The sequence below is a fragment of the Agromyces cavernae genome, from assembly GCF_021044935.1.
GTDB classification, from domain to species: domain Bacteria; phylum Actinomycetota; class Actinomycetes; order Actinomycetales; family Microbacteriaceae; genus Agromyces; species Agromyces cavernae.
On record NZ_JAJNMP010000002.1, the window covers coordinates 1 to 114,740 of the forward strand.

The 114,740-nt window shown below is 68.7% G+C and carries 109 protein-coding genes, 1 tRNA gene and 1 rRNA gene (1 of these 111 running past the window's edge); 85 read left to right on the plus strand and 26 right to left on the minus strand.

The features are described 5' to 3' along the window. Window positions 1–97 (plus strand): 5S ribosomal RNA (gene rrf / locus LQ757_RS06040); the annotation flags it as partial. A 335-nt stretch (window positions 98–432) separates the two neighbouring features. Here rrf and LQ757_RS06045 read toward each other — a convergent pair. Further along, window positions 433–966: a hypothetical protein gene (locus LQ757_RS06045; protein WP_231046335.1), complete on the minus strand. Its 534-nt coding sequence runs from the start codon at window positions 964–966 to the stop codon at window positions 433–435. Here LQ757_RS06045 and LQ757_RS06050 point away from each other — a divergent pair. The 15 genes from LQ757_RS06050 (at window position 952) to cmk (ending at window position 15,111) form a co-directional block, all read left to right on the plus strand. Continuing rightward, complete coding sequence (locus LQ757_RS06050; RefSeq protein WP_231046336.1) at window positions 952–1,860, plus strand: tetratricopeptide repeat protein; 909 nt, start codon at window positions 952–954, stop codon at window positions 1,858–1,860. The two genes, LQ757_RS06045 and LQ757_RS06050, sit on opposite strands and share 15 nt — an antisense overlap. After that, window positions 1,835–2,869 (plus strand): HAD-IIA family hydrolase, encoded by a 1,035-nt coding sequence (locus LQ757_RS06055; RefSeq protein WP_231046337.1) that lies wholly within the window; start codon window positions 1,835–1,837, stop codon window positions 2,867–2,869. Before LQ757_RS06050 ends, LQ757_RS06055 begins: the two co-directional genes overlap by 26 nt. A gap of 89 nt (window positions 2,870–2,958) precedes the next feature. Next, window positions 2,959–3,186, plus strand: coding sequence for a hypothetical protein (locus LQ757_RS06060; RefSeq protein ID WP_231046338.1), 228 nt, complete (start codon window positions 2,959–2,961; stop codon window positions 3,184–3,186). A 3-nt stretch (window positions 3,187–3,189) separates the two neighbouring features. Then, complete coding sequence (locus LQ757_RS06065; RefSeq protein ID WP_231046339.1) at window positions 3,190–3,999, plus strand: TlyA family RNA methyltransferase; 810 nt, start codon at window positions 3,190–3,192, stop codon at window positions 3,997–3,999. Continuing rightward, window positions 3,954–4,910: an NAD kinase gene (locus tag LQ757_RS06070; protein WP_231046340.1), complete on the plus strand. Its 957-nt coding sequence runs from the start codon at window positions 3,954–3,956 to the stop codon at window positions 4,908–4,910. The genes LQ757_RS06065 and LQ757_RS06070 overlap by 46 nt, the downstream gene beginning before the upstream one ends. Window positions 4,911–4,918: 8 nt before the next feature. Continuing rightward, window positions 4,919–6,619 carry a DNA repair protein RecN gene (gene recN, locus LQ757_RS06075; protein ID WP_231046341.1) on the plus strand — a complete coding sequence of 567 codons (1,701 nt, stop codon included), beginning with the start codon at window positions 4,919–4,921 and terminating at the stop codon, window positions 6,617–6,619. A gap of 114 nt (window positions 6,620–6,733) precedes the next feature. Continuing rightward, complete coding sequence (gene pyrG, locus LQ757_RS06080) at window positions 6,734–8,440, plus strand: CTP synthase (RefSeq protein ID WP_308195576.1); 1,707 nt, start codon at window positions 6,734–6,736, stop codon at window positions 8,438–8,440. Window positions 8,441–8,444: 4 nt separating this feature from the next. Continuing rightward, window positions 8,445–9,083: an NUDIX domain-containing protein gene (locus tag LQ757_RS06085; RefSeq protein WP_231046342.1), complete on the plus strand. Its 639-nt coding sequence runs from the start codon at window positions 8,445–8,447 to the stop codon at window positions 9,081–9,083. Then, complete coding sequence (gene xerD, locus LQ757_RS06090; protein WP_231047305.1) at window positions 9,080–9,985, plus strand: site-specific tyrosine recombinase XerD; 906 nt, start codon at window positions 9,080–9,082, stop codon at window positions 9,983–9,985. Before LQ757_RS06085 ends, xerD begins: the two co-directional genes overlap by 4 nt. A 42-nt stretch (window positions 9,986–10,027) precedes the next feature. After that, window positions 10,028–10,915 carry a ParA family protein gene (locus LQ757_RS06095; RefSeq protein WP_231046343.1) on the plus strand — a complete coding sequence of 296 codons (888 nt, stop codon included), beginning with the start codon at window positions 10,028–10,030 and terminating at the stop codon, window positions 10,913–10,915. After that, window positions 10,899–11,783, plus strand: coding sequence for a segregation and condensation protein A (locus tag LQ757_RS06100; RefSeq protein ID WP_372459634.1), 885 nt, complete (start codon window positions 10,899–10,901; stop codon window positions 11,781–11,783). Before LQ757_RS06095 ends, LQ757_RS06100 begins: the two co-directional genes overlap by 17 nt. Next, complete coding sequence (scpB, locus tag LQ757_RS06105; protein WP_231046344.1) at window positions 11,773–12,546, plus strand: SMC-Scp complex subunit ScpB; 774 nt, start codon at window positions 11,773–11,775, stop codon at window positions 12,544–12,546. Before LQ757_RS06100 ends, scpB begins: the two co-directional genes overlap by 11 nt. Then, complete coding sequence (locus LQ757_RS06110; RefSeq protein ID WP_231046345.1) at window positions 12,533–13,327, plus strand: pseudouridine synthase; 795 nt, start codon at window positions 12,533–12,535, stop codon at window positions 13,325–13,327. The genes scpB and LQ757_RS06110 overlap by 14 nt, the downstream gene beginning before the upstream one ends. A 1-nt stretch (window position 13,328) precedes the next feature. Beyond that, window positions 13,329–14,411, plus strand: coding sequence for a prephenate dehydrogenase (locus LQ757_RS06115; protein ID WP_231046346.1), 1,083 nt, complete (start codon window positions 13,329–13,331; stop codon window positions 14,409–14,411). 16 nt (window positions 14,412–14,427) lie between these two features. Beyond that, window positions 14,428–15,111: a (d)CMP kinase gene (gene cmk / locus LQ757_RS06120; RefSeq protein WP_372459635.1), complete on the plus strand. Its 684-nt coding sequence runs from the start codon at window positions 14,428–14,430 to the stop codon at window positions 15,109–15,111. Window positions 15,112–15,155: 44 nt separating this feature from the next. On the opposite strand, the gene LQ757_RS06125 is transcribed toward cmk, so the two are convergent. Beyond that, window positions 15,156–15,986, minus strand: a complete 831-nt coding sequence (locus LQ757_RS06125) for a GAP family protein (RefSeq protein WP_231046348.1) — start codon at window positions 15,984–15,986, stop codon at window positions 15,156–15,158. A gap of 118 nt (window positions 15,987–16,104) precedes the next feature. On the opposite strand from LQ757_RS06125, the gene LQ757_RS06130 reads away from it, so the two are divergent. From LQ757_RS06130 to LQ757_RS06145, 4 genes are all read left to right on the plus strand, one after another. Next, window positions 16,105–17,313, plus strand: a complete 1,209-nt coding sequence (locus LQ757_RS06130; RefSeq protein WP_231046349.1) for a sensor histidine kinase — start codon at window positions 16,105–16,107, stop codon at window positions 17,311–17,313. Next, window positions 17,310–17,999 (plus strand): response regulator transcription factor, encoded by a 690-nt coding sequence (locus tag LQ757_RS06135; RefSeq protein ID WP_231046350.1) that lies wholly within the window; start codon window positions 17,310–17,312, stop codon window positions 17,997–17,999. Before LQ757_RS06130 ends, LQ757_RS06135 begins: the two co-directional genes overlap by 4 nt. 130 nt (window positions 18,000–18,129) lie before the next feature. Then, entirely contained in the window at window positions 18,130–19,647 is a 1,518-nt protein-coding gene (gene der / locus LQ757_RS06140; RefSeq protein WP_231046351.1) for a ribosome biogenesis GTPase Der, read from the plus strand. 37 nt (window positions 19,648–19,684) lie between these two features. Beyond that, a complete protein-coding gene (locus LQ757_RS06145; protein ID WP_231046352.1) occupies window positions 19,685–20,581 on the plus strand; it encodes a CHAD domain-containing protein in 897 nt (298 codons plus the stop codon). A 5-nt stretch (window positions 20,582–20,586) separates the two neighbouring features. On the opposite strand, the gene LQ757_RS06150 is transcribed toward LQ757_RS06145, so the two are convergent. Next, window positions 20,587–21,210 (minus strand): GNAT family N-acetyltransferase, encoded by a 624-nt coding sequence (locus tag LQ757_RS06150; RefSeq protein ID WP_231046353.1) that lies wholly within the window; start codon window positions 21,208–21,210, stop codon window positions 20,587–20,589. Window positions 21,211–21,302: 92 nt separating this feature from the next. Between LQ757_RS06150 and LQ757_RS06155 the strand changes: the two genes are divergently transcribed. From LQ757_RS06155 to LQ757_RS06165, 3 genes are all read left to right on the plus strand, one after another. Next, the gene (locus LQ757_RS06155; protein ID WP_231046354.1) at window positions 21,303–21,755 is read left to right on the plus strand and encodes a MarR family winged helix-turn-helix transcriptional regulator; all 453 of its coding nucleotides are present in this window, start codon (window positions 21,303–21,305) and stop codon (window positions 21,753–21,755) included. Beyond that, window positions 21,752–22,408, plus strand: a complete 657-nt coding sequence (locus LQ757_RS06160) for a hypothetical protein (RefSeq protein ID WP_231046355.1) — start codon at window positions 21,752–21,754, stop codon at window positions 22,406–22,408. Before LQ757_RS06155 ends, LQ757_RS06160 begins: the two co-directional genes overlap by 4 nt. Window positions 22,409–22,498: 90 nt before the next feature. After that, window positions 22,499–22,575: transfer RNA gene (locus tag LQ757_RS06165), tRNA-Pro, on the plus strand. Window positions 22,576–22,880: 305 nt separating this feature from the next. Here LQ757_RS06165 and LQ757_RS06170 read toward each other — a convergent pair. Further along, window positions 22,881–23,168 (minus strand): hypothetical protein, encoded by a 288-nt coding sequence (locus LQ757_RS06170; protein ID WP_231046356.1) that lies wholly within the window; start codon window positions 23,166–23,168, stop codon window positions 22,881–22,883. 301 nt (window positions 23,169–23,469) lie between these two features. Next, window positions 23,470–25,464, minus strand: coding sequence for a hypothetical protein (locus tag LQ757_RS06175; RefSeq protein ID WP_231046357.1), 1,995 nt, complete (start codon window positions 25,462–25,464; stop codon window positions 23,470–23,472). A gap of 588 nt (window positions 25,465–26,052) precedes the next feature. On the opposite strand from LQ757_RS06175, the gene LQ757_RS06180 reads away from it, so the two are divergent. The 6 genes from LQ757_RS06180 to LQ757_RS06205 all read left to right on the plus strand — a co-directional run bounded on the left by LQ757_RS06180 (window position 26,053) and on the right by LQ757_RS06205 (window position 38,234). After that, complete coding sequence (locus LQ757_RS06180) at window positions 26,053–26,352, plus strand: hypothetical protein (protein ID WP_231046358.1); 300 nt, start codon at window positions 26,053–26,055, stop codon at window positions 26,350–26,352. Between the two features lie 251 nt (window positions 26,353–26,603). Further along, complete coding sequence (locus LQ757_RS06185; RefSeq protein ID WP_231046359.1) at window positions 26,604–27,800, plus strand: alpha/beta fold hydrolase; 1,197 nt, start codon at window positions 26,604–26,606, stop codon at window positions 27,798–27,800. Then, a complete protein-coding gene (locus tag LQ757_RS06190; protein ID WP_231046360.1) occupies window positions 27,787–29,967 on the plus strand; it encodes a VMAP-C domain-containing protein in 2,181 nt (726 codons plus the stop codon). The genes LQ757_RS06185 and LQ757_RS06190 overlap by 14 nt, the downstream gene beginning before the upstream one ends. Window positions 29,968–29,978: 11 nt before the next feature. Then, window positions 29,979–30,944: an AAA family ATPase gene (locus tag LQ757_RS06195; RefSeq protein WP_231046361.1), complete on the plus strand. Its 966-nt coding sequence runs from the start codon at window positions 29,979–29,981 to the stop codon at window positions 30,942–30,944. Next, window positions 30,944–36,727: an SAV_2336 N-terminal domain-related protein gene (locus LQ757_RS19305; protein ID WP_304504430.1), complete on the plus strand. Its 5,784-nt coding sequence runs from the start codon at window positions 30,944–30,946 to the stop codon at window positions 36,725–36,727. Before LQ757_RS06195 ends, LQ757_RS19305 begins: the two co-directional genes overlap by 1 nt. 1,117 nt (window positions 36,728–37,844) lie before the next feature. Beyond that, complete coding sequence (locus LQ757_RS06205; protein ID WP_231046363.1) at window positions 37,845–38,234, plus strand: hypothetical protein; 390 nt, start codon at window positions 37,845–37,847, stop codon at window positions 38,232–38,234. 664 nt (window positions 38,235–38,898) lie between these two features. Here LQ757_RS06205 and LQ757_RS06210 read toward each other — a convergent pair. After that, on the minus strand, window positions 38,899–39,819 hold the full coding sequence (locus LQ757_RS06210; RefSeq protein ID WP_231046364.1) for a CPBP family intramembrane glutamic endopeptidase: 921 nt from the start codon (window positions 39,817–39,819) through the stop codon (window positions 38,899–38,901). Between the two features lie 244 nt (window positions 39,820–40,063). Between LQ757_RS06210 and LQ757_RS06215 the strand changes: the two genes are divergently transcribed. Beyond that, complete coding sequence (locus LQ757_RS06215) at window positions 40,064–40,963, plus strand: AraC family transcriptional regulator (RefSeq protein ID WP_231046365.1); 900 nt, start codon at window positions 40,064–40,066, stop codon at window positions 40,961–40,963. 5 nt (window positions 40,964–40,968) lie between these two features. After that, window positions 40,969–41,406 carry an SRPBCC family protein gene (locus LQ757_RS06220; RefSeq protein ID WP_231046366.1) on the plus strand — a complete coding sequence of 146 codons (438 nt, stop codon included), beginning with the start codon at window positions 40,969–40,971 and terminating at the stop codon, window positions 41,404–41,406. A 22-nt stretch (window positions 41,407–41,428) separates the two neighbouring features. On the opposite strand, the gene LQ757_RS06225 is transcribed toward LQ757_RS06220, so the two are convergent. Together LQ757_RS06225 and LQ757_RS06230 are read right to left on the minus strand one after the other, a co-directional pair. Further along, a complete protein-coding gene (locus tag LQ757_RS06225) occupies window positions 41,429–41,926 on the minus strand; it encodes a GNAT family N-acetyltransferase (RefSeq protein ID WP_231046367.1) in 498 nt (165 codons plus the stop codon). Next, window positions 41,923–42,345 (minus strand): DUF1801 domain-containing protein, encoded by a 423-nt coding sequence (locus tag LQ757_RS06230; RefSeq protein ID WP_231046368.1) that lies wholly within the window; start codon window positions 42,343–42,345, stop codon window positions 41,923–41,925. Before LQ757_RS06230 ends, LQ757_RS06225 begins: the two co-directional genes overlap by 4 nt. A 70-nt stretch (window positions 42,346–42,415) precedes the next feature. Between LQ757_RS06230 and LQ757_RS06235 the strand changes: the two genes are divergently transcribed. The 4 genes from LQ757_RS06235 (at window position 42,416) to LQ757_RS06250 (ending at window position 45,999) form a co-directional block, all read left to right on the plus strand. Continuing rightward, a complete protein-coding gene (locus tag LQ757_RS06235; protein WP_231046369.1) occupies window positions 42,416–43,087 on the plus strand; it encodes an NUDIX hydrolase in 672 nt (223 codons plus the stop codon). A gap of 174 nt (window positions 43,088–43,261) precedes the next feature. Then, window positions 43,262–43,864: a hypothetical protein gene (locus LQ757_RS06240; protein WP_231046370.1), complete on the plus strand. Its 603-nt coding sequence runs from the start codon at window positions 43,262–43,264 to the stop codon at window positions 43,862–43,864. Window positions 43,865–43,932: 68 nt separating this feature from the next. Then, window positions 43,933–45,126, plus strand: coding sequence for a Fic family protein (locus tag LQ757_RS06245; RefSeq protein ID WP_231046371.1), 1,194 nt, complete (start codon window positions 43,933–43,935; stop codon window positions 45,124–45,126). Between the two features lie 42 nt (window positions 45,127–45,168). After that, window positions 45,169–45,999, plus strand: a complete 831-nt coding sequence (locus LQ757_RS06250) for an NUDIX domain-containing protein (RefSeq protein WP_231046372.1) — start codon at window positions 45,169–45,171, stop codon at window positions 45,997–45,999. A gap of 117 nt (window positions 46,000–46,116) precedes the next feature. Here LQ757_RS06250 and LQ757_RS06255 read toward each other — a convergent pair whose 3' ends face one another. Continuing rightward, window positions 46,117–46,512: an SHOCT domain-containing protein gene (locus LQ757_RS06255; protein ID WP_231046373.1), complete on the minus strand. Its 396-nt coding sequence runs from the start codon at window positions 46,510–46,512 to the stop codon at window positions 46,117–46,119. Between the two features lie 189 nt (window positions 46,513–46,701). Here LQ757_RS06255 and LQ757_RS06260 point away from each other — a divergent pair, with 189 nt between their 5' ends. Continuing rightward, window positions 46,702–47,052: a carboxymuconolactone decarboxylase family protein gene (locus LQ757_RS06260; protein WP_231046374.1), complete on the plus strand. Its 351-nt coding sequence runs from the start codon at window positions 46,702–46,704 to the stop codon at window positions 47,050–47,052. Window positions 47,053–47,067: 15 nt separating this feature from the next. On the opposite strand, the gene LQ757_RS06265 is transcribed toward LQ757_RS06260, so the two are convergent. Next, the gene (locus tag LQ757_RS06265; RefSeq protein WP_231046375.1) at window positions 47,068–49,320 is read right to left on the minus strand and encodes a LuxR family transcriptional regulator; all 2,253 of its coding nucleotides are present in this window, start codon (window positions 49,318–49,320) and stop codon (window positions 47,068–47,070) included. Window positions 49,321–49,694: 374 nt separating this feature from the next. Between LQ757_RS06265 and LQ757_RS06270 the strand changes: the two genes are divergently transcribed. Further along, window positions 49,695–50,537: an aggregation-promoting factor C-terminal-like domain-containing protein gene (locus LQ757_RS06270; RefSeq protein ID WP_231046376.1), complete on the plus strand. Its 843-nt coding sequence runs from the start codon at window positions 49,695–49,697 to the stop codon at window positions 50,535–50,537. Between the two features lie 173 nt (window positions 50,538–50,710). Then, the gene (locus LQ757_RS06275) at window positions 50,711–51,655 is read left to right on the plus strand and encodes an aggregation-promoting factor C-terminal-like domain-containing protein (protein WP_231046377.1); all 945 of its coding nucleotides are present in this window, start codon (window positions 50,711–50,713) and stop codon (window positions 51,653–51,655) included. Between the two features lie 76 nt (window positions 51,656–51,731). Here the strand turns inward: LQ757_RS06275 and msrA are convergent, their stop codons facing one another. Both msrA and msrB read right to left on the minus strand, forming a co-directional pair. Next, the gene (gene msrA / locus LQ757_RS06280; RefSeq protein ID WP_231046378.1) at window positions 51,732–52,253 is read right to left on the minus strand and encodes a peptide-methionine (S)-S-oxide reductase MsrA; all 522 of its coding nucleotides are present in this window, start codon (window positions 52,251–52,253) and stop codon (window positions 51,732–51,734) included. Next, on the minus strand, window positions 52,250–52,738 hold the full coding sequence (gene msrB, locus LQ757_RS06285; RefSeq protein WP_231046379.1) for a peptide-methionine (R)-S-oxide reductase MsrB: 489 nt from the start codon (window positions 52,736–52,738) through the stop codon (window positions 52,250–52,252). Before msrB ends, msrA begins: the two co-directional genes overlap by 4 nt. Before the next feature lie 203 nt (window positions 52,739–52,941). On the opposite strand from msrB, the gene LQ757_RS06290 reads away from it, so the two are divergent. Both LQ757_RS06290 and LQ757_RS06295 read left to right on the plus strand, forming a co-directional pair. Beyond that, window positions 52,942–54,009: a YihY/virulence factor BrkB family protein gene (locus tag LQ757_RS06290; RefSeq protein WP_231046380.1), complete on the plus strand. Its 1,068-nt coding sequence runs from the start codon at window positions 52,942–52,944 to the stop codon at window positions 54,007–54,009. A 50-nt stretch (window positions 54,010–54,059) separates the two neighbouring features. Continuing rightward, window positions 54,060–54,566, plus strand: a complete 507-nt coding sequence (locus LQ757_RS06295; RefSeq protein ID WP_231046381.1) for a nitroreductase family deazaflavin-dependent oxidoreductase — start codon at window positions 54,060–54,062, stop codon at window positions 54,564–54,566. Between the two features lie 4 nt (window positions 54,567–54,570). Here LQ757_RS06295 and LQ757_RS06300 read toward each other — a convergent pair whose 3' ends face one another. Further along, window positions 54,571–55,485 (minus strand): LysR family transcriptional regulator, encoded by a 915-nt coding sequence (locus tag LQ757_RS06300; protein WP_231046382.1) that lies wholly within the window; start codon window positions 55,483–55,485, stop codon window positions 54,571–54,573. Window positions 55,486–55,557: 72 nt separating this feature from the next. Between LQ757_RS06300 and LQ757_RS06305 the strand changes: the two genes are divergently transcribed. The 3 genes from LQ757_RS06305 to ligD all read left to right on the plus strand — a co-directional run bounded on the left by LQ757_RS06305 (window position 55,558) and on the right by ligD (window position 57,876). Continuing rightward, window positions 55,558–56,481 (plus strand): EamA family transporter, encoded by a 924-nt coding sequence (locus LQ757_RS06305; RefSeq protein WP_231046383.1) that lies wholly within the window; start codon window positions 55,558–55,560, stop codon window positions 56,479–56,481. A 9-nt stretch (window positions 56,482–56,490) separates the two neighbouring features. Further along, window positions 56,491–56,775 (plus strand): DUF2277 domain-containing protein, encoded by a 285-nt coding sequence (locus LQ757_RS06310; RefSeq protein WP_231046384.1) that lies wholly within the window; start codon window positions 56,491–56,493, stop codon window positions 56,773–56,775. A gap of 78 nt (window positions 56,776–56,853) precedes the next feature. Beyond that, a complete protein-coding gene (gene ligD / locus LQ757_RS06315) occupies window positions 56,854–57,876 on the plus strand; it encodes a non-homologous end-joining DNA ligase (RefSeq protein WP_231046385.1) in 1,023 nt (340 codons plus the stop codon). A 29-nt stretch (window positions 57,877–57,905) separates the two neighbouring features. Here ligD and LQ757_RS06320 read toward each other — a convergent pair whose 3' ends face one another. After that, window positions 57,906–58,694 (minus strand): isocitrate lyase/PEP mutase family protein, encoded by a 789-nt coding sequence (locus tag LQ757_RS06320; RefSeq protein WP_231046386.1) that lies wholly within the window; start codon window positions 58,692–58,694, stop codon window positions 57,906–57,908. Then, a complete protein-coding gene (locus tag LQ757_RS06325; protein ID WP_231046387.1) occupies window positions 58,688–59,347 on the minus strand; it encodes a cytochrome P450 in 660 nt (219 codons plus the stop codon). The genes LQ757_RS06320 and LQ757_RS06325 overlap by 7 nt, the downstream gene beginning before the upstream one ends. Before the next feature lie 64 nt (window positions 59,348–59,411). Between LQ757_RS06325 and LQ757_RS06330 the strand changes: the two genes are divergently transcribed. Continuing rightward, window positions 59,412–60,095, plus strand: a complete 684-nt coding sequence (locus tag LQ757_RS06330) for an ArsR/SmtB family transcription factor (protein WP_231046388.1) — start codon at window positions 59,412–59,414, stop codon at window positions 60,093–60,095. A 77-nt stretch (window positions 60,096–60,172) separates the two neighbouring features. On the opposite strand, the gene LQ757_RS06335 is transcribed toward LQ757_RS06330, so the two are convergent. Next, entirely contained in the window at window positions 60,173–60,817 is a 645-nt protein-coding gene (locus LQ757_RS06335) for a GTP pyrophosphokinase (protein ID WP_372459650.1), read from the minus strand. Window positions 60,818–61,032: 215 nt separating this feature from the next. Between LQ757_RS06335 and LQ757_RS06340 the strand changes: the two genes are divergently transcribed. Further along, window positions 61,033–61,881 carry an MBL fold metallo-hydrolase gene (locus tag LQ757_RS06340; RefSeq protein ID WP_231046389.1) on the plus strand — a complete coding sequence of 283 codons (849 nt, stop codon included), beginning with the start codon at window positions 61,033–61,035 and terminating at the stop codon, window positions 61,879–61,881. On the opposite strand, the gene LQ757_RS06345 is transcribed toward LQ757_RS06340, so the two are convergent. Beyond that, window positions 61,860–62,270 (minus strand): YchJ family protein, encoded by a 411-nt coding sequence (locus tag LQ757_RS06345; protein ID WP_231046390.1) that lies wholly within the window; start codon window positions 62,268–62,270, stop codon window positions 61,860–61,862. The genes LQ757_RS06340 and LQ757_RS06345 overlap by 22 nt on opposite strands. 144 nt (window positions 62,271–62,414) lie before the next feature. On the opposite strand from LQ757_RS06345, the gene LQ757_RS06350 reads away from it, so the two are divergent. Then, window positions 62,415–63,245, plus strand: coding sequence for an aggregation-promoting factor C-terminal-like domain-containing protein (locus LQ757_RS06350; RefSeq protein ID WP_231046391.1), 831 nt, complete (start codon window positions 62,415–62,417; stop codon window positions 63,243–63,245). 21 nt (window positions 63,246–63,266) lie between these two features. Here LQ757_RS06350 and LQ757_RS06355 read toward each other — a convergent pair whose 3' ends face one another. From LQ757_RS06355 to LQ757_RS06365, 3 genes are read right to left on the minus strand one after another with little or no spacing between them, the layout of a single operon-like run. Next, window positions 63,267–63,953 carry an NAD(P)H-hydrate epimerase gene (locus LQ757_RS06355; RefSeq protein WP_231046392.1) on the minus strand — a complete coding sequence of 229 codons (687 nt, stop codon included), beginning with the start codon at window positions 63,951–63,953 and terminating at the stop codon, window positions 63,267–63,269. Then, window positions 63,953–64,246 carry a GNAT family N-acetyltransferase gene (locus tag LQ757_RS06360; protein ID WP_231046393.1) on the minus strand — a complete coding sequence of 98 codons (294 nt, stop codon included), beginning with the start codon at window positions 64,244–64,246 and terminating at the stop codon, window positions 63,953–63,955. The genes LQ757_RS06355 and LQ757_RS06360 overlap by 1 nt, the downstream gene beginning before the upstream one ends. Before the next feature lie 24 nt (window positions 64,247–64,270). Beyond that, window positions 64,271–64,642: an RNA-binding S4 domain-containing protein gene (locus tag LQ757_RS06365; protein ID WP_231046394.1), complete on the minus strand. Its 372-nt coding sequence runs from the start codon at window positions 64,640–64,642 to the stop codon at window positions 64,271–64,273. A gap of 55 nt (window positions 64,643–64,697) precedes the next feature. Here LQ757_RS06365 and LQ757_RS06370 point away from each other — a divergent pair, with 55 nt between their 5' ends. The 5 genes from LQ757_RS06370 (at window position 64,698) to LQ757_RS06390 (ending at window position 67,761) form a co-directional block, all read left to right on the plus strand. Then, window positions 64,698–65,147, plus strand: coding sequence for an NUDIX hydrolase (locus LQ757_RS06370; protein ID WP_231046395.1), 450 nt, complete (start codon window positions 64,698–64,700; stop codon window positions 65,145–65,147). 117 nt (window positions 65,148–65,264) lie between these two features. Next, window positions 65,265–65,888: a CDP-alcohol phosphatidyltransferase family protein gene (locus LQ757_RS06375; protein ID WP_231046396.1), complete on the plus strand. Its 624-nt coding sequence runs from the start codon at window positions 65,265–65,267 to the stop codon at window positions 65,886–65,888. A gap of 17 nt (window positions 65,889–65,905) precedes the next feature. Next, entirely contained in the window at window positions 65,906–66,412 is a 507-nt protein-coding gene (locus LQ757_RS06380; protein WP_231046397.1) for an FHA domain-containing protein, read from the plus strand. Then, window positions 66,412–67,104, plus strand: a complete 693-nt coding sequence (gene ftsR / locus LQ757_RS06385; protein WP_231046398.1) for a transcriptional regulator FtsR — start codon at window positions 66,412–66,414, stop codon at window positions 67,102–67,104. Before LQ757_RS06380 ends, ftsR begins: the two co-directional genes overlap by 1 nt. Before the next feature lie 111 nt (window positions 67,105–67,215). Further along, window positions 67,216–67,761, plus strand: coding sequence for a MerR family transcriptional regulator (locus LQ757_RS06390; RefSeq protein WP_231046399.1), 546 nt, complete (start codon window positions 67,216–67,218; stop codon window positions 67,759–67,761). Window positions 67,762–67,869: 108 nt separating this feature from the next. On the opposite strand, the gene LQ757_RS06395 is transcribed toward LQ757_RS06390, so the two are convergent. After that, the gene (locus LQ757_RS06395) at window positions 67,870–68,706 is read right to left on the minus strand and encodes a ParA family protein (RefSeq protein ID WP_231046400.1); all 837 of its coding nucleotides are present in this window, start codon (window positions 68,704–68,706) and stop codon (window positions 67,870–67,872) included. A gap of 75 nt (window positions 68,707–68,781) precedes the next feature. Between LQ757_RS06395 and LQ757_RS06400 the strand changes: the two genes are divergently transcribed. Genes LQ757_RS06400 through def form a run of 3 tightly spaced genes read left to right on the plus strand, consistent with a single transcriptional unit; the run spans window position 68,782 to window position 74,119 of the window. Beyond that, on the plus strand, window positions 68,782–72,186 hold the full coding sequence (locus LQ757_RS06400) for a pyruvate carboxylase (RefSeq protein WP_231046401.1): 3,405 nt from the start codon (window positions 68,782–68,784) through the stop codon (window positions 72,184–72,186). A 38-nt stretch (window positions 72,187–72,224) separates the two neighbouring features. After that, window positions 72,225–73,616 carry a MinD/ParA family ATP-binding protein gene (locus LQ757_RS06405; protein ID WP_231046402.1) on the plus strand — a complete coding sequence of 464 codons (1,392 nt, stop codon included), beginning with the start codon at window positions 72,225–72,227 and terminating at the stop codon, window positions 73,614–73,616. Window positions 73,617–73,627: 11 nt separating this feature from the next. Beyond that, window positions 73,628–74,119 (plus strand): peptide deformylase, encoded by a 492-nt coding sequence (def, locus tag LQ757_RS06410; RefSeq protein WP_231046403.1) that lies wholly within the window; start codon window positions 73,628–73,630, stop codon window positions 74,117–74,119. A 103-nt stretch (window positions 74,120–74,222) separates the two neighbouring features. Here def and LQ757_RS06415 read toward each other — a convergent pair whose 3' ends face one another. Continuing rightward, the gene (locus LQ757_RS06415) at window positions 74,223–76,055 is read right to left on the minus strand and encodes an AMP-dependent synthetase/ligase (protein ID WP_231046404.1); all 1,833 of its coding nucleotides are present in this window, start codon (window positions 76,053–76,055) and stop codon (window positions 74,223–74,225) included. Window positions 76,056–76,205: 150 nt separating this feature from the next. Here LQ757_RS06415 and LQ757_RS06420 point away from each other — a divergent pair, with 150 nt between their 5' ends. From LQ757_RS06420 to LQ757_RS06430, 3 genes are all read left to right on the plus strand, one after another. Continuing rightward, window positions 76,206–77,156, plus strand: a complete 951-nt coding sequence (locus LQ757_RS06420) for an ROK family glucokinase (protein WP_231046405.1) — start codon at window positions 76,206–76,208, stop codon at window positions 77,154–77,156. 48 nt (window positions 77,157–77,204) lie between these two features. Continuing rightward, window positions 77,205–77,894, plus strand: coding sequence for a lysophospholipid acyltransferase family protein (locus LQ757_RS06425; RefSeq protein WP_231046406.1), 690 nt, complete (start codon window positions 77,205–77,207; stop codon window positions 77,892–77,894). A gap of 77 nt (window positions 77,895–77,971) precedes the next feature. Next, window positions 77,972–79,342 carry a class II 3-deoxy-7-phosphoheptulonate synthase gene (locus tag LQ757_RS06430; protein WP_372459636.1) on the plus strand — a complete coding sequence of 457 codons (1,371 nt, stop codon included), beginning with the start codon at window positions 77,972–77,974 and terminating at the stop codon, window positions 79,340–79,342. A gap of 96 nt (window positions 79,343–79,438) precedes the next feature. Here the strand turns inward: LQ757_RS06430 and pknB are convergent, their stop codons facing one another. Then, entirely contained in the window at window positions 79,439–81,328 is a 1,890-nt protein-coding gene (gene pknB / locus LQ757_RS06435) for a Stk1 family PASTA domain-containing Ser/Thr kinase (protein WP_255681190.1), read from the minus strand. Between the two features lie 104 nt (window positions 81,329–81,432). After that, the gene (locus LQ757_RS06440; RefSeq protein ID WP_231046408.1) at window positions 81,433–82,650 is read right to left on the minus strand and encodes a LysM peptidoglycan-binding domain-containing protein; all 1,218 of its coding nucleotides are present in this window, start codon (window positions 82,648–82,650) and stop codon (window positions 81,433–81,435) included. Between the two features lie 144 nt (window positions 82,651–82,794). Between LQ757_RS06440 and LQ757_RS06445 the strand changes: the two genes are divergently transcribed. Beyond that, complete coding sequence (locus LQ757_RS06445) at window positions 82,795–83,133, plus strand: Rv2175c family DNA-binding protein (RefSeq protein WP_231046409.1); 339 nt, start codon at window positions 82,795–82,797, stop codon at window positions 83,131–83,133. 57 nt (window positions 83,134–83,190) lie between these two features. On the opposite strand, the gene LQ757_RS06450 is transcribed toward LQ757_RS06445, so the two are convergent. Beyond that, entirely contained in the window at window positions 83,191–84,303 is a 1,113-nt protein-coding gene (locus tag LQ757_RS06450; protein ID WP_231046410.1) for a polyprenyl synthetase family protein, read from the minus strand. A gap of 74 nt (window positions 84,304–84,377) precedes the next feature. On the opposite strand from LQ757_RS06450, the gene LQ757_RS06455 reads away from it, so the two are divergent. From LQ757_RS06455 to LQ757_RS06570, 24 genes are all read left to right on the plus strand, one after another. Further along, the gene (locus tag LQ757_RS06455; protein WP_231046411.1) at window positions 84,378–84,758 is read left to right on the plus strand and encodes an SCO2097 family morphological protein; all 381 of its coding nucleotides are present in this window, start codon (window positions 84,378–84,380) and stop codon (window positions 84,756–84,758) included. Window positions 84,759–85,147: 389 nt separating this feature from the next. Then, a complete protein-coding gene (gene mraZ, locus LQ757_RS06460; protein ID WP_231046412.1) occupies window positions 85,148–85,579 on the plus strand; it encodes a division/cell wall cluster transcriptional repressor MraZ in 432 nt (143 codons plus the stop codon). Between the two features lie 104 nt (window positions 85,580–85,683). Then, window positions 85,684–86,637 carry a 16S rRNA (cytosine(1402)-N(4))-methyltransferase RsmH gene (rsmH, locus tag LQ757_RS06465; protein WP_231046413.1) on the plus strand — a complete coding sequence of 318 codons (954 nt, stop codon included), beginning with the start codon at window positions 85,684–85,686 and terminating at the stop codon, window positions 86,635–86,637. Next, window positions 86,634–87,242, plus strand: coding sequence for a cell division protein FtsL (gene ftsL, locus LQ757_RS06470; RefSeq protein ID WP_231046414.1), 609 nt, complete (start codon window positions 86,634–86,636; stop codon window positions 87,240–87,242). The genes rsmH and ftsL overlap by 4 nt, the downstream gene beginning before the upstream one ends. Before the next feature lie 46 nt (window positions 87,243–87,288). Next, complete coding sequence (locus LQ757_RS06475; RefSeq protein ID WP_231046415.1) at window positions 87,289–89,094, plus strand: peptidoglycan D,D-transpeptidase FtsI family protein; 1,806 nt, start codon at window positions 87,289–87,291, stop codon at window positions 89,092–89,094. A gap of 13 nt (window positions 89,095–89,107) precedes the next feature. Next, the gene (locus LQ757_RS06480) at window positions 89,108–90,655 is read left to right on the plus strand and encodes a Mur ligase family protein (protein WP_231046416.1); all 1,548 of its coding nucleotides are present in this window, start codon (window positions 89,108–89,110) and stop codon (window positions 90,653–90,655) included. Further along, a complete protein-coding gene (locus tag LQ757_RS06485) occupies window positions 90,652–92,064 on the plus strand; it encodes a UDP-N-acetylmuramoyl-tripeptide--D-alanyl-D-alanine ligase (RefSeq protein WP_231047309.1) in 1,413 nt (470 codons plus the stop codon). Before LQ757_RS06480 ends, LQ757_RS06485 begins: the two co-directional genes overlap by 4 nt. Then, on the plus strand, window positions 92,061–93,158 hold the full coding sequence (gene mraY, locus LQ757_RS06490) for a phospho-N-acetylmuramoyl-pentapeptide-transferase (RefSeq protein ID WP_231046417.1): 1,098 nt from the start codon (window positions 92,061–92,063) through the stop codon (window positions 93,156–93,158). Before LQ757_RS06485 ends, mraY begins: the two co-directional genes overlap by 4 nt. Further along, window positions 93,158–94,699 (plus strand): UDP-N-acetylmuramoyl-L-alanine--D-glutamate ligase, encoded by a 1,542-nt coding sequence (gene murD, locus LQ757_RS06495; RefSeq protein WP_231046418.1) that lies wholly within the window; start codon window positions 93,158–93,160, stop codon window positions 94,697–94,699. The genes mraY and murD overlap by 1 nt, the downstream gene beginning before the upstream one ends. Next, a complete protein-coding gene (gene ftsW, locus LQ757_RS06500) occupies window positions 94,659–95,924 on the plus strand; it encodes a putative lipid II flippase FtsW (protein WP_231046419.1) in 1,266 nt (421 codons plus the stop codon). The genes murD and ftsW overlap by 41 nt, the downstream gene beginning before the upstream one ends. After that, on the plus strand, window positions 95,921–97,021 hold the full coding sequence (murG, locus tag LQ757_RS06505; RefSeq protein WP_231046420.1) for an undecaprenyldiphospho-muramoylpentapeptide beta-N-acetylglucosaminyltransferase: 1,101 nt from the start codon (window positions 95,921–95,923) through the stop codon (window positions 97,019–97,021). The genes ftsW and murG overlap by 4 nt, the downstream gene beginning before the upstream one ends. 99 nt (window positions 97,022–97,120) lie before the next feature. Beyond that, the gene (gene murC / locus LQ757_RS06510; protein ID WP_231046421.1) at window positions 97,121–98,521 is read left to right on the plus strand and encodes a UDP-N-acetylmuramate--L-alanine ligase; all 1,401 of its coding nucleotides are present in this window, start codon (window positions 97,121–97,123) and stop codon (window positions 98,519–98,521) included. A 196-nt stretch (window positions 98,522–98,717) separates the two neighbouring features. After that, on the plus strand, window positions 98,718–99,599 hold the full coding sequence (locus tag LQ757_RS06515) for a cell division protein FtsQ/DivIB (RefSeq protein ID WP_231046422.1): 882 nt from the start codon (window positions 98,718–98,720) through the stop codon (window positions 99,597–99,599). A gap of 187 nt (window positions 99,600–99,786) precedes the next feature. Then, complete coding sequence (ftsZ, locus tag LQ757_RS06520) at window positions 99,787–101,001, plus strand: cell division protein FtsZ (RefSeq protein WP_231046423.1); 1,215 nt, start codon at window positions 99,787–99,789, stop codon at window positions 100,999–101,001. Between the two features lie 31 nt (window positions 101,002–101,032). After that, window positions 101,033–101,704 (plus strand): YggS family pyridoxal phosphate-dependent enzyme, encoded by a 672-nt coding sequence (locus LQ757_RS06525; RefSeq protein ID WP_231046424.1) that lies wholly within the window; start codon window positions 101,033–101,035, stop codon window positions 101,702–101,704. A 33-nt stretch (window positions 101,705–101,737) separates the two neighbouring features. Further along, window positions 101,738–102,223 carry a cell division protein SepF gene (locus LQ757_RS06530; protein ID WP_231046425.1) on the plus strand — a complete coding sequence of 162 codons (486 nt, stop codon included), beginning with the start codon at window positions 101,738–101,740 and terminating at the stop codon, window positions 102,221–102,223. 5 nt (window positions 102,224–102,228) lie between these two features. Continuing rightward, entirely contained in the window at window positions 102,229–102,543 is a 315-nt protein-coding gene (locus LQ757_RS06535; RefSeq protein WP_231046426.1) for a YggT family protein, read from the plus strand. 116 nt (window positions 102,544–102,659) lie between these two features. Continuing rightward, window positions 102,660–103,334 (plus strand): DivIVA domain-containing protein, encoded by a 675-nt coding sequence (locus tag LQ757_RS06540; protein WP_231046427.1) that lies wholly within the window; start codon window positions 102,660–102,662, stop codon window positions 103,332–103,334. After that, window positions 103,324–103,953 (plus strand): signal peptidase II, encoded by a 630-nt coding sequence (gene lspA / locus LQ757_RS06545; protein ID WP_231046428.1) that lies wholly within the window; start codon window positions 103,324–103,326, stop codon window positions 103,951–103,953. The genes LQ757_RS06540 and lspA overlap by 11 nt, the downstream gene beginning before the upstream one ends. After that, entirely contained in the window at window positions 103,953–104,873 is a 921-nt protein-coding gene (locus tag LQ757_RS06550; RefSeq protein WP_231046429.1) for an RluA family pseudouridine synthase, read from the plus strand. The genes lspA and LQ757_RS06550 overlap by 1 nt, the downstream gene beginning before the upstream one ends. A 103-nt stretch (window positions 104,874–104,976) precedes the next feature. Further along, entirely contained in the window at window positions 104,977–108,444 is a 3,468-nt protein-coding gene (dnaE, locus tag LQ757_RS06555; RefSeq protein ID WP_231047310.1) for a DNA polymerase III subunit alpha, read from the plus strand. A 47-nt stretch (window positions 108,445–108,491) separates the two neighbouring features. Continuing rightward, window positions 108,492–109,802, plus strand: a complete 1,311-nt coding sequence (gene hisD, locus LQ757_RS06560) for a histidinol dehydrogenase (protein WP_231046430.1) — start codon at window positions 108,492–108,494, stop codon at window positions 109,800–109,802. Window positions 109,803–109,829: 27 nt separating this feature from the next. Next, a complete protein-coding gene (gene nrdR, locus LQ757_RS06565) occupies window positions 109,830–110,303 on the plus strand; it encodes a transcriptional regulator NrdR (RefSeq protein ID WP_231046431.1) in 474 nt (157 codons plus the stop codon). A gap of 42 nt (window positions 110,304–110,345) precedes the next feature. After that, window positions 110,346–111,398 carry a quinone-dependent dihydroorotate dehydrogenase gene (locus LQ757_RS06570; protein WP_231046432.1) on the plus strand — a complete coding sequence of 351 codons (1,053 nt, stop codon included), beginning with the start codon at window positions 110,346–110,348 and terminating at the stop codon, window positions 111,396–111,398. Here the strand turns inward: LQ757_RS06570 and LQ757_RS06575 are convergent. Next, a complete protein-coding gene (locus LQ757_RS06575) occupies window positions 111,371–112,429 on the minus strand; it encodes an App1 family protein phosphatidate phosphatase (protein WP_231046433.1) in 1,059 nt (352 codons plus the stop codon). The two genes, LQ757_RS06570 and LQ757_RS06575, sit on opposite strands and share 28 nt — an antisense overlap. A 112-nt stretch (window positions 112,430–112,541) precedes the next feature. Here LQ757_RS06575 and LQ757_RS06580 point away from each other — a divergent pair, with 112 nt between their 5' ends. From LQ757_RS06580 to LQ757_RS06590, 3 genes are all read left to right on the plus strand, one after another. Continuing rightward, a complete protein-coding gene (locus tag LQ757_RS06580) occupies window positions 112,542–113,204 on the plus strand; it encodes a TetR/AcrR family transcriptional regulator (RefSeq protein WP_231046434.1) in 663 nt (220 codons plus the stop codon). 96 nt (window positions 113,205–113,300) lie between these two features. After that, window positions 113,301–114,113: an ABC transporter ATP-binding protein gene (locus tag LQ757_RS06585; RefSeq protein ID WP_231046435.1), complete on the plus strand. Its 813-nt coding sequence runs from the start codon at window positions 113,301–113,303 to the stop codon at window positions 114,111–114,113. Then, window positions 114,110–114,740, plus strand: the 5' portion of a protein-coding gene (locus LQ757_RS06590; protein ID WP_231046436.1) for an ABC transporter permease. It continues 59 nt past the right edge of the window; only the first 631 of its 690 coding nucleotides appear in the window; the start codon lies at window positions 114,110–114,112; its stop codon lies off the right edge, out of view. Before LQ757_RS06585 ends, LQ757_RS06590 begins: the two co-directional genes overlap by 4 nt.

Here is a 114,740-nt window from a genome sequence, read left to right on the forward strand (position 1 = left end):
GGAAACGCCCGGACACATTCCGAACCCGGAAGCTAAGACTCGCAGCGCCGATGGTACTGCAGGGGGGACCCTGTGGGAGAGTAGGACACCGCCGGACATTCATTGAGGAATGGCCACCCACAGTGCTCGATCGCGAGCGCTGGCGGGTGGCCATTTTCTCGTTAACAGGCCATTCTTCGGCCTCGGCAGTACGGTTGAGTCCATCGAGACTCCACACACGACAGGAACAGCGTGAGCGATTCGAGGCACGACTCGGCAGACCAGGAGCGGCCCAAGCGGGGCGCCCGAGATGCCGAGCGATCGCAGGGAACGGGCCGATCGGCCGGCCGCAACGATCGCCAGACGACGAAGTCATCGGGCGGCTACGGTGCGAAGCGTCACTCCTCGAGCAGCGATCGCAAGCCCTATGGCGACCGGGACCACCGCTCGCAGTCAGCCGATCGGGACGCGAAGCGTCCGTACGGCGATCGAGATGACAAGCCGCGCGCTGATCGCGAGCGGAAGCCCTATGGGGATCGTGATGCGAAGCGTCCGTACGGTGACCGTGACCGCAAGCCCTATGGGGATCGTGATGCGAAGCGCCCCTACGGTGACCGTGACCGCAAGCCCTATGGGGATCGTGATGCGAAGCGCCCCAATGGTGACCGTGACCGCAAGCCGCATGGTGACCGTGACCGCAAGCCCTATGGGGATCGTGATGCGAAGCGCCCCTACGGTGACCGCGATGCGAAGCGCCCCTACGGTGACCGTGACCGCAAGCCCTACGGTGACCGTGATGCGAAGCGCCCGTATGGCGATCGCGACCGCAAGCCGCACGGTGACCGCGACCGCAAGCCGTACAGCGACCGGAGCGATCGCAGGCCCTCCGCGGCGGGCCGTCGAGCCGACGACCACACCGGGGCGCGCCGCGACGACGTGTCGCGCGAACGTTACGGTGCATCCGACCTCGCCGTGCGCGCGCGCCACGATGACCCCGAGATTCCCGAGCGTCTCCAACCGCGCGACCTCGACAAGGGCGCGCGTGCAGAACTGAAGACGCTCAGCAAGGAGAACGCCGACTGGGTTGCTCGGCACTTGGCCGCGGCATCCGAGTTCTTGGATGACGACCCGGCACTGGCGCACCAGCACGCGGTGTCGGCGGCACGCCGCGCCGGGCGTATCGCCGTCGTACGAGAGACGCTCGCCATCACCGCCTACGCGACCGGCGACTTCGCGCTGGCGCTGCGGGAGTTGCGCACGTATCGGCGGATCTCGGGCAGCAACGACCAGCTTCCGCTCATGGTCGACAGTGAACGCGGGGTCGGTCGCCCCGACCGCGCGCTCGAGGTCGGTCGCGCCGTGGATCGCGCCGAACTGCCCGTCGCCGTCCAGGTGAGCCTCGCCATCGCGATGTCCGGCGCACGCCTCGACCTGGGTCAGCCTGAGCTCGCACTTGCCGAACTCGAGATCCCGCAGCTCGATCCCGACCGCGCGTTCTCGTACAGCCCCGCCCTGTTCTCGGCCTACGCCGAGGTGCTCGAGGAGCTCGGACGTACGGCCGAGGCTGCCGACTGGCGCGCCCGCACGGCCCGCGCCGAAGCCGCGCTCGGGGGCCCGGCCGAAGACGAGATCGTCGAGATCTTCGAGATCGAAGAGGAGGCTGAAGGGCAGCCCGAGGCAGACGACGCCGACGTCGAGCGCGAAGACGACCCGGGTGCGGTGCTCGAAGACGATGTCGCCGCGGTCATCGCCGAAGGCGAGGCGCTCGATGCGGAGTCGAACGAGGCCGAGGCGCTCGGGGCGGAGTCGAACGAGGCCGAGGCGCTCGGGGCGGAGTCGAACGAGGACGGGCGCGATGGGCCAGTTCCGAGCGCGCACTGAACCGTCGACGCCCCTCGAGGGTGTCGATGCCGTGTTCGCCGATCTCGACGGAGTGGTGTACGCCGGACCCCACGCGATCCCGCACGCGGTCGAGAGCCTCAACCGGGTGAAGGCCGACCGCTCGGTCGGGTACATCACGAACAACGCCTCGCGGAGCGATGCATCCGTCGCCCGCCATCTCGCCGACCTCGGACTCGAGGTCACGCCGCACGACGTGGTCACCTCGCCGCAAGCGGCGATGCAGCTGCTCGACGAGCAGGTCGCTCCGGGCTCGCTCGTGCTCGTCGTCGGCGGCGAGGGCATCGTCATCGAGCTCGAGAAGCGCGGGTACCGCGTCACGCGGTCCGCCGACGATGCTCCCGACGCCGTCGTGCAGGGGTTCGCACCCGATGTCGCCTGGACCCACCTCGCCGAAGCCGCGTTCGCGCTGAATGCGAACGGCGGTCCGGATGCCGCGACGCCGGGGATCCCGTGGATCGCGACCAACATGGACTGGACGATTCCGGTCGCCCGCGGCATCGCTCCCGGCAACGGCACGCTCGTGTCGGCGGTGCACACCGCCGTCGGGCGATTCCCGCTCGTCGCGGGCAAGCCCGAGACCCCGATCTTCGAGGAGGCCCGGCGTCGGTTCGAGGTCGCCTCGCCGCTCGTCGTGGGTGACCGTCTCGACACCGACATCCTCGGTGCGAACCGTGCGGGCATGGCCAGCGCGGTCGTGCTGACGGGCATCGACCGCGCCAAGCAGTTGCTGGCCGCCGATGCGGCGAGCCGGCCCGACTTCATCCTCGGCGACCTGCGCGACCTGCACGCGCCGTACCCCGTCGCCGAGCGGGTGCGTGGCGGGACGGTGCGCGTCGGCTCCGCGCGCGTACAGCTCGAGGGCAACCGCGTGCGCATCGTCGACGAGGGAGCCGGCGGGCTCGACCTGCTGCGCGCGGCGTGCACCGCGATCTGGGAGTCGGGTGTGGCGATCCACGTGCTCGACGTGCCCGAGCGCCTGTACGCGTGAGCGGGAACCGCGCCGGTAGAGCCCGGGTGCATGCGCGGATCGCCGGATGCCCGCGGTGACGCATCGCAGGCACGGGGTAGCGTGGTCGGGTGAGCAATGACGAGGAGACCGACTCCGCAGCCGAGCGCACGCGGCCGTCGGTCGAGCAGGACGACCGCCGGGTCCGCGATCGCGAGGGAGCGGCATCCGATTCCGCAGCCGAGGCGATTCGCGATCTCGAGCAACAGCCGCTCGGTGAGCGAGCACCCGGCTACCAAGCCCTCGCCGACCGCCTTCGCGTCGAACTCGAGCAGTCCGACCCGCACGGTGCCCGCTGAACGATGGCAGAACAGCGACTCGATGCGGCACTCGCCGCTCGCGGGCTTGCGCGCTCGCGCACCCACGCGGCCACACTCATCGCCGCCGGTGAGGTCACGGTCGACGGTCGCCCGGTCGTCAAGCCGTCGCACAAGGTCGGCGACGATGCCGAACTCGCGGTCGCGGCATCCGATCACTACGTGAGCCGCGCCGCGCACAAGCTCATCGCCGCCCTCGACGCCTTCGGCGTAAACCCTGCAGGGCGCGTCGCCCTCGACGCGGGCGCCTCGACCGGGGGCTTCAGCCAAGTGCTGCTCGAGCGCGGGGCGCGCATCGTGCTCGCCGTCGACGTCGGGCACGGGCAACTCGCACCGCGGCTCGTGGACGCGCCCGGGCTCGTGCTCGTCGAGGGGTGCAACGTGCGCAACCTCGATCCGGCGTCGCTCGCGAAGCTCACCGGCGTCGACGAGCGACCCTCGCTCGTCACCGCCGATCTCTCGTTCATCTCGCTCACGACGGTGCTTCCGGCGCTGCGGGCGACCGCCGTCGACGATGCCGACTTCGTGGTGCTCGTGAAGCCGCAGTTCGAGGTCGGACGCGGGGGAGTACGCGAAGGGGTCGTGCGTGACGCCGCGCTGCGCTCCGAGGCCGTCATGAACGTGCTGTGGGCGGCGTTCGACCTCGACCTCGGCACGGCCGGCGTCTTGTCCTCCCCAATCACCGGCGCGCACGGAAACCTCGAGTACCTCGTGCATCTCAGCGCGACCGTGGGGTCGAATCCGACAGAATGGTCAGGTCGGGTCGACGAACTGGCAGGAGGAGCGCACGCGTGAATGGCTCACGGCACTTCCTGGTCGTCTCGCACACCGGCCGGCAGTCTGCGCTCGAAGCGACGGGTGAGGTGTGCACCCAGCTCATCGCCGCCGGTGCGGTGCCCGTGATCGCCTCCGAGCAGTGGGACGAGGTGCACGAGCACGTACCCGAGCTCGACGGCGGCGTCGCCCGCTTCGAAGACGTCGATCCCGCCCGCATCGAACTGGTCATCGTGCTCGGCGGCGACGGAACGATCCTGCGCGCCGCCGAGATCGTGCGCGGCGTGCCGGTGCCGCTCCTCGGTGTGAACCTCGGGCATGTCGGCTTCCTCGCCGAGAGCGAGCGTGACGATCTCGGATACACGATCGCGCGGGCGCTCGCGCGCGACTACGTCGTCGAGGAGCGCATGACGATCTCGGTCCGAGCCAAGGTCGGCGCCGAGGTCGTCTACGAGAGCTGGGCGCTCAACGAGGCCACGGTCGAGAAGGCCGAGCGCGAGCGAATGCTCGAGGTCGTCATCGAGGTCGACCGTCGACCGCTGTCTTCGTTCGGTTGCGACGGCGTCGTGATGTCCACGCCCACAGGGTCGACGGCGTATTCCTTCTCCGGCGGCGGCCCCGTCGTGTGGCCGAGCCTCGAGGCGCTGCTGCTCGTGCCGCTCAGCGCGCACGCACTCTTCGCCCGGCCGCTCGTCGTCGGACCTGAATCTTCGCTCGCGGTCGAAGTGCTCGAACGCACCGAGACGTCGGCGGTCATCTGGTGCGACGGTCGGCGCACGTTCGACCTGCCGCCCGGGGCCAGGGTGATCGTGCGCAAGTCCGACGTGCCCGTTCGCCTGGCCAGGCTCCACGAGGCGCCGTTCACCGACCGGCTAGTGAACAAGTTCCAGCTGCCGGTCACCGGCTGGAGGGGACCGGTGGGTCGTGATTGAAGGCCGCAATGATTGAAGAACTCGGCATCCGCGACCTCGGCGTCATCGCCGAGGCGACGCTTCCGCTCGGGGCAGGCTTCACCGCCGTGACCGGCGAGACCGGCGCGGGCAAGACGATGGTGGTCACCGCGCTCGGGCTGTTGCTCGGTGCCCGTTCCGACGCGGGTGCGGTGCGGTCCGGCGCCAAGCAGGCCTGGGTCGAGGGGCGCTGGCTCGTGCCCGATGACGGCGCGATCGCCGAGCGTGTTGCCGAGACCGGCGGAGAGGTCGAGGCAGGCGAGCTGCTGCTCGGGCGATCGGTGTCGTCCGAGGGCCGCAGCCGAGCCGTCGTCGGCGGGCGTAGCGCGCCGGTCGGAGTGCTCGGCGAACTCGGCGATGAGCTCGTCGTCGTGCACGGCCAGGCCGATCAGCAGCGTCTGCGGTCGGCGGTGGCGCAGCGCGAGGCGCTCGACCGGTTCGCCGGACCGGCGCTGCACGACGCGCTCGAGGCCTATCGCACCGCCTTCTCCGCGTGGCGAGCCGACGCCGCAGAACTCGCGCGCCTGCGCGAGGCGCACGACGCGCGGGCACGCGAGGCCGAGGCATTGCGCGCCGACCTCGACGAGGTCGAGGCGGCCGATCCCCAGCCCGGCGAAGACACCGAGCTGGCCGAGCGGGCCGATCGGCTCTCGAACCTCGAAGAGCTTCGCGTCGCGGCGGCGCAGGCGCGTGCACTCGTGTCGGCCGACGACGTCGTCGACGATGCTCCCGACAGCGTCACGCTCGTCGAGGCGGCGCGCAGGCACCTCGACAGGGTGGTCGACCATGATCCCGCACTCGCGCCGATCGCCGAGGCCCTCACGAACGCCGGCTTCCTGCTCGCCGATGCGGCGGCAGAGCTCGCCGGGTACCTCGCCGGGCTCGACGCCGACGGGGCACGCGAGCTCGAGATCGTGCAGGAGCGGCGGGCAGCGCTCGCCGCCCTCGTCCGTCGTCACGGCGTCTCGCTCGATGATGTGCTCGATTTCCGCCGCGACGGCGGGCTCCGGCTCGTCGAGCTCGACGGCGACGACGAGCGCATCACCGAGCTCGACTCCTCGGTCATCGCACTCGAGTCCGAGGTCGACCGACTCGCCACCCGAATCACCGAGCTTCGCACCGAGGCGGCCGATCGACTCGCCGACGCGGTGACGCGCGAGCTCGCAGCGCTGGCGATGCCCGATGCGGCCCTGAGCGTGAGCATCGAGCCCACGGCCGAGCCGACGGCGCACGGGCGCGATCAGGTCGCGATCCTGCTGCGCCCGCACCCCGGCACCGAGCCGCGTCCGGTGGCGCGCGGCGCGTCCGGCGGCGAACTCTCACGCGTGATGCTCGCGATCGAGGTCGTGATCGCCGGTACCGATCCGGTTCCCACCTTCGTGTTCGACGAGGTCGACGCGGGCGTCGGCGGCGCGGCGGCGATCGAGATCGGTCGCCGCCTCGCGCGCCTCGCCGAACGCTCGCAGGTGATCGTCGTGACGCACCTCGCGCAGGTCGCGGCATTCGCGACGAATCACCTCAGCGTGGTCAAGGGCACCGACGGCGCGGTCACGGCGTCGAGCGTGCGGCAGCTCTCGGGAGTCGAGCGCGAGGCTGAGATGGCTCGGCTGCTGTCGGGGCTCTCCGACTCCGAGAGCGGGCTCGCGCACGCTCGTGAACTGCTCGAGATCGCCGCGGACCGCGCCGCGTGAACGCGGGGTGCCGGTCGCATCAGCTCGGATCCGCTCGGCTCCGAATCGACGAAGGGGGAACGTGTGGGGCATGTCGCGACGAACGACGGCGAACGTCGGTTAGACTATAAGCCCGTGGTGGATGAACGCGGCAAGGCGCAGAGCGCAGATATTTCGAACGACACGACCAAGCACATCTTTGTGACCGGTGGTGTCGTTTCTTCGTTGGGCAAGGGGCTCACGGCCGCCAGCCTCGGCAACCTCCTGACGGCCAGAGGCCTCAGGGTGGTCATGCAGAAGCTCGACCCGTACCTGAACGTCGACCCGGGAACGATGAACCCGTTCCAGCACGGCGAGGTCTTCGTCACCGACGACGGGGCCGAGACCGACCTCGACATCGGGCACTACGAGCGGTTCCTCGACATCAACCTGAGCCAGGCGGCGAACGTCACCACCGGCCAGATCTACTCGACGGTCATCGCGAAGGAACGACGCGGCGAGTACCTCGGCGACACCGTGCAGGTCATTCCGCACATCACCGACGAGATCAAGCGTCGCATGCGCCTGCAGGCGAGCGAGACGCCCAAGCCCGATGTCATCATCACCGAGATCGGCGGCACCGTCGGCGACATCGAGTCGCAGCCGTTCATCGAGTCGGCGCGGCAGGTGCGCCATGAACTCGGTCGCAAGAACGTGTTCTTCGTGCATGTCTCGCTCGTGCCCTACATGGGTGCATCGGGCGAGCAGAAGACCAAGCCCACCCAGCACTCCGTGGCCGCGCTGCGCTCGATCGGCATCCAGCCCGACGCGCTGGTGCTGCGAAGCGACCGACCCGTCACCGAGGCGAACAAGCGCAAGATCGCCCTCATGTGCGACGTCGACGAGGGCGCCGTGGTGAACGCCGTCGACGTGCCGTCGATCTACGACATCCCCACGATGCTGCACGAGCAGGGGCTCGACGCCTACCTCATCGACGCGCTCGGCCTCGATGGCAGGGCGAACGACGTCGACTGGTCGGGCTGGAGCGACCTGCTGCGTGTCGTGCACGAGCCCAAGCACGAGGTCACCATCGGTCTCGTCGGCAAGTACATCGACCTGCCCGACGCGTACCTCTCGGTGACCGAGGCGCTGCGGGCCGGCGGGTTCGCCAATGACGCCAAGGTCAGGATCGAGTGGATCCCGTCCGACGAGTGCCAGACCCCCGAGGGCGCTCAGAAGCACCTCGCCCACCTCGACGGCATCTGCGTGCCCGGCGGGTTCGGCGTGCGCGGCATCGAGGGCAAGCTGGGGGCGCTGCACTTCGCACGCGAGAACGGCATTCCGGTGCTCGGTCTCTGCCTGGGCCTGCAGTGCATGGTCATCGAGTACTCCCGGAACGTCGTGGGCCTCGACGGCGCCTCGTCGAGCGAGTTCGATCCCGACACGCAGTTCCCCGTCATCGCGACCATGGAGGAGCAGGTCGAGATCATCGCCGGCGGCGACCTCGGCGGCACGATGCGCCTCGGCCTCTACCCGGCGAAGCTCGCCGACGGGTCGATCGCGGCCGAGCTCTACGGCTCGACCGAGGTGTCCGAGCGCCACCGTCACCGCTACGAGGTCAACAACTCCTTCCGCGACCGCATCGCCGAGGCAGGCCTGTCGTTCTCGGGCATGTCGCCCGATCGGCACCTGGTCGAGTTCGTCGAGCTGCCGCGCGACGTGCACCCGTTCTACGTGGGCACCCAGGCCCACCCTGAACTGCGCAGCCGCCCGAACGACGCGCACCCGCTGTTCCGCGGCCTCGTCGGCGCGGCGCTCGACCGTCACCTCGCCAGCCAGCTCTTCGACGACGACAACGACTGACGCGATGGAAGACATCGTGGACGAACCCGTCGAATACCCGCTCATCGAGAGCGAGCGGGTGTACGAGGGCCGGGTGTGGGACATCCGTCGCGACACCTTCGAACTCGGCGGCCAGCAGATCGCGCGCGAGTACATGGCGCACACCGGTGCGGTCGGCGTGTTGGCGCTCGACGCCGACGATCGCGCGCTGCTCATCAAGCAGTACCGGCATCCGGTGCGCACGCGCGACTGGGAGATCCCGGCCGGACTGCTCGACGTCGAGGGCGAGGATCCGCTCGCGACGGCGCAGCGCGAACTCGCCGAAGAGGCCGACCTCGAGGCATCCGAATGGGCGGTGCTCGCCGACTTCGCGACGTCGCCCGGCGGCAGCGACGAGGTGATCCGCGTGTACCTGGCGCGCGATCTGCGCGCCACCGACGAGCCGTTCCCGCGTGAGGCCGAGGAAGCCGACATGGAGACCAGGTGGGTGCCGCTCGACGAGTGCGTCGATGCGGTGCTCGGCCGGCGCGTCCGCAACGCGCCGCTGTCGATCGCGGTGCTCGCTGCGCAGGCGGCGCGCGCACGCGGGTGGCAGACGCTGGGCGCGGCGGATGCGCCGTGGCCGGGCCGGTCGCCCGCAGGGGAGCCGTCGGCAACGCGATGACCTCGAGTGCGCCGGTCGACGAGTACCTTCGGCATCTCGCCGTCGAACGCGGACTCGCGCGGAACACGATCACCTCGTACCGCCGCGACCTCACGATCTACGGCGAATGGCTCGCACGTCGCTGCATCGTGGGGCCGGCTTCGGCCACCGAGCGCGACCTCGCCGACTTCGTGCGGTTCCTCGGAGCGGAACGCGAGCCGACGCTCTCGACCGCGTCGATCGCGAGGGTGCTGTCTGCGGTGCGCGGGCTGCACCGATTCCTCGCCGAGGAGGGAGCCGTCGAGTCCGACGTCGCCCGTGAGCTCCGCCCGCCGAAGGCGCCGATCCGGCTGCCGAAGGCGATCCCGGTCGAAGACGTCGTGGCGCTCATCGCGGCGGCCGGCGGCGACGAGGTCAGCGAGCTTCGCGACGTCGCCCTGCTCGAACTGCTCTATGCGACCGGAGCGCGCGTGTCGGAGGCGGTGTCCCTGAACGTCGACGACCTGGTCGACGACGAGGTCGTGCGGCTCTTCGGCAAGGGGGGCAAGCAGCGCATCGTGCCGCTCGGCAGCTACGCTCGCCGCGCCGTCGACGCCTACGTCGTGCGTGCCCGGCCGCTGCTGTCGGCTCGGGGGAGCGCCACGCCGGCGCTGTTCCTCGGCGTACGGGGCCGGCGCATGTCGCGCCAGGCGGTGTGGGACGTGATCAGGACTGCGGCCGATCGGGCCGGCATCGACGCGTCGGTTTCACCGCACACGTTGCGGCACTCGTTCGCCACCCACTTGCTCGAGGGCGGGGCCGATGTGCGCGTCGTCCAGGAGCTGCTCGGGCACTCCTCGGTGGCGACGACGCAGATCTACACCCTGGTCACAGCCGACACACTCCGGGAGATGTACACGGCAGCCCACCCCCGTGCTCGCTAGAATCGACCAAGCACCACGCCCAGCATGGAGAGAAGACGACACGTGACGCAGCACCAGCACGACCCGGCGGACGGAATCGCTTCGCTCGAGCCGGAGCTGGGCCCGACCGGTCGACCGTTCCGTGAATTCCCCGATCCCGCGCCACTGAAGTCGCACGGGCCGGCCCGCATCATCGCCCTGTGCAACCAGAAGGGCGGCGTTGGCAAGACCACGACGACGATCAACCTCGGTGCGACCCTCGCCGAGTACGGCCGCCGCGTGCTCGCCGTCGACTTCGACCCCCAGGGCGCGCTCTCCGCGGGACTCGGGGTGAAGACACACGACGTGCCGACCATCTACGACCTGCTGCTTTCGCGCAACCTCGATCCGAAGGACGTCATCCAGTCGACGCCGGTCGCAGGCCTCGACGTGATCCCGGCGAACATCGACCTCTCGGCTGCCGAGGTGCACCTGGTCACCGAGGTCGCTCGCGAGCAGATCCTCGCGAGCGTGCTGCGACGGGTCGCCCCCGACTACGACGTCATCCTCATCGATTGCCAGCCGTCGCTCGGCCTGCTCACCGTGAACGCGTTGACCGCGAGCCACGGGGTCGTGATCCCGCTCGAGTGCGAGTTCTTCGCGCTGCGCGGCGTGGCGCTGCTCATCGAGACCATCGACAAGGTGCGCGATCGGCTCAACCCGGCGATCGAACTCGACGGCATCCTCGCGACCATGTACGACGCGCGCACCCTCCACTCGCGCGAGGTGCTCGAGAGAGTCGTCGACGCCTTCGATGGCAAGGTGCTCGAGACGGTCATCACGCGCACCGTGAAGTTCCCCGACGCCACGGTCGCCGCGACGCCGATCACCGAGTTCGCTCCCGAACACCAGGCGTCGAAGGCCTACCGGCAGTTGGCCAGGGAGCTGGTCTTCCGTGGCGCGGTCGCCTGAGGCCGCGTCGGCTTCGGAACAGCCCACGCCGGGTGCGGCGACGGATACGACTGAGCCGAGCGACGATCGTGCTGCCGACGCCCCCGACGCCGGATTCCGCGTCGCCCTGACCAACTTCGAGGGCCCTTTCGACCTGCTGCTCTCGCTCATCGCCAAGCATGAGCTCGACATCACCGAGGTGTCGCTGTCGAAGGTGACCGACGAGTTCATCTCGTACCTGAAGGGCCTCGATTCCGAGGAAGAGCTCGACCGCGCGTCGGAGTTCCTCGTGGTGGCGGCGACGTTGCTCGACCTGAAGGTCGCGGGGCTGCTGCCGCAGGGCGAACTCGTCGACGCCGAAGACGTGGCACTGCTCGAGGCTCGTGACCTGCTGTTCGCGCGGCTGCTGCAGTACCGGGCGTTCAAGGAGGCGGCACGGTGGTTCGGCGGCCACCTCGAGGCCGAGGGTGCCCGGCATGCGCGCGCCGTGCGCCTCGAGGAGCGGTTCCGGCAACAGCCGCCCGAGCTCAAGTGGACCCTCTCGGCCGCCGACTTCGCGGCGATCGCCACACTGGCACTGACACCGCGCGAGATCCCCGTCGTCGGACTCGACCACCTGCACGCGCCGCTCGTGTCGATCCGCGAGCAGGCCGCGCATGTCGTCGCGGTGCTGCGGCGCGGCGACGCGGTCACGTTCCGCCAGCTCATCGCGGGCGTCGGTCAGCCGGGGGTCGTGGTCGCCAGGTTCCTGGCCGTGCTCGAGCTCTACCGGCACGCAGCGATCGGGTTCGAGCAACTCGAACCGCTCGGCGAGCTGACCCTGCGCTGGGCCGCCGAGACCTGGTCCGATGACAACCTCGAGAGCCTGGGGGCCGACTATGACGAATGAGACGCCACAGCGGGTCGAGGTGGGAGCGGAGCGACCGTCTCGAAACCTCGACGCCGCGGACGAGGGGTTCGAGACGCCTCCTTCGTCGGCTCCTCAACCCACGGATCACGCAGGTCCGGAGCTGTCGGTGGCGACCCCGCTCGACGTGCCGGGCCAACCTCGGCTCGACCTCGACCGTGCGCTCGAGGCGATCCTGTTCATCGCCGACGAGCCGCAGAGCGTCGTGCACCTCGCCGCGGCCGTCGCCCGCCCGGTGGCCGAAGTGCGGGCGTCGATCGCACGACTGAAGGCCGACTACGACGGCGACGGCCCCTCGGGTGAACCACGCACCGACACCGCCGGCGACGGGAGCGAGGCGCGGGGCATCCGTCGTGGTTTCGAACTGCGCGAGGTCGGCGGCGGCTGGCGTTTCTACGTGCGCGCCGAGTACGACGCGCTCGTGGCCGACTTCGTGATCACCCAGTCGTCGACGAAGCTGTCGCAGGCGGCGCTCGAGACCCTCTCGGTCATCGCCTACAAGCAGCCGATCTCGCGGTCGCAGGTCGCGTCGATCCGGGCGGTCAACGTCGACTCGGTCGTGCGCACGTTGCTCGGCCGCGGACTCGTCACCGAGGTGTCGACCGACCCCGAGACCGGGGCGATCCTCTACGGCACCACCGACCTGCTGCTCACGAACCTCGGCATCAACTCGCTCGATGAGCTGCCGCACATCTCGCCGTTGCTGGACGACGGCCAGGAGGGATTCGACCTTGACCACCGATGAGCCGAACGCGGATTCGCCCGAGGGGGTTCGCCTGCAGAAGGTGCTCGCCGCGGCAGGCGTCGCCAGCCGCCGCGTCGTCGAGAACTACATCGTCGAGGGCCGCATCGAGGTGAACGGCCGCGTCGTCACCGAGCTCGGCACCCGCATCGACCCCGCGACCGACCACGTCTCGGTCGACGGCGTCGCCGTGCAGCTCGACACCGCCAAGCGCTACTACATGCTGAACAAGCCGCGTGGGGTGGTGTCGTCGATGCGCGATGAGCAGGGCCGGCCCGACCTGCGCCGGTTCACCGACGAGCTCGACGAGCGCGTCTACAACGTCGGCCGACTCGACGCCGAGACGAGCGGGCTGCTCGTGCTCACGAACGACGGCGAACTCGCCCACGTGCTCGCACACCCGTCGTTCGGCGTCGAGAAGACCTACATCGCCAAGGTGAAGGGCAGGGTGACCCCGCAGGTCATCCAGCGACTGAAGAACGGCATCGATCTCGACGACGGGCCGATCGCGGCAGACAAGGCGCGCATCCTGCAGCAGCAGGCCGGCGAGCGGCACACGATGGTGGAGCTCACGCTGCACTCGGGCCGCAACCGCATCGTGCGGCGCATGTTGGATGCGGTGGGACATCCGGTCGTCGAGCTCGTGCGCCGCAGCTTCGGCCCGCTGCACCTCGGTACACTGAGGTCTGGTCAGCTGCGTGAGCTGACGAAGACCGAGCGTGGCCAGTTGCTCACCATCGCCCGGGCCGCACGCGGCGGTTCCGGTGCGAACGAGGGGAGCTGAGGTGGTCGAGTCGCGGCTCACGGGTCCGGTTCGGGTCGTCGGTACGGGCCTGCTCGGCACGAGCGTCGCACTCGGGCTGCGGGCCCGCGGCATCGACGTGATCCTCGCCGACGCTTCGCCGACACACGTCGCGATCGCCGTCGACCTCGGCGCAGGACGTGCCGCCCAGCCCGGTGACGCGCCGCAGCTCGTCGTCGTGGCGGTGCCGCCCGACGTGACCGCCCGCGTCGTCGCCGAGGAGCTCGGAGCGTTCCCCGAGGCGATCGTCACCGACGTCGCGAGCGTCAAGGGCGGCATCCTCGCCGAACTCGAAGACGTCGGCGCCGACGTCTCCCGCTACATCGGTTCGCACCCGCTCGCGGGCCGCGAACGCGGCGGGCCGCTCGCCGCCCGCGCCGACCTCTTCGCGGGACGACCCTGGGTGGTCGCCGCGCACGACGCGATCAGCTACCAACGTGCGGGCGCGATCGACGACCTCATCCTCGACCTCGGCGCCACGCTCGTCGAGATGACCCCCGACGAGCACGACCGCGGCGTCGCCCTCATCTCGCACGTGCCGCAGGTGGTGTCGAGCATCATGGCGCGCCGCTTCATCGATGCCCCGAACGCCGCGCTCGGCCTCGCCGGCCAGGGCGTACGCGACGTCACTCGCGTCGCGGCGAGCGACCCCGACCTGTGGGTGCAGATCCTCGGGGCGAATTCGGCTCCCGTCCGCGACATCCTGCTCGCGTTCCGCGAGGATCTCGATCGCTTCATCGACGCGCTCGGCGATCCGGCCGCACCCGGCGCTCGCCGCCGCGTCGCCGAAGAGCTCACGGGCGGCAACACCGGCGTCGCGCGGCTGCCCGGCAAGCACGGCACCGACAAGCGGTTCACGACCGTCATCGTCATGGTCGACGACAAACCGGGTCAGCTCGCCCGCCTGCTCGCCGAGATCGGCGAGATCGGCGTGAACCTCGAGGACCTCAGGCTCGAGCATTCGCCGGGCCGCCAGGTCGGCCTCGCCGAGGTGCAGGTCGTGCCCGAGGCCGCCGACCGACTGACCAACGAGCTGGCCGAACGCGGCTGGCGCATCGCCGGCTGAGCCGGCCCAGCACCACATGGAGGCAGCAGTGCAGTTCCCCGTCGTCGTGGCCGTCGATGGTCCCGCTGGCAGCGGCAAGTCGAGCGTCTCGAAGGCGGTGGCACAGCGGCTCGGCTACGGCTTCCTCGACACGGGAGCCGCATACCGCGCTCTCGCCTGGCACGCCGAGGCCAGCGGGGTCGAGACCGACGACGACGCCTCGGTCGTCGCGTGCCTCGCGAGCTTCGGCTATCGCATCGGCACCGACCCGGGCGGATACCGCGTGCACGTCGGCGAGACCGACGTCACCGACGCCATCCGAGACCCGCAGATCTCGTCGATCGTGAGCCGCGTCGCGCGCGTGCCCGAGGTGCGCACGCACCTCATCGAGCTGTTCCGCGCGATCATCGCAGCCGAGGTGCGGCCGGGAATCGTCGTCGAGGGCCGCGACATCACGACGGTCGTCGCACCCGACGCGCCGGTGCGCATCCTGCTCACCGCCTCGGAGGAGGTACGGATGTCCCGGCGTGCCGCCGAACTCGTCGGGCACGACGCGGGCACGACGGGCGAGCAGCTCCGTGCGCGCGACCGCGCCGACTCGAAGGTCGTCGACTTCATGAACGCGGCCGACGGCGTCACCGTGGTCGACTCGACCGAGCTCGACTTCGAGCAGACGGTCGATGCGATGATCGCGGTCGTCGCGGACTCGATTGTCGGGTAGCGACGGGTTCTCGGCGCCTCGAGCGGAGAGTCGCGGCCTCACCGCTACGTGAGTGCGTCGATCGCGTCGAAGATGCCGAGTTCGCTCGCGGCGCTGACCGCGACGAGGAATCCGAGGATCCCGAGGATCCAGGCGGTGTTCTCTGCGGCAGTGCGTTCGAGCCATTCCGCGAGCCGCTCGAGCGGGCGCTTCACGAGCGGTGCCGCGATGAGGCGCAGCGCGAGCAGGACGAGCGCGGGCGCGATCATCACCGCGCAGTAGGCGGCCAGCGCGGCGATGCGCACCGGCATGGCGAGCTCGGCCTCGGCGATCATGCCCATCGCGACGAGGTAGGGCAGCATCGTCGCCACCTCGATGAGACCTGCGGCGACCGCCACGGCCATGACGTTGGCGGGCGAGGCGGCGTCGGAGAGCAGGCGGTCTCGCCATCGTGAGATGCGACCGCCGGGCGCCGGCACCGGCGCCTCGGCGGCTCTGCCAACCGCTTCGCCATGGTCGTTCGCCTCGCCGGCGGGATTCGCGCCGTGGTCGCCCGCCGTGGCGGCGACCGGTGTCCGCTGCTTCTCGCTCGTCGGCATCGCGATGGCGACGAGCAGCAGGGCCACACCGATGACGAGCCGCACGACGAGCCCCGCGGGGGAGTTCAGGAGGTCCTGCCCGACCTCGACGAGGTTCACCATGCCGAGCGTGAACAGCACGCCGACGACGAGATAGAAGCCCGCGATCGTGACGAGGTAGAGCAGCACCCGACCGCCCCGCAGGCGGGGAGCGAGCAGCAGGAACACCGGGATGAGGAGGGTGCCGATGCTGAGGCCGTCGAGGAGGGCGAGTGCTGCGAGCGAGAGCTCGAGCTGGGCGTCGGTGAGGAAATCCATTCCGCAAGCCTCTCGCCGCACTCGCACGAAGGGATCGGGCGGATGACTGAGGCGAGCGAGGGGCGTCTCGTCCTTTCGGCGTAGGCCCGCACGACCGGCGCATGGTTCGATGGAGGGCATGGCGACGAGGAGCGAGGCGGGCGACGTGCACGAGCTCAGTGCCCCGCGCGGCTGGGTGCAGCGGCACCGCCCGCTGCTCGACGCCGCGGGCATCGCCGCGGTGAGCGTGGTCGCGGCGGCCGCGGGCCTCGGCGAGATCTGGGACGTGCTCTCGATGCTCCCCGAACCCGTCTCGCCATGGTGGGGCGTCGTGATCGCCGTACCCGGCATCGTCTGCGTCGCGCTGAAGCGGCGATACCCGCGCACGGGACTCGCGATCGTCACCGTGCTCAGCGTGATCGCGCTCTTCACCGTCGGCGGGCTCGGTACCCTCGTCGCGTTCCTCGATCTGCTCTGGACGGTCACGTTCCGTGCCACGCCGGCGGGGCGTCGCCGCATCCTCGCTGCGTGCATCGCGGGGACCGCGGCGATCACGTCCCTCTCGCTCGTGCTGACCGGCGATGTGCGCATCGCAGTGCTCATCGGCCTCCAGCTCGGCGCACTGCTCGGCACCGACTACTGGTGGGCGACGGCCGTCGCCCAGGCGAACGAACTCGCCGAGCTGCATCGCCGCGAGGCGCGCGAAGTGGTGCGCCTGGCCGAGCGCGACCGCGATGCAGCGCTGCAACGAGAACGCGATGGGATGGCCCGTGAGCTGCACGATCTCGTCGCGGGCCACGTGTCGGCGATGGCGATCAGGGCCGAGGCCGCCCTGTCGAGCGGACGCGATGCCGCCGCAGACGGCGCCGCGCTCCGAGCCGTGCGCGACTCGAGTCTCGAGGCGCATCACGCACTGCGTTCGATGATCACGGTGCTGCGCGCCGGCGGTGGCGAGCTCGTTGTGCCGCCGCGACTCGATCGCGTGCCCGGTTACGTCGACGAGGCACGGCGAGCGGGTCTGGCGGTGCGCTTCGACGGCCCACCGCAGGCCGCGGTGCCCGCCGCGGTCGAGCAGCTCGCGGCGCGAGTGGTGCAGGAGTCCCTGGCGAACTGCGTGCGACATGCGGCCGGCGGCCAGGTCGCGATCGAGATCGAGGTCGACGCTCGCGCACTCGTCGTTCGTGTGGATTCACGCGACGGCCGGCCGCTCGACCGCCCCAGCCTGCCCGGAAACGGCAGCGGGCTCGCCATGCTCGGCGAACGTGTGCGCGCACTCGGCGGACGCTTCGACGCGGGCCCGGCCGGCACCGGTTGGTCCGTGCAGGCATCCCTCCCGGTGGGCGCATGAGTGCGCCGCGAGTGCTGCTCGTCGACGATCACGGCGCCATCCGCGAGGCACTGCGCATCATGCTCGAGACGCACGGGCTCCAGGTCGTGGGCGAGGCTGCCGACGGTGCCGCGGCCGTGCGCAACGCCGCCGCCCTGCGACCCGACGTCGTGCTCATGGACCTCCGCATGCCCGGCATGGACGGGGTCGCGGCGACCCGCACGATCCTCGAGCGCGGCCTCGGCGACGTTCTCGTGCTCACGAGTTTCGACGAGGACGAGCTCGTGTTCGGGGCGATCCGCGCGGGCGCTGCCGGGTTCCTGCTCAAGACGGCGGATGCTGCGACACTCGTCGATGCCGTGCATCGCGTTGCGGCGGGCGAGGGAGTGCTCGACCCGCGGGTCACGCGGCGAGCGTTCGCGGCGCTCGCCGGTGGCGGGTCGGCGGTCGTCGAGCACGACTTCTCCGGCGGCGCGGTGGACGATGCGGGGGAGCGTGACGAAAAGCCCCTGTCGCGCCTGACCGGGCGCGAGCGAGATGTGCTCGCCGGGATGGCTCGGGGCTGGTCGAACGCCGAGCTCGCCGAGCGCCTCGGCATCGCGGTGCCCACCGCGAAGACACACGTCTCGAACGTGCTCGCGAAGCTCGGGGCGCGCAGCCGCACGCACGCGGTGGCGATCGCGCGGAGGAACGACCTGGGCGAGTGAGTCGCGGGACTCGTGGCCGTTCGACCCCCGTGCGGCGGTCTGCGAGAGCCGCGGCATCCGATGTTCCCAGCCTGGATACGGCAGACTGGTAGCCGCGCGCAGTCGCGCCGACGACGTTCCAGGAGACAGCATGACCGACCAGCGCGACGAGTACGACGACGAGGGGATCGTCGACGACGATCTCGCCGAACGCCTCGCCGACGTCGACGACGACCTCGCCGACCAGCGAGCCGCCGCCCTGCGCTCGGGGCTCTCCGACTATGAGCTCGATGAAGACGACCTCGAGGTGCTCGAGATCTCGGAAGAGGGCGAGGAGGGCATCCGCTACCTGCCGGCGCTGCCGGTCATCGCGATCGTCGGCCGACCGAACGTCGGCAAGTCGGCGCTCGTGAACCGCATCCTCGGCCGCCGCGAGGCCGTCGTCGAAGACACGCCGGGTGTCACCCGCGACCGGGTGTCGTACAAGGGCGAGTTCCTCGACCGTCGATTCACGCTCGTCGACACCGGCGGGTGGGAACCTGACGCAAGGGGCATCGACGCGTCGGTGGCCGCGCAGGCCGAGGTCGCGATCGACCTCTGCGACGTCGTGATGTTCGTGGTCGACGCGATCGTCGGGGCGACGGCGACCGACGAGCACGTCGTGCGACTGCTGCGCAAGACCAAGAAGCCCGTGTTCCTCGTGGCCAACAAAGTCGACGACGCCCGTCAGGAACCCGAGGCAGCCGCGCTCTGGAACCTGGGGCTCGGCGAGCCCTACCCCGTCTCGGCGCTGCACGGCCGCGGGGTCGCCGACCTGCTCGAAGAGGTGTTCAAGGTACTGCCGCAGGTTTCGGCCGTGGCGAAAGAGGAATTCGGCGGGCCGCGCCGCGTCGCGATCCTCGGCCGCCCGAACGTGGGCAAGAGCTCGCTGCTGAACAAGGCGGCCGGCGAGGAGCGCGTCGTCGTGAACGAGCTCGCGGGCACCACGCGCGACCCGGTCGACGAGCAGATCGAGCTGGGCGGCAAGATCTGGCGCTTCGTCGACACCGCCGGCATTCGCCGTCGCGTGCACCTGCAGCAGGGCGCAGACTTCTACGCGTCACTGCGCACCCAGGCCGCGCTCGAGAAGGCCGAGGTCGCGGTCGTGCTGCTCGACGTGTCGCAGCCGATTTCAGAGCAGGACGTGCGCATCATCGACCTCGTGCTCGAATCGGGCCGTGCGCTCGTGCTCGCGTACAACAAGTGGGACCTGCTCGACGACGACCGCCGCCGTTACCTCGAGCGCGAGATCGAGCAGGACCTGCACCATGTCGCGTGGGCGCCTCGCGTGAACATCTCGGCGCGCACGGGCCGGCACCTCGAGAAGCTCGTGCCCGCCCTCGAGACGGCGCTCGAGTCGTGGGACACGCGCATCGCGACGGGCAAGTTCAACGCGTTCCTCACTGAACTCACCCAGGAGCACCCCCACCCCGTGCGCGGCGGCAAGCAGCCCCGCATCCTGTTCGGAACGCAGGCCGTGAGCCGTCCGCCGACATTCGTGCTGTTCACGACCGGGTTCCTCGACCCGGGCTACCGCCGGTTCATTCAGCGGCGCCTGCGCGAGATCTACGGGTTCGAGGGCTCGCCGATCGTGGTGAACATGCGCGTGCGCGAGCGCCGGCAGCGGTAGCGTCGGGCGCGCCGGCGAGACGTATCGAGGAGGGGCCGTGAGCGGGTCGGATGTCGCGTTCGACAGCGCGGCCTCGGCGGTGGTCGCCGCACTGACCGCGCTCATCGCGCGACTCGACGAGGCCGAGCGTGCCGCAATCGTCGACGAACCCGACGCGGTGCATCAGGCCCGCATCCTCGTGCGCCGGCTGCGCAGCGTGCTCAGGACGTTCCGGCCGCTCTTCGACCGGGCGAGCGTGGATGACCTGCGGGCGTCGCTCGACGAACTCGGCGATGAGCTGGGCGACGTGCGCGACATCGAGGTGCGGGTCGAGCACGCCGAGCGCCACCTCGCCGACTCGGTGCCGGCCGAAGCGGTGCCGCCCGGGATGTACGAGCGACTCGTCCACGCCGAACGCGAACGATATCGCATCGCGCATGCCGAACTCGTCGGGTTCCTGGGGGGCGGCGGGCATGGTCCGCGGTTGCTGGAGTTCGTCACCGAGCCCCCGTTCTCGGCACGCGCGACCCGCCGTGCGCCCAAGGAGCTTGCGCGGCTGCTTCGCCGCGAGTACCGGCGTGTGCGCAAGGCGGCCCGTGAGGGGACTGATGAGCTCGAGTCGCTGCACCGGCTGCGGCGTCTGGCTCGACGCTTGCGCTACGCCTGCGAGGCGGTGACCGAGGTGCCCGCCGCGGTGTTCGGAGACGACGTCGCCGGAATCGCGTCAGCGGCGCAGTCGGTGCAGGACGTGTTGGGCGATCACCGCGACGAGGTCCTGTTCGCGCTGCAGGTGCAGCAGGCTGCCGAGGCGGCGAAGGACGACGGCGAACCGATCGATGCATACACAACGGTGGCGGATGCGGCATTCGCGGACGCCGCGCGGCGGCTCGAGGACTTGCCCGACGCGTCGAGCGCGCTGCGCAGGCGGGCGAAGGTTCTGAAGCCTCTGTCGTGATGTAGCTACTCGCGAAGCCGCAGCTGCATGATCGCGCGGTCGGCGTTCGGTCGCGCGACCTCGGTGAATCCCGCGTCGACGAACATCGACACCGTGCCGTGGAAGAGATCGGCGGCAGGGATCTTGTCGTGCTTGGTCGGGTCGACGGCGTAGCCCTCGACGAGGCGACCGCCGTTCGCGCGCGCGAATGCGACCGCGGCCTCAGCCAGGGCACGGCCGACTCCGCGCCTGCGGTAGGCGCGGGGCACGACGAAGCATGAGATCGCCCAGACGTCGGGCTCGTCGAGGTCGGGATTGGGCGTGCTGCCGGCGATGAGTCGGCTCTTCTTCAGCCGCGTGAGGTTGGCCCGGGGCTCGACGGCGCACCAGCCCACCGGAATGTCGTCGTCGTATGCGAGCAGGCCGGGGCCGGCGCCGGGGGACTTCAGCTGCGCCTCGAGCCGATCGCGCAGACCCTCGTCGCCGATGCTGCGCCAGTCGCTGCCGGGAATCTTGTACCACTGGCACCAGCAGTGCGCGGGGTCGCCCTTGGTGCCGAACACGGCCTCGACATCGGCGAACGGTGCGGTGTCGGCAGGCACGACGCGCAGCGGCGCGGGCTCGAGATCGTGGGTCACCTCGGTCATCATGCGGCAACGCTATCGGGGACCGCCGACACTGAGACGAGCAGCCGCTCGCGGGAGATCGTGAAGATAGGTAACAATGTAGTACCATCACTATCATGACTGCTGGCATCACCGTGCTCGATCGGCTGCTCGAGGTGAGCGAGCTCTTCCAGAGCGACATGGCCCGCGCGTTCGACGGCACGTCGCTCACGACGGCCCGCGTGCGGGTGCTGTGGGACCTCGTGGCGGCCGGCCCATCGACGCAGCACGCGCTCGCCGAGCGGCTCGAGGTGAGTCCCCGCAACATCACGGGGCTCGTCGATGCGCTCGAGTCGGGTGGGTACGTCACCCGCACCCCGCATCCGACCGATCGGCGTTCGATCATCGTCTCGCTCGAGGCATCCGCTGAACAGATGATGCGGCAGATGCAGGCCGACCACGCCGCGCTCTCGGCCGACCTGCTGGGTGCCGTCGACCCCGCCGACCGCGAGGCACTCGTGCGCGGCGTCGATGCGATCGCCGGGCGTCTGCGCGAACTCGTCGCCGCGCATCGTGAGGCGAGCGCATGAGCATGACGAGCACGACCCGCACCGAGGCATCCGTCTGGCGACGCATCGGCAGCTTCGCGAAGCGTGCGCTGATGCTCGAACTGCGCATCTACGCGAGCATCGCCCGTTTCGTCGCGCGCCGCCCGGCGGTCGCGCGCGGCGCGGCGGGCTTCGGCTTCCACAAGCCGGTGCTCACCGTGCTCATCGTCTTCATCGTGCTCTCGGCGGTCGAGATTCCCATCGTCGACCTGATCGTGCACCCGTGGCCGGTCGTGCGCATCACGCTGCTCGTCATCGGCATCTGGGGCGTCACCTGGATGATCGGGCTGCTCTGCGCGTACCTCATGCGGCCGCACACCGTAGGGCCCGATGGGATTCGCGTGCGCGGCGGGCTCGACACCGACATCGCGCTCAGCTGGGACGACATCGCGTCGGTCGCGCGCAACCTGCGCGTCGACCAGCCCAAGGCGCCGAAGGTCGTCGAGGCCGAGGGCTCGCGCACGCTGATCCTGCGCATCAACTACGAGACCAACATCGAGATCGAGCTCGAGCGCCCGACGGTCGTGCGGCTGCCCGGTCACGGGGCAAGTGGCGGCGCGCAGACTGTGACGGCCGTGCGTATCTGGGTCGATGATCCGGCGGCGTTCATGGATGCGGTGCGCGCCTACCTCTGAGCGGATGTCCCGTGGTCACGCGGTGTGCACGAGCACCCCTGCGGATGCCGCTATGATGGTCAAGTTGTCTTCTGCGGAAGCGGACGGCATCGGGCTGTGGCGCAGCTTGGTAGCGCACTTGACTGGGGGTCAAGGGGTCGCAGGTTCAAATCCTGTCAGCCCGACCAAAAAGTCCCGGAAACTCAAGGGTTTCCGGGACTTTTGAGGTTAAGAGATTTGATCCTCCCATCGAAAACCCATCACTTTCATCCCTTCAGGACACCTGATCCGGACTTGCCGTCCGAGACGGCCGTGTCGTCACCGGTCGGTTCCGACTTCTCAGGAGCGCAATGCGCACCTGGGGGGTATGAACACGCACGAGGATCTGCCGATCAGTTCCACGACGGTACCCGCCGACGCATTCGGGCTCGAGCCGCTCTTGGACGTCACGGAGCTGGCTGCCTATCTAGGTGTGCCCGTCGCGCACGCCGACTTACTGGCCATCACCGCCAAGCAGCAGGCCGAGACGGCGGTCGCTGACGAGACGGACGCGCTCCTCGCCCAGATCGGCAAACTCCAGAACCGCATCGGCGTGCTGGAGAAGGAGAATGCCCAATTGGTAGAGCAAGCCGCCCTCGACTACGAGGACGGCACTTCCGAGAAGCTGAAGAAGCACGTGGAAACGACCGCCCTCGCGCATGCCAAGGACGAGAAGGATCGCGCCTACAGCCGCGAGAACGAGGTGCACGCGATCCTGCTGCTCGACATCGAGCCGCAGCATCGCGGCGGCGCGGGCCGCTCTCTACATGTAGCTGCGGGAAACTCACCGCCGAATGCCCGGAGTGGCAGGCGATCGAACCGATCCGCGCTCAGTTGCCCGTGTGGGAGAAGCAGCAGCTCAAGCGGATGTCCGAGGAGCGGCCGTTCGGGCTACCTCGGCGACACCCCGCCGCGAGAAGTGTCCACGGCAGCACGCCACGCTGGGCGTTCAATGGAATGCCGGAGGACATCGCCCGGCTCGACAAGGACGTCCCTAACCGCGAGCGGCGGGCAGGCTGATCTAGTGCTCCGTCCGACCAGGATTAGCTATCTCGCAGGTCAGCCGCGGATGACCTCAGGTCGCTTAGGACGTTCTCGTGCACACCGCGCTCGGCGAGGTCATCGACCAAGGTCTCCGCTTCATTCGCCGCAGCATCCGTGTTGCCAATTTCGGAAAGGAGCGATGCTCGCATCGCGACAAGGCCGCCGTACGACAGATTCTCTGCCCGACCGCCGGATTCGTGATAGGCGCGCATGGCCGGCTCGGTGAGCTCGAGCGCGTTCTCCGGCTCCGCACTGTGGAATTTCACGAGCGTGCTCTCATCCTGCCGGTAGAAGTCCGGCGCAATGCTCTGTGCAACGGCGATGGACGCCTTTGCGCCGAGTGCGTCGTCAGCGAAGCGCTCGCTGGCTTCCTGCAGGGTGTCGAATCCGGCTGCGAGGTATGGAGACTTCGAGCCTCCAAGAGCCAGCGTCAGTCCCACCTCTCGAGTGAGGAAGTTGTCAGCGAATCGGTCCTTCGACGTGTCGGTGGGGTAGCCGACGGTGAGGTTCAGGGTGTTCGAGGTCTCAAGCAACCCAGCACCGTGATAGACCGCTCGGATCATGTAACGGCCGGGGATAGCGAAGGTGAACCCGCGGGCGCCGTATGTCAGCGGTACAAGTACGCTGAGTCGGTCAGTTCCGACGGTGCCGCCGTCGTCGGCGGACGGACCGAGGTCGACTACTTCGGGGATGCCGCTGAGGCAGAAGACCGAATCGAAAGTGAGACGACTTCCGTCGGGCCGTTGCACGAACACCGTCGTATTGCCGTACTTCGGGTCCAGCCGTTGATCGACCGTCAGAGGTGCATCCGTTCGGTTGCGCAGTCGGAACTCAATATCCACGGGCTCGAGGAACTCGAAGAAGCTCTTTGAGCGCAGCAGGAGCTCGACTGGGCCGCCGGGTTCACTCTGGATCGTTGAATCCGCGGGACTTTCGAGGTGACCGCCGGACGCCCATGGGTCTGCCCCCATGATGACGCCCGCGCGGTCGCCGTGCCGCATATGGATCAGCTCTTCGTCGTCGAAGCGGAAGTAGAACCGACTCCAGAAGGTGTCTGCGCCGTTGATCGCGTCGTACCTGTAGTCGTAGTTCATCCACGATAGGGATGACGGCCGTGACTTGTTCCAGGAGTGCAACAGATTGAATGCGTGGCCTGCCTCATGCACCCAGGTATAGAGGAAGTGGCGCATCGCCCAGGCCTCATCCTGGGTCGTGGGCGTTTCCGTGACGAGGTTGTCGAACCATTCGTGATTGCGGAACACGGCAAAGCCCTGCCGGTCTGGTGCTTCGCCTGCGCCGCCAAACCCGGCGGCGGCGTCGAACATGATGCCTCCGGTGAGTGGGTCATCGAAGCTTCCAGCTTGCAGTCCCCACATCTTCCAGGCTGGCCAGGTGCCGGCGAACTGGCTGAATGCGGTTTCCATGGCATCATGCAGTTCTCCAGGAGACCAGCTAACGAAGCCGGCCGCCGAATCATCGATGACTGTATGGACAGGGTCGATGGTCACGCCGATGCCCGCTTCGCGGTACGCCCGCTCGATCGTGATCACGCGGTCTGAGGTGTCCGCTGGCCGGTTGTTGTGCCAACGGCTTCCATACACCGGCACCTTCGGCTCAACGTCGACGGACGAGCAGTAGTCGAGCTCGAGTCGGATGTCGCGGAAAGTATCCGATTCGTATGTGATCGTGTACGACGTCTCGTCCAGTCCAACTCTGAACACCGCCGTACCTGGTTGAATCCCCGTGTAGTTCCATGGAATGCGGATTACTGCCGTCGTGACCGGGTGGATCCCCTGCCAGAACCGTAGTTGTCCTGAAATGGCGACGGCGCATCCAGCCCACTGGACCGTTGGCCTGTCGATAATCCACGAGCCGACGTAGGTGCGGACCGTGCGCCAGTAGAACCCGTCCTTCACGGCCCGCGTGGAATAGAAGTCGCCGCTCACCCTGTTCATGACTGGCGAATCCTTGCTAAAGCGCGGGTCGATGTCCACACGGAGATCCACCGTCCTGCCAAACAATGCGACGATCGCCTGCCGACCGGAGTACCTGCCGCTTATCCGACGACGAGGCCAGCATCGCCACCAATCGTTCGGGAGCGGTGAAGGAAAGCCATCGGGCGGAACAGGATGCGGGAACGGCTCCGGCGGGTATGGCGGCGGGTATGGCGGCGGGGGGAACGGAGGCGGAACAGGCGGCGGACCCGGGATCGGACCACCCAAATCCGGAGTCTCGCCCGAGTTGAAGTCGTCGGAAATGAAGTTCACCGGATCATCGCACATTTCTCCAGCCCCCCAGCTGCTTGAAGAACACGAATGAACGCTTGCGTGTAGTCGAGTATTCCTCGGTTACGTCTTAACGTCTGTCCTCAGTTCGGAGGACTTTTGCTCGCAAAGCAGTCGTTCTGTGCGATTGCCTCCGACATGTCCCAAGGCGGATCTCCATACCTCCGCAGCTCACCGATTGGGGCGGATATGAGAACCTGACGAGGTTTCGCGGCGGCGTCGGCTCGTTGTGCAGGTTCCGACGAGGTGGGACCATGGCAGGGCCGCGCCATGAGAGTGCGGAACCATGGAGGATGCATGCCTCGACTAACGCTGCTGCTCGTCGACGGGTTCGTCGAGGACGAGGTCGTTGTCACGATCGATGGCCGTGAGGTCGCACGACGGAAACCGGTTACGACGATGCTTCTCACCGGGTCCGCGGGCAGTATTCGCGTCGATGCTCCATCGGGAAAGTTCACGGTGGGCGTATCAGTGCCCTCGCGGCTGCCCCTACCTGAGGCAGCCCTGGAGACGAGGGCTGATGCAACGCTGCTGGCGGATCTCAGTGAAGGTGGAATACGACTGATCGAGGGTACTGGCCGGGAAGGCGTGCTCTAGCCTTGCCTTCTTGAATGGCAGGCGCAGGTGAACTCGGTGACAACACTGACGCGGGAATGGTGGCCGCGTCCTATGATCCGACCAACTGCACCGGTGTGAACTGCGGTCATCCGTAACGGCGGATGGCGGAAGCTGGCCTTCAGGTCCTATGCTGCGCGATAGGGGCGCCGGTGCAATCGGGGAACTGAAAGCAGGGTTTCCGAGTAACCGCGGCACGTAGCTTCGGTACTTTCCCCGGGGGGAGGGGTGAGATGGGCACCAACCGTTCCACGCTGTTGTTCGTCCACGGGACCGGTGTTCGCGGCAAGGCTTACGCAGCGACACTAGAAGCCATCACGAAGTCTGTGGACGATCGCGGGTTGGATGTCGAGGTCAAAGGCTGCTTCTGGGGTGAATCGGAAGGCGCCAAGCTTCAGCTAAATGGCCTTTCAATACCGGAATATCTCGACGCTGGCGGAGGCCAACAACCATCAGCTGCCGATGAGCAACTTGCATTGTGGTCGGTCCTCTACACCGATCCGCTGTATGAGATGCGTTTGCTCAGGAACTACTCCAGCTCGACACAGGTGCCGCTCGGCCAGGAGCCGCCAGCGGCGATACTCCGTCGAGACGTCGAAGGCTTCACCGCAAGCGACGAGCTGACAGCGTTGCTCACAGCCAACCACCTCACGGACTGGTTTCCAGCTGCACTCCAGACGGTTGCATCCTCGCAAGAGTTCGCGCAGGCCTTGGATACCGCCCCGCCTGAACCGCTCATGCATCGCCAAGCGATCGCCCGAGCGATCGTCGCACAAACACTTGTCGATTCAATGGAGGCGGGCATCGACCCGCTGAGCGGGAAGGTACGCGACGACATCGTCGAGGCTGTTACCACCCAACTCCACGGATACGGCATGGGTATCTCGGACTTCCTGCTGCGGCCGTTCAAGGGTCTAGCGCTGCGCTATGCAACGTATCGACTCACTCGCGACCGTGGCGAACTGACAGATAAGCTAACCGATCCCGGCGGCGATATCATGCGTTTCCTCGCTCGAGGCGATGACGCGCGCCGATTCCTGGAGCAATCGATTCAAGATTGTGGTGACGGTCCTGTCATCCTGCTCGCCCACTCGCTCGGCGGCATCATGTGCGCCGACCTTCTCGTCCGGAAGCAGCTTGCGAACGTTGACCTCCTCATAACAGTGGGTTCACAGGCGCCGTTTCTCTACGAGATCGGGGCGTTGCCAAGCCTCGAGCCGCCAGACCCGCTCCCGGACCACTTTCCACGATGGTTGAACATCTACGACCGTCGCGACCTTCTGTCGTATTTGGGCGCGGATGTCTTCCCCAAGCGCGTGTCAGATCTCAAGGTCGACAACGGCCAGCCGTTCCCCTACTCGCACAGCGCGTACTGGTCCAACCCAGAAGTTTGGTCGGGCGTCGAAGGAGCGCTCAATGGCCACCATTAGTACCGACAAGGTCCTTGTGCTCGCCATAGGACTTGAGGACTACGCCTACGGAGAGACCTTCTCGCTTCCGGGGGTCGCTTCGGACGCGGTGCGCTTTGCGCAGTGGGCCGTCAACTGTTCGGTGCCGCCGAAGCAGGTCTGGCTGGCCCGCTCATGGTCTGGCGCCGAGACCCCGGCACCGGATGGAGTCCTCACGTTCGCCGGCACTCAGCATGATCTTGAGGATCTGTTCATCAAGGCATCGAGGGAACGAGGCGACCTACTGGTGGTCTATTGGAGTGGGCACGGAGTGCTCAACCGAGATGGACAACGAGTGCTCTATGCGGCAGATGCGTACGCCGACGCTCCGCGAGTGTTCGTTGTTGATCAGGTCCTTCGCTACTTGACCTCCGATGCGTTCCCCGGTTTCGACAACCAAGTCGTGTTCATTGATGCGTGCGCCAATTTCGCGGCCGAAATGAAGATACCCGACGACCTCGCGTCGGGCCCGTTGAATCCGAACGGCAGGACCTTTCGTGGGCTCTCGCAATCAACATTGTTTGCCGCTTCACAGGGGGAGTATGCAACACACGATCGCCTGAAGCGGGAGGCTGCGTTCTCCGATAGCCTCTTTCGTTGGCTTGAGCAGAACGTTTCCCTCCCGATCGATTTCCCGAAAGTCGTGCAGCACATTGACGACAGCTTCGAGGAGTTGAACGCAAAGGGCGTCACTCGGCAGCATCCTGTGACCCGCATATTTGAGACTGGCGGGGGAGGCCGGAACGTCCATGAGTTCGGTGGTGGGATTCCTGTGTCTGGGCGGACCCAGGAAGTCTTGTCATCTACGGGTATGTCGCCGAGGCAGTTGAACCGTGTTGAGCGCGAACTGAGGAGCGGTGCCGCGCTAACTGAGGCAGAGCTGCGACAGGAGCTGCTTACTGCCCTGGATGGCCAGGTCGACGGAAGCGGTCAAGAGACGGTTGATCTCGTTGCATTGGTCGTGACCAATTTCGACAACCGTCGTCGCCTCATTGAGGCCCTGCAGGCTCGAGCGGCGACTCCCGCGGAGCGGTCTTTCGATCTCGAGACCTTCCTCGATCGTCAGCGCGCCGTGTCAAGCTTTGTCGAGGCGTTTGGCACCATCAATCGGCAGCAAATGAACGAGGCGTTTCGAATCGTGGTGCCGGAGCGAACCGGTTCGATGCCCGCCGACCTCGAGCAGGCGCTGGAGTTTGCTGCTGCATACTCGGGGCCACCTGCCTATGAATCACTTACCAAGTTCGCCGTCTCGCTCGAGTGCCTCACGGGCAATCAGCTTCCCGACGAACTTTTCGATCCTTACATCAGTCGCCCCAACTTGAACTTGCTTCGGGCTGGTGCTGCCGCACCGGCCGAGGGCATCGCCAGACTCGTTATCGAGATCCCGTGTGTAGAGGGGCCAGAGGCTCGATTCTCTTGGCCGGCTGAGGTCGTCGCCCATGTGAAGGACCCGCGCAATGGTTGGCAGCCCAAGTCGGTTGTATCGTGTCAACGCACACCTGACGGATTCCGGGAGGCCGCGATTCCGCTCATCATCCAGATGGCCAGCGACTACCCTTCTTTCTCAGTTGGGTTCTTGCTGCCTCGAGCGGCGTTTGTTGCGCTCCCTGAGAGGTGGCCATTTGCAGCGAGCCCATTGGAGGCCTCCCGGCCTCTTGGGCAAGCATGGCCGACGGCGCTTCACGTCGCGGAGCGTCGTGCCTACGAGCCCGTGTTCAGGCAGTGGAAGAATGCCGTCGAACGAATTGCCGAAAGTCTGCAATTCAACTCACCGACCCTTGAATGGATCTCCGGAACATCAAGCGTCACTGCCATTCAGGACTCGGTTGCCGGTAGCAAAGCGCATCTCCAGGGATTCGATTTTGCCATCGGAACTGTCCCGGACGATCTACGCCGTGATCCTCTCATCGCAAGCATTGTCGGCGGAGCACCCTATGTCTTCTGGGCGACCGATCCACCATCGGATTGGATCAAGGCCAAACAGATGCTTGAACAGTTCGTGTCGGACGGCGATTTCACAACGATTCCCGAACGCCTGCTGGCGCTTCGGAGAGGCGATTCCGAGGGGCTTGCAAGCACTTTGCGGTTGGTGTGGGACGATCCCGATTCGCTGCCGCCCCGCCGCTCAGAGTTGCCGGCCATGGCATAAGGGGCGAAGAAATGAACGACTGGCGAATCTATCGCGGCGACCGCAAGGTTCGAGAGATTGAGCTTCCTGAGCCGCCACCTTGGCGAGTGTTCTCGGATGATGGTTCGTCCAACAGCTCGTCGAACCATGCTGGGGCAACGTTTCAGGCGTCGCGTGAGGTGGTCGATGCGGTCAACGCGGCCCTCATGTTACGGAGACCGCTCCTCGTCACCGGGATTCCCGGATCTGGGAAGTCGTCCCTTATCGACGCCGTCGCGCTTGAGCTAAGCCTCGGGCCCGTGCTGAGATGGCACGTCACGTCGCGGAGCACCTTGAACGAAGCCCTTTACCGCTACGACGCAATCGGTCGACTGCAGGCAGAGAGAATCGCTCACGATGAGGGCGCCACAAAGACCACCACGTCGATTAGCGACTATCTCACGTTGGGTCCTCTGGGTACCGCTCTCATTCCACGAAGCAAGCCTCGTGCCCTGCTCGTGGATGAGATCGACAAGAGCGACATCGATCTGCCGAACGACCTCCTCAACGTGTTCGAGCGTGGAGAGTTCGAGATCCCCGAACTGACCCGTCACAAAGAGGACGCCGTTGACGTGAGGGAGTTCGAAAGCCAGAAGTGGGTGCGCATACACAAAGGCAAAGTTCAATGCGCCGAGTTTCCTTTCGTTGTACTCACGAGCAATGGTGAACGTGACTTCCCGACCGCCTTCCTGCGGCGGTGCATCAGGTTGCGGATGCCTGACACAACAAAAGAATTGCTCGAGGACATTGTGTCGGCCCACCTTCGTCTGCCAAACACTCCAGCAGTGTCGCGGCTCATCGACGATTTTCTTGCTCGGACGGACGGGGGCAAGCCCCAAGCAACGGACCAACTCCTCAACGCCGTGTACCTCGTCACTCAGAACGTGTTGCCTGAGGACAGTACGGAGCGCCAGGCAATCCTTGAGCTTCTCTTCAGGGAGTTGACCTCGGAGTTCTGATGCTTGATCGACTAATTCGAGCACTCCAAGTTTCCGGAATCGAACCAGAATGGCGAGATCTCGCTGACATTCTCTGGCTCGCCAGGTTGGTTCGTTCCGACTCTGACGGGGAACCGACCGAGCAGCTAGGAGAAGAAGCCGCAGAGCCGGAAGCGGTCGAGGCGCCACCGGTCCCAGCGTCATCCAAGGTGGCATCCGACGATGATGTCGTCGATGTTCCGCAACCGTCACATCCCATAACTGAGCGACTGCCGCGGACACTGGGCCGGACGGCGTCCGCGGGGGCCGCCGCAACGACGGGGTTCGAACTTCGCGATCCGGCTCATAACACGCTGCCAGGTGAACGCGAAATCAACCGAGCCATTCGACCTCTGAAGGTACGGCGCGCGTCCCACCGGCTTCACACCCTTGACGTCGAACGCACCGTCGACTTCTACTGCGCGACGGGCCTTCTCATCCCGGTTGAGGGTCCGGCTAAGGTTCGTTGGTTCGAGGAGCTTTCCATCGTTCTCGATGCGGGACCAACGATGTTGCCGTGGGGATCGACCGTGAGTGCGCTGACGCGACTCTTCGAACGGTACGGCGCTTTCGACCGCGTCGTGCAGTGGAAGCTCGTTGAGGGGACCGCTGGTGTTGAACTCGTTTCGGCGGCTGACCGGAGACACGGCATCAGAGAGTTGATTGACTACAACGGCCGCCGTCTCACCCTGGTCGTGTCCGATTGCGTCGGAGCGATGTGGACTCGTCCGGATATTTGGGCAGCCATTGACCTGTGGGGCCGCAGTGGGCCGGTCGCATTGGTGCAGGTGCTGCCCGAGCGGCTTTGGGCCGCCACGGCACTCGGCAATGTGGACGCAGGTGTCTCGGCGGACCGTCGAGGTGAGCCGAACAGAAATCTGAACGTCAAGTTGCCATGGTGGTGGCTGTCACCGACCCGAGCGAACGTGCTGCCCGTCATTAGCCTCGATACTGATCGCCTCACGTCCTGGGCGCGCATGCTGATGGGATCTGGGGCGTCTGTCGCCGGCGTAACCCTGCCTCCCACACCCCTGGGAGATGATCGAACGGATGTGAGTCAGCGGTCGCCCGACGAGCGCCTTGACATTTTCCGCTCCACGGTGTCAATGGAAGCCTCCCAACTTGCCACGATGCTGTCGGCCGTCGAGGTGACATTCCCGATCGCTCGACTGCTCCTCGATCGGTTGGTTCCCGGTGCAACACAAGTGCAACTCGCCGAGGTGCTCGCGGGTGGATTGCTGTTCGAACTAGAACCAGGCACCGGCAATTTCGAGTTCCACCCGGGAGTTCGCGAGCTCCTACAGCGGTATCTCACCGTGACAACGACGCTCGATGTGTGGCGAGTCGTGAGTCCATATCTGGAAGCATCGAATCCATCTTCGGCGCCGTTCTCCATCATGGAGGGCTCGGTGGCTGCGCCGACGGCGGGGATGAGTGCAGTAATCCAGTCTCTCGGCGAGCGGTTTGGATTCCAAACACCGGACTCGATCGCTCGCGCGGCCGGGCCCTCGTCGCGGGACGACACGGCCGCTCCTCCTGGGAGTGCGAGTGAAGAGACCCCACCTGGTCAATTCGTCGACCTCAAACCAAACGTTGTCATCCTCGAGGGTGGAAAACTCGCCGCGCCCGCGTCCTCCGAACCGGTCGACGAGTTTCATACGACGAGGGCTGATATCGACGCCATTTTCGAGACGCATCTGCCCGCGTTCATCGCAGCGCATGAGCCCGGTCCGGTGCCAGTCATGCTCTACGCGCAGGGCGGACTCACGGACAAGGAGACGAGTCTTGGCGTCGCCGAGCAGCAGGTGGCCTGGTGGAAGGACAACGGCGTCTATCCGATCCATTTCGTGTGGGAGACCGGCCTCGGCGCGGAGCTCTGGGACGCGATGCGGGAGTGGGCGTCGGGCGGTCGTCGCGGCTGGGTGGAGGATGCGAAGGACTCGTTCGTAGAGGTCGCCACTCGGCTGCTCGGCGGCGGCCGGATCTGGAACGACATGAAGATCGACGCGGCCGCGGCAGCCGCGAAAGGCGGCGGCGGGCACTATTTCGTGCGCGCCCTCGCGAAGTTCATGGCGGCGCACCCGAATGCCATCGAGGTGCACGCGGTCGGCCACAGCGCGGGCTCGATCTTCCACTCGCACCTGCTCGACGCGGCATTCGAGGCGGATGTCCCCGAGATCGCGTCGCTCAACCTGCTCGCGCCAGCCGTGCGCGTCGACACCTTCGCCAAGCTCGTTATGCCGCACGCGCGCAGCGGCAGGATTGGACGCGTCGCGATCTTCGCGATGGACGACGAGGCGGAGCGTGCTGATACCTGCCTGCGCATCTACAACAAGTCGCTGCTCTACCTCGTGTCGGCGTCGCTGGAGCCGCAGACGTCGACCCCGATCCTTGGCATGGCGAAGTTCCTCACGCGAGATGCCGAGCTCACCGATTTCTTCACGGGCGTATCGCCAAGGGGCGCCTTGGTGCTTGCCCCGTATGCGGTGGGAGTACGCACGGCCAGCGCGGCGACATCGCACGACAACTTCGATAATGACGCGTCGACCATGGAGAGTGTCGCGCGTCGGGTAGCGGGCGTCGCCAGCGTCACTCCATTCCTGAATGGTCGTGGACGACCCCGAGCGCCCTGGCCGACATATGAGAACCTGCCTGCGGCTCGCACAGGATCCGCATCAGGTGGCCGAGGCGCCCGCCGCGCGCTCTGCATCGGTGTCGACGCCTACCCCGACGAGGGGGACCGCCTGCGGGGCTGCGTTGCCGACGCGCAGGCCTGGGAAGAGGCATTTCGCACAACCGGTTTCGACGTGACCAGGCTGACGGATGCAGCGGCCACCCGCGACGCAATCCTCCGCGCCATCCTCGAGCTCGTGAGTCAGGCCACCCCCGGCGACGTGCTCGCGTTGCATTTTTCGGGACAGGGCACGTTCGTGCCCGACCTCGACGCCGACGAGGAGGATGGCGACATCGCGACGGACGAGGCGCTGTGCCCCGTGGACTTCCGCAAGCAGGGGCGGCTCATCATCGACGATGACCTTGCGCACATTTGGGACGTGATCCCTGAGGGCGTAGCGCTCACCGTGTTCTTCGATACCTGCCACTCGGGATCAGCGAACCGTGCGCCGCGCGTTGACCTCACCCCCGTCGGCAACTCATTGCCGCGGGCCGTCGTTCTAACTAGGGCTGACTTTGACGCGTATCGCGTCAACCGCGGTGCGGAAGTGGATAGAAGGACGGCCGACTCTCTGCGGATCGAAGCGCTCGCTGCGGTTCGCGCATCTGAGTCCCACTTGCCGAAGCCACCTCGCGTCAGCGGGGTGCGTCGGAACGAAGTACTGTTCAGCGCCTGTCGGGCCACCGAGATCGCTTGGGAGTCGGGTGGTCAAGGCGACTTCACCCGCGTGGCCATACCGCTGCTTACGGCCAGCGTGGGAAGAATCTCGAACCGCGAATTCGTGCGGCAGCTGGTCGAGGAGTTTGGCCCGAACCGCCGGCAGACACCCGAGTTCCACGGCGAAGAGGTGCTCGGTGGTCGCCTCCTCCTCGCCCCCACAAATGCGTTTCCGCCGACCGCGGCCCCGTCCCCGACCGAGACACCCACAACTGAACCTCCCCCCGACGGCATCACAACGGATCGTGACGGTAGCGACGAAGCGCCAGTGCCCCCGGACCAAGAACAGGTAATACGAAAGCTCGCCGAGAGGTATGACGCAATACGTCAAGCGATGACCTCTGGCCCAGAGCGAACAGGCGAAATGACTCGAATCTTCAACTCAATGGTCTCGTTGGCGCCCGTCGTGCGCCCACTACTTGGAGATCTAGAGCGAAGTTCGTCCGCTGGCGAACGACTTGCGGCAATCGCCATCCTGAGCGCATATCCACGTGCCGATCGACTTGAGTGGCTTGCCGAACGCTTGGACAATCCCGAGGTTGAGGCGCCCTTCGTCGGGTATCAAGCCGCCCGGGCATTCACGCAAGCCGTTCGTAGTCTCCCTCTCGATGCCATGACATCAGTTGAAAAGGCCTTGTCGCATGCGCTACAACTCGCACGCAAGCTGCCTGGCGACCCTGACCGCATCACGACCTTGGAGTACGCGCGTCAGGAGGTGGCGTTGCGCAGGGGAGACAGCGGTCTCGATCTAGAGAACGATACGCCATCGTCGGAACTTCCGGACACGGCGCCCGCGCCTCCGGATGCACCCGAAGCCGTTCCAATCGTGTCTGATGCATCCGGTCTCCCGGGCGTGTACGTCTTTGCAGAACTCGCGCAGCCTCTCGGTGCGCGTACGAGCTTCGACCTGCGTGTCCGGCTGGCCTATCGCGCAAGTGAGCCGAAGAGCGGGATTACAGCTTCTCAGTCCATCACTACGGACCCGCGTCAACCTATAACTGTCACGATCGTTCCCCGAAGGTTCCGCCTCGCTGAAGACGAGCCGAGAAGTTTCGAGCTCGTCATTCCGGATAAGAACCAAGACGCCTATGAGCACGTGTCTACGCTGTTAGCACCTGAATCCGGACCAGCGGAGGTATCGCTGCTGTTCAGGCAGAAATCTGACCTGCCCCTCGCGACGTTGCGACTGACGGCCCGGATCACGGAGTCAGGTTCGGGGGCGAAGCCGAGTAAGGTCACGGCGAAGATTGTCGAGCCAGCCCCCGAATTGATCGCTTTGCCGAGCCTTAGAGTCGACGAGGAGTTCGTTGAAGGTGAAACCCGCCTATCGGTCCGCGCGAGTGTCGGCGGCGAAACGGCCGAAGGTCTCCTTCGGCTACCTAGCAAGCGCCGTTTCGTAGGGGCGTTGTACAACCGGATTGCCGGCGTTCGGGCGGAGCTCGCCGAGCTTAACGACTCCAACAGTCGGGTGCGCACCGCGCTGCGTCGGATGACACAAATCGGAAGCTCGCTGGCCAGGTCAGTCCTGCCGCCCGAGGTTCTTGGCCTTCTCTGGCAACACCGCGACGAACTTGACGGTCTCATTGTGCAGTCCACCGGCGAGTTCGACATACCGTGGGAACTTCTGCACCTCGTCGCGTCCCCCGGCGAGCCCGACAACGGAGAAGTTCGATTTCTCGGCAATACCGGCCTGATTCGCTGGGTGTACGACAACCGTCATCCGACGGAGATCCCGGTCGCTCGTGGTCGGGCGAAAGTGGTCTGCCCTACCTACGTCGACCCTCTCCTTCGACTGGTCAACACGGCCGAGGAGCGGCGTCTGCTGGAGCAGGTGATCCAAGCCACCTCAATCCAGCCAGAAGATGCCTCGGGCATTCACACGATGATGAGGGATGGCTTCGACCTCTTTCACTTTGCAGGACATTGTCGATGGTCTGAGGTCGAACCGTCGCAGCAGGAGCTCCTGCTTGCTGAATTCAGCCCCGCCGCAGGAGAGGACCCGGCTTGGCGCTATACCGTCGATGACCTGCGAGCTGACTTCGGCGTAAGCGACGGAATCGACATTGCCGCAGCACCGTTTGTGTTTCTCAACGCCTTTGACATTGGTCGTACGATCTCGGGTGAGCGTTCCATCGGCGGATTCGCAGAGGCCTTTCTTCGTGGTGGCGCCGGCGGCCTCGTCACTTGCTCATGGTCACTCAGTGATGATCCATCTTCCACCTTCGTACACGCGTTCTATCGGGCGCTCCTCGACGGTCAAACGCTTGGCGAAGCGACGAAGTCCGCACGAGCCGCCGCCCGCGAAGCTGGAGACCTATCTGAACTCGCATACGCCGTTTATGGACATCCCAGGGCGCGGCTGACACTCACCTAGAATGCACCGGTGGCCGCATGACGCTTATGCGTACTTGGCTCTCGTGGGCTCTCGCGCAGCGTGACCCCAGCCTTGATGATCGCCACGCGCATGGTCACTTGATTCACATCCATCCGCTTCGCAGCCGGCGACAACGACAGCCCCGACTCATACAGTCGCGCCGATTCACTCACCTGTTCTGGCGTCAACGACTGCCGACGCACGACCACATTGCTAGGACGCAGGGTGCCGAGGATCGTGGACTTAGCGACGCCGTACTCAGCAGCCAGGACAGTCGAGGTCTCACCCGCTTCGTAGCGGGCAGCGACACTGGCGCGATCCGTGTCGCTCAGGCGGTTCCATGATCGCTGGACAGGAGGGAGGAGTTCTCGCGGAGAATCCCCATAGCTCCCGAAATCTCGCGGATCTGGGAGGCCGTAACAGAGGGTCGTTGATCTATTGGAACAGAGGTAGATAATCCCGACCGGAATGTCCCGGAAACTCAAGGGTTTCCGGGACATTTGAGGTTAAGAGACTTGGTCCTTCCATCGAAAACCCATCACTTTTACCCCTTGGACGACCCTGACGCGGACTCGCCCTGCGACTTCACCGCGTTGTCACCCCGTCAGAGTCACACGTTTCGCCGATCAGTAATCGCGCTTCGGAGGCCACTTCGGTGGTGGTTGATGACCCGCAGGATGACGGACATGGTGCCACACCTAGGCGTCGGGTGATTCAGCATCCGACTAAGCAGGGATCATCGCCGCCGCCTCGCGGCCACGCGCGACGTCGTGGTCTACAAATTGCACAAAGTCACAATCGCGGTCGGCGATCACGAAATCCTCGATCGCCACGGAGGGTGGCTCACTTGGGCCAGGCAGTCTGATGCGTCGGGCAATCATGCCATTCGAAGCACGTCATGCGCCGATAAGCAATCGAATTAACCGACGCATCGTCGAGGAGCTGACCATCGGGGGCCAACTCCAGACCGCTTGGCGTTTAGGGACGCCGCGCTGGGATGCCCGATCAATCCCGTTCGCTCTTAGGGTTGCTTCTCGGGGTCACGCCAAGCCGCGCGCGGCCATCGGTGCAGATCACATCGTCGTGCCTGCTAAAGCCGAATGCCAGACTTGTGCTCATGACAGAGTGCATTCACGGACTTGAGGAAACCCAGTGCGGTGTCTGCGGAACCAGGGCACCCGGCGCGGGCGGCCTCGAGGGGACTATGGCGGGGAAATCGTTCGCTCTGGTCTACGCGCCAAGTCTTCGCGGAGACACGTTTCTTCACCTCAATCGCGAGGGCGACCACTGGAAGTTTCGCTGGTACTCGTCCCCAAACCGCCCCGCAACCGAGCTGGCGCAATCCGGGAGAGCGTCGACGCGACTCGTGTTGGACCTTCGCGGCGTCGACTTCGTACATGAAATCGCCTACCCGTACTCGACATGCCCCGGAGGGGTTTCTGTCACCGACTTCCGGTTCTGGTTTGACGAGATTGCGAGGATTAACGCCGCGTACGGCATCGGCTGACTCCCTCCCTCTGTGGGCGAGGACTCGACGCCTATCCAGTGACTGACACGCCCGCCCTGGCGACACCCCGACTGCCAAGCGCAGCCTGGCGCGTTCGAGGTTGTAGGCGAAGAAGCGACGAAGCGCTACGGCTTCGGCGAAGCTCCTCAACGACGAACTGGTCCCGCTCGTTGAGTGTCCGGCGCCGCGCTTCATGAACGCCTGAACAGGACGAGGATCTCGGGTGCCGGGTTCGACTCGAAACCGGTGGTTCCCATCGTTTCCATCGCATTGAACCGTGAACGACCGGAGACGACCGGATAGAATTGGAGACAGCGAACCGCCTGGTTCCCGCTACCACAAGGGAATCCGCGAGTTCCCGAGGCATCCGGAGGCAACCCGAAACGGGCTGAACCCTCCAAGGGGTCGCAGGTTCAAATCCTGACAGCCCGACCATGTGAAGTGTCGAGGCATCCTTTTCGGATGTCTCGGGACATCGTTTGCGAAAGCCTCTCCTTCGGGAGGGGCTTTCGTTGTGTCCGGGGCGGGTAGTGTCGGACTTCGCGCAATTCTGCTCTGGGGTATTCCCGTCAGCGGCTGCTCCCAGTTCCGAGCGCGCGGACGTTCCGATTGCGTCGGGGGTGAGCCGCGCCGGGATGCTCAGACCGCGGTCGCGGCCGCCAACTCAGCGTCGCTGCATGCCTTGAGAACCGGCTTGCTCAACCTGCTCGGGGCGGGACGACTTGTAGCCGAGCCGGCCTCGCGTCGCGATGATCAGCACGATCGCGGTGACCGTGAAGCCGATCAGGACCGGCAGCAGTCCGTACTCGTTCAGAATCGGTGCGGGGAAGAGAGGTGCCTCGACCTTGTTGGCGAAGGTGTTGAACGACGCGTGCGTCAGCATCATGATGAGCAGGCTCCCGTTCACGTGGTTGAAGACCCACGTCATGATGATCGTGAGGGCCGTGATCATGACGACGAACATGACGATGTTCGGAGCCGTGGGCGGCGTCCACACCCCGCTCCAGAACAGGGGGAGGTGCCAGAATGCCCACAGGACGCCCAGGATGAGACTTCCGACCAACGGGCCGTTCCGACCCTGCAGGCGTGGGAGTGCGAAGCCGCGCCAGCCCGGCTCCTCACCCAGCGGGCCGCCGAGGAGGAACGTCGTCGCGAACGCCAGGGGATAGCCGACCAGCAGCGGGACGATGAGCGGCTGGAACGATGCGAGGGCTCCGGGCACCACGATCGCGCCCAGGATCACGATGGCGGGGATGCCCAGAAGTACGAACAGGTACCACCGGAGTCCCGCCCGCCATTGGACGTATCGCCGCAGCAGGCGGCCGATGCCGACCTTCCCTTCGGTCAGGCCGGTCATGATGAGCGCCGAGACCGTCGGGCCGAACGTTGCGGCAACGATGCCGATCGTGATGACGGGTCGAGGGAGCGTGAAGGGCAGGACCCCCGTCGCGGAGAGCACGATCGGCACCTCGATGAGCCAGGAGACGGCGTAGGCGATCACGAAGAACGAGGTCAGCGGATGCTTCGCAAGCACGCCCCGGGAAGCGGGGGATCGCGGCTGGTCGGCGTTGTCGACACTGGTCATGCGAGTGCATTCCTCTCCCGTCGAGGGGCGGGCTCACCGGCGAGACCGATCCTGGGGTCCCAGTGAGCCAAGTGTCCCACGCGCGCTCGATGCTGCGCTGGCCCCTGTCCAGGTCATCCGATGACGGACCCCGGAGGCTCGACCGATTCGCAAGAAAAGTCGAGCAGTCGACCTCACTGATTTGTATCTTGAGAGGGTGTTGAGCCCCGTTCGAGCAGCGACGGCCGGTCGATACGACCGGCGCGTGCTCCCGGTGCTCGTCCATATCGAGGAACATCTCGATGATCCCTTGCCGCTTGCCGACTTGGCGGCTGTCGCCGGCTTCTCGCCGCACCACTTCCATCGCATCTTCCACTACGTGACGGGCGAGGCCCCGAAGGAGTACCTGCGCCGCTTGCGCCTCGAGCGTGCCGTCGCTCGCCTCAAGGTCAGTCCCGACAATGTGCTCGAGATCGCATTGGAAGCGGGATTCAAGACCCATGAGACATTCACCCGCGCATTCACTCGGCAATTCGGCATCAATCCCTCCGAATTCCGCAGTGTGCTTCGCGCATACCGCGCGTCAGTGGCTGACACGATGGAGAGCAGCACCTACGACGGCTTCACCGACGAGACTCCGCTCACCTTGCGGTTCGATATGCGAAGGGAGCCGGTGGCCGTCGAGAAGACACCGCCCCGGCACCTGATCTTCCTCCGCCACAACGGATACGAGAACTTGCTCGCCGGCAAGCGGGCGTTTCTGAGCCTCTGGGATGAACTCCTCGAATACGCCGACGCGCACGGTCTCGAGTACTCGCCCGAGTTCCTCGTCGGTCTCACTCACGATGATCCCTACGTGACCGATGAACCGAAGATCCGATTCGATGCCTGCCTCCCGGTCAGTGTGCCGATGAACGTCAGCCACCCGATCGGATATCGGTACCAGGAGCCCGGCCTGTGCGTCGCTCGTCGTCATTTCGGCGGGATGGAAGAGATCGCCAAGACCTTCGCATACATCGGGGTCGAATGGCTGCCCTCCGATGACTATTGCCTGCGGGCGGCGGCGCCATTCGAGATCTATCACTGCCGGCAGGTCGATGGCAGGCTCGAACGCATTTTCACCGACGCGTACGTTCCGCTCGAACCCCTGAAACGAACACACTGAGGAGAATGATGAAGGGATTCGAGTTCAACGAACACATCGAAAGATCACCTCAGGATGTCTTCGAGGTGCTTTCGAACCCGACCAGAGCAACGGAGTTCCTCGACAACATCACGGCGAGCAGCAAGCTCACCGACGGACCGATCGCGGTCGGCACGAAATTCCGCGAGACCCGTGTCGTGAACGGCAAGGAGGCCAGCGCAGACCTCCTGGTGAGCGCCTACGAACCGAACACGCAGGTGAGCATCAGCACCGAAGCCGAAGGCATCAAGGTGGAGTACCACTACCACCTGTCGCCCGACGGCGGAGGCACGCGGCTCAAGTGGACCTGCGAGCTGGAGGCGAGCGGACTGCGGAGGATGATGCTCCCCATGGTTGCGGGCATCATGAAGAAGGAGGACGGGGATCACCTTCGCAGATTGAAGGCCTATCTCGAGTCAGGATGACCAGAGCGCGTGCAGCCCCGAGTCACAGCTCTCGCATGTAGAAGAGCATGCGATAGTCCCTGCCGGGCTCGATGTTCACGAACCCGTGCCGCTCGTAGAATCTGCGGGTGTCGACGTCGACCTCGTCGACGTTGATATACATCTCGATCGCCCCGCGCTCCATCGAGTCCGCCAGCGCGGCGGTGAGCAGGTCGGTGCCGATGCCCTGGTCGCGCAATTCCGGGCGCACGTAGAGCTCCTCGAGTTGCGCGATCGGGCCGTCGCCGTAGGGTGTCGGACGGAACGTGAGGTACGCGAACGCGACCGCAGGTGCGCCTGCGCCCTCAGCCAGCAGTACGAGCACATCGGGACGATTGAGCAGCGTTTCGAATCGAGAGGCCAGCTGATCTGCGGAGGGTGTCTCGGACTCGAACTCCGTGTTGAAGTCGAACAGCAACCGCCCCACGACCGGCGCATCCGCCGTCGTCGCGCGGCGCACTTCGAACCCCTCAGCTGAATTCACTCCGCCGTCCGCAATCATGGCGTGGGGTCGTCTCCGCGCGACCAGGCGATCGCGATGAGCCGGCGCAGCACGTCGAGGTCGATGTCGTCGAGCTTCTTCACGTAGACACAGCCGGCGCCCTCGGTGTACGTGCCGAGCTGCGGGAGGAGCGCGGCGCCCTCGGGGAGGTCCTTGATCCCGTAGATCGAAAGCTGCGCCTTGCGCGGCGAGAACCCCGCCTTGGGCCAGTCGCCTTCGTTGCGGGGATTCACGGGCGACCGGTAACGGTAGCTCCCGTAGCCGACGATCGACGGACCCCACATGACGGGTTCGACGCCCGTCACCTCGCGGAAGATCCCGTCAAGGGCGTTGCCGTCGTCGCGGCGTCGGGCGGGCGTCGCCGCTTCGAGGAAGTCGGCGACCGAGGCATCCGTCGGCTGTGTCTTGTTCTCGGCCATGCCATTCATTGTCGCGTGTGCGTCCCTGATGCGCGAGCACTCCGCGACCTGCGCACCATAGGCTGACGGCATGCCGACCGCCTCGAGTGACGCACGCGCCGACCTGGTGGCGCTGTGCGAACGCGGCATCGACTGGAGGCTCGGCCCGCAGCCCATGCTGGGAAACGACGCCCCGGTCAGGGACGCCGCCGTGCTCGTACTCTTCGGCGTCCTCGACTCGGTGCCCGCAGGCGCCTCGAACGCGGTCGCCCGCGACCTCGATGTGCTGCTGCAGCGACGGGCGGCGACGCTCTCGAGCCATGCCGGACAGATCGCGTTCCCGGGCGGCAGGCTCGAGCCCACCGATTCGGATGCCGCTGCCGGGGCGTTGCGCGAGGCCGTCGAGGAGACCGGGCTCGACCCGTCGGGTGTCGACGTGCTCGGAGCACTGACGCCGTTCCCGGTGCCCGTCAGCAACCACCTGGTGACGCCGGTTCCTGCGTGGTGGAGTCGTCCGTCGGAGGTCGCCGCCGTCGACCATGCCGAGACGGTCGACACCTTCCGCGTGCCGGTCGCGGACCTCGTCGATCCGGCCAATCGCGCGATGACCGAGCACCGGTTCGCCGGCGAGGTGTACCATTCGCCGGCGTTCGCCGTCGACGGGAGGGTGGTGTGGGGTTTCACGGCGATGGTGCTGTCACGCATGTTCGAAGATCTGGGGTGGGCTGTCGAGTGGGACGACCGCAGGGTCGTCGAACCCTGAACCGGCGACGCGGAAAACGGAGGTGCCCTGATGGAGGAACTGGTTGTCGACGCGCTCGCGGACCTGCGATCGCCTGCCTGACCCCGGGCTGTCCCGTCCGCGGGGGTGAACCCCCGCAGCGCGCGGGGGGCCAGCCCTCTGGCCGCGCCGCGACCCTGCCGCTACGTTGCGGCCATGGAACAGATCTCGCCGACCAGGAGCGCAGTCCTCGTCCTCGCGACCTCGCTTGCGGCGATGGGAGTCGGGCAGCTGCTGTTCTCGTTCGGGCGCGACTTCATCGACGCCCAGCAGCCCATCGACTGGGCGCACTGGCTGATCCTCATCGGTGCTGCGGGCGGTGCGCTCGCCACCTCGGGGTCGGCCGTCGGCCGGCTCGGCCGGGTCGCGCGTGCCCTCGTCATGGTCGGCGCCATCGCCTTCGGCGGCATGGTCGCGATCGACCTCATGCTGTGGACGCTGCCCGCCGACCCGATGCTCGATGACGCCCTCAGCGCCGCACTCGACGCACCGCAGATCGCGGTGCCCTTCCTCTGGGTCGGGCCCTCGTTGTTCTTCATCGGCCTCGCACTCATCGCGCTCGAGTGGGTGGGATCGAATGCCTGGGCGGCCGGGGCTGTCATCGTCGGCACCGTGTTGAACGGCATCGGCCAGGCCACAGGCGTCGACGGCATCGTGCTGGTCAGTTTCGTGATCATGCTGGCGGGTCTGGTCGGCCTGCTCGTGCGTGCCAAGCCCCAGCTGTCTCGTCGAGCAGCGGTTCCCACGGTGAGGGTGTGACACCGGAACGGTTGACCCGCTCGATCCTAACCAAAGATTATGGCTCAGTCTTAGGTTAGAATCGAGCCATGACGCCAGATCTCACCACGTGGCCCGCGGTCGGCAACGAGGCGCGACCGTGGCACCGCGCCGAGCACGAGGTCGCCTCGCGACGGCAGTTGCGCGCCGCGGTCGGCGAGTACCGTGCCTCGCTCGTCCCCCTGATCGCCGATCGCGAGGTACGGCTTCGCCCCGAGACGCTCGCGATCGCCGACGACGCGAGCAAGGAGCTCACTCGGTTCGACGCTGAGGCCGGCTCGTTCGCGGCGCCGTTCGCCGCCATCCTGCTGCGCACCGAGAGCGCCTCGAGCTCAGAGGTCGAGAACCTCACCGCGAGCGCGAAGCAGGTCGCGCTCGCCGAACTCGATCGTTCCGACTCGCAGAACGCCCGGCTCGTCGTGGCGAACGTGCGCGCGATGCGGGCGGCGATCGCGCTCGCCGATCGCCTCGACGAGCAGGCGATCATCGCGATGCACGAGGCCCTGCTCGAGACATCCGCCCCGCATTTCATCGGCGCATGGCGCGATCAGCAGGTGTGGATCGGCGGCGGTTCGTTCTCGCCGCACCACGCGACGTTCGTCCCGCCGCATCACGACCGCGTGCCGGGGCTCATGGCCGACCTCGTGCAGTTCGCCGACCGCACCGACGTGCCGGCGCTCGCGCACGCGGCGATCGCGCACGCCCAATTCGAGACCATCCATCCGTTCCCCGACGGCAACGGGCGCACCGGGCGCGCCCTGCTGCACGGGATGCTCCGCGCCGCCGACGTCACCCGCAACGTGGCGGTGCCGGTCTCGGCGGGCCTGCTCGGCGATCTCGACGCGTACTTCCTCGCGCTCACCAGATACCGGCAGGGGCAGCCCGACGCGATCATCGAGGCTGTCGCGGAGGCCGCGTTCCGCGCCGTGGCGAACGGACGCGCCCTGGTGCGCGAGCTGCAGGAGATCGCCGCGAGCTGGGACGCGCTCGTTCGCGCACGCTCGGATGCCTCGGTCCACCGCGTGAAGGCGCACCTGCTGCAGCACCCGATCGTGACGGCCGCGTCGGTCGCCGAGTCGGTCGGAGTCAGCGAGGTCGCGGCGCAGACCTCGATCGACAAGCTCGCCGCTGCGGGAGTGCTCACTCGGGCCGCGGGCGGTGCGCGCTACCGGGTGTGGCAGGCGACCGAGGTGCTCGCCGCGCTCGACGCGTTCGCCGCCCGCGCCCGCCGCGCCCGATGGTGACGCGTGCCGATCGGGGCCCGTTGCACGTTCTACGGTGATGGCATGGACGTCGTGCTCGCCGCAAGCGCGGTCATCACCGCCTCCGATGGGCGGATACTGCTCGTCAAGCGCGGCCGCGAGCCGCAGCGGGGTCGCTGGTCGGTGCCGGGCGGGCACGTCGAACCGGGTGAGTCGCTCGAGGCGGCCGCCGCGCGGGAGGCGCTCGAGGAGACCGGCCTCCGGGTCGAGGTGGGCCGTGAACTCTGGACGGTGCGAGTGCCGATCGGTGACGGGCGGGAGTACGAGATCCACGACTTCGCGGCGACCGTCGCCGGCGGCGTGCTCGGCCACGGCGACGACGCGGATGACGCGCGGTGGGTCTCGCCCGACGAGCTCCACTCACTGCGGCTGACGTCGCACCTCGTCGACCACCTGCGCCGTGCCGGCATCGTCCCGCCGCTGCCGCACATCGACGAGCACGCGGTCATCGTCACGGCCGATCGGGAGGCGGTATGGTCGGCGCTCGAACGCGTCGTCGAGCACGCCGGCTCGCCGTGGTTCGCGACGCTGCTGAGGTGTGATGATGCCGCGGCATCCGGCCCCCGGCCGCTCGAGGAGTGGTCGAGTGTGCCCGGCTTCCACGTCACGGCCGCCGATCGCCCGTCGCGTCTCGCGCTCGCCGGGCGCCACCGGTTCTCCGACTACGAACTCGTCTTCCGGATCGACGATCTCGGTCCGGGCCGCAGCACGCTCCGTGCCGAGACGCGCGCCGTCTTCCCGGGGCCGGGTGGCGCGGTGTACCGGATGCTGCTGCTGGGCCTGGGCATGCACGTCATCGCCACGCGCCGACTGCTCGCCCGGGTCGCCCGTGTCGCCGCTGCCGAGCCTCGATGAGCGCCGCGCGGCGCAGTGGAGAGGCATCCCATCGACACGGCTGATCGGATGTCGCGACACCTACATGAAGGCCGGTCGCCCGAGGGGCGACCGGCCTTCACCGGAGACGTGCTGCAGCTATGAGGTCTGCAGCGCCTTCGCCTTCAGCGCTTCGAACTCGGCCTGGGTGATGGCGCCGGAATCGAGCAACTGCTTGCTCTTCTCGATCTCGGCCGCTGCCGACGATCCGCCGCCGCCCGCGACGCTGCGAATGTACTCGGCGTTCTCGGCCTGAGCCTGTTGCGCGATCGCCGCACTGCGCTCGCCCATGCTGCGCCCGCGCACGATCAGGTAGATGAACGCCGCCAGGAACGGCAGGAGCACGAGGAAGAGCACCCAGAGCGCCTTCGCCCAGCCGTTGAGGGTGCGATCACGGAAGATATCGATGATCACCGTGATGAAGATCCAGATGCACGCGATGAGGATGTAGAACCAGAACAGCCACACCAGGAAGTCCCAGAAGGTGTTCAGCATGGGAGGCCCCTTTCAGCTCGGCGACGCCGCTCCTCGGCATCTCCCTGCCCGAAAGCTAGTCCCGCGGTAACCGGTGGACATCACGCAGATCAGGTGAAGCTGCGCGATTCACCTGATCTGCATGATGCGTCGGGCGACGAGGTCGCGTGCACTTGGAGATGCTCGATCGACCGGGATTGGAGGCACGACGTGGACTATGCGGATCGGCTCCGACGACTGGCGATCAACGACGAACGACTGGCCGAAGACGACCTCGGCGACGTCGCGGTCATGCCCGACGGCCTCGACGCCAAGACCCTGGCGCTCGCGCGGATCGCCGCCCTCGTCGCCGTCGGCGGCGCGGAGCCCTCATTCGGATCGCAGGCCGACGCCGCCGTGAGCGCGGGCGCGTCGCCGCAGGACATCGTCGACGTGCTCGTGGGCATCATCCCCGTCGTCGGGTTCCCGCTGGTCGTCGCCGCTGCGCCGAAGGTCGCGCTCGCGCTCGGATACGACCTCGACGATGCGATGGATGCCACGGCGGGGCCGCCGGCAGAATAGCCGACGGTGGCGGAGTCAGGCGCCGAGCAGCCCGAGGGCCATCGCCGCCTCGACGGCGTCGCTGCGCGCCGACACTCCGAGCTTGCGATAGATCGAGCCGACCTCCGAACTGACGGTGTTCCGCGAGATGAACAGGCGCTCTCCGATCTCGCGGATCGACAGGTGCGTCTGGAGGTACGGCAGCAGCCGCAGCTCGGCGGGTGTGAGCGGCGGCCCGCCTCCGGGATCCGAGGACTCGGTGGACGAGATCGTCCCGCGGAAGTCGGCGACCTCGTCGACGAGCGTCCCGAGTGCGGGGCGATGCAACCGGATGTCGTCGATCTCACGCAGCAGGTGGCGCGCGGTCGCATGATCGCCCAGTGCCCAGTGCACCTTGGCCAGCTGGAGCCGCAACCGCACGGCGAGGTAGGGGATCGCATAGGTGCAGGTCGGTCGCGTGCGCATGGCCCTCGTCAACTGCCGCTGCACGTCGGCCAGGTCGCCGCGGTGCATCGCGAGGCGAGCCGCGCCGGCGAACGCGAGCACGGCGGTCGCGTAGTCGTGCATTCGATGGCGGTCGATCGCGGCGAGCGCGGCCTGCACGTGCGACGCAGCCTCGTCCCACCTGCCTTGGTCGAGCGCGAGCAGGCCCAACTCGGACTCGCTCACGATGAGCACATCGATGTTGCCGCGCACCGCCGCCGTGGCCGAGCACTCGGCGAACGAGGCCTGCGCCTCCTCCCGTGCACCGGTGAGCAGTTGTGCTTCGCCGAGCAGCACGAGAGCCTGATCGCGCCATTGGCTCCACGTCGGCTCTGAGGCGACGGCGAACGTCGCATCGGCGAGCGATTGCGACGGGCCGTCGGCGCACATGAAGGAGCGCAGCATCGCCCGGGACGACGCGAACGACGACGAGCCGTCGTCGGGAGGCTCATCGAAGGTCGCGGTGCTGAACGCCGCAGCCCAGCGTTCGGCATCGTTCGCCTGGCCGGTGAGGGCCGCGATCCATCCGGCCAGCACGGTGAGCGGCGGGTGCGCCTCGATCGCCCGGTCGCCGAGCGCCGTGAACCACCGCTGCACGGTCGTCAGCTGCCCGGACTGGTAGGTGGCGAGTGCGATCGAGGCCACGAGGTGGGTCGCACGTTCGCGCTCGGCCGAATTGTCGAGCAGGTGCTCGACGGCCATCGCGGGCGAGCCGTTGAGCTCGAACCAGTCCGCTGCCCGCAGGTGCAGTTCGACGATCAGGTCGGGTTCGACCCGGCGAAGCTCGCCGAGCAGGAACTCGCGGTAGAGCGCGTGGTAGCGGTGCCACTCGCGCCGACGGTCGAGCGCGACCAGGAAGGCGTCGGACGCCTCGAGCTCGCGCAGCATCGCCTGTGCGTCGCCGATGCCGAGGACGGCATCGCAGAGCGGCGCCGTGAACCGATCGAGCACGGCCGTGCGGCGCAGGAACCGCTGGTGCTCCTCGGGGAGCCTCGCCATGGCCTCGCGATACAGGTAGTCGGCGACATACCGGTCGTCCCCGGCGACCGCTGACGCATCGCCACCGCCGTCTCTCGCGATCGCCGCTGCGAGGAACAGGCCGACGGGCCACCCTTCGGTGCGTTCGACGACCCCGGCGGCGTCGTCACGGTCGAGCGGCACCTCCGCACCCGCGAAGATCTGCTGCGCACCCGACGCGTCGATGGCGAGATCGCGCGCAGTGATCTCGACCGCGTCACCGGACACGCGAAGGCGTGGCAGGTGCGGTTGCTCGCCACGGCTCGCGGCGACGACCTGGGATCCGCGCGGGATCCCCGCGAGCACGACGCCCAGCACGTCGTGGCATGCGGGCGAACGCAGTTCGTGGAGGTCGTCGAGCATGAGCACGAACGGCGTGGGGGTCGCCCGGAACACCGCCGCGAGCAGGGGGGCGGCGCGGCCGAGCGCCGAGACACCGTGGCCCCGCACATCCTCGGCGAGGTGCTCCATGCCGGGTGCGATGCCGGCGTACGCCTCCGCGAGCAGCGCGAGCAGGGCGGCCGGGTCGTCGTCGAAGCGGTCGAGCGAAACCCAGGCGACGGGCCTGCGCTCGAGCTGCGCCCACTCGGCCATCAACGTCGACTTGCCGTATCCGGCCGGTGCGGTGACGCCGACGACGCGCCGCCCGCCGGCCCGTGCCTCGTCGATGAGCGCGACACGACTCACCGAGCCTCGGGCCGGACGCTCCGGAACGGTGAGCTTCGCGTCGAGCAGCAGTCGGTCGAGTTCGACCTCGGATGTCGACGGTGCCGGGGCTTCCTCGAACACGCTCGAATCCTATGATCGCGCGCGTGCCGCCTCAAGAGCCCCCGTCCGGGGGACGCTCACGGCATTCCCGCCTGAGCGTCGCCCTACCGCGGCTTCCATGCCGCCTGTGAGCACTGGGGACGCTGCCTGAGCGCAGCCTGTGGCCGCGGTTGCGGACCTGAGGAAGGCTCCCTATTCTGTCGCGGAATCAGCAGCTTCCGTGAGCGGAAAGCGCTCGCGGATCGAGAGACCGGAATCGATCGGCACGTTCGTGGCGCGATTCCACGGTGATCCACATGCGAGACGACCCCCTGAACCCGCGAACCCCTGTGTCCGAGTCAACGGCGGGGGCAGCGCCACGACTGCATCGCCGGGTGCGCGGGGATCGACTGCGGATGGCGCTCGCGATCGGCGCGGTCGTGGGGATCGCCGCGACCGCGGGAACCGGGTTGCTCGTTCGAACCGCGGCCGATGAGACCGCCGCGAGCATCGCGGCGACCGAGGAACTGACCGCGAGCGTCGACCGCGCCCCCGATCAGCTCGACTCGCACGGCCTCATGCTCACGGCTCGGGCGACCCGCGACGCCGAGACCGCCCTCGACGGTGCCGCCCAGGTGATCGCCGCGGCACGCGGCAAGTCCGATTCCGCCGAGCTCGAGGCATCCGTCGCCGCCTTGCGCGATTTCGAGCTGCTCGCGCCCGAGCGGATCTTCGAACTCGTCGACCTCGCCGACGCGCAGGCTGCGACGGTGCGTGCCCGGGTCGCCGAGTTCGACCGCATCGCAGCCGAGAAGGCCGCAGCCGAGAAGGCGGCCGCCGAACGTGCGGCCGCCGAACGGGCCGAAGCCGAACGCGCGGCAGCCGAGCAGGCCGAGCAGTCCGCGCCTGACCAGTCGGGTGGCGGATCGGGGTCGCCGCCTGCTCCGCCGGCGAACCCGAGCGAGGCGCAGGCGATCGCACGTGACCTGATGTCGGCCCAGTACGGATGGGGGCCGGCCCAGTTCGGATGCCTCGTGGCGCTCTGGAACTACGAATCGGGATGGAACGTGTACGCGAGCAACCCGAGCGGCGCCTACGGGATTCCGCAGGCGCTCCCCGGCTCCAAGATGGCCTCCGCCGGAGCCGATTGGGCGACGAGTGCGCGCACCCAGATCGTCTGGGGACTCGGCTACATCGCCGGCCGCTACAGCACCCCCTGCGGGGCATGGGCGCACGTCGAAGCCAACGGCTGGTATTAGCCGATCGGGTGCGCTCGCCGCAACCGCCTTCGGATGACATTCACAGAAAGATGTGAGGTTTCGTCCAGAACGTCTCGGCAGACTGGCCACTTCGCCCGGGCGCCCCCGCGTCCGAGGAACGTCGAGATAAGGATCGTGGCGCGCCGAGCATCACGAACCGCCACGTGAAAGTCATGCAGAACCAGCCTTCTTCCCCTGATTCCCCCAACAACCACCACACCCCCGACCCGGTCTCCGAGAGCACCCCGGTGCTCAGCCGCCGGGCACTGCGCAACCGACGCAGCTGGCGCCGCGGACCCGTCATCGCCGCAGGTGCCGTCGTCGCCGTCGGCGCCCTCGTCGGCAGCGGCTTCGCCCTGCAGTCGGCCGTCGCCGCGCAGAACGAGCGCATCGCAGCAACCGCGGCGCTCAGCGCCGCGTCCGACCTGAGCGTCGACCAGCTCGGCTCGCACGCCGGCATCCTCGAGGCGCGCGCCGTCAAGGACGCGCAGGACACCCTGAGCGGTGCCAGGGACACGATCACCAAGGCGAAGGGCAAGGCCGACGCGACCGCGCTCGCGTCGTCGGTCGCGGCGCTCGAAGACTTCCGCCTGCTCGCTCCCGAGCGGGTGTTCGAGCTCGCCGACGCCACCGAGGCGCACGCCGCCACGGTGAAGACCGCCGTCGCCGAGGCCGACCGCATCGCCGCAGAGAAGGCGAAGGCCGCAGCAGCGGCCGCCGCCAAGGCGAAGGCGGCAGCCGAGGCCGCCGCTGCGGCCGAGGCCGAGGCCGAGCAGAGCTCGGGATCCTCGTCCTACCCCTCAGGCCCCGCGAACCCGACCGGTGCGCAGGCGATCGCCCGCGACATGGTCTCGGCCCGCGGCTGGGGCGCCGACCAGTTCGGCTGCCTCGTCGCCCTCTGGGACCGCGAGTCGGGCTGGAACGTCTACGCCCAGAACCCCTCGAGCGGTGCATACGGCATTCCGCAGGCGCTGCCCGGCAGCAAGATGGGCTCGGCCGGCAGCGACTGGCAGACCAACGCCGCCACGCAGATCGCCTGGGGCCTCGGCTACATCGCGGACCGTTACGGCAGCCCCTGCGGCGCGTGGGACCACTCGGAGTCGGTGGGCTGGTACTAGGCCACAGCGCTCACGACAACGCGGAAGGGCCGCGGCGGATCGGATCCGCCGCGGCCCTTCGTGCGTCCACCAGCGGCTACGCGACCGTCTCGGCGTCTCGCTTGGGCAGCTTCCAACCGGGGCGCACGAAATGGCACGTGTACCCGTTGGGGTAGCGCTCCAGGTAGTCCTGGTGCTCGGGCTCGGCCTCCCAGAACGGTCCGGCGGGTTCGATCGTCGTGACGACCGCGGCGGGCCACAGGCCCGACGCGTCGACATCGGCGATGGTGTCGCGTGCGACCGCCTCCTGCTCGGGGCTCTGCGGGAAGATCGCCGAGCGGTAGCTCGTCCCGATGTCGTTGCCCTGGCGGTTGAGGGTCGATGGGTCGTGCACCTGGAAGAAGAACTCCAGCATCTCGCGGTAGCTGGTCTGTTCGGGGTCGAACACGATCTCGATCGCCTCGGCGTGGCCCGGGTGGTTGCGGTAGGTCGCGTTCGCGTTCTGCCCGCCCGTGTAGCCGACGCGGGTCGACACGACACCCGGGCGCTTGCGGATCAGGTCCTGCATGCCCCAGAAACACCCGCCGGCGAGAATGGCGGTCTCAGTGCGGTGGGTCATGGTGTTTCCTCCTTCTCGGATGTCGCGGATGCGACATCCGTCGTCGTGAACAGGTCGCGGTACTGCGCGTACCCCTGCGCCTCGAGCTCGGCGAGCGGCACGAATCGCAGCGCGGCCGAGTTCATGCAATAGCGTAGGCCGCCGGCGTCGGCCGGCCCGTCGTCGAAGACGTGCCCGAGGTGGCTGTCGGCGCCCGCCGAACGCACCTCGACCCGCTTCATGAACAGCGAGCGGTCGACCTTCTCGGTGATCGCGTCGGGGTCGATGGGCCGGGTGAAACTCGGCCAGCCCGATCGGCTGTCGTACTTGTCGGTCGACGCGAACAGGGGCTGCCCCGAGACGACGTCCACGTAGATACCGGGCTCGTGGTGGTTCCAGTACCGGTTGCGGAAGGCGGGCTCGGTGCCGTCCTCCTGCGTCACGCGGTACTGCTCGGGAGTGAGACGGGCGATCGCCTCCGGAGTCCTGCGGTAGTCCTCTGACAAGGTCGTTCCTCCTTCACGGGCGCCGCTGGCTGCGGCGCCTCGACTCGGGCACCCGCCATGACGAGTGCTCGCGCGTCATCAAAGAGAACGGGCGGCGCCGCCCCGCTGTTCCGTATCACACGCCTGCGCGCTGTGACTTCCCTGTGAGCGTCGGGCCGCGTTGCGCTCGCACGGCGCCGTGACGACGTCGGTAGCCTGACGACATGGGTGACCAGCAGCCGACTCGGTCGAAGCAGGGCGGGACTGGGCCGTTCGCCGCAGTCTCGACGTTCGGCCGGCGCGTGATCGCCTGGGCGCTGGTTCGGAAGCCCGTGCGGGCGGTGTTGCTCTACCTCGAGCACCACGGTCCGATGCTCGCCGACAGCGTCACATATCGCGCGCTCTTCTCGGTGTTCGCCGGGGTGTTCCTCGGGTTCGCCATCGCGGGGGTGTGGCTCGCCGGTCGCCCCGATGCGATCGATGCCCTCGTCGACACGCTCGACGCGGTCATTCCGGGACTCGTCGGCGACGACGGGCTCATCGATCCCGACGACCTCGTGCAGCCGCTCACCCTCAGCATCGCCGGCGCGCTCGCGCTCGTCGGCCTCGTCGGTGCGGCGATCGGTGCGATCGGGTCGCTGCGCATCGCATTCCGCAGCCTCGGCGATCTGCCCGACGACCAGACCTTCTTCGTCTGGATCGTCGCACGCGACCTCGTGCTGGCGGTCGGATTCGGAGTGCTGCTCGCCGCGACGGCAGCCGTGACGTTCTTCGGCACGGCGGCAGTCGACACCGTGTTCGGTTGGTTCGGTGTCTCGAATCGCGATCCCGCCTACGACGGGACGGTCCGGGTGCTCTCGATCGTCCTGATCCTCGTGATCGACACGGTGGTGGTCGCGGCGATGTTCCGGATCCTGTCCGGGCTTCGGCCGAGTGCGCGCTCGCTCTGGAGCGGCGCCGTGATCGGCGGCATCGGCCTCACCGGACTGCAGGAACTCTCGAGCCTGTTCGTGCGCGGGGCGACGGCCAATCCGCTGCTGGTGTCGTTCGGCTCGCTCATCGCCCTGCTGCTGTGGTTCAACCTCTCGAGCCAGGTCATCCTGATCGCCGCGGCCTACATCGTCACGGGCATCGACGACGAGCACGATCGGGTGGGGGCGCGGTACGGGGCTCCGACGATCGCGATGCGGCGGATGCAGCGCGCGGAGCGCCGCGCGTCGATCGCGGCCGCCGAGTTGGCCGATGCCCGCGCCGTGGTCGAGCGCGAGCGGGCGGCATCCCGCGGCGGGTGAGCCTGCGGCGGCCCTTCCGGTGCATCGTCGTCGGCCACGAGAATGGGCGGATGCCCACCGTGCAGCAGCTCGTCCGCTCCGTCATCGCTCCGATCACCCGCACCCGGGTGTTCCGGGCCCTCGCGCCGGTCGTGCTGCCGCCGCTCGAATGGGTGGTCGGGCGCGTCTCGGGCGGGCGCGTGCAGTTGAGCGGGCTGCTCGTCCCGTCGCTCGTGCTGCACACGATCGGCGCGAAGTCGGGCGAGCCGCGTGACACCCACCTGATGTACACGGCCGACGGCCGTGGCCGGGCGATCGTCGCCGGCACGACGTTCGCGCAGGAGCGGCATCCGGGGTGGACCTACAACCTGCTCGCGCACCCCGATGCCTCGATCACGGTCCGTGGCCGGCGCATGCCGGTGCGGGCGAGCCTCATCGGCGACGAGGAGCGCGATGAGGCGTGGGCTCGCATCGAGGCGCAGTGGCCCGGCTATCGCGGCTACGAGCGCGACTCTGGGCGCCAGGTGCGGCTGTTCCGCTTGCAGCCGGTCGCCGACCGGCGCGGTCCCGCGATGTGACGCGCTACGGTTCGGTGGGGCCGACGTTCGCGCCTGATTCGGCGAGCAGGCGCACGACGCGACGGATGACGGGACTGCCCGCCATCGAACGGCGGTAGGCGACGCGCACCTCCCGCACCTGACTATGGTCGCGGAGCGGCCGGGCAACGGCGCCGGCGGGAAGCGGAGCGCGCCCGAGTCGCGGGACCAGTGCGATGGCGACGCCATTGCGCGCGAGCTCGACGAGTGACGCGAAGTCGGGGTCTTCGAGGATCACCTTGGGCACGGTGCCGAGGTCGGCGAAGATGCGCATGAGGGCTTCGTGGCAGATCGCCCCGGTGGGCGTCGACGCCCAGAGTTCGTCGACGAGGTCGGCGCGTTCGATGTCGTCGTGGCGTGCGAGCGGATGTGCCGCCGAGAGCACGATGTCGGCCTCGTCGAAGCAGAGGTGCTCGCTCACGACATGGGCGGGCGTGACGAGCGGTACGGAGTTCCAGTTGTGCACGATGGCGAGATCGACGATGCCGTCGGCGACCATGCCCATGGCATCGACCGGGTCGACGCTCGTGACGGTTGCGGCGATCGGCGCGTCGTCGGTGCCGAGGTCGCGCAGCAATGGCCCGACGAGGCCGCGTGTCGCGGTCGAGAACGATGCGATGCGCAGCGGTGCAGATCGTCGCACTTCATTGGCGGCCAGTGCCTCGAGACGCTCGAGGCCCGCGAGCAGTTCGCGGCCCTCGCTCGCGAGCACCCGGCCTCGGTCGGTGAGCAGCACGCCGCGCCCACGCCGCTCGAGCAGCACCGCGTCGAGGTCGCGTTCGAGCTTCTTGACCTGCTGTGAGACGGCGGACGCGGTGTAGCCGAGCCGGTCGGCAGCGGCCACGACCGACCCGTCGCGGTCGACGGCCACGAGCGCCCGGAGGCCCTGAAGATCAATCATGAAGAAATCGTACGCTTTCATGTCAACGATTCGGAACTGGTGGTTCATGGAGTCCGGTGGAATGCTGGACGCGTGACCCCCAGACATCTCGCCCTCGGAGTGCTCGTCGCGACCATATGGGGCGTGAACTTCGTCGCGATCGATCTCGGACTCGGCGACACGCCGCCACTCGTGCTCGTCGCGCTCCGGTTCCTGCTCGTCGCCGTGCCGCTCGTCTTCTTCGTGCCGAAGCCGGATGCGCCGTGGTCGCTCATCGTCGGCATCGGGCTCTTCATGAGCGCCGGGCAGTTCGGGTTGCTGTTCACCGCCATGCACCTCGGCCTGCCGGCCGGACTCGCCGCCGTCGTGCTGCAGTGCCAGATGATCTTCACCCTGATCATCGGGGCGCTCGCGCTGCGTGAGCGACCGACCCGCATGCAACTCCTGGGTGCCGTCGTGGGCGTCATCGGGCTCGGCGTGGTCGCGCTCGGGCGACTGGCCGCCGCGCCCGGGCTCGCGGCGGTCGTGCCGATGCTCGTCTGCGTGGCCGCCGGACTCAGCTGGGCCGTCGGCAACGTGATCTCCCGGCGGGCGTCGGGCGCGAGCGGATTCGGCATCGTCGTCTGGTCGGCGCTCGTCGTTCCGCTGCCGGTGCTCGCCCTGAGCCTCGTGCTCGACGGCCCCGCGGTGGTCGGCGATGCCTTCGCGACGATCGGCTGGCAGACCATCGTGAGCGTCGCCTACACCGCGGTGCTCGCCTCGCTCGTCGGCTACACGATCTGGAACATGCTGCTGGGCCGATACCCGGCCGCGCTCGTCGCACCGTTCGCCCTGCTGGCCCCGCCGGTCGGGCTCGCCGCGGCCGCGCTCGCGCTCGGCGAGGTGCCCAACGCACTCGAACTCGCCGGCAGCGTGCTGCTCGTCGGCGGCGTGGCAGTGGGTCAGCTCCGCCGTCGATCGCATTTGCGCCCGACCGGAACGGCTCGATCCGAGTCGGCTCCGGTGTTGCGGGGTTAGCATCGGGGCATGTGCAGGAACATCCACACCCTCCACAACTTCGAACCGGCCGCGACGGGCGACGAGGTCCACGCGGCGGCGCTGCAGTACGTGCGCAAGGTGAGCGGATCGACGAAACCGTCGAAGGCGAACGCCGAGGCGTTCGAGCGAGCAGTCGCCGAGATCGCGCACATCACGCAGCACCTGCTCGACGATCTCGTCACCACGGCCCCGCCGAAAGACCGCGACGTCGAGGCTGCGAAGGCACGTGCGCGCGCCGCCCGTCGCTACGCCGAACTGCCCGCGAGCGCGTAGGCGCGTACCCCGAGTCGGCGCTTCGGCGCGCGGCGAGGTCCGTGCGCTTCGGGCGTCGAGGGGAGTAGCGTCGCTGGCATGGCCGCCGACGCGATCGAGCTCACTGTCCCAGGTCCGCACGGCGATCGTGCCGTGCGCATCTCGAGTCCGACGCGGGTGATCTGGCCCGAGGCCGGCATCACCAAGCGCGAACTCGCCGAGTACCTCGTCGCGGTCGGCGATGCGTTCGTCGCGGCGAACGGCGATCGACCGATCTCATTGCAACGGTTCCCGGGCGGCGTCGACGGCGAGCAGTTCTTCTCGAAGAACCCGCCGAAGGGCGCGCCCGAATGGGTGCGTTCGGTGCCGGTGACCTACCCGAGCGGTCGCAGCCACCCACAGCTCGTCGTCGACGAGCCGGCCACGGCCGTGTGGGCGGCGCAGATGAACACCATCGTGTTCCACCCGTGGGCGTCGCGCGCCGGCCGCAGCGACAATCCCGACCAGCTGCGCATCGACCTCGACCCGCAACCCGGCACCGGTTTCGCCGAGGCCGTGCCCGTCGCCCTCGCGCTTCGCGAGTTGCTCGCCGAGGTCGACCTCACCGCGTTCGTGAAGACGTCGGGCAGCCGCGGCATCCACGTCTTCGCGCCGATCGAGGCCGAGCACGAGTTCCTCGACGTGCGCCACGCGGTCATCGCGCTCGGACGCGAGCTCGAGCGGCGCATGCCCGATGACGTCACGACCAAGTGGTGGAAGGAGGAGCGCGGCGACCGCATCTTCATCGACTACAACCAGGCCAACCGCGACCGCACGATGGCGGGTGCGTACAGCCCGCGCCCGCTTCCGGCCGCGACCGTGTCGTGCCCGATCGAGTGGGACGAGATCGAGACGACCGACCCGGGCGAGCACACCATCCGTACCGTGCCGGCGCGGCTCGCCGAACGCGGCGACCCGTGGGCGACGATGCACGAGAACCCCGGCCGTATCGACACCCTGCTCGAGTGGTGGCGACGCGATCTCGATGCCGGACTCGGCGAACTGCCGTTCCCGCCCGACTTCCCGAAGATGCCCGGTGAGCCGATGCGGGTGCAGCCGAGCCGCGCGCGCAACCCCGACTGATCGACGGGGCGAGGCTGCCGCCGGCGGCGTCAGTCGAGTGCCGCGGTCTCTGCGTAGCCGGGTGTCCCCGCCGGCACGACGAAGCCCCCGTGCGCGATGGCGTGGGCGGCGTCGGCGATCGCGCCGAGGGCGACGCGGAACAGCAGCGAACCTGTGCTGACCCGTGCAACGCGCAGGCCGGCGAGTTCCGCCACCGTGATCGATGGTTGCGCCAGCACGTTCAGCGGCGCCGGGATGTCGCGCACGAGCGCCGCCACCGTCGACAGCGACAGCGTGCCGGGCACGAACACCCCGGTTGCGCCGGCGGCGAGGTAGCGCCGCCCACGGGCGACGGCGGCGGCGTGACGCGCGGGTTCGTCATCGTCGCCGTCGAGCCAGAACGGGTCGGTCCGCGCGTTGACGTACAGGCCGGGTGCCGAGGCGGCGATCGCCGCGACCTTCGCCGCAGCGTGCTCCACGTCGACGAGGCGGCACGAGGCATCCGAGTCCTCGATGTTCACGCCGACGACGCCGAGGTCGGCGAGGGCTGCCGCGTATCGGCCGACCTCGTCGGGGTCGTCGGAGAATCCCGCCTCGAGGTCGACGGTCACGGCGATGCCCGTGCCGGCGATGCGCCGGGCCAGTTCGAATGTCTCGTCGGCGATGTCGCCGACCCCGTCGCGCTTGCCCGCGGTGACGGCGACCCCGAGGCTCGTCGTGCCGACCACGTCGTGACCTGCGGCGGCCAGCCAGCGCGCGGACGCGAGGTCCCAGGCGTTCGGGAGCACGAGGGGTGCACCGGGCCGGTGCAGGGCACGGAACTCAGCGGGCGTCAGCATGGTCGGCCTCCCGGGGGGTTCGGCTCGGGAGCACGGAGTGCGCGGGTGGCGGTGTGTTCGGCGGTGGTCGACGCAGCTCGTCGATGACGGCCGCGGCGATCGCGAGCGAATGGTGCGAGCGATCGGGGCCGTGCCGCGAACGCCTGCACCAGCAGTTGCACGCGGAGCGCAGCCTCCTGCCCGGTGGCCCCGGAGGCGGTGAGCAGCCGATCGACGGCCGCGTCCTCGGCCGAATCACTGGGCTGTTCCGCTCCATCGACCCGGTCCGGCGCGTGTCCGCTCGCATACCGGTCGGCGATCGACTCGACGAACGGCGGGAGCGCATCCGCATCTCGGAAGCCGAGACTGCGCGCAAGCGCCGTCACCGGCACGTGCCGCGCCACGGCGTCGAGGTCGGGATCGCCTCCGCTCGCCTCCACCCATCGCCGTGTGCGCGCTGCGGCGATCGCGCCGAGTTCCGTGAGGTCAAGGGCCGCGAGCATCGCCGCGAGGCGCTCTCGGCGTGCGTCGTGCACGGGACCGTTCGCGAACCGCGACGCGAGCGCACGGAACCGGTCGAACGGGGTCGTGGCTGAGGCATCCGCCGTGGGCACGGTGAATCGCGGGTCGACGAGCACTCTCGCCACGTCGGCGCGGTCGAGGATCTCGGTCATGCCTCGACGATAGGCCCGCGACACTTCGATGACGGGCGAAGCGTCGTCGACGTATCGTGTCGGTATGCATGGAGACGCCGACCTCGCCGCACCCGCACGGCTCATGGGCGAGCCCGCCCGGGCCGCGATGCTCGTGGCGCTCCTCGACGGCCGCGCCCTGCCGGCGAGCGACCTCGCCGCCATCGCGGGCGTGAAGCCGCCGACCGCGAGCGCTCACCTCGCCCAGCTGGTCGACGGCGGACTCGTCACCGACCGTCGCATCGGCAGGCACCGGTACTTCGCGCTCGCCGGCCCCGAGGTCGCGAGCGCCGTCGAGGCGCTGCAGCGCATCGCACCGAGGCGCGAGGTCGCCTCGTACGCCCAGTCGGCGACCGCAGCGCGGCTCGCCGAGGCGCGTTCATGCTACGACCACCTCGCGGGCAGGATCTCCCTCCAGCTGGCGGACGCGCTCGTCGCCGAGGGCGCGCTCGCGCCCCTCGTCGCCGGCGAGCCGGGCCGCATCCTCGCGGCCGACGGCGCACTCGCTCGCCGGCTCGGTCTCGAGCAGGCGACGACGCCGGTCCCGTCACGGCGTCCGGCCGTGCGCGGATGCCTCGACTGGACCGAGCGACGCCCGCATATCGCCGGCAGGCTCGGCGCCCACCTCCTCGACCGCCTGCTCGCCGAGGGCTGGGTCGCGCGGGTGCCGGGCGACCGCTCGCTCCGCATCAGCGAAGCAGGACGGGCGGCCTTCGCCAGCTTCGCCTGACGAGCGCGGACCTTCGAGCGACCCGGTCTGCGACGCCGACGCCGACGCCGCATCCCTCGCTGCCGACGACGTCGACGTCAGACGGCGATGTCGCGCTTCGCGTGCGGAAGCCGGGGTGCTCCGTGCACCTCTCGGTGCAGTCGCTCCATGCGCGCGTCGAGCTCCGACGCGGTATGCGCGGCATCCGTCAGGCCGTCGAGCAGTTCCTGCGGGATCTGCTTGTCGTACTTGTAGTAGATCTTGTGCTCGAGGCTCGCCCAGAAGTCCATGGCGATCGTTCGGATCTGCACCTCGACGGCCACCGGATGCGCCCCGGTCGACAGGAACACGGGTACCTCGACGATCACGTGCAGGCTCTGGTAGCCGTTCTCCTTCGGCTCCTTGATGTAGTCCTTGACCTTCAGCACGCGGATGTCGCGCTGCGCCGTGAGCAGTTCGAAGATGCGGTAGGCGTCGGAGACGAAGCTGCACGTGATGCGTACGCCTGCGATGTCGGTGATGGTGTCGCGGATCGTGTCGAAGGTCGGTTCGACGCCCTTGCGCCGCATCTTGTCGATGACGCTGTCGAGGCTCTTCAGCCGGCTCGAGATGTGCTCGATCGGGTTGTAGTCGTGCGTCTGGCTGAACTCCTCGCGCAGGATCGAGAGCTTGGTGATCACCTCGTCCATGCCGAACTTGTAGCGCAGCATGAACCGTTCGGTCTCGTCGCGCAGCGCCCGCATCTCGTCGAGTGTCTGCCCGTCGATCGTCTCGAGGGTGCGCTGGGCGCGGTCGGTGAGCATGGGCGGGGTCTTCGGATGTCTCGTGGACTGGATTCCGTCGAGCGGGGTCACGTGCTCCACCGTAGGGTGCGATCCTCTGCGTTGCCTTTGATTCGGCCCCGGAATCCGTGGTTGGGCACCGGAGTTCGCTGCGGGCGGATCGGTACGCTCGAGTCATGGCTGAATGGCACAGGGTGGCGCCGGGCATCCACCAGCGTCGATACGATCCGTTCGACATCTCGATCGTCGTCATCGAGGGCGACGGCGGTGTGCTGCTCGTCGACACCCGGGCCGAGCCCGGCGAGGGCGAGGCGCTGCGCGACGACGTGCGCGCGCGTTTCGACCGACCCGTGCGATGGGTCGTGAACACGCACGCGCACTTCGACCACACGTTCGGGAATCAGGCCTTCGGACCGGGAACGTCGGCGGATGCCTCGATCCACGGTCATGAGAACATCGCGACCCATTTCGCCGAGCATGAGGGACCGCGGCTGGCCGCGTGGCGGGCCGACCCGACGCGGGAGCCCGGGCGGCACTGGCACGACGTGCGGCTGACGGCCCCGACGCATCCGGTCGGCACGCCGACGACGCTCGATCTCGGGGGCCGCATCGTGGAACTCCTCCCGCAGCCGCCGGCGCACACCGACACCGACCTGGTCGTGTTCGCCCCGGCCGAGCGCGTGTGGATCGTCGGCGACCTCGTCGAGGAGTCGGGGCCGCCGATGTACGGCTCGGGGAGCTTTCCGCTGGAGTGGCCGGGCGTCCTCGCCGCCCTCGCCGACGGCATGGCGCCGGGCGATCTCGTCATCCCCGGTCACGGGCGAGTCGTCGATCGCGCGTTCGTCGTACGCCAGGCCCGCGATCTTCAGCTCGTCGCCGATCGGTTCCGTGCCGCGCACGACGACGGCCTCACCGCGGCCGAGGCGCTCGCGCGCCACCACGACTGGCCGATCCCGCTCGACTTCCTCGTCAGCGCGGTCGAGCGCGCGTACACCCAGCTCGATCAGACGTCGCCGTCGACGTAGTACCAGCGGCGCCCCTCGCGGGCGAAGCGGCTCGTCTCGTGCAGCTCGCCGCGGTCGCCTTCGGTGCGATACCGGGCGACGAACTCGACGACGCCCGAGATGTCGAGCGGTCCGCCGCGCTCGGTGCGCACGATGTCGAGGCGGTACCAGTGCAACGACGCATCGGTCTCGAGCGCGGTCGGTCGGGTCGACGGATGCCACGTCGCGAGCAGGTAGCCGGCATCCCCGACGACGAACGCCGAATAGCGCGAACGCATGAGCTGCACCGCGGTCGGAGCATGCACCGACCCGCCGAGGAATGGTCCGCAGCAGGCGCCGAAGACTTCGCCGCTCAGGCAGGGGCAGCGGTCGCCGGGAGCCGGCGCGGGAGGGGTGTCGGCGGTGGGCATGCCTCAAGTATCGAGGGCCGCGCCCATGGTCTGCACAGGTGAAGCTGAGGAACTGTCCAGTTTCACCCGGCAGAGTGTCTGACTTGTGCCCGCGCTCGGGGGCCGTTCCCCAACACATCACAGCCGAGCGACCCACTGGAACTCATGCGCAACGACACCTCAGCCACGCCCGAAACCGAACTCGACTCGCTCCACCCCCGCCGCGGGGCCCGCCGCAGGCGCACGAACCGAAAGCGCCTCGTCATCGCCGGCGCCATCGCCGCGACCGGCCTCATCATCGGAACCGGCTTCACCGTGCAGTCCGCGATCGCAACGCAGGCGGGCATCGACGCGACCACCGCCCTCACGGATTCGACGGGCCTGCAGCAAGATCAGCTCGGTGCGTACGAGACGATCGCCGCCGCGCGCACGCGCGCGAACGCCGAGGACACGATCACCGCAGCGAACGCCACGCTGGCCGCCGTCGACGGGAAAGTGGACTCCTCGAGCCTCGCCTCGTCGGTCGCCTCGCTCGGCGAGTACGAGACCCTCCCGGTCGACGACATCGTCTACCTTGCGGCCCAGACGCGCGCCGAGGCGGAGAAGGCCCGGGTCGCCGCAGCCGAGTACGACCGCGTACAGGCCGAGAAGGCGAAGGCGGCTGCCGAGGCGCTCGCACGCCAGAACACGCCCGATGGCGCGAAGGCGGCCGCACGCGAGCTCGGCGCCTCGAAGTACGGCTGGGGCGAGGGCGAGTTCCAGTGCCTCGTCCAGCTGTGGCAGAAGGAGTCGGGATGGTCGTACACGGCCATGAACGCGTCGAGCGGCGCGACCGGCATTCCGCAGGCGCTCCCCGGCAGCAAGATGGCCTCGGCCGGCGCCGACTGGCAGACGAACGCCGCGACGCAGGTCGCGTGGGGTCTCGGCTACATCGCCGAGCGCTACGGCAACCCCTGCGGGGCGTGGTCGCACTCGCAGGCCGTCAACTGGTACTGATCGGCCGGTGGTCGACCTCGGTCAACCGCGCTCGACGAGCGGGGTGAATCGCTCGAGCTCGTCGCCGAGTCCGAGGTCGATCACGCGCAACTCACCCGCGTAATCGGCGCCGGGCTCGAGCAGCAGCCCGGCCTTCGCCGCGCCGAACGTGACGGTGACGTCTGCGGCGAGCACGGCCGGGTCGGGCACCGAACCATCGTCGGGATGGATCCCACTCGGCAGATCGACGGCGATGACCATCGGACGGTCGGCCGCGGACAGCACGGGAAGCACACCGACGACGAGCTCACGTGCGCGACCGCGCAGTACCGGATCGGCGCTCGTTCCGGTGCCCAGGATTCCGTCGATGATCACGGATGCCCCTGCCGCGAGCCGCGCGATCTGCGCGGGCTCGACCTCGTCGGCGATGCGAACGCCCGACTGCTCGGCCGCCGCGCGTGCCTCGGGGTGCAGGCGCTGTCCGGTCGGGACGACCTCGACCCGCACGCCCTCGCCCGCGAGTTCGGCGGCGGCGAACAGGGCGTCCCCGCCGTTGTCGCCGGTGCCGGCGAACACGAGCACCGATGGCGTCGGGGCCGCCCGCCGAGTGAGCTGCTCGCGCACGACGGCGGCCAGCGCGGCCGCGGCCATGCGCATGAGCGGCTCGCCACGTTCGAGGTGGGGCTTCTCGGCCGCTCGCACCTGCGCGGCGGTGTACCCGGCGACCATCAGCTCAAGCGTTCGTCGAGCATCGACTGCCGATCGGGATGCCGGTCGAACCACTCGCCGACGTACCAGCAGCTCGGAACGATGTGGCGGGTCGACGTCGCCTCGACGTCGTCGACCGCGAACTCGACGAGCTCGCCGGCAAGGCCCGCCCCGCGGTAGGTCGGATTCGTGAACGTACGGGTGAAGGCGACCGCCTCGCCGAGCACTCGGTAGTCGAGCACGCTCGCGATGCCGCCCTCGACCCGCAGCACGTAACGGCGGGCGTCGGGTTCATGACTGAGTTCCTTGCGCACGCCCTCAGGCTACGCCGCCCGCGCTCAGCGCCCGCGCAGGCGGTCGAGGTCGCGCCGCTCGCGCTTCGTCGGGCGCCCCGCGCCGCGGTCGCGCGTACCGACCGCCGCCACCGTCTCCCGCGGAGGGGGCGGGGGAGTGCGGTCGTCGACCGCCTCGGCAGCGAGCGCCGCCGAGACGCGCTTGACGAGAGTGCGCCGCACGACGAGCTGCCGGTCGAACCCCGAGATGCGCACCCGGACCTCGTCGCCCGGCCGCACAGGTTGCGCCGCCTTCGCCCGCTCACCGTTCACCCGAACATGCCCGGCGCGGCATGCAGCCGTCGCCGCCGAGCGGGTCTTGAACTGCCGCACCGCCCACAACCACGCATCGATGCGTACCGGTGAGTCGCCGTTCATGTCACAAGCCTACGGCTCATGCCGAGATCCCAGCCGAGTAGGCCATGCTGGAGGAGTGAGTGCGAAGAGCGGCGACGCCTGGGTCGAAGGCCCGAGCGGCGCGCGCTACTGGGGGCGCTACGGCGCGGCGGGCCTGCTCGCCGTGAGCCCGCAGCGCGAGGTACTGCTGCAGCACCGCGCGCACTGGAGCCACTTCGGCGGCACCTGGGGCATGCCCGGGGGTGCTCGGCACGAGCATGAGAGCGCCATCGACGCGGCGGTGCGCGAAGCCGGCGAAGAGGCGGGCGTACCGCCCGGCCTGATCGTCGTCCGGTTCACCTCCGTGCTCGACCTGGGCTACTGGTCGTACACCACGGTCGTCGCCGACGCGACCGAGCGGTTCGAACCGGTCGTCAGCGACCCCGAGAGCATCGAACTCCGATGGATCGCCGTCGACCGGGTGGCGGAGCTCGACCTGCACCCGAGGTTCGCCGAGTCCTGGCCCGCGCTCGCCGCGCAGGTCTGATCGCCGACGCTCCGGGCGGCGCCAGTGCGGCGAGGCCTCTCGTGGTGTGGCGTGACCGTGAGGCCGACACACGAGCACGCACCCGGGCCGATTCGCACGGCTCGATAGGATCGAGTCGTGGCTGGGGAGCGCTCGGGGGAGATCGGTTCGGAGGTCTGGACGATCCCGAACATCCTGAGCATGCTCCGGCTCGCGCTCGTGCCCGTCTTCCTCGTGTACATCGTGCTCGGCGACTACGTCGTCGCGCTCGTGGTGCTCGTCGTCGCGAGCCTCACCGACCTGCTCGACGGCTACCTCGCGCGGCGGCTCGGCCAGATCACGCGCCTCGGCCAGCTGCTCGACCCCGCGGCCGACCGCCTGTACATCTTCGCCGCCCTCGTCGGCCTCGCCGCGCAGCAGCTGGTCCCGTGGTGGATCGTCGTCGTCATCGTCGCTCGTGACGTGTTCCTCCTGATGCTGGGCGTCGTCCTCGCCAACCACGGGTTCGGTCCGCTACCGGTGCACCAGCTCGGCAAGGTCGCGACGTTCGCCCTCTTCTTCGGGCTGCCGGTGATCATGCTCGGGCTCGCGTTCCCCGCGATCGCTCCCGTGAGCGAACCGATCGGCTGGGCCATCACGCTCTGGGGTGCGTTCCTCTACTGGTGGGCGGGCATCATCTACGCGATCGAGACCTCACGGGCCATCCGTATTCCCCGGGTGGCAGACGACTCTCGATCCGATACGCTGGGAGAAGGAGGTTAGCCGTGGCGGATTCCGACATGACACAGCCCGACGGTGCGAACGAGACGGGAGACGGGTTGTCAACGCCTACCTCAGAGCACGTCGTCGCCGATGCCGACGGCGACACCACGATCGGGTTCAGCCGTGACGCTGCGGCGCAGCTCAGCGCGCTCGATGCCGACACGACGGCCGAAGAGCAGGAGGCGATCGCGGCGCTGCCGTCGGGCTCGGCACTGCTCATCGTGCGTCGTGGCCCCAACAGCGGTGCGCGGTTCCTGCTCGACACCGATGTGACGGTGGTCGGCCGGCACCCCGATGCCGACATCTTCCTCGACGACGTCACCGTCTCGCGCAAGCACGCAGAGTTCGTGCGTCACCGCACGGCGTTCGAGGTCAAAGACCTCAGCTCGCTGAACGGCACCTACTTCGACGGGGTGCGCATCGAGACCGCTCTGCTGAGCGACGGCGCGGAAGTGCAGATCGGCAAGTACCGACTCACGTTCTACGCATCGCGGCGCGACCTGGCCCCGGTAGCGAGCGAGTAGTGGCGAGCACCGCTGCGTCGTCGCGCGCGAGCGGCCCAGAACCACTTCTCGGCATCGGCCAGGTGCTCGCGGCACTTCAGCCCGAGTTCCCCGAGCTGACGCCCTCGAAGCTGAGGTTCCTCGAAGAGCAGCGGCTGGTCTCGCCCGCGCGGACGGCCGCCGGATACCGCAAGTTCTCGCCCGCAGACGTCGAACGCATCACGGTTGTGCTCGCCATGCAACGCGACCATTACCTGCCGCTCAAGGTCATCCGCACGCATCTCGAGGCGATCGACGCCGGCGAGACGCCTGCGCTGCCGGGCGCCACGAGCGCCGCGGCGTTCCTCGGCGCCGCCCGCCGGCTGCGGCGCGACGAGCTGATCGCCGAAGCCCGTGCGACGCGGGCCCTGCTCGACGACGCGATCTCGGCATCGCTGCTGCCTGCGGCCGAGCACTACGGCGATGAAGCGCTCGGCGTGTTGCGTGCGCTCGTCGCGCTACGAGCCGTCGGCATCGAGCCCCGACACCTTCGTGGCGTGCGTGCCGCGGCCGAGCGCGAGGCGGCGCTCGTCGAGCGCGCGATCGCCCCGTCGAGGCGCGCCGATGCGTCGGACAAGGCCCGCGCCGCCGAGCAGGGCCGCGAGCTCGCGGGGCATCTCGAGACCGTGCACTCGAGCGTCGTTCGAGCGACGCTTTCGCGACTCGCGCGCTGATCGCGCGACACGCCGTGACGTTCGGTCCGATGTGTTTGGCCGGAGACCCCCTCGTCGGTAGCGTTATGCACATGCCGTCGGGGAGCCGGTAGGAGAGCGAGGGGCGAACAGATGAGTGAGACCGTACCCTCGCGTTACGACCTCGGACTCCTGTTCACCGACGGCCTGCCCGAGTACGAAGACGGCACCGGCTATCGGGGCGCCGTCGCCGCCCGCGCGGCCGGTATCAGCTACCGTCAGCTCGATTACTGGGCTCGCACGCAGCTCGTCGAACCCACCGTCCGCGGTGCCGCGGGGTCGGGCTCGCAGCGGCTCTACGGCTTCCGAGACATCCTCGTGCTGAAGCTCGTCAAGCGACTGCTCGACACCGGCATCTCGCTACAGCAGATCCGCACCGCGGTCACGCAGTTGCGCGAGTCCGGCGTCGAAGACCTGGCGCAGACCACGCTCATGAGCGATGGCGCGAGCGTCTACCTGTGCACCTCCGACGACGAGGTCATCGACCTCGTCAACCGCGGCCAGGGCGTGTTCGGCATCGCCGTCGGCAAAGTGCTTCGCGAGGTCGAGTCGACACTCGTCGAGCTCGACACCCAGTCCGCAGACCCCCTCGACGAGCTGGCCGCGCGGCGCGGTGCCAAGTCGCGCAAGATCTCCTGATCGCGCGCTTCTCGCTCCCGGTTCGTCACACGGCGTCACAGTCGGCGACGACGAATGTGCCTCGTGGAGGGTCATCCGCTCGGTGCTGAATGGTGCGAGAACCGCGCGTCAGATGACGTGGGATTCGACCGCGAGCGGTGCGGCGCCGGCGTACTCGCCGATGCGAGCCGTACGCAGCACCCGGTCGAGCAGCTGGTCGAAGTTCGCCGACATCTCTTCGGCGCTCTCGCCCGGCCACATGTGCAGCGGCTTCGCCGCACCTTGCGCCTGCTGCAGCGAGGTGCGCTCGGGCAGCTGCGGCGAGAGCACGAGCGGGCCGAACATGTCGCGCAGCTCTTTGATGCGGAACTGGTGCTCGAGCGATTGGACGCGAGCGCGGTTGACGATGATGCCGAGCGGCTGCAGGCGGGGCGAGAGGCCGCGGCGGATCTCTTCGATCGCGCGCAGGGCGCGATCGGCGGCGGCGACCGAGAACAGGCCCGGCTCGGTGACGACGGCGACGCGGTCGCTCGCGGCCCACGCGGTGCGGGTGAGTGCGTTCAGCGACGGCGCGCAGTCGATGAGCACGAGCTCGTAGTCGGCCTCGACGTTGGCGAGCGCCTCTTCGAGCTTCCAGATGTCGCGGATCGAGGGATGCGGGCCGTCGTAGTTGATCGCCGAGGGGCTGCCGATCATGACGTCGATCGTGGAGCCGGGGTTCGACCTCGTCCACCCGCTCGGAGCGATCGCCGACCGCACGATCTTCTCTTTGGGTGAGGCGAGCACGTCGGCGACATTGAGGTGGCCGGCGACCTGGATGTCCATGCCGGTCGACACGTCGGACTGTGGATCGAGATCGACGACGAGGGTACGGACGCCGCGGGCGAAGGCCGCCGACGCCATTCCGAGGGTGACGGTGGTCTTGCCGACGCCGCCCTTCAGCGAGCTGACGGAGAGAACGTGCACGAACAGATACGTTACCTTTACTACTCGGGCGATACCTAAACGTTCGCTGTGCGGATTCCGGTCGGAAAGGCTTGCATGTTCACGAAGATCCTGGTTGCCAATCGCGGTGAGATCGCCATTCGCGCGTTCCGTGCCGCTGTCGAGGTCGGTGCGAAGACGGTCGCGGTCTACCCCGTCGAAGACCGCAACTCACTGCACCGGCTGAAGGCCGACGAGGCGTACCAGATCGGCGAGCCCGGGCACCCGGTTCGGGCCTACCTCGACGTGAGCGAGATCATCCGCGTCGCGAAGGAGTCCGGCGCCGACGCCATCTACCCCGGCTACGGGTTCCTCTCGGAGAACCCCGAGCTCGCTCAAGCTGCCGCCGAGGCGGGCATCGCATTCATCGGCCCGCCGAAGCACGTGCTCGAGATGGCGGGCAACAAGGTCACCGCGAAGGAGCACGCGATCGCCGCCGGGGTGCCGGTGCTGAAGTCGACGCCGCCGTCGCGCGACATCGAGCAACTCGTCGCCCAGGCCGACGAGATCGGATTCCCGGTCTTCGCCAAGGCCGTCGCCGGAGGCGGCGGTCGCGGCATGCGCCGCGTCGACTCGAAGGACGATCTGCGCGCCGCGCTCGAAGAGGCCATGCGCGAGGCCGACAGCGCCTTCGGCGACCCCACGATGTTCCTCGAGCAGGCAGTGCTGCGGCCCCGCCACATCGAGGTGCAGGTACTCGCCGACGCCTCGGGCGAGACCGTGCACCTCTTCGAACGCGACTGCTCGGTGCAGCGGCGCCACCAGAAGGTCATCGAGATCGCGCCGGCGCCCAACCTCTCCGACGACGTGCGGGCGGCTCTCTACCGTGACGCCGTCGCATTCGCGCGATCGATCGGCTACGTGAACGCCGGCACGGTGGAGTTCCTGCTCGACACCGTCGGCGAGCGTGCCGGCAAGCACGTGTTCATCGAGATGAACCCGCGCATCCAGGTCGAGCACACCGTGACCGAAGAGGTCACCGACGTCGACCTCGTCGTGTCCCAGATGCGCATCGCGGCGGGGGAGTCCCTCGCCGAGCTCGGGCTCACGCAAGACTCGATCCGCCTGCGCGGTGCGGCGCTGCAGTGCCGCATCACGACCGAAGACCCGACGGCCGGTTTCCGCCCCGACACCGGCAAGATCACCACGTACCGGTCGCCCGGCGGCGCCGGCATCCGCCTCGACGGCGGCACGATCAACCCCGGTGCGCAGATCAGCCCGCACTTCGACTCGATGCTCGCGAAGCTCACCTGCCGTGGCCGCGACTACACCGCGGCGGTCGCACGCGCCAAGCGCGCTCTCGCCGAATTCCGCATCCGGGGCGTGGCGACGAACATCCCGTTCCTCCAGGCGGTGCTCGACGACGCGGCGTTCGTCGACGGCGACCTCAGCACCTCGTTCATCGACGAGCGCCCGCAACTGCTGCGCGGACGCGTGTCGAAGGACCGCGGCACGAAGATCCTCAACTGGCTCGCCGACGTCACCGTGAACCAGCCGAACGGCCCGGCGCCCATCAGCGTGAGCCCCGTCGAGAAGCTGCCCGCGATCGACCTCGCACAGCCGGCGCCGTCGGGATCGCGTCAGCGACTGCTCGAACTCGGCCCGACCGGCTTCGCCGCCGCGCTGCGGGCGCAGACTCCGGTCGCCGTCACCGAGACGACCTTCCGCGATGCGCACCAGTCACTCCTGGCCACCCGCGTGCGCACGAAGGACCTCGTCGCGGTGGCACCGTACGTCGCGCGCCTGACCCCCGAGCTGCTCTCGGTCGAAGCGTGGGGCGGGGCGACGTACGACGTCGCCCTCCGGTTCCTCGGCGAAGACCCGTGGGAGCGGCTCGCCGCGCTCCGCGAGACGCTGCCGAACATCAACATCCAGATGCTGCTGCGTGGTCGCAACACCGTCGGCTACACCCCGTACCCCACCGAGGTGACCGACGCGTTCGTCCGCGAGGCATCCGCAACCGGCGTCGACATCTTCCGCATCTTCGACGCGCTGAACGACGTCGAGCAGATGCGGCCGGCGATCGAGTCGGTGCTCGAGACCGGGCACTCGATCGCCGAGGTCGCGCTCTGCTACACGGGTGACCTGCTCGACCCGGCAGAAGACCTGTACACGCTCGACTACTACCTGCGCCTCGCTGACCAGATCGTCGACGCCGGGGCACACGTGCTCGCGATCAAGGACATGGCCGGTCTCCTGCGGCCCGCGGCCGCAGCCCGCCTCGTCGGCGCCCTGCGTGAGCGGTTCGACGTGCCCGTGCACCTCCACACCCACGACACCGCCGGCGGCCAGCTCGCGACGCTGCTCGCAGCGGCCGACGCCGGCGTCGACGCGGTCGACGTCGCGAGCGCGCCGATGGCGGGCACCACGAGCCAGCCGTCGGCATCCTCGCTCGTCGCCGCCCTCGCCCACACCCCGCGCGACACGGGCATCTCGCTCGACGCAGTCTCCGACCTCGAGCCCTACTGGGAAGCGGTGCGACGCCTGTACCGGCCGTTCGAGTCGGGCCTGCCCGGACCGACAGGCCGCGTGTACCACCACGAGATCCCCGGAGGGCAACTCTCGAACCTGCGCCAGCAGGCGATCGCGCTCGGCCTCGCCGACGACTTCGAGCTCATCGAGGACATGTACGCCGCTGCCGACCGCATCCTCGGTCGCGTGCCCAAGGTCACCCCGTCGTCGAAGGTCGTCGGCGACCTGGCACTGCACCTCGCCGCGGTGAAGGCCGACCCCGCCGACTTCGCCGAGAACCCCGACAAGTACGACGTGCCCGACTCGGTCATCGGCTTCATGGCCGGCGAACTCGGCGACCTGCCCGGCGGGTGGCCCGAGCCGTTCCGCACGAAGGTGCTCGCCGGCCGCGATGTGCGCATCGGCGTGACTGAGCTCACCGACGACCAGCGCGCCGCCCTCGAGGCCGACAGCGCGACGCGCCGGGCGACCCTGAACGCGCTGCTGTTCCCGGCCCCGACGCGGCAGTTCGAGCAGATCCGCGAGCTCTTCGGCGACCTGTCGGTCGTCGACACGGCCGATTACCTCTACGGCCTGCGGCCCGGCTCCGAGCACGTCGTCGAGATCGCCAAGGGCGTGCGGCTCTACGCCGGTCTCGAGGCCATCGGCGAGGCCGACGACAAGGGCATGCGCACCGTCATGACGATCCTCAACGGCCAGTTGCGCCCGGTGTTCGTGCGCGACCGCGGCATCGTCGTCGAGTCGCGGGCGGCCGAGAAGGCCGATGCCTCGCAGCCCGGCCAGATCGCCGCGCCGTTCTCGGGCGTCGTCACGTTGCAGGTCGAGGTCGGCGCCGAGATCGTCGCCGGCCAGAGCGTCGCATCGATCGAGGCGATGAAGATGGAGGCCGCCATCACCTCGCCCGTCGCCGGTGTCGTCGAGCGGGTCGCGATCCCGAAGACGCAGCAGGTCGAGGCCGGCGATCTGCTCGTGGTGGTGCGTGCACGGTAGGCTGTCCCGTGGAATGGCGCTGATGAGGAGGGGTATCGGTGGCTGACGACACGACAGATGACCGAGCCGGGGCACGCCGCGGAGGCGTTGCGCGCACCGCGGCGGCCGGCCACGGCGAACCCGAGCCGACGACCGGGGCGCATGCGGCGAGGCGTGCGTCCGAGAACCTGAATCTCAGGGTCGACCTCCCGCCGGCGCCGGTGCGCGAGGTGCCCGAAGACGAGGTGGCCGTCGCGATCGACGACGTCTCGGTGAACCCGACCGCCCTCGTCGACGGCGATTCCACCACCCGATCGGTCGAGGTGATCACCCCGGCGCTCTCGCACGGCGCCTACCGCAGCGCGGCCCGGCGCGACCCCTCGCCGTACGGTGCGCTCCTCGCGGCCGATGCCTCGCGAGCACGTCGCGAGCGACTTCGCGACGAAGCGGCAGCGCAGGTCGCCGTCGTCGAATCCCCGGGCGAGGCGCCGGTTCCCGCCGAAGTGCCCGAGACGCCCGAATCACTCACTCCCGACCGCCTGATCGACCTCAACCGAACGACCCGACCTGCGCCGCAGGGCGGGCTGAACCGCCTGGTCTACGAAGCTTCGCTCCACCTCGTGAACCTCGGCGATTCGGCCAAGGTGCGCGCGCACAAGGCCCTGAGCCAGCGCATCCAGAAACGGTTCGAGGGCGGCGCCCGGTTCGTCCCGGTGCTCACGCGCAAGGGCGGCGTCGGCAAGACGACGATCACCGCGCTGTTGGGCATGGCGTTGGCCGACGCCCGCGACGACCGCATCATCGCGATCGACGCGAATCCCGACCGGGGCACGCTCGCCGAGCGCGTCGACCGGCAGACGCGCGAGACGGTGCGCGACGTCGTCGTCAAGGCATCGTCGATCGGTGGCTACACCGACTTCTCCAAGTTCGTCTCCCGCGATGAGACACGCCTCGACATCCTCGCCTCCGACACCGACCCCACCCTCTCCGAGGCGTTCGACGACAACGACTACAACGTCGTCGCGGGCCTGGCCGCGCGGTATTACTCGCTCGTGCTCACCGACTGCGGCACGGGCATCGTGCATTCGGTCATGCGCGCGACGCTGCAGCGCGCCGACTCGATCGTCATCGTCTCGGGCGGCAGCGTCGACGAGGCGCGTCTCGCATCCGAAACGCTCACCTGGCTCGAGGCGAACGGCTTCGGTGAACTCGTACGCAACGCGGTCGTCGCGATCAACCTCGCGACGCAGGGCACGCACCTCGTGAAGGTCGACGAGATCGAGGCGCACTTCCAGTCGCGTGTTCGCGAGATCGTGCGCATCCCATACGACCCCCAGCTCGCCGCCGGTTCCGTGGTGAACTGGAAGGAACTCCGCCCCGTCACGCAGCACGCGGCGCGAGAACTCGCCGCCCTCGTGGTGGAAGGCCTGCCCGCCGAGCGCGGGCACTGATCGGAGCGCAATTGCCGGAACGTCCCATTCGCCTGTTCGGCGACCCTGTCTTGAAGACCGTCTCAGCCCCCGTCGAACAGGTCGACGATCGCGTGCGCGCGCTCGTGACCGACCTCGTCGACAGTGTGCGCGTTCCCGGGCGAGCGGGCGTCGCGGCGTCGCAGATCGGAGTCAACCTGCGCGCGTTCAGCTACAACGTCGACGGCGAGGTCGGCTACATCCTCAACCCCGAGATCGTCGAGGTCTCGGGCGACAAGCAGTTGATCGACGAGGGGTGCCTGTCGGTACCCGGTCTCTGGCACAAGACACCGCGCTATCCGTTCGCACGGGTTCGCGGCATCGACCTCGACGGCAACGACATCGAGCTCGCGGGCGACGGACTCATGGCGCAAGCCCTGCAGCACGAGGTCGACCACCTCGACGGGTTGCTCTACCTCGACCGTCTCGAGAAGGACGAACGGCGCAGCGCGATGAAGGCCGTGCGGGAGTCCGACTGGTTCTGACGTTCACCGATTCCGGCATCGGCTCACCGATGCCCGGCATCGTGAGCGCGAAGTGGGGCTCCGCGGAGAATTCCGCGGAGCCCCTCTGTCGTCGCTCGGAAGGTCAGCTCACGATCGAGTGACCCTCGGTGGCCGGCGCGCCCGAGTACATCGCCTCGATCTGAGGCGAGAAGTCCTCGAGGATGATGTTGCGCTTGATGCTCATCTTCGGGGTGAGGTGGCCGCTCGCCTCGGTGAACTCGGTCGTGAGGATCGTGAACTTGCGGATCGACTCCGCGCGCGACACGGTCTCGTTCGCTGCGTCGATCGCTCGCTGCACCTCGGCGTTGACCGCGGGGTTCACGGCCGCCTCGTCGAGCGACATGCCCGCGTCTTCGCCGTTGTTGTTGAGCCACACGGGCAGCATCTCGGGGTCGAGCGTGACGAGCGCCGAGATGAAGGGCTTCTTGTCGCCCACCACGACGACCTGGCCCACGAGCGGGTTCGCTCGGATCGGGTCTTCGAGCGCTGCGGGCGAGACGTTCTTTCCGCCCGCGGTGACGATGATCTCCTTCTTGCGCCCGGTGATGGTGAGGAAGCCGTCTTCGTCGAACGAACCGAGGTCGCCGGTCTTGAACCATTCGCCGTCGAACGACGCGGCCGTCGCCTCGGGGTTGTTCCAGTACTCCTTGAACACGTCGATGCCCTTGACCTGGATCTCGCCGTCGTCGGCGAGTCGGATCGAGACGCCCGGCAGCGTAGGGCCGACCGTGCCGATCTTCGACTTCGTCGCGAGGTTCACCGTGGCGGGCGCCGTGGTCTCGGTGAGGCCGTAGCCCTCGAGGATCGTGATGCCGAGCGAGTGGTAGAAGTGGCCGAGGCGGGGACCGAGCGGCGCTGATCCCGAGACGGCGTACGTGACATTGCCGCCCATCGCCGCACGCAGCTTCGAGTAGACGAGCCGGTCGAACAGCGCGAACTTGACCTTGAGGCCGAAGGGGATCTTCTTGCCCTCTTCGAGCAGCGCCGAGTGCTCGACGGCGGCGTCGGCAGCGGCACGGAAGATCTTGCCCTTGCCGCCCGCCTCGGCCTTCTGCTCGGAGACGTTGTACACCTTCTCGAACACGCGCGGCACCGCGAGCAGGAAGGTCGGCTTGAAGCTGCCGAGCGACGGCAGCAGCTGCTTCGTGTCGGCCTGGTGGCCCACGCGCACGCCGGCGTGCACCGCGAGCACGGCGATGAACCGCGCGAAGACGTGGGCGGTCGTGATGAACAGGAGCGTCGACGCGCCGGGGGTGTTCACGACCTCGTCGAGCGCGACCGCAGCGTTGCGGGAGAGCTCGACGAAGTTCGAGTGGGTGAGCACGCACCCCTTGGGCTTGCCGGTGGAGCCCGACGTGTAGATGAGGGTCGCGATGTCGGACCCGACGGCGAGGTTGCGGCGCCGCTCGATCTCTTCGTCGGACACGTCGACGCCGGCGGCGGCGAGCTTGTCGAGGTCGCCGAGGTCGATCTGCCAGGTATTGCGGATCGCGGGGAGCTCGGGGTGCACCTCGTCGAAGCGCGCGAAGTGGTCGGGAGTCTCGACGATCATCGCGACGGCTCCCGAGTCGCCGAGGTTCCAGCGCACCTGCGTGGGCGAGCTCGTCTCGTACACGGGCACGAGCACTGCGCCGGCGAACCAGGTGGCGAAGTCGACGAGGGTCCACTCGTAGCGCGTCTTGCTCATGAGCCCGATCTTGTCGCCCGGCTGGATGCCGGCGGCGACGAGGCCCTTGGCGAGCGCGATGACCTGGTCGTAGAACTCGCGCGTGGTGACGGGGGACCAGCCGCCGTCGGCAGTGGGAAGGGAGAACAGCACCAGGTCGGGCGTCGCGGCGACGCGATCGACGAGCAGGTCGGTGGCGTTCGCCTGAGGGTCTGGGGCGACCACGGCTGGCGTGGTGAATTCGATCACGGTAGCTCCTTCGGCACCGGGCGTGTCGCGCCGTGGTCGAGTCTGTGCGCGGCCTCGGCATTGGGGTCGTCTACACTCTAGTCGTTGCTCGCGTCGGCTTCTCGCCCGGGCACGCCCATGCCTCATCCCCCCTGAAAGGCGGCTCCCCGGGTGCACGCGATCGGTATCGACATCGGCGGGACGAAGATCGCCGGAGCGGTCGTCGACGAACTCGGCACGATCGTGCGCAGCGAGCGCGTGCCGACTCCCGCAGGCGATGTGGCGAAGCTCGAGGACGCCGTCGTCGCCATGATCACTTCGCTCGCGGCCGACGACGGGGTCGCGGCCGTCGGCGTCGCCGCGGCCGGGTTCATCGACGCCGCCCAATCGATGGTCTATTACGCACCGAACATCGACTGGCGCAACGAGCCGTTCCGCGAGAAGCTCGAGGCCCGCGTCGGCAAGTCGGTCGTCGTCGACAACGACGCCAATGCCGCCGGCTGGGCGGAGTTCCGCTTCGGCGCGGGTCGCATGGTGAGCGACATGGTGATGCTCACGATCGGCACGGGCGTCGGCGGCGCCGTCGTGGCCGGTGACCGCCTCTTCCGCGGCGGCTTCGGCGCGGGCGCCGAGCTCGGCCACATGCGCGTCGTCCCCGATGGGCTCGCGTGCGGTTGCGGGCAGCGCGGATGCCTCGAACAGTACGGTTCCGGGCGCGCATTGCTGCGCATGGCGAACGAGGTCGCCGATGCCGGGGGAGTCGGACGTGCCCTCGCCCAGGCCCGCGACGAGCACGGAACCCTCGACGGGCGACTCGTCGGTGCGCTCATGATGGCCGGTGACCCCGGCGCGCTGACCGCCCTGCGCGAACTCGGCCACTGGCTCGGCCAGGCGGCGGCGAGCCTCTCGGCGATCCTCGATCCGCAGCGGTTCGTGTTCGGCGGCGGGGTGGCCGAAGCCGGCGAGCTGCTGCTCGAGCCGATCCGCGAGGCCTACGCCGAGCACCTTCCGGCTCGCGGCTACCACCCCGAGCCCGACTTCGTCATCGCCGAGCTCGTGAACGATGCGGGCGTGGTCGGGGCGGCCGACCTTGCGCGGGTGTGGGTCGCCGAGCACGCGTGACGTGCTGGCGCTAGGCTGAAGTGCTGCGTCAGGGGAAGGGAACGCACGGTGTTCTACTGGATCATGAAGCACCTCGTGGTCGGTCCGATCCTGTTGGCGATCTTCCGACCGTGGATCGTCGGCCTCGAGAACGTGCCGAAGTCCGGTGCCGTCGTGCTCGCCTCGAACCACCTCTCGTTCATCGACTCGATCTTCCTGCCGCTCGTGGTTCCCAGGCCCGTGGTCTTCCTCGCCAAGAGCGAGTACTTCACCGGCAAGGGGCTGAAGGGCTGGGCGACGCGCGTGTTCTTCCAGGCGGCCGGCCAGCTGCCCATCGATCGTTCGGGCGGCAAGGCCTCCGAGGCGTCCCTGAACACGGGCCTCAAGGTGCTCGCCGACGGCAGCATCCTCGGCATCTACCCCGAGGGCACGCGCAGCCCCGACGGCAAGCTCTACCGCGGTCGCACCGGTGTCGCGCGCATGGTGCTCGAGTCGGGTGTCCCAGTGGTCCCCGTCGCGATGATCGGCACGTTGGAAGTCATGCCGATCGGGAAGCGCCTGCCGAAGGTGCGTCGCATCGGCATCATCTTCGGCGAGCCGATCGACTTCACGCGCTTCGAGGGCATGGAGGGGGACCGGTTCGTGCTGCGCTCGGTCACCGACGAGCTCGTGTACCGTCTGCGTGGCCTCAGCGGCCAGGAGTACGTCGACGTGTACGCGAGTTCGGTCAAGGAGCAACGGGCCGCGCAGTCGCGGTAGGCTCGGAGAGCGGCGGCGCGACGTGCGTCGCCGTTCCGTTTCCGGCGCATTCGCGCCCGACCCTCCAGGACACTCCCGTGGTACAGCTCGCCGAGCCCGTCGTCTTCGCAGATCCCTCCGTGATCGCGGGTCTCGACTATTGGCGCACGCTGCCGATCAAGCAGCAGCCCACCTGGCCAGACCCCGAGGCCGCGCACGCGGCGTCCGCCGAGCTCGCCACCCTTCCGCCGCTCGTGTTCGCGGGCGAGGTCGACACCATGCGTTCACGACTCGCCGCGGCAGCGCGCGGTGAGGCGTTCCTGCTGCAGGGCGGCGACTGCGCCGAGACCTTCGCCGGCGCCACCGCCGACCAGATCCGCAACCGCGTGAAGACGGTGCTGCAGATGGCCGTCGTGCTCACCTACGGCGCCTCGATGCCCGTCGTGAAGATGGGCCGCATGGCGGGCCAGTTCGCGAAGCCCCGCTCGAGCGACACCGAGAAGCGCGGCGACGTGACGCTGCCGGCATACCGCGGCGACATCGTCAACGGCTACGACTTCACCTCCGAGTCGCGCACGGCCGACCCGCAGCGACTGATCCGCGGCTACCACACGGCGGCGTCGACGCTGAACCTCATCCGCGCCTTCACGCAGGGCGGGTTCGCCGACCTGCGTCAGGTGCACTCGTGGAACCAGGGCTTCGCCCAGAACCCGGCGAACGCCCGCTACGAATCGATGGCGCGCGAGATCGATCGCGCCGTCAAGTTCATGGACGCGTGCGGCGCCGATTTCGAGGCACTGAAGCACACCGAGTTCTACACGGGCCACGAGGGCCTGCTCATGGACTACGAGCGTCCGATGACGCGCATCGACTCGCGCACCGGCACGCCCTACGTCACGTCGGGCCACTTCATCTGGATCGGCGAGCGCACGCGCGAACTCGACGGCGCCCACGTGGACTTCCTGTCGCGAGTGCGCAACCCGATCGGCGTGAAGCTCGGCCCGACGACGACGCCCGAGGTCATGCTCGAGCTCGTCGAGAAGCTCGACCCGTACCGCGAGCCGGGCCGCCTGACGTTCATCACCCGCATGGGCGCCGGCAAGATCCGTGAGGCGCTGCCCCCGCTGCTCGAGGTGATCAAGCGCAGCGACGCCGATCCGCTGTGGGTGACCGACCCCATGCACGGCAACGGCATCACGACCCCGAACGGCTACAAGACGCGGCGCTTCGACGACGTCGTCGACGAGGTGAAGGGCTTCTTCGAGGCGCACCGCGCCGCGGGCACGCACCCCGGCGGCATCCACGTCGAACTGACGGGCGACGACGTCACCGAGTGCCTCGGCGGCTCCGAGCAGATCGACGAAGAGACCCTGGCGACCCGCTATGAGTCGCTCTGCGACCCGCGCCTGAACCACATGCAGTCGCTCGAGCTCGCGTTCCTCGTCGCTGAAGAGCTCGCGGCACGCTGAGCAGACCGCCCTGCCGGGGCATCCGTGAGCGACGGATGCCCCGGTGCCGGTCGATCTCGGAATCCGCCGCTGGTCGGCGCGCGTCGACTCGCAGCGCTACGGCTGGAAGTTGACGGTGACCTCTGAGCCGCGCTTGACCTTCTCGCCCGCGACCGGGCTCTGCGTGCCGGCCACGACGGCACCCTCGAGGAACGGCGGGACGTTCGAGACGACCGTGAAGCCGAGCTCCTCGAGTTGGGTGCGGGCCTGGGCGACCGTCTGCCCGGTCACGACGTTCGGGACCTCGACGAGGTCGGGACCCTTCGAGAGCGTGAGCACCACCGTGTCGCCCGGGCGCATCGGATCGCTCGTCCAGTCGGCGGTGACGACCACGTCGACCGGCACCTCGTCGTGGAAGACGGGATCGTTGTAGTCGACCTCGAGGCCGGCATCGGTGAGTCTCGCCTCGGCGTCGCCGCCAGGTAGCCCTTCGACCGGTGGCACCGGCCCGACCGAGACGACGAGCGTGATCGCGCCGCGTTCGGGGTAGGTCGCACCGAGCGCCGCACCGTCGGCGTCGAGCGCGGCGATCACGGATCCCGAGGCGACGTCGGCCGAGAACTGCTGTGTCGCCGCGTCGGCGACCGTGAACGCGGCGAGCGCCTCGCGCGCTTCGGCTTCGGGGGTGCCGACGACTACGGGGACGTCGAGGATCTGGGGCCCTTCGGAGACGTAGAGCGTGACGGTCGAGCCGCGCTGCGCCTGGCTGCCGCCGGGCGGGTCGGTGTCGGCCACCTGGCCTTCGGGGATCACCGGATCGGTGCGCGAGGAGGGCTCGACCACGAACCCGGCATCTTCGAGTGCCTTCGTCGCCACGTCTGGGGCGAGCGTCGACGTGTTCGGCACCGTGGCGAACGACCCCGGGCCGGCGCCGAAGTACCACCCGGTCCCCGCGGCCAGGCCGGTGAGCAGCAGCACGAGCGCGAACAGCCAGTATCCGCGGCGGCGGCGGCGGGCGGCGCTCGTCGAGAGCGCCTCGGTGTCGTCGACCCCGGATGCCTCGTGGGTGGCCGTCGCGACGAGCGGGGCGCCGCCCAGCACATGGGTCTCGGCGGTCGCACCGGCGGTCATGGCGGCGACGTCGGGCAGCACCGCTGTGGCCTGGGTGGTGATCGGGAGGTGCGACGCCCGGATTCCGGGCTCGATCTCGCGCAGGCGATCCAGCATCTCGCGGGCGTCGCGGGGTCGCTCGTCGGGGTCGCGCGACGTCGCCCACGCGACGAGTTCGTCGATCTCGGCGGGCACGGCCGGGTTCTTCGAGCTCGGCGCCGGCACGGAGTCGTTGGCGTGCTGGTAGGCGATCTGCATCGGCGCTTCGCCGACATACGGCTGTTCGCCCGTGAGCATCTCGTACATCATGATGCCGACCGCATATATGTCGCTGCGGGCATCGGCGATGCCGCGGGTGACGAGCTCGGGAGAGAGGTAGGCGATGGTGCCGAGCAGCGCCTGCCCGGTCGCGGTGTTGGCGCTCGCGGCGCGCGCGAGACCGAAGTCGCTGAGCTTGATGCGACCGTCGTCGGCGAGCAGCACGTTCTCGGGCTTGACGTCGCGGTGCACGATGCCGGCCTTGTGCGCGGCCGCGAGCCCCGAGAGCACGGCGTCCATGATGTCGACCGTCTGCTCTGCGGTGAGGCGCTTGTAGTCCTTCAGCAGGTCGCGCAGGGTGATGCCCGGCAGGTACTCCATGACGAGGTACGCCATGTCGGCGTCCTGGCCCTGGTCGAACACGTTCACGACATTGGGGTGGGCCAGGCGCGCGGCCGAGCGCGCCTCTTGCACGAACCGGGTCTTGAACGTGTTGTCGTCGGCGAGGTGGCCGTGCATGATCTTGAGCGCCACGCGGCGCTCGAGACGCAGGTCGGTCGCGAGGTACACCGTGGCCATGCCGCCGCGCGCGATCCGCGAGCGCACCTGATAGCGGCCGTCGATCAGACGGCCGATCATCGGGTCGACGGGCGCGGTGGTCACGCTCCGAGTCTACGAAAGTCCATATGCCGGGGCCGTTGCAAACGCCGTCGCCATCCCGATCGCAATGCCATCGTGATGCGTCAGCCGAGCTCGGCGAGCCATGCCCGTGCCGAGACCTCCCACTTGGCGTAGTGGTCGGGATGCGCGCTCAGCTGCACGGCCTGGGCGGCCTCGGTGACGGTCATCGACTCCCAGCCCTCGACGTCGAGCAGTCCGCGCGTGCGTCCAGGATTCGGGTTGGCCTCGCCCCCGTAGAACGCCGTCGTCGCCCGCACGGGGTCGAGCACCTGATCGACGGTGCCCCAGCCCTCGCTCGGCCGCTGCTGGAAGAGGCCCTGCGAGTCGCGATCGCCGCGATGGAGGTTTCTCAGGCTCGATTCCTGCGCGGCGGCGGCGAGCGCCACGACGATCCCCGCGTCGGGAACCCCGAGCCGCCGCCCGGTCTCGACGATGATGACCGCGTTCGCGCGCATCTCGTCGGTGAGCGGCACCGTCACCGATGCCACGGGCAGGGCGGTCGCCGGCCGTGGGACGGTGAGCTCCTGGCCGGGTCGGATCGTGCCCGCGCCGTCGAGCCCGTTGGCGTCGATGAGCTGCGCGACCGAGAGGTCGTGGCGTTCGGCCAGGTCCCACACGGTGTCGCCCGCGACGACGACGTGCGTGCCGCCTGCCGTGACCGCCGGCGATGGTGCGGCCGGCGGCGGCACCTCGACCGACGTCGCGACCTCCGTCGACGGAAGCACGATCGTCTCACCCGGGAAGATGAGCGACTGACGCCCCAGTCCATTTGCGCGCAGGACCAGGTCGAGGTCGAGTCCGTGCTGCTCGGCGATGCCGCTCACCGTGTCGCCCGCAACGACCGTGTGCTTCGCGATCTCGGCCGCCGGGCTCGGCGGCGGCGCGGCGTGCGATGTGGTGCCCGGCAGCGCGAGGCGCTGCCCGGGGAAGATCAGGCTCGACCAGCTCAGTCCGTTCTGCGCGAGCACCTCGGCCGTCGAGAGCCCGTAGCGCTCGGCGATGCCGCTCACCGTGTCGCCGTCGGCGACCACGATCTCGGCCGGCACCGCGGTCGCCGCGGCGCTCGAGGCCCGCTTCGCCGCACCGCTCTGCGCCTTGGCCTTCGGCTGGCGCTTCACCTGGTGCGGCGCGGCGTCGGCCGGCGCCGCGATGCCGAGCGTCACCGCGATCGTGCTCGCGATCGCGAGCGGCAGCGCGAGCGCGCCACGGATGCCGCGTGGTCGGCGTCGCTCGTCGTCGTGCGTCGTGCGGCCCCCGACGCCGTCGACGTGGTCGACCATGGTTCCCCCTTCACCGATGCGCACATCGGCCCCTCGCGTCACGGTCGCACAGCGGGTGGGGCGAGTCAAACTCCCGCGCGGGGGAGCGGCGACTCGGCGGTCGAGTGCTTTCGTCGCGGCATCCGACATGGCAATCTTGGTTTCGTGACCGATGCCGCCGAGACCACCTGGCTGACTGTTCCCGACCTCGTCGAGCTGACGGGCGAGAGCCCCAGCCGCATCCGCCGCCTCATCGACGATCGACACCTGCTCGCCGCCCGCGTCGACGGCGTGCTGAAGGTGCCGTCGGTGTTCCTGCGTGATGACGCGCCGGTGCCCGAGCTCCACGGCACCGCGATCGTCCTCGCCGATGCGGGATTCAGCGACGCCGAGGCGCTCGACTGGCTGCTCGCCGAGGAAGACAGCCTGGGCACCACGCCGATCGCCGCGCTGCGGGCCGGACGCAAGTCCGAGGTGCGTCGGGTGGCGCAGGCGCTCGCCTGACCCCGTAACGAGTCGACGTCCGACCGAGCCTCGGGTTCGGGGCCGCGCCTTCGCGGCTCAGTGGGCGCGCCGAGTGACCGTCTTTGCGAGCTCGCCGAGCTCTTCACGCGCAGCGCGGCTGAGCGGCGCATCTTCGAGCGCGGTCGTCGCGTGCGACACGTTGTCGGCGATCATGCGCTCGACCTCGTCGACCGCTCCGCACTCGGTGATGGTGCGCTGCAGCATGTTGACCTGCTCGGCGGTGAGCTCGGCGTCTCCGAGCAGTTCGTCGAGCAGACGGCGCTGCCCCGGTGCGAGTCGCTCGCGGGCGATGGCGACGAGCATCGTGCGCTTGCCCTCGCGAAGGTCGTCGCCGCTCGGCTTGCCGGTGACCTCTGGGTCGCCGAACACGCCGAGCAGGTCATCGCGCAGCTGGTAGGCGATGCCGAGGGGGAGCCCGAAGTCACGGAGCGCCTCGAGTTGGCCCGACGAGGCGCCGGCGATGGCCGCGCCGATGAGCAGCGGTGCCTCGATGCTGTACTTCGCCGACTTGAACGTGATGACGCGTTCGGCGCGCAGCCGCTGCTCGTCGTCGGGCTTCGTGAGCCAGGCGCGCTCTTCGAGGATGTCGAGGTACTGGCCGGCCGTCACCTCGGTGCGCATGCGCGTGTACTCCCTGCGGGCGGCTCGAGCGGCACGGCGATCGGCGAGCGGGTCGAGCCCCTCGTCGAGCAGTTCGTCGCTCCACCCGAGCAGCAGGTCGCCGAGCAGGATCGCGGAATCGGTGCCGAACTCGGCCGCGTCGCCGGCCCAGCCGTTCTCGGCATGCAGTCCCTCGAACAGGCGGTGCGCCGACGGCGCCCCCCGGCGGGTGTCGGAACGGTCGATGATGTCGTCGTGCACGAGCGCCGCGGCGTGGAAGAGCTCGAGGGCGGCGGCGGCCGAGACGACCGGGTAGCGATCGTGTCCGCCGTCGGGCTCGAACGGGTCGAAGGCCTGCCCGCGCACGCCCTCCCATCCCCAATAGCAGAACAGCGCCCGAAAGCGCTTGCCACCGCTGAGAAAGCGCCGTGAGAACCCGTCGAGCGGGTCGAGGTCGGGGCTGATCGAGCGGAGAATGGAGGTACGTTCGGCGAGGAACTCCTCGATGCGTTCGTGCACCAGATCGACCAGACGGGAACCATGAGCCACCCGCCTAGCCTACCGAGGCGAGGCAGGGCTAGAATGGACTCGGATGCGTCGATCCCGAGCCTGAGGGGAATGAGATGCCGCTTTCAGAGCAGGAGCAACGTCTTCTCGAGGAGATGGAGCGCAACCTCTATCGCAACGATGCCGACTTCGTGCATGCGGTCGGTGGAGTACGTGGTCGCCGACCCAACTACCGCGCGATCGTCCTCGGCGTGCTGCTCGCCGTCGCGGGCGTCGGCGCCCTCATCGCGGGTGTCGCGCTGCAGCTCCTCATCGTCGGCATCGTCGGTTTCGCGCTCATGTTCGCCGGCGTGCTCATCGCCATCACCCCCGGGAAGACCGGAGCGGCCGCTCCGGCGCCGACCGAGGCGGCGCAGCAGGGCAAGCGACGCTCGGGCGGCGGATTCATGGACCGCATGAACGATCGCTGGGATCGCCGTCAGGAGGGCCACGACTAGGTCCTCCACCTCGCAGCAGCTGAACGGGTCGATCGGATGATCGGCCCGTTTCTCGTTCCCTCCACTTCGCACCACCCCACTCCTCCACTTCGCGCCACATGAGCGGGTCGATCGCCGGATCGGCCCGTTCCGTCGTGTCGACCCGCAGGATTCCGCGTCGGGATGGCGGGGGCCGGGGCATCCGCGAGGGATTCCGTTGCGCCCGATCACGCTCTCGCCGTATTCCCAGCGAATTCCCTCCACTCCGCTCCACTCGATGAATCCGCCGGATTCTCGGGGATTCTGTACCGCACCTCCAACGAAAACGAGCGAATGTCGTTGAAGAGTGGATGGGAGTGGAGTAAAGTGGGGCCCACCTGGATCCTGGCCGGAGGAAGGGGGGTGGTGCGGTGTTCCTCGGGACGTACGAGCCGAAGCTCGATGAGAAGGGCCGCGTCATTCTTCCGGCGAAGTTCCGGGACGAGCTCTCGAACGGACTCGTGCTCACGCGGGGGCAGGAGCGCTGCCTCTACGTGTTCAGCGCACGTGAGTTCGAGAGCATGAGCGACAAGATCCGCCAAGCCCCGGTGACGAGCAAGCAGGCGCGCGACTACATGCGCGTCTTCCTCTCGGGGGCGTCCGCGGAGACCCCCGACAAGCAGCATCGGGTCACCATCCCAGCCAATCTCCGCGGTTACGCGGGGCTCGACCGGGACCTCACGGTCATCGGGGCCGGCAGCCGGGTGGAGATCTGGGATGCGGCGGCGTGGCAGAGCTACCTCGCCGAGCAGGAGGCGGCCTTCGCGGAAACGGCGGAGGAGGTGATCCCCGGACTCTTCTGATCCTCGGGCCCCGACTCCCAGCCGGCCGGGCCTGGTGCACTTCCCCGCATCAGGACGAACGGATGGGGATCGGGACCCGAGGCCCACGAAGACAAGGCGGAACCATGGACATCGAACACATCCACACCCCGGTGATGCTCGAGCGCACGCTCGAACTGCTCGCCCCCGCGATCTCCGACGACGGCGCCGTGCTCGTCGACGCCACCCTCGGCATGGGCGGCCACACCGCCGCATTCCTCGAGCGGTTCCCGAACCTCACGGTCGTCGGACTCGACCGCGACACCGACGCGCTCGGCATCGCACGCGAGCGCCTCGCGAAGTTCGGCGACCGCGCGCGCTTCGTGCACACGGTCTACGACGGGATCGCCGATGCCGTGCGCTCCGAGGGCTTCCGCCAAGTCCAGGGGGTGCTCTTCGACCTCGGCGTGTCGTCGCTGCAGCTCGACCGCGCCGAGCGCGGATTCGCCTACTCGAAGGATGCGCCGCTCGACATGCGCATGGACCCGACGAGCGGGCGCACCGCGGCCGACGTGGTCGCCGAGGCGAGCGAAGACGAGCTGCGGCGCATCTTCCTCGACTACGGCGAAGAGAAGCTCGCCGCCCGCTACGCGCGCGCCATCGTGCGCGCCAGGGCCGAAGCCCCGATCACGCGTTCGGCGCAGCTCGTGGCCGTCATCCAGGCGGCGACGCCCGTGGCGGTGCAGCGGCAGGGCCATCCGGCCAAGCGCGTGTTCCAGGCATTGCGCATCGAGGTGAACGAGGAGCTCTCGGTGCTCGAGCGGGCGATGCCCGCGGCCCTCGACACGCTCGCGGTCGGCGGTCGCATCGTCGTGCTCGCCTACCAGTCGCTCGAGGACCGCATCGTCAAGCGGGTGCTGCAGGCCGCGTCGAGCTCGACGGCACCGGCAGGGCTGCCGATGGAGCTGCCCGAACACCGCCCGCAGTTCAAGCTCCTCGTGCGGGGCGCCGAGCTGGCGAGCGAGGCCGAGCAGGCGGAGAACCCGCGTGCGAAACCGGTGCGACTGCGCGCCGCGGAACGAGTGAGGAGGCCGTCATGAGTGCAGTGCCGGCCCAGTCCATTCCGGCGCCCGAGCGGGCGCCCGATCGCCTGCGCTGGCTGCGGCCCGCGCCCGAGGCGGTCCGCCGGGCCAGACCCCGCCTTGCGTACGCGATCATCGCGGTCGCTGGTGTCGCCGCCATCGTCGTGGCGCAGTTGCTGCTCTCGATCGCGGTCACGCAGGGGGCCTACGAGGTCGACAAGTACCAGATCGACCAGGCGAAGCTCGCACGACAGGAGCAGCAGTTGCGCGAGGACCTCGACCGCGTGCAGTCTCCGCAGTACCTCGCGGCGAACGCCGAGGCACTCGGCATGGTGCCGAACGCCAGCCCCGTCTACCTGCGACTCTCCGACGGGGCCGTGCTCGGCGAGCCGGCAGCCGCCGACGGAGCGCCGGGGGCGACCGCTCCGCTCGTTCCGAACGCGCTGATCGACGGCGTGCCGCTCGTCACCGAGCAGCAGACCGAGAAGACTCCGACGCAGGGGCAGAGTCCGGCGCAGGGAAAGGCGCCGGGCGCTGCCGGCAATGCGGGGGAGGCGATCCCCGATCACGCGCCGGCACCACCACCGGTCGACGGCACCCTGCCGACACCCGCGACCCACTGACGACCGCAGAAACGCACGAGCCCGACGAACGAGGAACCTGAAGCGGATGAACCGAACGAGCCGGTACCCGATGCGGCGGATCCTCGTCTTCGCGATCGTGATGGTCGTCCTCGTGGGCGTCTTCGTCGTGAAGCTCGTCGACGTCCAGATCGTCCGGGCGTCGGCGCTGAACGTGCAGGCGCAGGACGCACGGTCGGTGCCCGTCACGGTCTACGGGGCGCGCGGCGACATCGTCGACGCCAACGGGCAGGTGCTCGCCGACACCGTCATGCGCTACGACATCGCGCTCTCGCCGAAGCAGGCGGCGAAGGGCCCGGTGACGCGCGAGGTGCCCGATCCGGCCGATCCCGGCAAGACGACCGAGGTCGAGGTTCCGCTCGAGCAGGTCGTGGCCGAACTCGGCGCGGTGGTCGGGCTCACCGCCGACCAGGTGCAGGGCATCATCACGTCGGCCATTGCCGAGAATCCCGACGATGACTTCGAGTACGTCGCGAAGCTCGTCGACACGGCGACGTACGAGGCGGTCAAGAAGCTCGACATCCCGTGGGTCGTCCCCTACCAGCACCCGAGCCGCCGCTACCCGAACGGCGCCGTGGCCGGCAACCTGATCGGCTTCCTCAACCCCGACGGCGAGTCGCTCGCGGGTCTGGAGCTCTCCGAGGACGACTGCCTCGCGAGCGAGGACGGCGAGGTGAGCTACCTGCACAGCCTCAAGGACTGGGTGCGGATCCCGGGCACCGAGGTGGTGCACAAGGAGGCGCACGACGGCGGCACGCTCCAGCTCACGATCGACGCCGACCTGCAGTTCTTCGTGCAGCGCATCGCCGAGGAGCAGCGCCGGGCCGTCGGCGCAGACTGGGCGACCGTCACCGTCATGGAGGCCAAGACGGGTCGGCTGCTCGCTGTCGCCGACGTGCCGACGATCGACCCCAATGATCCTGCCGCGACGGCCGTGGCCGACCGCGGTTCGCGGTCGTTCACCGCGCCGTTCGAGCCGGGCTCGACGTTCAAAGCCCTCACCTCGGCATCCGTCATCAATGCGGGCAAGGGCGACCCGCTCAGCCGGGTCACCGCCGACTACCGGTACGAACCGTCGAACGGCGCCGACATCAATGACAGCTTCTTCCACGGCCCGACCCCGTACACGATGACCGGCATGCTCATCGACTCGTCGAACACGGCGATGTCGATGTTCGGCGAGCGGCTCACCGACCAGCAGCGGTACGACGACATGTTGAGGTTCGGGCTGGGCGAACGCACTGAGGTGGGCTTCTCGGGCGAGGAGCCGGGCGACCTGCACGGCGGCCCTGAAGAGTGGGACAACCAGACCAAGTACGCGACCATGTTCGGGCAGGGCCTCACGACGACGGCCGTGCAGATCGCGAGCGTGTACCAGACGCTCGCGAACGGCGGCGTGCGCATGCCCGTCTCGCTCGTCGACAGCTGTCGCAGTGCAAACGGCGAGACCACTGAGACCGAGGCCGAGGGCAGGCGGGTCGTCTCCGAGAAGGCCGCCGACGAGACGACCGCGATGCTCGAGCGCGTGTACGCCGAGGGCTGGCTCGCCGACAAGTGGAACATCCCCGGCTACCGGGTCGCCGCGAAGACCGGGACGGCGCAGGTTCCCGACGGGCAGGGCGGCTACCTGAGCGGCTATCTGGTGTCGGTTTCGGGCTTCGCTCCGGCGGATGACCCGGAGTTCGTCGTTTCGGTGAGCATCATGAATCCCGTTAAGATGAACTCGTCCGCCGCATCCGCGCCCGTCTTCCAAGAGGTGATGAGCCAGGTGCTGAAGAAGTATCGGACCGTTCCATCCGGCGCCCCGGCGCCCGAACTGCCAGCCACCTGGTGAGAAAGTTGGGTTCGTGACCGGATCGCCTCCAACGGCCCTCCGGCCGCAGCACCCGAGCCCCCGATCGCTCCGCGGCCTCGCCGATGAGTTCGGGTTCGACGTGCGCGGCGAGCTCGGCGACCTCGAAGTGACGGGCGTCGGCCTCTCGTCCTCTGCGGCGCGCCCCGGCGATCTCTACGTCGGCGTCCCCGGCCGGAACGTCCACGGCGCTCAGTTCGCCGCCGCCGCCCGTGAGGCCGGCGCCGTGGCGCTGCTGACCGATGAGGCCGGCGCCGTGCTCGCCGCCGACGTCGGACTGCCGATCCTCGTGGCGGACGACGCTCGGGCCGCGCTCGGCGACGTCGCCGCGTGGATCCACCGCACTGCCGACAACCCTGCGACGCTGTTCGCCGTCACCGGCACGAACGGCAAGACGAGCGTCGTGTACCTGCTCTACGGCATCCTGCGCCAACTCGGCGTGGTGGCCGGGCTCACGTCGACCGCCGAGCGCCGGATCGGCGACGAGGCGGTCACGAGCTCATTGACCACGCCAGAGGCGAGCGAGCTGCACGCGCTCCTCGCCCGCATGCGCGAGGTCGACGTGCGCGCCGTCGGCATCGAGGTCTCCGCCCAGGCGCTGTCGCGCCACCGCGTCGACGGCCTCGTGTTCGACATCGCGGGCTTCACGAATCTCAGCCACGACCACCTCGACGACTACGCGACGCTCGAGGAGTACTTCGAAGCCAAGCTCGAGCTGTTCCGGCCCGGGCGCGCGCGCCGCGGCGTCGTCACGGTCGACTCGGCGTGGGGAGAGCGGCTCGCGATCGAGGCCGGCATCCCGGTGACGACGCTGACGACCCGTGCCGACGTCGCGGCCGACTGGCGTCTCACCGTGCTCGACGAAGAGGCGGCGTACACGTCGTTCGTGCTCGAGGGCGCCGACGGCCGTCGGCTCGAGACGCGTGTTCCTCTGCTCGGCTGGTACATGGCGGCGAACGCGGCGCTCGCGATCGTCATGCTCGTCGACGCGGGCTACGAGTTCGCCCGCGTCGCCGAGGTGCTCGAGCGCGACGGCGGCATCGATGCGTACATCCCGGGCCGCGCCGAGCGCATCTCGGGCGAGCGGGGGCCGATCGTGTACATCGACTACGGCCACAGCCCCGACGCGTTCCTGCAGACCCTCGCGGCGATCCGCCGGTTCACGACGGGTCGCGTGATCATGGTCTTCGGCGCCGACGGCGACCGCGACACCACGAAGCGAGCCGAGATGGGTGCCATCGCGGCCCGCGGTGCCGACGTGGTCGTCGTCACCGACTTCCATCCGCGATTCGAAGACCCGGCCGCGATCCGCGCGGCGCTGATCGAGGGTGCCCGAGCCGCGGTGCCCGACCGTGAGATCCACGAGATCGCCGACCCCCGCGAGGCGTTCCGCGCCGCGCTCGCCCTCGCCGACGAAGGAGATGCGATCCTGTATGCCGGCCCCGGCCATGAGGACTACCACGAGGTGCGCGGCGTGAAGCTGCCCTATTCGGCGCGCGAAGATTCGAAGCAGGCGCTCCGCGATGCGGGGTGGCTCGAGTGATCGCGCTCACCCTGGCCGAGGTCGCGTCGGCGACCGGCGGCACGCTGCATCTCGACGAGACGGATGCCTCGCCCCAGACCGTCGTCTCGGGCGCGGTCACGACCGACTCCCGTGAGATCGGCTCCGGGGACGTGTTCTTCGCCAAGCGCGGGGAGTTCGACGATGGGCACCGCTTCGCACCGGCAGCCGCCGAGCAGGGCGCTGCGCTGCTCGTCGTCGAGCACCCGCTCGACCTCGCCGTGCCCCAGGTCGTCGTCGCCGACTCGGTCGACGCGCTCGGCGCACTCGCGACCGAGGTCGTGCGCCGGGTTCGCGCGCGCGGTCGGCTCAAGGTCGTGGGTGTCACGGGCTCGAACGGCAAGACCACCACGAAGAACCTGCTGCGCGCGATCCTGCAGGGGCACGGCGACACGGTCGCGTCGCGCAAATCCTTCAACAACGAGGTCGGCGGGCCGATCACCGCGCTCGAGCTCACCGACGACACCGAGTTCCTCGTCGCCGAGATGGGAGCCTCGGCGGTCGGGGAGATCGCGCGTCTCGTGCGCATGGCGCACCCCGACATCGGCATCGTGCTGAAGGTCGGGCTCGCCCACGCCGGTGAGTTCGGCGGCATCGAGCGAACCGTGCTCGCGAAGTCAGAAATGGTGACCGGGCTGGCGGCCGACGAGGTCGCGGTCCTCAACGTCGACGACCCGCGGGTCGCGTCGATGGCCGACCGCACCGCCGCGCGCGTGGTCTGGTTCGGCCTCGGCGAACGGGCCGATGTGCGTGCGACCGACCTCGTCGTGCACGCACGCGGCACCGAGTTCACGATCACGGCCCCCGATGAGGCATCCGCTCGTGTGCGTTTCGGGGTGCTCGGCGAGCACCACGTCATGAACGCCCTCGCCGCGACTGCCGCTGCGCTCCAACTCGGGGTGCCGCTCGCCGACATCGTCGACGCGCTCCAGCAGGTGACCCTCGCCGAACGCTGGCGCATGCAGCTCATGGGCGGCCGCGACGACATCACGATCATCAACGACGCCTACAATGCGAGCCCCGACTCGATGTCGGCGGCGCTGAAGACGCTCGCGCAGGTCAAGGAGCCGGGAACGCGCACGATCGCCGTGCTCGGCGAGATGAGCGAGCTCGGCGAGTTCTCGGGGGAGGAGCACGATCGCATCGGCCTCCTCGCGGTGCGGCTCGGCATCTCGCAGCTCGTCGTCGTGGGCCAGGGCGCGAGGCGCCTGCACATCACGGCGATCAACGAAGGATCGTGGGCCGGCGAGTCGGCCTACGTCGAGACTGCCGACGAGGCCTTCGACCTCGTCGTGTCCTCCGTGCGCCCGGGCGACACGGTGTTGGTGAAATCGTCGAACGCGGCGGGTCTGCGTCTGCTCGGCGATCGACTGGGAGAATGGTTCGCGTGAGAGCACTGTTGACCGCCGGGGCGTTGTCGCTCGCTTTCACGCTGTTCCTGACCCCGCTCTTCATCCGGCTGTTCACACGGCTCGGCTGGGGTCAGTTCATCCGCGACGACGGGCCGCAGAGCCACCACGTCAAGCGCGGCACGCCCACCATGGGCGGCATCATCTTCATCCTCGGTGCGCTCTTCGGCTACTTCGGGGCGACCCTGCTCTTCTCGAGCGAGCGTCCGACCGCGTCGGGCCTGCTCGTGCTCGGCATGATGGTGGGACTCGGCCTCGTCGGCTTCCTCGACGACTTCCTGAAGACCCGCAAGCGGCAGAGCCTCGGACTCGGCGGCTGGGCGAAGGTGCTCGGGCAGGTGGTCATCGCCGCGGGATTCGCGCTGCTGGCACTGCAGTTCCCGAACGAGATGGGCATCACGCCGGCGAACACGAAGATCTCGTTCATCCGTGACCTGCCGCTCGACTTCATGGTGTTCGGCACGGTCGTCGGCATCGTCCTCTACGTCGTCTGGATCTGCCTGATCACCGTCGCCGCATCGAACGGCGTCAACGTCACAGACGGGCTCGACGGCCTCGCGGGCGGCGCTTCGATCCTCGCGATCGGGTCGTTCGTCATCATCGGCTTCTGGCAGTTCAACCAGTCCCTCTTCAGCCCGAACCTGAATCCGAGCGACGCCTATCGCGCATACGACGTGCGCGACCCCCTCGACATCGCGATCGTCGCGACGGCGATCGTCGGCGGCCTCATCGGATTCCTCTGGTGGAACACGAACCCGGCGAAGATCTACATGGGCGACACCGGTTCGCTCGCCCTCGGCGGTGCCCTCGCCGCCCTCGCGATCGTCAGCCACACCGAGCTGCTGGTCATCATCATCGGCGGCCTCTTCGTCATGGAGACCGGCTCGGTCATCGTGCAGCGCGCGTACTTCAAGCTCACTCGAGGCAAGCGGATCTTCCTCATGAGTCCGATCCACCATCACTTCGAGCTGAAGGGCTGGGCCGAGGTCACGATCGTCGTGCGGTTCTGGATCATCGGCGGCCTGTTCGTCGCCGCCGGCGTGGGCGCGTTCTACTTCGAATGGCTGCAGCGCTGATGGGCGAAGCCCACGCTTCGAGTGCGGCGAGGCTCGACGCCCTGACCAGCTGGAACGCCGACTGGGCCGGGCTCAGGGTCGCGGTGCTCGGGGTCGGCGTCACCGGGTTCGCGGCCGCCGACACGCTCACCGAGCTCGGTGCCGACGTGCTCGTCATCGCGCCCGAGGTCGACGACGACCGGGCGAGGATCCTCGAGGTCATCGGGGCGCGCCTGCTGCGGCATCCGCTCGGCGACGTGCCCGCCGAGCTCGCGGCGTTCGCACCAGAGGTGATCATCGTGTCGCCCGGGTTCCATCCCGACCACCCGGTCCTCGAGTGGGCCGGCGGTGCCGACGTCGCCGTCTGGGGCGACATCGAACTCGCCTGGCGCGTGCGCGACAAGGTGAACACCGCCGAGTGGATCCTCGTCACGGGCACGAACGGCAAGACCACGACGGTGCAGATGACGGCCACGTTCCTCGCCGCCAACGGGTTGCGGGCCGCGCCGTGCGGCAACATCGGCGTTCCCGTGCTCGACGCAGTACGCGACCCGAGCGGCTTCGACGTGCTCGTCGTCGAGCTCTCGAGCTACCAGCTGCACCACCTGCCGAAGACCGGGCCGGGAGCGCTGCACCCGTGGTCGAGCGTCGTGCTGAACGTCGCCGACGACCACCTCGACTGGCACGGGTCGTTCGACGCGTACAGGGCGGCGAAGGCGACCGTCTACGAGAACACGAAGATCGCGTGCGTCTACAACCGCGGAGACGAAGCGACGCGCCGCATGGTCGAGGACGCCGAGGTCGAGGAGGGCGCCCGCGCGATCGGATTCGGGCTGGATGTCCCGGGGCCGAGCGATTTCGGCGTCGTCGACGGCATCCTCTGCGATCGTGCCTTCCTCGACGACCGCCGCACCTCGGCCCTCGAGATCACGACGCTCGACGAGCTCGAACCGCGCGGCCTCACCGCGCCGCACGTCGTCGCGAACATTCTCGCCGCGTCGGCGCTCGCGCGCTCGTTCGGGGTTCCCGTCGCGGTCATCCACGATGCGCTCGGCGAGTTCCGTCTCGACGCACACCGCATCGAGACGGTGGCCCTTGCCGGGGGCATCCGCTGGATCGACGACTCGAAGGCGACGAACCCGCACGCCGCACAGGCGTCGCTCGCTGCATTCGGCAAGGTCGTGTGGATCGTCGGCGGCCTGCTGAAGGGCGTCGACGTCGACTCGCTCGTCGCGGCGCACGTCGCACGGCTTCGCGCGGCGATCGTGATCGGGGTCGATCGAGCCGCACTCGTCGCGGCGTTCGGCCGACACGCGCCCGAACTGCCCGTGTTCGAGGTCGTCGCGGCCGACACTGATCAGGTGATGCCCGACGCGGTCGCACTGGCGGCGGCGGTCGCCGAAGACGGCGACACCGTGCTCCTCGCGCCCGCGGCGGCGTCGATGGACCAGTTCGCCGACTACGGCGATCGCGGCAGGCGGTTCCACGAAGCGGTCAGATCGATGCTGGGAGGTGAGGCGGATGGCGACTCCGCCCCGCACGACCCGACCGGCCAAGCCTGAGTCCGCCTCGGGCATCTCGGCCGCCCGCATCCGACTGGGCCGAGTCTTCCGGGTCGAGTCGGCCGACTACTTCCTACTGCTCGGCACGACGCTCTTCCTCGTGGTCTTCGGACTCGTCATGGTGCTGTCGTCGTCGCTCGTCGAGTCCTACATCGCCGACGGCGGATTCCTCGACCAGGCGATCAGGCAGGCCGTCTTCGCGGTCGTGGGAATTCCTGCGATGCTGCTCGCGAGCCGCATGCCGGAGCGGTTCTGGATGCGCATCGCGTGGCCCGTGCTGCTCGCCTCGTGCGCGCTGCAGCTGCTCGTCGTCGCGACGCCGCTCGGCATCGAGGTCGGCGGCAACACGAACTGGCTCGCGATCGGGCCGATCCAGTTCCAGCCGTCGGAGTTCATCAAGGTCGCGCTCGTCATGTGGCTCGGGCTCATCGTCACGAAGAAGCAGGAGTACCTCGGCGACTTCACGAAGGGGATCCTCCCGATCGTGCTCGTCGGCGGAGGGGCGATCGGCCTGGTGCTCCTCGGCGGCGACCTCGGCACCGTCATGGTCATGGGCGGAATGCTGCTCGGCGCGCTCTTCCTCATCGGCGTCCGGTTGCGACTGCTGCTGTTGCCGATCATCGCCGCCGCCGCCGTGTTCGCCGTCGTCGCGGCCTCGAGCGAGAACCGAATGCGCCGCATCATGTCGTTCCTCGACGCGGACTGCGAGGTCGGGGGCACGGGCGACGCGATCAACACCTGTTGGCAGATCCAGCACGGCACCTACGCCCTCGCGAACGGCGGGGTGTTCGGGGTGGGCCTCGGCAACTCGGCGGCCAAGTGGTCGTGGCTGCCGGCGGCCGACAACGACTTCATCTTCGCGATCATCGGCGAGGAGCTCGGCCTCATCGGCGCGGTCGTCGTGATCGGACTGTTCGCGCTGCTCGCGGTCGCCTTCGTGCGGGTGCTGCGCTCGGCGCGCACGCCGTTCGCGAAGGCGGCGACCGCGGCGGTGCTCGTGTGGGTCATCGGGCAGGCGTGTGTCAATATCGGTGTCGTGCTCGGTGTGTTCCCCATCCTCGGCGTTCCGCTGCCGCTCGTCTCCGCCGGCGGCACGGCGCTGCTCACGACGTTGCTCGCGATCGGCATCGTGCTCTCGGTCGCGCGCGACCCAGGCGCGCCGGCGCGCGCCGCGGCCCGGGTGGCCGCGCGCAAGGCGGCCAAGGCGGGACGCGCAGCGCGATGACCGTCTACCTGCTCGCCGGCGGTGGCACCGCCGGCCACGTGAACCCCCTGCTCGCCGTCGCCGACCGGCTGCGTGAACGCGACCCCGACGCCGACGTGCTCGTGCTGGGCACCGCCGAGGGGCTCGAAGCCCGGCTCGTCCCGGCGCGCGGGTACGAACTGCTCACGATCGCGAAGGTGCCGTTCCCGCGTCGGCCGAACCGTGCGGCCGTGGCCTTCCCGTCGCGATTCCGGACGTCGATCGCCGACGTGCGACGCATCATCGACGAGCGCGACGTCGACGTCGTCGTCGGCTTCGGCGGGTACGTGTCGACGCCGGCCTACCTCGCGGCCCGCCGGGCGGGGATCCCGGTCGCGATCCACGAGGCGAATGCGAAGCCCGGGCTCGCGAACCGGCTCGGCGCCCGCACGGCAGGTGCCGTCGGCGTCGCCTTCGAGGGAACGCCGTTGCCGCACGCCACCGTCGTCGGCATGCCGCTGCGTCGCGAGATCGAGCAGCTCGATCGCGGCGCCCTCCGCGACGAGGCCGCGGCGTTCTTCGGCCTCGACCCCGCACGCCCTGTGCTGCTCGCGACCGGCGGATCGCTCGGCGCACGCCGCATCAACCGCACGATGGTCGACAGCGCCGACATGCTGACCGCGGCCGGATGGCAGGTGCTGCACATCACCGGTGCGAAGTCCGAGGTGACCGACCCCGGCATCGCCGATTACCGCATGGTCGAGTACGCCGACCGCATGGATCTCGCACTCGCGATCGCCGACTTCGCGGTGTCGCGCGCCGGCGCCGCGACCGTCAGCGAGCTCGCGGCCCTCGGCATTCCCGCCGTCTACGTGCCGTATCCCGTCGGCAACGGCGAGCAGCGGTTCAACGCCGCGGGTGTGGTCGGAGCCGGGGGAGGCATCCTGGTCGACGATGCGCGGTTCCTGCCCGCGTGGGTGCGCGACGAGCTGGTCCCGCTCCTGGCCGACGCTGCACGCGTCGACCGCATGGCGCGCGCCGCGACATCCGCCGGCATGCTCGACGGCACCGACCGCATGGTGGCGCTCGTCGACGCCGCGCTCGGCGGGGCAGCCGGCCGCACGTCGAGCAGCGCGTAACGTTGGAGTGAGCGGATGTCGCGGCATCCGCCGGATCGACGAATCGGCCCACCGGCCACCCGACCCCCGCAGCGACCGCACCCGAGGAAGAACGCTCCAGTGACCATCAAGCCCGACCTCACCGCCCAGATCCCCGCCGAGCTCGGCGCCGTGCACTTCGTCGGCATCGGCGGCTCGGGCATGAGCGGCATCGCGCGGCTCTTCATCGACGCGGGGCATCGGGTCACCGGCTCCGACGTGCGCGACTCCGCGAACATCACGGCCCTGCGCGCGCTCGGCGCCGAGGTCGCGATCGGCCACGATGCCGCGAACGTCGGAGATGCCGAGGCGGTCGTCGTGACCGGTGCGCTCTGGCAGGACAACCCCGAGTACCAGCTCGCCCTCGAGCGGGGGCTGCCGGTGCTGCACCGCTCGCAGGCGCTCGCCTGGCTCATCTCGGGGCAGCGGCTCGTGTCCGTCGCGGGCGCGCACGGGAAGACCACGTCGACCGGCATGATCATCACCGGCCTGCTCGCGCTCGGCGCCGACCCGAGCTTCGTCAACGGCGGCGTCATCGACGAGCTGGGCGTCTCGTCGGCGGCCGGCTCCGACGACCTGTTCGTCGTCGAGGCCGACGAGTCCGACGGCTCCTTCCTGCTCTACGACACCGCGGTGGCGCTCATCACGAACGTCGACCCCGACCACCTCGACCACTACGGCTCGCGCGACTCGTTCGAACAGGCGTTCGTCGACTTCGCCGATCGCGCGAGCGAACTCGTGGTGATCTCCTCCGACGACGCGGGAGCGAAGCGGGTCACCGAGCGACTCGCGCACGAGCACGTCGTGACGTTCGGTGAGGCGGCCGATGCCACGGTGCGGGTCCACGACATCCGGACCGACGGCCCGGTCTCGTTCGCCGTCTCGTACGAGGGGGCCGTTCACCGGGCGACGTTGCGGATCCCGGGGCGGCACAACGCCATCAATGCCGCGGGCGCGTTCGCGGTGCTCGTCGGTCTCGGCTTCGACCCCGCGGCATCCCTCGCCGGCATCGCCCGTTTCGCAGGCACGGGCCGACGCTTCGAACTGCACGGCACGGTCGGCGGCGTGAGCGTCTACGACGATTACGCGCACCACCCGACCGAGGTCGCAGCCGCACTGGCCGCGGCGCGCACCGTCGTCGGCGCGGGCCGCATCATCGCCGTCCACCAGCCGCACACGTACAGCCGCACCCAGGCGTTCGCGCAGGAGTTCGCCGATGTGCTCGAGCAGTACGCCGACGAGACGGTGGTCCTCGACGTGTACGGCGCCCGCGAAGATCCGGTGCCCGGCGTGACCGGCGCACTCGTCAGCGAGCGGTTCACCGACAAGTCGCACGTCGCGTTCGTGCCCGACTGGCAGCAGGCCGCCGACCTCACCGCGAAGATCGCTCGCGAGGGCGACTTCGTGATCACGCTCGGCTGCGGCGACGTGTACCGCATCGTGCCGCAGCTGCTCCAGTCGCTCGAGCAGGAGCGCGGATGACGGCGGGCCGCCGGTGAAGCGGCCGCAGGGATTCGACCGCCCCGCGGCACGTCCGCAGGGCGCCGGTTCGGGTTCCTCGGCGCCGTCGGCGAAGCGATCGGATGTCCCGTCCGCACCTGCCGCGTCGACGGCGGCCCCGACGCGGGCCGGGGCCCGCACTGCGCGCGGTCGCGAACGTGCGGCCGATCCCGATCGCGTGACGACCGAACCCATCGACCTCGGTCCATTGCGGCGCACCGCGGGCGAGCCGGCCGCTGGCGGATCGTCCCGGGAGGGTGCCGCCGAGTCCGATGTCGTCGGAATCCCGGACGACTCGCGCACCGCGAGGCGGGCCCTCTCCGCGGCCGCGCGTGAGCGACGGCGCTACGAACGTCAGGAGGTGCGGCGCTTCACGAAACGCTCGCGTCATCGCCGGGTCGCGTGGTCGGTGGCCGGGGGAGCGGTCGCACTCGTCACGATCGGCGTCGTCGTGGGCGCATACTCCCCGCTCATGGCACTGAGCGAGGTGCGCGTCGAGGGCGCGCAGCGCATTCCGCCGGCCGACATCGTCGCGGCGTTCGACGACGAGCTCGGCACCCCCCTGCCGATGATCTCCCGCGACGCCGTGCATGATGCGCTCGCGGACTTCTCGCTCATCGAGACCTATTCGACCGAGACGATCCCGCCGGGAACACTCGTCGTGCGCATCGTCGAGCGGACTCCGGTCGGCGTCATCGAGGCCGACGGCGGGCTCGAACTCGTCGACGGTGCCGGTGTCGTCATCGAACGGCCGGCCGAGCGGCCGGAGGGCCAGCCGCTCATCTCGGTCGAGGGCGGCATCGGCAGCGAAGGGTTCCGCGCGGTCGCCGCGGTCGTGCGCAGCCTCCCGGCCGAGGTGCGAGCGCAACTCGTCGGCGCCTCGGCCGAGACGGCCGACGACGTGCGCCTCGAGCTCGCCGGCGGCGTGCCCGTGGTGTGGGGCGGGGCGAGCGAGTCGGCCGTGAAGGCGGTCGTGCTCGCGCGGCTCATGGCCGTCGCGCCGCCCGATTCGGTGTCGGGCTATGACGTGTCGTCACCCGAGAGCGCAGTGACGTACTGATCGCCCCGATCGCCGACCTGGGTCGACTCCGGTGGCGTTCTCGCGAGCCGGATCGCGACACGCGGGCGCGGCTTGCGGGGGAGTGCGCGGTCGGGCACCTACCGTCGAATTCAGGAATTGCATACTCAGCAAAACTTTAACCTTCGACTAGAGGTTCAGGGTTCAGAGTTCGCACGGAAGGCCGGTCATGTCGACAAACCAGAACTACCTCGCGGTCATCAAGGTCGTCGGGATCGGCGGCGGCGGTGTCAACGCCGTCAACCGCATGATCGAACTCGGCCTGCGCGGGGTCGAGTTCATCGCGATCAACACCGACGCGCAGGCCCTGCTGATGAGCGACGCCGACGTCAAGCTCGACGTCGGCCGCGACCTCACGCGCGGCCTCGGAGCGGGCGCCGACCCCGAGGTCGGCCGCCGCGCCGCCGAAGACCACGCAGAGGAGATCGAAGAGGCGCTCGCGGGTGCCGACATGGTCTTCGTCACGGCCGGCGAGGGCGGCGGCACCGGCACCGGCGGTGCCCCGGTCGTCGCGCGCATCGCGAAGTCGATCGGCGCGCTCACGATCGGTGTCGTCACGAAGCCCTTCGGCTTCGAGGGCAAGCGTCGGCAGACGCAGGCCGAGCAGGGCGTCGCACGCCTGAAGGAAGAGGTCGACACCCTCATCGTCGTGCCGAACGACCGACTGCTCGAGATCAGCGACCGCGGCATCTCGATGCTCGAGGCGTTCGCCACCGCCGACCAGGTCCTCCTCGCCGGCGTCCAGGGCATCACCGACCTCATCACCACGCCGGGCCTGATCAACCTCGACTTCGCCGACGTGAAGTCGGTCATGCAGGGCGCCGGATCGGCGCTCATGGGCATCGGCTCGTCCCGTGGGGCAGACCGTGCGATCAAGGCGGCGGAGCTCGCGGTCGCCAGTCCGCTGCTCGAGGCGTCGATCGACGGCGCACACGGCGTGCTGCTCTCGATCCAGGGCGGCTCGAATCTCGGCATCTTCGAGATCAACGATGCCGCACGTCTCGTTCAAGAGGCGGTGCACCCCGAGGCGAACATCATCTTCGGGGCCGTCATCGACGACACGCTCGGCGACGAGGTCCGAGTCACCGTCATCGCGGCCGGCTTCGACGGCGGCGAGCCGAATGCCAAGCCCGTCGAGGCGCGGCGTACGAACTTCGTGCCCGCAGCGGTCGGCGCGACGGTCGGCGCAGGCTCGGGGCTCGGGGGCGGCTCTGCGCTCGGCAGCGACTCGGCCGCCGACGTCATGGGCGAGATCGATATCGACGAACTCGTCGAGACGGCGAACTGGGGCGAGGTCGAGACCACGACGGCCGACCAGATCGTCTCCGACCCCGCGTTCGGCGACGACAGCGACGACCTCGACATCCCCGACTTCCTCAAGTGACCGGGCGCTGCCACGACGGGCGGCGAGGCTCATGAGCGACCTCGCCGACCGTCTCGCCGTCGTGCGTACGAGCATCGCGGAAGCCGCGACCGAAGCCGGGCGCGAGGCATCCGAGATCACGACGATCGTCGTGACGAAGTTCCATCCGCCGTCGCTCGTCGCAGAACTGGCGGCGCTCGGCGTGCTCGATATCGGCGAGAACCGCCATCAGGAGGCGCAGGCGAAGGCCGCCGCACTCGAGGGACTCGGTGTTCGCTGGCACTTCGTCGGCCAGCTGCAGAGCAAGAAGGCGAGGCAGGTGCGCGCATACGCGACGGCCATCCACTCCGTCGACCGTGCCGCGCTCGTCGACGCACTGCGCTCCGACGAGGCGTCCGTCGACTGCTTCGTGCAGGTCAACCTCACCGAGGATCCCGGTCGGGGCGGGGTGTCGAGCGAGGGCCTCGAACCCCTCATCGAGCACGTGCTCGCGACGCCCGGCCTCAACCTGCTCGGCCTCATGGCGGTCGCACCGCTCGGCGAGCCGGCCCGACCCTCATTCGCCCGGGTGCGGGCGCTGTCGGAGCGCGTGCGGGCGCTCGACCCGACGGCGACCTCGTTGTCCATGGGGATGTCGCACGACTTTCGTGATGCGATTCTGGAGGGTGCGACACACCTGCGGATCGGAACCGCAATCACCGGGAATCGGCCGGTCGCCGGTTAACCTCGAAGAGACGGAACACAGACGGAGGCATCGATGTCGAACCCGCTCAAGAAGACCATGGTCTATCTCGGACTCGCCGATGAGGAGTTCGAGACCGAGAACCAGCAAGCGAGTACGCCGGCCCCCGCCCCTGCGCCCGTCGTGCACGCCGCGCCGGCACCCGCGCCCAAGACCGGTGCAGCGGTGACCCCGTTGCGCAAGCACCATGTCCAACCGAGCACCCCGCAGGCGGAGATGAACGAGATACTGACCGTCCACCCGCGTCAATACCGTGACGCGCAGGTGATCGCCGAGTCGTTCCGCGAGGGCGTCCCGGTCATCATCAACCTCTCGCAGATGTCCGACGGCGACGCCCGTCGGCTCATCGACTTCGCCAGCGGGCTCTCGCAGGGGCTTCACGGCAGGATCGAGCGGGTGACGAGCAAGGTGTTCCTGTTGTCACCCGCGCACGTGGTGGTCTCCGGCGAGGCCGGTGACGCCGAGGGCGACGTCGAGGCGTCGTTCTTCACGCACGCGTAGCCGCCGTGGGCGCGCTGCTGATCGTCTGGAACCTCCTCTACGCGCTGCTCCTCATCTACTTCTTCGTGATGTGGGCGCGGTTCGTGCTCGACCTCGTGCGCACGTTCAATCGATCGTGGCGGCCGCGAGGGTTCTGGCTCGTCGTGGTCGAGGCCGTCTACAGTGTCACGGATCCGCCGGTGCGCTTCTTCCGGCGGCTCGTTCCGCCGATCCGCATCGGGCAGGTTGCACTCGATCTCGGGTGGAGCCTCGCGATGCTCGTCGTCATCATCGCCATGACCGTCGTGTCATGGCTGGCCGCGGCAGCCGCCGCAGCGTGAAGATCTGCTGGGATCGCGACAGACCGAGACGCTCGGCTCTCACGTCTCTCAGGATGTCTTTGCTACCGTTAGCAGAACGTGATCGAACAGTTCGACAGATTTGAGGGTGGGAAGCCATGGCGCTAACTCCGGAAGATGTGGTCAACAAGCGCTTCCAGGCGACGAAGTTCCGGGAGGGCTACGACCAGGATGAGGTCGATGACTTCCTCGACGAAGTGGTCGTCGAGCTGCGCCGGTTGAACCAAGAGAACGACGAGCTGCGCCAGCGCGTGGCGGCAGCCGAGGCGCGGGCGTCCGAGTCCGCGGCGGCGCCCGCGGCAGTTCCCGCTCCGACGCCCGCTGCGGTCTACGCCGAGCCCGCTTCGCCGCCGCCCACCGTGGCCGTGCCGACGCAGGTCGGCCAGGCGCAGTCCGAGCTCGACGAGCAGACGTCGACCACCAACCTGCTGCAGCTCGCCCGGCGCCTGCACGAAGAGCATGTTCGCGAAGGCGTCGAGAAGCGCGACGCGCTCATCGCCGAGGGCCACGCCACCGCCGCGCGCGTCGTCGCCGAGGCCGAGGCGAAGCAGCGCCAGCAGATGGGCATCCTCGACCAGGAGCGCCTGTCGCTCGAGAAGCGCGTCGACGAGCTCCGTGCGTTCGAGCGCGACTACCGCCAGAAGCTGAAGAGCTACATCGAGGGCCAGCTGCGCGAGCTCGACACCGCCGCGCCGGTCTCGGTCTCGGGCAACCAGGGCTTCTCGGCCCCCGCCGAGCAGCCTGCTCCGACCTTCCAGGGCTTTGGAGGCTGAGCGCGCCGCCAAGGTCGGCACCACAACTGCGCTTCTGGTCCTGGCCGGCGCCGCGATCGCGGCGTACGGCCTCGACCAGTTGAGCAAATACCTCGTCGTCACGAACCTCACCGAGGGTGAGATCGTTCCGGTGCTGGGCAGCGTGCTGCAGTGGCAATTCGTTCGCAATCCGGGTGCCGCCTTCTCGCTCGCGAGCGGCATGACCTGGATCTTCACGATCCTCGCCGCGGGCGTGATCACCTTCATCGTGTGGTTCGCGCGGCGCATCCACTCGGTCGCGTGGGCCCTCGTGTTCGGGCTCCTGCTCGGCGGCGTGCTCGGGAACCTCACCGATCGGCTGTTCCGCGAGCCGAGCTTCGGCCTCGGCCATGTGGTCGACTTCATCGCGACGCCGTGGCTCCTTCCCGCGATCTACAACATCGCCGACATCGCCATCGTCTCGAGCATGGTGCTGTTCATGATCCTCACGATCCGCGGCGTCGGACTCGACGGAACGCGCGAGGTCAGGGCGGCGAAGAACCCGGCCGATGCCGCCGACGGAACGAAGCCCGCGGGCGACGCGGCCCCGGGCGACGGCCCCGCACCGACGGCGAATCCGCAACTCGCGACCGAGGCCTGATGGAGCATCGGTCCCTTCCCGTCCCCGACGGGCTCGACGGAACGCGCGTCGATGCGGGGCTCGCGAAGCTGCTCGGCTTCTCACGCACGCTCGCGGCCGAGATCGCGTCCGCCGGCGGGGTCCTCGTCGACGGGTCATCCGTCGACAAGTCCGACCGGTTGCGCGCCGGAAGCTGGCTCGAGGTGAGCTGGGAGCCGCCGCGCACCCTCGAGATCGAGCCGATCGCCGTGCCCGAGCTCGGCATCGTGCACGACGACGACGATCTCGTCGTCGTCGACAAGCCGGCCGGCGTGGCCGCGCATCCCTCGCTCGGCTGGCACGGGCCGACGGTCGTGGGTGCACTGGCCGCCGCCGGGTTCCGGATCTCGACGTCGGGCGCTCCCGAACGACAGGGCGTCGTGCACCGGCTCGACGCCGGCACGAGCGGGCTCATGGTCGTCGCGAAGTCCGAGCGCGCCTACACCGACCTGAAGCGCCAGTTCCACGACCGCGAAGTCGAGAAGATCTACCACACGGTCGTGCAGGGGCATCCCGATCCGCTCGCCGGCACGATCGACGCGCCGGTCGGGCGTCACCCGCGGTCGGAGTGGAAGTTCGCCGTCACCGCCGACGGCAAGCACGCGGTCACCCACTACGAGACCCTCGAGGCGTTCCCGTACGCCTCGCTCCTCGAGGTGCATCTCGAGACCGGACGCACGCACCAGATCCGGGTGCACATGGCGGCGCAGCGGCATCCGTGCGCCGGCGACGCGATGTACGGCGCCGACCCGACCCTGTCGGCCAGGCTGGGGCTCGAGCGGCAGTGGCTGCACGCGAAGGAGCTCTCGCTCACGCACCCGGGCACGGGGGAGTGGACCACATTCGAGTCCGACTACCCGGCCGATCTCGCCGCGGCGCTCGAGCTGTTGCGCGGGGACTAGCGTGGGCGGTCGACCCTAGACTGGAAGTCCCGTCGAACCCCCTGTGAGGAGCTCCGTGGCCGCCGATTCCTTCGTCCACCTGCATGTGCACAGCGAGTACTCGATGCTCGACGGCGCGGCCAGGGTGGGCGAGCTCATCCAGGCCGCGAAAGACCAGGGAATGCCCGCGGTCGCGGTCACCGACCACGGCAACGTGTTCGGCGCATACGACTTCTGGAAGCAGGCGACCGACGCCGGCATCAAGCCGATCATCGGCACCGAGGCGTACATCACGCCCGGCACGCACCGCGGCGACAAGACCCGCGTTCGCTGGGGTTCCGGCGGCGGCGACGATGTGTCCGGCTCCGGTGCATACACCCACATGACGCTGCTGTCCGAATCGACAGCGGGCATGCACAACCTGTTCCGCCTCTCGAGCAGGGCGTCGATCGAAGGCTATTACTTCAAGCCGCGCATGGATCGCGAGTTGCTGTCGCAATATTCCGACGGGCTGATCGCGACGACCGGATGCCCCTCGGGCGAGGTGCAGACGCGCCTGCGGCTCGGGCAGTACGACGAAGCCCTGAAAGCGGCATCCGACTACCGCGACATCTTCGGGCGCGACAACTACTTCGTCGAGATCATGGATCACGGGCTCGGCATCGAGAAGCGCATCATGGGCGACCTGCTGCGCCTCGCGAACGAGCTCGATCTGCCGCTGGTCGCCACCAACGACCTGCACTACACGCACGCGCACGATGCCAAGAGCCACGCGGCGCTGCTGTGCGTGCAGTCGGGCTCGACGCTCGACGACCCGAACCGGTTCAAGTTCGACGCCGACGAGTTCTACCTCAAGACCGCTGCCGAGATGCGGCACGTGTTCCGCGACCATCCTGAGGCGTGCGACAACACGCTGCTCATCGCCGAGCGGTGCGACGTCGCGTTCAATACGAACGCCAACTACATGCCGCGGTTCCCCGTGCCCGAGGGCGAGACCGAAGACACCTGGTTCGTCAAGGAGGTCGACCGCGGCCTCGAGGTGCGCTACCCGAACGGCGTCCCCGCCGACGTGCGCAAGCAGGCCGACTACGAGGTCGGCGTCATCCTGCAGATGGGGTTCCCGGGCTACTTCCTCGTGGTCGCCGACTTCATCAACTGGTCGAAGAACAACGGCATCCGGGTCGGCCCCGGCCGTGGCTCCGGCGCCGGCTCGATGGCCGCCTATGCGATGCGCATCACCGACCTCGACCCGCTGCAGCACGGGCTCATCTTCGAGCGCTTCCTGAACCCCGACCGCGTGTCGATGCCCGACTTCGACGTCGACTTCGACGAGCGTCGTCGCGGCGAGGTCATCAAGTACGTCACCGACAAGTACGGCGACGAGCGCGTCGCCCAGATCGTGACCTACGGCACGATCAAGGCCAAGCAGGCGCTGAAGGATTCGGGTCGCGTGCTCGGGTTCCCGTTCTCGATGGGCGAGAAGCTGACGAAGGCGATGCCGCCGGCCGTCATGGGAAAAGACATCCCGCTGACCGGGATCCTCGACAAGAACCATCCGCGCTTCAAAGAGGCCGGCGACATCCGTGCCCTCATCGAGACCGACGCCGAGGCGAAGACGGTCTTCGAGACCGCGCTGGGCCTCGAGAACCTGAAGCGCCAGTGGGGCGTCCACGCCGCGGGCGTCATCATGTCGAGCGACCCGCTCCTCGACATCATCCCGATCATGAAGCGCGAACAAGACGGACAGATCGTCACGCAGTTCGACTATCCCGCCTGCGAGTCGCTCGGGCTCATCAAGATGGACTTCCTCGGGCTCCGCAACCTCACGATCATCGACGATGCGCTCGACAACATCGAGGCCAACCGCGGGTTCCGGCCCGTGCTCGAAGACCTCGACCTCGACGACGCCGAGGCCTACGCGCTGCTGTCGCGCGGCGACACGCTCGGTGTCTTCCAGCTCGACGGCGGGCCGATGCGATCGCTCCTGCGGCTCATGAAGCCCGACAACTTCGAGGACATCTCGGCTGTCATCGCGCTGTACCGCCCGGGCCCCATGGGCGCGAACTCGCACACGAACTACGCGCTGCGCAAGAATCGGCTGCAGGAGATCACGCCCATCCACGCCGAGTTCGAGGAGTCGCTGAAGGACATCCTCGACACCAGCTACGGCCTGATCATCTATCAGGAGCAGGTCATGGCGATCGCCCAGCGCGTCGCGGGCTTCTCACTCGGTCAGGCCGACATCCTGCGCCGCGCGATGGGCAAGAAGAAGAAGTCCGAACTCGACAAGCAGTACGAGGGGTTCTCGGGCGGCATGAAGGCCAACGGGTATTCGGATGCTGCGATCGAGAAGCTCTGGGAGATCCTGCTTCCGTTCTCCGACTACGCGTTCAACAAGGCGCACTCGGCCGCATACGGCGTGCTCAGCTACTGGACGGCATACCTCAAGGCGCACTTCCCGGCCGAGTACATGGCCGCACTGCTCACGTCGGTCGGTGATGCCCGCGACAAGCTCGCGCTCTATCTCAACGAGTGCCGCCGCATGGGCATCAAGGTGCTGCCGCCCGACGTGAACGAGTCGATCGGTTTCTTCGCGGCCGTCGGTGACGACATCCGGTTCGGCCTCGGCGCCGTGCGCAACGTCGGGTTCAACGTCGTCGACGCGATACGTGCGGCCCGCGAAGAGAAGGGTCGCTTCGAGTCCTTCCACGACTTCCTGAAGAAGTCGCCGCTGCAGGTCGCGAACAAGCGCACCGTCGAGTCGCTCATCAAGGCCGGGGCGTTCGACTCGCTCGGAGCCACCCGCCGCGCGCTCGTCGAGATCCATGAGGGTGCCGTCGAGTCCGCCGTCGGTGAGAAGCGCGTGGAGGCGACCGGGCAGGCGGGCTTCGACTTCGACTCGCTGCTCGCCGAGGTCGACGCGCACCCGGTGTCGCTCGTGCCCGACCGACCAGAGTGGTCGAAGCGCGACAAGCTCGCCTTCGAGCGCGAGATGCTCGGGCTCTACGTCTCCGACCATCCGCTCGCCGGACTCGAGGTGCCGCTCGCGAAGCACGCCTCGACGACGATCACCGACCTCATGGGCTCCGATGCGACACAAGACGGCGACACGGTGACGATCGCGGGGCTCGTCACGAGCGTGCAGCACCGCATCGCGAAGGCCTCGGGCAACCAGTACGGCATGATCCAGGTCGAGGACTTCTCCGGCGAGATCACCGTCATGTTCATGGGCAAGGCGTACCAGGAATTCGCCCCCGGGCTGCAGGCCGACTCGATCGCGGTCGTCCGCGGACGTGTGAGCATGCGCGACGACGGCATGAATCTGCACGCGTTCAGCGTGTTCACGCCCGAGCTGGGGCAGGGCGATGAGTCGGGTCCGGTCGTCATCTCGCTGCCCGACACTCGTGCGACAACCGACACCATCACCGCGCTCAGCGACGTGCTGATCCGTCACGCCGGCGACACCGAGGTCCGGCTCCGGCTCATCCGCGGGCGCACGGCGCGCGTGTTCGAGTTGCCGTACCCGGTGCGCGTCACTGCCGACTTCTACGGTGAGTTGAAGAGCCTGCTCGGGCCGAACTGCCTCGTGTGACGTGCCCGAGCGCGTGGCGCCGGGCCGATCGATAGGCTGGAGCGGTCATGCTGAGAACGATCGACCTGCGCGCAACCCGTCCATCGCCGAGCGAGCTGCTCGCCCTCGTGCCGCGCGCCGCGACCGATGTCTCGGCGGCGCTCGAGCCCGCACGCGGGTTGATCGAGGCGGTGCGCGAGCACGGCGAGGCCGCGCTCATCGAGCAGGCTGAGCGACTCGACAGGGTGCGCCCGCCGCACCTTCGGGTGCCCGCCGACGAGCTCGAGCGTGCGCGCGATGAGCTCGCCCCCGCGATCCGCGACGCGATCGAGCGCACCATCGAACGGGTTCGCGCGGCGAGTTCCGCGCAGGTCCCCGCCCCCGAGCGCACCGTGCTCGGCGACGGTGCCGTCATCGAACAGCGCTGGACGCCCGTCGGCCGCGTGGGCCTCTACGTGCCGGGCGGCAAGGCCGTCTACCCGTCGAGCGTCGTGATGAACGTCGTCCCGGCCCAGGTCGCCGGCGTACGGTCGATCGCGCTCGCCTCGCCGCCGCAGGCGGCGTTCGGGGGGCGAGTGCACCCCACCGTCGCGGGTGTCGCCGCGCTCCTCGGCATCACCGAGGTGTACGCCATGGGCGGTGCCGGAGCGATCGGCGCCTTCGCATACGGCGTACCGAGCCTCGGGCTCGATCCCGTGCAGCGGGTCACCGGCCCGGGCAACGTCTACGTGGCCGCGGCCAAGCGGCTCGTGCAGGGCGTGACCGGCATCGACGCCGAGGCCGGACCCACCGACATCCTCGTCATCGCCGATGATTCGGCAGACGCCGATTTCGTCGCCGCCGACCTCGTGAGCCAGGCCGAGCACGACGAGCTCGCGGCAGCCGTGCTCGTCACCGACTCGCCGGCGTTCGCTGCTCGCGTCATCGAGCGACTCGAGGTTCGAGTGGCCGCAACGAAGCACTCGGCTCGTGTGCGCACGTCCGTCGAGGGCGTGCAGTCGGCGGTCGTGCTCGTCGACGATCTCGAGCAGGCTGCCGACTTCGCCAACGCCTTCGGCCCCGAGCACCTCGAGATCCAGGTGCTCGACACCGAGGCGGTGCTCGCCCGCATCGACAACGCCGGCGCCATCTTCGTCGGGCCGTACTCGCCGGTGAGCCTCGGCGACTACGCCGCCGGCTCGAACCACGTGCTGCCCACGGGCGGGCAGGCCCGCTACGCAGCCGGGCTCTCGGCGGCCACCTTCCTGCGCCCGCAGCAGGTCGTGCGCTATGACGAGGCGGCGTTGCGCGAGGTCGCGCCGGTGATCGCCGCGCTCTCGGCCGAGGAAGACCTGCCCGCCCACGGCGAAGCGGTCAGGTCGCGGTTCGACCGCGCCTGACCGCCCGCCACTAGGCTTGGGGGCACCATGTACTGCCCGTTCTGCCGCCACCCGGATTCCCGTGTCATCGACTCCCGTACGAGCGACGACGGGCTCTCGATCCGGCGACGTCGACAGTGCCCCGAGTGCGGCCGGCGGTTCTCGACGACCGAGACGGCGAGTCTCGCGGTCATCAAGCGCAGCGGCGTCATCGAGCCGTTCAGCCGCGAGAAGGTCGTGCTGGGCGTGAAGAAGGCCTGCCAGGGCCGCCCGGTCACCGATTCCGACCTCGCGGTGCTCGCCCAGAAGGTCGAAGAGACCATCAGGTCGACGGGTGCCTCGCAGATCGAGGCGAACGACATCGGGCTGGCGATCCTCCCACCGCTGCGCGAGCTCGACGAGGTCGCGTACCTGCGGTTCGCGAGCGTGTACCAGGCCTTCGATTCGCTCGACGACTTCGAGGGCGCGATCGAGCAGCTGCGCGCCGAGCATGGCCGGCTTCCCGCGCGGCCCGTCGAGTGAGCGACGCGTCAGCCCCGACGGCTCCGATAACCTGAGTCCGGCATGTACCGACTCCTCTTCTCCGCGTTCCTGTCCCGAATGGACCCCGAAGCGGCCCACCACCTCGCGTTCCGATTCATCCGTGCCCTCCCGACGCTCGGCATCGGCAGGCTCGTCGAGCGATTCACGGGCCCCGATCCCTCGCAGGCGGTCGAGACCCTGGGCCTCACGTTCCCGTCGCCGTTCGGCGTCGCCGCCGGCTTCGACAAAGACGGCTACGCCGTGCGGGGCCTCGGCAACCTCGGCTTCGGCCACGTCGAGGTCGGAACCCTGACCGCGATCGCGCAGCCCGGCAACCCGGCGCCGAGGCTGTTCCGCCTGGTCGGCGATCGAGCACTCATCAATCGCATGGGCTTCAACAACGGCGGTGCGGATGCCGCTGCCGGGCGTCTTTCGCGGCTCGCGCGCCGCACGCATCGGCCGGTGCTCGGCATCAACATCGGCAAGAGCCGCGTGACCGCGGTCGACGACGCCGTCGCCGACTACGAGCGCAGCGCACGCCTGCTCGCGCCGTACGCCGACTACCTCGTGGTGAACGTGAGCTCCCCGAACACGCCCGGGTTGCGCGGCCTTCAAGAGCTCGACGCGCTCGCCCCGCTGCTCGAGGCCGTGCGTGCGGTGGCGGGCACGACACCGCTGCTCGTGAAGATCGCGCCCGACCTCGACGACGCCGAGGTCGTGCGGATCTGCGAGCTCGTGGTGCGGCTCGGGCTCGACGGCATCATCGCGACGAACACGACGATCTCGCGCGAGGGGCTCCGTGAAGCGGCATCCATCGTCGCGGGCATCGGCGCAGGAGGGCTCTCGGGAGCGCCGCTCGCGGAGCGATCGCTCGACGTGCTCCGCATCGTGCGCGCCAACGTGCCGGCAGAGCTCTGCGTGATCTCGGTCGGCGGCATCGAGACCGCGGCCGACGTGCAGGAGCGGCTCGACGCGGGCGCCACCCTCGTGCAGGGCTACACCGCCTTCATCTACCGCGGCCCGCTGTGGGCGCGGCACATCAACCGGGGGCTGCGCCGGCTTCGGAGTCAGAGCACTTCGGCCTCGGCGAGCTGATCGGCGATCCGCGAACCGTCGCTCGCCGACACCCACGGCACGTCGGCACCGTGCTGTTCCGCCTTCGTGCGCCCGCCGGCGAGCACCGCCTCACCCGTCGAGAGCCGCCGGATCGCGACCGCCGCGACCCGATCGGGATGCTCGGCGGCGAAGCGCGCATACAGTTCCTCATCGTGCTGCCCGTCGTCGCCGATGAGCAGCCACCGCATGCCGGGGAACTCGAGGGCGAGCCGACGGAGGTTCTCCTCCTTGTGCGCACGACCGCTGCGGAACCATCGGTCGTGCGTGGGGCCCCAGTCGGTGAGGAGCAGCGGACCCGCCGGGTAGAGGTTGCGCGAGAGGAACCGCGTGAGCGTCGGCGCGACGTTCCACGCGCCCGTCGAGAGGTAGATCACCGGCGAGCCGGGATGTGCGCGGGCGAGTCGCTCGAAGAGCACGGCCATCCCGGGGGTTGGGATGCGGGCGTGCTCGTCGAGCACGAAGGTGTTCCAGAAGGCCAGCAGGGGTCGCGGCAGCGCGGTCACCATGACGGTGTCGTCGACGTCGGAGATGATGCCGAAGTCGACGTCGGGTCCGACGATGCGGATCGGGGCACCGGCGACCTGCGAACCCTCGGTGTGGAGCCGGGCCTCGTGCCAACCCGGGGTGAGCGCCACGGGAATGCGGGTGTCGACGACGCCCCCGCGATCGGCGAGCACCTCGATGCGTTCACCGCCGATCTCTATGACCACGGGCACGTCCCCGACCGGAACGCTCGTGAAGCTGCGCCAGCCGCGGATGCCCTGTTCGCCGCGTCGCCGACGGCGGTTCGACCGCTCGTCGGGCGCCACGGGGCGGCTCAGCAGCACCCGGCAGAAGACGCGCACCCACTCGGTCGACCCGTATCCCGTGTACGGAACGACGGTCGGGACGTGACCGCGCCGACGTGCCCAGCGTTCCCTGATGTCGTGGATCCAGTCTTCGATGCGCGCAGCACGGTGACGTACCTGGGGCTCGGGGGATCCGGTCGGGTTCGGGGTGCTCGCCGGCATCCACTCAGTCTGTCATGAGGGCGTGTCGGGTCGCGAAACCGCCGATGACCGCGCGTGTGTTCGGAGCCCTCGGCGCCTCCGAGTAGGATGAAGCCACAACTGAGGAGGTTTCGTGTCCAACGTCGACCTGATCCTTGGGGCCGATCCTGGCCGCAAGCGGGCTGTCCGAACCGAGCCGACCCAGCGACGCAGCAGTCAGCGGCTCGACGCGCTGCTCGACGCTGCGGCCGAGATCGTCGACGAGTACACGTTCGAGCGGCTGACGACGCAGATGGTCGCTGAGCGTGCAGGAGCGTCGATCGGCACCGTCTACCGGTACTTTCCCGACCGCGTGGCGGTGCTGCACGCCCTGCGCGAGCGCTCGGTGCGCAGGTTCCGCGAACGCGTCGCCGACGAGCTCGAACGCGCCGATCTCGAGACGTGGTGGTCGGTCATCGATGTCTCGATCGAGGTGAGCGCCGAGATGTACCGCGATGAACCGGGCTTCAGCGTCGTGCACGCCGCCCAGCGCGAGCTCGCCGAGGACGACATCGAACCCGAGTTGGCGCACCGCATGGCCCGCCTGATCGAAGCGGAGTTCGGCGGTGACGTCGACCAGGCCGAACTGCGGTTCAGGCTCGGCGTCGCAATGGAGTTCGGGGGCGCCTTGATCAATCGGGCATTCGAGCGCGACGGGTCGGGCGACGAGCGCTACATCGAAGAGGCCCGCCGCCTCGTGCACGACTACCTCGCCGAGCACCTCGGCGAGGCGCGCGCCGAGCACCACGCGGCCTGACGACGCGCCGCCCTTCGTGCGTTGCCTCGGCGCGCGAATGGTGTTTGGCTGGAATCCGCCGTTCGAGCGAACGTCGACGACGTGGATTGAGGCAGCATGATCGAGTTCCGAGGCGTGTCCAAGAGGTTCCCCGACGGCACGCTCGCCGTGGCCGACGTCGACATCGTCATCCCGCCTCGCAAGACGACGGTGCTCGTGGGCTCGTCGGGCTCGGGCAAGACCACGCTGCTCCGCATGATCAACCGCATGGTCGACCCGACGTCGGGACATGTGCTGATCGACGGCACCGACGTCGCGACCCGCGAACCGGTCGCGCTTCGTCGCAGCATCGGCTACGTGATGCAGAACTCGGGACTCCTGCCGCACCGCACCGTGATCGACAACGTCGCGACCGTGCCGCTGCTGCGCGGCGAGCGCAGGCGCGACGCACATGCCCGTGCCCTCGAGCTGCTCGACACCGTCGGCCTCGACCGATCGCTCGCCGATCGATACCCGAGCCAACTCTCAGGGGGGCAGCAGCAGCGTGTGGGTGTCGCGCGAGGTCTCGCGGTCGATCCGAACATCCTGCTCATGGACGAACCCTTCGGCGCCGTCGACCCGATCGTGCGCGCCGAGCTGCAACAGGAGCTGCTGCGATTGCAGGGCGAGCTCGGCAAGACGGTGGTCTTCGTCACGCACGACATCGACGAGGCGTTCCTGCTCGGCGACCAGGTCGTGATCATGCGGCACGGCGGCAAGATCTCCCAGGCCGCCTCGCCGACCGAGATCCTCGCGAACCCAGCCGATGACTTCGTCGCCGAGTTCGTCGGCGCCGACCGCGGCAAGCGTGCGCTCCACGTGACCGAGGTCGGGGGTCGGCGGGTCGTGTTCGACGGCGATGGCCGTGCAGCGGGAGTGCTCGCCTCGTGACCTGGCTCTGGTCGAACCTCGACCTGGTCGGCGAACTGATCCTCGTGCACCTGGCGTTGTCAGTGCCGGCGATCATACTGAGTCTCGTGATCTCAGTCCCGATCGGGTGGCTCGCGCACCGCTACCGGTGGTCACGGGGCGTGCTGCTGTCGCTGTGCGCACTGCTCTACGCGATTCCGTCGCTGGCGTTGTTCGTCGCGCTCCCGCCGATCACGGGTCTGGGCCTACGGTCGCCCGTGAACCTCGTCATCGCGCTCACGCTCTACGGCATCGCCGTCATCGTGCGCACGGCCGCCGATGCCTTCGACTCGGTCCAACCCGAGGTGCGGCAGTCGGCGACCGCGATGGGGTACTCGGCGGCGGGTCGATTCTGGGGGGTCGAACTGCCGCTCGCCGGGCCCGTGCTCCTCTCTGGGCTGCGAGTCGTCGTCGTCAGCACCGTGAGCCTCGCGACCGTCGGTGCGGTGATCGGCGTGCAGAGCCTCGGCAGCCTCTTCACCGACGGGTTCCAGCGAGGCATCCAGGCCGAGATCATCACGGGCATCGTCGCGACCATCCTGCTCGCGCTGGCCCTCGACTGGCTGTGCGTCCTGACCGGGAGGATGCTCATGCCCTGGTCGAGCCCGC

Coding starts and splice junctions, on each gene's coding strand:
- LQ757_RS06055 (WP_231046337.1), top strand. CDS start 1,835: ATGGGCCAGTTCCGAGCGCGCACTGAACCGTCGACGCCCCTCGAGGGT.
- LQ757_RS06065 (WP_231046339.1), top strand. CDS start 3,190: ATGGCAGAACAGCGACTCGATGCGGCACTCGCCGCTCGCGGGCTTGCG.
- LQ757_RS06070 (WP_231046340.1), top strand. CDS start 3,954: ATGGTCAGGTCGGGTCGACGAACTGGCAGGAGGAGCGCACGCGTGAAT.
- recN (WP_231046341.1), top strand. CDS start 4,919: ATGATTGAAGAACTCGGCATCCGCGACCTCGGCGTCATCGCCGAGGCG.
- LQ757_RS06085 (WP_231046342.1), top strand. CDS start 8,445: ATGGAAGACATCGTGGACGAACCCGTCGAATACCCGCTCATCGAGAGC.
- xerD (WP_231047305.1), top strand. CDS start 9,080: ATGACCTCGAGTGCGCCGGTCGACGAGTACCTTCGGCATCTCGCCGTC.
- scpB (WP_231046344.1), top strand. CDS start 11,773: ATGACGAATGAGACGCCACAGCGGGTCGAGGTGGGAGCGGAGCGACCG.
- cmk (WP_372459635.1), top strand. CDS start 14,428: ATGGAGGCAGCAGTGCAGTTCCCCGTCGTCGTGGCCGTCGATGGTCCC.
- LQ757_RS06125 (WP_231046348.1), bottom strand. CDS start 15,986: ATGGATTTCCTCACCGACGCCCAGCTCGAGCTCTCGCTCGCAGCACTC.
- LQ757_RS06130 (WP_231046349.1), top strand. CDS start 16,105: ATGGCGACGAGGAGCGAGGCGGGCGACGTGCACGAGCTCAGTGCCCCG.
- LQ757_RS06135 (WP_231046350.1), top strand. CDS start 17,310: ATGAGTGCGCCGCGAGTGCTGCTCGTCGACGATCACGGCGCCATCCGC.
- der (WP_231046351.1), top strand. CDS start 18,130: ATGACCGACCAGCGCGACGAGTACGACGACGAGGGGATCGTCGACGAC.
- LQ757_RS06150 (WP_231046353.1), bottom strand. CDS start 21,210: ATGATGACCGAGGTGACCCACGATCTCGAGCCCGCGCCGCTGCGCGTC.
- LQ757_RS06155 (WP_231046354.1), top strand. CDS start 21,303: ATGACTGCTGGCATCACCGTGCTCGATCGGCTGCTCGAGGTGAGCGAG.
- LQ757_RS06160 (WP_231046355.1), top strand. CDS start 21,752: ATGAGCATGACGAGCACGACCCGCACCGAGGCATCCGTCTGGCGACGC.
- LQ757_RS06170 (WP_231046356.1), bottom strand. CDS start 23,168: ATGCTGCGGCTCGATGTCGAGCAGCAGGATCGCGTGCACCTCGTTCTC.
- LQ757_RS06180 (WP_231046358.1), top strand. CDS start 26,053: ATGCCTCGACTAACGCTGCTGCTCGTCGACGGGTTCGTCGAGGACGAG.
- LQ757_RS06185 (WP_231046359.1), top strand. CDS start 26,604: ATGGGCACCAACCGTTCCACGCTGTTGTTCGTCCACGGGACCGGTGTT.
- LQ757_RS06190 (WP_231046360.1), top strand. CDS start 27,787: ATGGCCACCATTAGTACCGACAAGGTCCTTGTGCTCGCCATAGGACTT.
- LQ757_RS06195 (WP_231046361.1), top strand. CDS start 29,979: ATGAACGACTGGCGAATCTATCGCGGCGACCGCAAGGTTCGAGAGATT.
- LQ757_RS19305 (WP_304504430.1), top strand. CDS start 30,944: ATGCTTGATCGACTAATTCGAGCACTCCAAGTTTCCGGAATCGAACCA.
- LQ757_RS06205 (WP_231046363.1), top strand. CDS start 37,845: ATGACAGAGTGCATTCACGGACTTGAGGAAACCCAGTGCGGTGTCTGC.
- LQ757_RS06210 (WP_231046364.1), bottom strand. CDS start 39,819: ATGACCAGTGTCGACAACGCCGACCAGCCGCGATCCCCCGCTTCCCGG.
- LQ757_RS06220 (WP_231046366.1), top strand. CDS start 40,969: ATGATGAAGGGATTCGAGTTCAACGAACACATCGAAAGATCACCTCAG.
- LQ757_RS06225 (WP_231046367.1), bottom strand. CDS start 41,926: ATGATTGCGGACGGCGGAGTGAATTCAGCTGAGGGGTTCGAAGTGCGC.
- LQ757_RS06230 (WP_231046368.1), bottom strand. CDS start 42,345: ATGGCCGAGAACAAGACACAGCCGACGGATGCCTCGGTCGCCGACTTC.
- LQ757_RS06235 (WP_231046369.1), top strand. CDS start 42,416: ATGCCGACCGCCTCGAGTGACGCACGCGCCGACCTGGTGGCGCTGTGC.
- LQ757_RS06240 (WP_231046370.1), top strand. CDS start 43,262: ATGGAACAGATCTCGCCGACCAGGAGCGCAGTCCTCGTCCTCGCGACC.
- LQ757_RS06245 (WP_231046371.1), top strand. CDS start 43,933: ATGACGCCAGATCTCACCACGTGGCCCGCGGTCGGCAACGAGGCGCGA.
- LQ757_RS06250 (WP_231046372.1), top strand. CDS start 45,169: ATGGACGTCGTGCTCGCCGCAAGCGCGGTCATCACCGCCTCCGATGGG.
- LQ757_RS06255 (WP_231046373.1), bottom strand. CDS start 46,512: ATGCTGAACACCTTCTGGGACTTCCTGGTGTGGCTGTTCTGGTTCTAC.
- LQ757_RS06270 (WP_231046376.1), top strand. CDS start 49,695: ATGGCGCTCGCGATCGGCGCGGTCGTGGGGATCGCCGCGACCGCGGGA.
- LQ757_RS06275 (WP_231046377.1), top strand. CDS start 50,711: ATGCAGAACCAGCCTTCTTCCCCTGATTCCCCCAACAACCACCACACC.
- msrA (WP_231046378.1), bottom strand. CDS start 52,253: ATGACCCACCGCACTGAGACCGCCATTCTCGCCGGCGGGTGTTTCTGG.
- LQ757_RS06290 (WP_231046380.1), top strand. CDS start 52,942: ATGGGTGACCAGCAGCCGACTCGGTCGAAGCAGGGCGGGACTGGGCCG.
- LQ757_RS06295 (WP_231046381.1), top strand. CDS start 54,060: ATGCCCACCGTGCAGCAGCTCGTCCGCTCCGTCATCGCTCCGATCACC.
- LQ757_RS06300 (WP_231046382.1), bottom strand. CDS start 55,485: ATGATTGATCTTCAGGGCCTCCGGGCGCTCGTGGCCGTCGACCGCGAC.
- LQ757_RS06310 (WP_231046384.1), top strand. CDS start 56,491: ATGTGCAGGAACATCCACACCCTCCACAACTTCGAACCGGCCGCGACG.
- ligD (WP_231046385.1), top strand. CDS start 56,854: ATGGCCGCCGACGCGATCGAGCTCACTGTCCCAGGTCCGCACGGCGAT.
- LQ757_RS06320 (WP_231046386.1), bottom strand. CDS start 58,694: ATGCTGACGCCCGCTGAGTTCCGTGCCCTGCACCGGCCCGGTGCACCC.
- LQ757_RS06325 (WP_231046387.1), bottom strand. CDS start 59,347: ATGACCGAGATCCTCGACCGCGCCGACGTGGCGAGAGTGCTCGTCGAC.
- LQ757_RS06330 (WP_231046388.1), top strand. CDS start 59,412: ATGCATGGAGACGCCGACCTCGCCGCACCCGCACGGCTCATGGGCGAG.
- LQ757_RS06335 (WP_372459650.1), bottom strand. CDS start 60,817: ATGCGGGCGCTGCGCGACGAGACCGAACGGTTCATGCTGCGCTACAAG.
- LQ757_RS06340 (WP_231046389.1), top strand. CDS start 61,033: ATGGCTGAATGGCACAGGGTGGCGCCGGGCATCCACCAGCGTCGATAC.
- LQ757_RS06345 (WP_231046390.1), bottom strand. CDS start 62,270: ATGCCCACCGCCGACACCCCTCCCGCGCCGGCTCCCGGCGACCGCTGC.
- LQ757_RS06350 (WP_231046391.1), top strand. CDS start 62,415: ATGCGCAACGACACCTCAGCCACGCCCGAAACCGAACTCGACTCGCTC.
- LQ757_RS06355 (WP_231046392.1), bottom strand. CDS start 63,953: ATGGTCGCCGGGTACACCGCCGCGCAGGTGCGAGCGGCCGAGAAGCCC.
- LQ757_RS06365 (WP_231046394.1), bottom strand. CDS start 64,642: ATGAACGGCGACTCACCGGTACGCATCGATGCGTGGTTGTGGGCGGTG.
- LQ757_RS06380 (WP_231046397.1), top strand. CDS start 65,906: ATGACACAGCCCGACGGTGCGAACGAGACGGGAGACGGGTTGTCAACG.
- LQ757_RS06390 (WP_231046399.1), top strand. CDS start 67,216: ATGAGTGAGACCGTACCCTCGCGTTACGACCTCGGACTCCTGTTCACC.
- LQ757_RS06400 (WP_231046401.1), top strand. CDS start 68,782: ATGTTCACGAAGATCCTGGTTGCCAATCGCGGTGAGATCGCCATTCGC.
- pknB (WP_255681190.1), bottom strand. CDS start 81,328: ATGATCGGCCGTCTGATCGACGGCCGCTATCAGGTGCGCTCGCGGATC.
- LQ757_RS06440 (WP_231046408.1), bottom strand. CDS start 82,650: ATGGTCGACCACGTCGACGGCGTCGGGGGCCGCACGACGCACGACGAC.
- LQ757_RS06455 (WP_231046411.1), top strand. CDS start 84,378: ATGCCGCTTTCAGAGCAGGAGCAACGTCTTCTCGAGGAGATGGAGCGC.
- rsmH (WP_231046413.1), top strand. CDS start 85,684: ATGGACATCGAACACATCCACACCCCGGTGATGCTCGAGCGCACGCTC.
- ftsL (WP_231046414.1), top strand. CDS start 86,634: ATGAGTGCAGTGCCGGCCCAGTCCATTCCGGCGCCCGAGCGGGCGCCC.
- LQ757_RS06475 (WP_231046415.1), top strand. CDS start 87,289: ATGAACCGAACGAGCCGGTACCCGATGCGGCGGATCCTCGTCTTCGCG.
- murD (WP_231046418.1), top strand. CDS start 93,158: ATGGGCGAAGCCCACGCTTCGAGTGCGGCGAGGCTCGACGCCCTGACC.
- ftsW (WP_231046419.1), top strand. CDS start 94,659: ATGGCGACTCCGCCCCGCACGACCCGACCGGCCAAGCCTGAGTCCGCC.
- murG (WP_231046420.1), top strand. CDS start 95,921: ATGACCGTCTACCTGCTCGCCGGCGGTGGCACCGCCGGCCACGTGAAC.
- ftsZ (WP_231046423.1), top strand. CDS start 99,787: ATGTCGACAAACCAGAACTACCTCGCGGTCATCAAGGTCGTCGGGATC.
- LQ757_RS06525 (WP_231046424.1), top strand. CDS start 101,033: ATGAGCGACCTCGCCGACCGTCTCGCCGTCGTGCGTACGAGCATCGCG.
- LQ757_RS06530 (WP_231046425.1), top strand. CDS start 101,738: ATGTCGAACCCGCTCAAGAAGACCATGGTCTATCTCGGACTCGCCGAT.
- LQ757_RS06540 (WP_231046427.1), top strand. CDS start 102,660: ATGGCGCTAACTCCGGAAGATGTGGTCAACAAGCGCTTCCAGGCGACG.
- LQ757_RS06550 (WP_231046429.1), top strand. CDS start 103,953: ATGGAGCATCGGTCCCTTCCCGTCCCCGACGGGCTCGACGGAACGCGC.
- dnaE (WP_231047310.1), top strand. CDS start 104,977: ATGCTCGACGGCGCGGCCAGGGTGGGCGAGCTCATCCAGGCCGCGAAA.
- hisD (WP_231046430.1), top strand. CDS start 108,492: ATGCTGAGAACGATCGACCTGCGCGCAACCCGTCCATCGCCGAGCGAG.
- nrdR (WP_231046431.1), top strand. CDS start 109,830: ATGTACTGCCCGTTCTGCCGCCACCCGGATTCCCGTGTCATCGACTCC.
- LQ757_RS06570 (WP_231046432.1), top strand. CDS start 110,346: ATGTACCGACTCCTCTTCTCCGCGTTCCTGTCCCGAATGGACCCCGAA.
- LQ757_RS06575 (WP_231046433.1), bottom strand. CDS start 112,429: ATGCCGGCGAGCACCCCGAACCCGACCGGATCCCCCGAGCCCCAGGTA.
- LQ757_RS06585 (WP_231046435.1), top strand. CDS start 113,301: ATGATCGAGTTCCGAGGCGTGTCCAAGAGGTTCCCCGACGGCACGCTC.